General features: G+C 60.2%; 80 protein-coding genes and 2 riboswitches (1 of these 82 only partly in view). Of the genes, 41 read left to right on the forward strand and 39 right to left on the reverse strand.

From position 1 onward, the window contains the following. Positions 1–62: the 5' portion of an inositol monophosphatase family protein gene (locus tag ACT3UA_RS04435; protein WP_255248542.1), read on the reverse strand. Its footprint begins 814 nt before the window's first position; 62 of the gene's 876 nt are visible here — the first part of the coding sequence; the start codon lies at positions 60–62; its stop codon lies off the left edge, out of view. Between the two features lie 275 nt (positions 63–337). Here ACT3UA_RS04435 and ACT3UA_RS04440 point away from each other — a divergent pair, with 275 nt between their 5' ends. The 5 genes from ACT3UA_RS04440 to ACT3UA_RS04460 all read left to right on the forward strand — a co-directional run bounded on the left by ACT3UA_RS04440 (position 338) and on the right by ACT3UA_RS04460 (position 5,865). Next, positions 338–1,057: a GntR family transcriptional regulator gene (locus tag ACT3UA_RS04440; protein ID WP_096289157.1), complete on the forward strand. Its 720-nt coding sequence runs from the start codon at positions 338–340 to the stop codon at positions 1,055–1,057. Between the two features lie 105 nt (positions 1,058–1,162). Continuing rightward, positions 1,163–2,308, forward strand: coding sequence for a CaiB/BaiF CoA transferase family protein (locus tag ACT3UA_RS04445; protein ID WP_096289155.1), 1,146 nt, complete (start codon positions 1,163–1,165; stop codon positions 2,306–2,308). 14 nt (positions 2,309–2,322) lie between these two features. After that, positions 2,323–3,507, forward strand: a complete 1,185-nt coding sequence (locus ACT3UA_RS04450; RefSeq protein WP_096289153.1) for an acyl-CoA dehydrogenase family protein — start codon at positions 2,323–2,325, stop codon at positions 3,505–3,507. Between the two features lie 27 nt (positions 3,508–3,534). Then, on the forward strand, positions 3,535–4,992 hold the full coding sequence (locus ACT3UA_RS04455) for an aldehyde dehydrogenase family protein (RefSeq protein ID WP_096289151.1): 1,458 nt from the start codon (positions 3,535–3,537) through the stop codon (positions 4,990–4,992). 12 nt (positions 4,993–5,004) lie between these two features. Continuing rightward, entirely contained in the window at positions 5,005–5,865 is an 861-nt protein-coding gene (locus ACT3UA_RS04460) for a 3-hydroxyacyl-CoA dehydrogenase family protein (protein WP_096289149.1), read from the forward strand. Positions 5,866–5,953: 88 nt separating this feature from the next. On the opposite strand, the gene ACT3UA_RS04465 is transcribed toward ACT3UA_RS04460, so the two are convergent. Further along, entirely contained in the window at positions 5,954–6,385 is a 432-nt protein-coding gene (locus tag ACT3UA_RS04465) for a pyridoxamine 5'-phosphate oxidase family protein (protein WP_096289147.1), read from the reverse strand. Between the two features lie 96 nt (positions 6,386–6,481). Between ACT3UA_RS04465 and ACT3UA_RS04470 the strand changes: the two genes are divergently transcribed. From ACT3UA_RS04470 to ACT3UA_RS04480, 3 genes are all read left to right on the forward strand, one after another. Next, positions 6,482–7,564 (forward strand): App1 family protein, encoded by a 1,083-nt coding sequence (locus tag ACT3UA_RS04470; RefSeq protein ID WP_096289145.1) that lies wholly within the window; start codon positions 6,482–6,484, stop codon positions 7,562–7,564. Next, positions 7,564–8,031: an acyl-CoA thioesterase gene (locus ACT3UA_RS04475; RefSeq protein ID WP_096289143.1), complete on the forward strand. Its 468-nt coding sequence runs from the start codon at positions 7,564–7,566 to the stop codon at positions 8,029–8,031. The genes ACT3UA_RS04470 and ACT3UA_RS04475 overlap by 1 nt, the downstream gene beginning before the upstream one ends. Before the next feature lie 90 nt (positions 8,032–8,121). Continuing rightward, entirely contained in the window at positions 8,122–8,931 is an 810-nt protein-coding gene (locus tag ACT3UA_RS04480) for a siderophore-interacting protein (protein ID WP_258134015.1), read from the forward strand. A 352-nt stretch (positions 8,932–9,283) separates the two neighbouring features. Here ACT3UA_RS04480 and ACT3UA_RS04485 read toward each other — a convergent pair whose 3' ends face one another. Beyond that, a complete protein-coding gene (locus ACT3UA_RS04485; protein WP_096289139.1) occupies positions 9,284–10,129 on the reverse strand; it encodes a DNA-3-methyladenine glycosylase family protein in 846 nt (281 codons plus the stop codon). Further along, positions 10,130–10,726 carry a DNA-3-methyladenine glycosylase I gene (locus ACT3UA_RS04490; RefSeq protein WP_096289275.1) on the reverse strand — a complete coding sequence of 199 codons (597 nt, stop codon included), beginning with the start codon at positions 10,724–10,726 and terminating at the stop codon, positions 10,130–10,132. A gap of 79 nt (positions 10,727–10,805) precedes the next feature. On the opposite strand from ACT3UA_RS04490, the gene ACT3UA_RS04495 reads away from it, so the two are divergent. From ACT3UA_RS04495 to ACT3UA_RS04510, 4 genes are all read left to right on the forward strand, one after another. Continuing rightward, positions 10,806–11,177, forward strand: coding sequence for an ArsR/SmtB family transcription factor (locus ACT3UA_RS04495; RefSeq protein ID WP_096289137.1), 372 nt, complete (start codon positions 10,806–10,808; stop codon positions 11,175–11,177). A gap of 3 nt (positions 11,178–11,180) precedes the next feature. Continuing rightward, positions 11,181–12,113: a cation diffusion facilitator family transporter gene (locus tag ACT3UA_RS04500; RefSeq protein ID WP_096289135.1), complete on the forward strand. Its 933-nt coding sequence runs from the start codon at positions 11,181–11,183 to the stop codon at positions 12,111–12,113. A 127-nt stretch (positions 12,114–12,240) separates the two neighbouring features. Beyond that, the gene (locus tag ACT3UA_RS04505; protein ID WP_444615643.1) at positions 12,241–12,990 is read left to right on the forward strand and encodes an ABC transporter ATP-binding protein; all 750 of its coding nucleotides are present in this window, start codon (positions 12,241–12,243) and stop codon (positions 12,988–12,990) included. 4 nt (positions 12,991–12,994) lie between these two features. Then, positions 12,995–15,481 carry an ABC transporter permease gene (locus ACT3UA_RS04510; RefSeq protein ID WP_096289131.1) on the forward strand — a complete coding sequence of 829 codons (2,487 nt, stop codon included), beginning with the start codon at positions 12,995–12,997 and terminating at the stop codon, positions 15,479–15,481. Between the two features lie 116 nt (positions 15,482–15,597). On the opposite strand, the gene ACT3UA_RS04515 is transcribed toward ACT3UA_RS04510, so the two are convergent. From ACT3UA_RS04515 to ACT3UA_RS04525, 3 genes are read right to left on the reverse strand one after another with little or no spacing between them, the layout of a single operon-like run. After that, positions 15,598–18,930, reverse strand: a complete 3,333-nt coding sequence (locus tag ACT3UA_RS04515) for an ATP-binding protein (RefSeq protein WP_096289129.1) — start codon at positions 18,928–18,930, stop codon at positions 15,598–15,600. A gap of 3 nt (positions 18,931–18,933) precedes the next feature. After that, a complete protein-coding gene (locus tag ACT3UA_RS04520) occupies positions 18,934–19,620 on the reverse strand; it encodes a DUF4194 domain-containing protein (protein WP_096289126.1) in 687 nt (228 codons plus the stop codon). Further along, entirely contained in the window at positions 19,617–21,083 is a 1,467-nt protein-coding gene (locus ACT3UA_RS04525; RefSeq protein ID WP_308727264.1) for a DUF3375 domain-containing protein, read from the reverse strand. The genes ACT3UA_RS04520 and ACT3UA_RS04525 overlap by 4 nt, the downstream gene beginning before the upstream one ends. A gap of 219 nt (positions 21,084–21,302) precedes the next feature. On the opposite strand from ACT3UA_RS04525, the gene ACT3UA_RS04530 reads away from it, so the two are divergent. Then, a complete protein-coding gene (locus tag ACT3UA_RS04530) occupies positions 21,303–22,568 on the forward strand; it encodes a polysaccharide deacetylase (RefSeq protein WP_096289124.1) in 1,266 nt (421 codons plus the stop codon). A 31-nt stretch (positions 22,569–22,599) separates the two neighbouring features. Here the strand turns inward: ACT3UA_RS04530 and ACT3UA_RS04535 are convergent, their stop codons facing one another. After that, on the reverse strand, positions 22,600–25,923 hold the full coding sequence (locus tag ACT3UA_RS04535) for a TM0106 family RecB-like putative nuclease (protein WP_255248541.1): 3,324 nt from the start codon (positions 25,921–25,923) through the stop codon (positions 22,600–22,602). A gap of 212 nt (positions 25,924–26,135) precedes the next feature. Further along, entirely contained in the window at positions 26,136–26,450 is a 315-nt protein-coding gene (locus ACT3UA_RS04540) for a hypothetical protein (protein WP_096289120.1), read from the reverse strand. A gap of 163 nt (positions 26,451–26,613) precedes the next feature. Here ACT3UA_RS04540 and ACT3UA_RS04545 point away from each other — a divergent pair, with 163 nt between their 5' ends. After that, complete coding sequence (locus ACT3UA_RS04545; RefSeq protein ID WP_444615644.1) at positions 26,614–27,333, forward strand: M50 family metallopeptidase; 720 nt, start codon at positions 26,614–26,616, stop codon at positions 27,331–27,333. On the opposite strand, the gene ACT3UA_RS04550 is transcribed toward ACT3UA_RS04545, so the two are convergent. Continuing rightward, a complete protein-coding gene (locus tag ACT3UA_RS04550; RefSeq protein WP_096289116.1) occupies positions 27,301–28,479 on the reverse strand; it encodes a YihY/virulence factor BrkB family protein in 1,179 nt (392 codons plus the stop codon). The genes ACT3UA_RS04545 and ACT3UA_RS04550 overlap by 33 nt on opposite strands. Before the next feature lie 144 nt (positions 28,480–28,623). Here ACT3UA_RS04550 and ACT3UA_RS04555 point away from each other — a divergent pair, with 144 nt between their 5' ends. The 3 genes from ACT3UA_RS04555 (at position 28,624) to ACT3UA_RS04565 (ending at position 31,311) form a co-directional block, all read left to right on the forward strand. Further along, positions 28,624–28,839 carry a hypothetical protein gene (locus ACT3UA_RS04555; protein ID WP_141393623.1) on the forward strand — a complete coding sequence of 72 codons (216 nt, stop codon included), beginning with the start codon at positions 28,624–28,626 and terminating at the stop codon, positions 28,837–28,839. Between the two features lie 210 nt (positions 28,840–29,049). Then, complete coding sequence (locus tag ACT3UA_RS04560; protein ID WP_096289114.1) at positions 29,050–29,781, forward strand: LysM peptidoglycan-binding domain-containing protein; 732 nt, start codon at positions 29,050–29,052, stop codon at positions 29,779–29,781. 192 nt (positions 29,782–29,973) lie between these two features. Further along, positions 29,974–31,311: a CoA transferase gene (locus tag ACT3UA_RS04565; protein ID WP_255248540.1), complete on the forward strand. Its 1,338-nt coding sequence runs from the start codon at positions 29,974–29,976 to the stop codon at positions 31,309–31,311. Between the two features lie 10 nt (positions 31,312–31,321). Here the strand turns inward: ACT3UA_RS04565 and ACT3UA_RS04570 are convergent, their stop codons facing one another. After that, positions 31,322–32,095 (reverse strand): PaaX family transcriptional regulator, encoded by a 774-nt coding sequence (locus ACT3UA_RS04570; protein ID WP_096289110.1) that lies wholly within the window; start codon positions 32,093–32,095, stop codon positions 31,322–31,324. 58 nt (positions 32,096–32,153) lie between these two features. Next, entirely contained in the window at positions 32,154–33,023 is an 870-nt protein-coding gene (kynA, locus tag ACT3UA_RS04575; protein WP_096289271.1) for a tryptophan 2,3-dioxygenase, read from the reverse strand. Positions 33,024–33,181: 158 nt separating this feature from the next. Here kynA and ACT3UA_RS04580 point away from each other — a divergent pair, with 158 nt between their 5' ends. The 4 genes from ACT3UA_RS04580 to ACT3UA_RS04595 all read left to right on the forward strand — a co-directional run bounded on the left by ACT3UA_RS04580 (position 33,182) and on the right by ACT3UA_RS04595 (position 36,994). Next, on the forward strand, positions 33,182–33,868 hold the full coding sequence (locus ACT3UA_RS04580; protein ID WP_096289108.1) for a CE1759 family FMN reductase: 687 nt from the start codon (positions 33,182–33,184) through the stop codon (positions 33,866–33,868). Between the two features lie 154 nt (positions 33,869–34,022). After that, positions 34,023–34,808: a 2-oxo-hept-4-ene-1,7-dioate hydratase gene (gene hpaH, locus ACT3UA_RS04585; RefSeq protein WP_096289106.1), complete on the forward strand. Its 786-nt coding sequence runs from the start codon at positions 34,023–34,025 to the stop codon at positions 34,806–34,808. Further along, the gene (locus tag ACT3UA_RS04590) at positions 34,793–35,602 is read left to right on the forward strand and encodes an aldolase/citrate lyase family protein (protein WP_096289104.1); all 810 of its coding nucleotides are present in this window, start codon (positions 34,793–34,795) and stop codon (positions 35,600–35,602) included. The genes hpaH and ACT3UA_RS04590 overlap by 16 nt, the downstream gene beginning before the upstream one ends. A gap of 60 nt (positions 35,603–35,662) precedes the next feature. Further along, positions 35,663–36,994, forward strand: a complete 1,332-nt coding sequence (locus ACT3UA_RS04595; protein ID WP_255248539.1) for a cell division protein PerM — start codon at positions 35,663–35,665, stop codon at positions 36,992–36,994. A 227-nt stretch (positions 36,995–37,221) separates the two neighbouring features. Here ACT3UA_RS04595 and ACT3UA_RS04600 read toward each other — a convergent pair whose 3' ends face one another. Continuing rightward, positions 37,222–37,857 carry a hypothetical protein gene (locus ACT3UA_RS04600; protein WP_096289100.1) on the reverse strand — a complete coding sequence of 212 codons (636 nt, stop codon included), beginning with the start codon at positions 37,855–37,857 and terminating at the stop codon, positions 37,222–37,224. Positions 37,858–37,965: 108 nt separating this feature from the next. After that, a complete protein-coding gene (locus tag ACT3UA_RS04605) occupies positions 37,966–38,487 on the reverse strand; it encodes a DinB family protein (protein ID WP_096289098.1) in 522 nt (173 codons plus the stop codon). 128 nt (positions 38,488–38,615) lie between these two features. Between ACT3UA_RS04605 and purN the strand changes: the two genes are divergently transcribed. Together purN and ACT3UA_RS04615 are read left to right on the forward strand one after the other, a co-directional pair. Beyond that, positions 38,616–39,185: a phosphoribosylglycinamide formyltransferase gene (gene purN, locus ACT3UA_RS04610; protein ID WP_096289096.1), complete on the forward strand. Its 570-nt coding sequence runs from the start codon at positions 38,616–38,618 to the stop codon at positions 39,183–39,185. A gap of 33 nt (positions 39,186–39,218) precedes the next feature. After that, a complete protein-coding gene (locus ACT3UA_RS04615; protein WP_176484310.1) occupies positions 39,219–40,733 on the forward strand; it encodes an SDR family NAD(P)-dependent oxidoreductase in 1,515 nt (504 codons plus the stop codon). A gap of 125 nt (positions 40,734–40,858) precedes the next feature. Here the strand turns inward: ACT3UA_RS04615 and ACT3UA_RS04620 are convergent, their stop codons facing one another. Next, positions 40,859–41,527, reverse strand: a complete 669-nt coding sequence (locus ACT3UA_RS04620; RefSeq protein ID WP_176484309.1) for a zf-HC2 domain-containing protein — start codon at positions 41,525–41,527, stop codon at positions 40,859–40,861. After that, entirely contained in the window at positions 41,524–42,027 is a 504-nt protein-coding gene (locus ACT3UA_RS04625; RefSeq protein WP_096289094.1) for a sigma-70 family RNA polymerase sigma factor, read from the reverse strand. The genes ACT3UA_RS04620 and ACT3UA_RS04625 overlap by 4 nt, the downstream gene beginning before the upstream one ends. Positions 42,028–42,269: 242 nt before the next feature. On the opposite strand from ACT3UA_RS04625, the gene ACT3UA_RS04630 reads away from it, so the two are divergent. Next, a complete protein-coding gene (locus ACT3UA_RS04630) occupies positions 42,270–42,788 on the forward strand; it encodes a COG4315 family predicted lipoprotein (RefSeq protein ID WP_096289092.1) in 519 nt (172 codons plus the stop codon). A 95-nt stretch (positions 42,789–42,883) separates the two neighbouring features. Here ACT3UA_RS04630 and ACT3UA_RS04635 read toward each other — a convergent pair whose 3' ends face one another. Then, positions 42,884–45,904, reverse strand: a complete 3,021-nt coding sequence (locus ACT3UA_RS04635) for an alpha-mannosidase (protein ID WP_096289090.1) — start codon at positions 45,902–45,904, stop codon at positions 42,884–42,886. A 220-nt stretch (positions 45,905–46,124) separates the two neighbouring features. Here ACT3UA_RS04635 and ACT3UA_RS04640 point away from each other — a divergent pair, with 220 nt between their 5' ends. Next, positions 46,125–47,039: an N-acetylglucosamine kinase gene (locus ACT3UA_RS04640; protein ID WP_096289265.1), complete on the forward strand. Its 915-nt coding sequence runs from the start codon at positions 46,125–46,127 to the stop codon at positions 47,037–47,039. Here the strand turns inward: ACT3UA_RS04640 and ACT3UA_RS04645 are convergent. Both ACT3UA_RS04645 and ACT3UA_RS04650 read right to left on the reverse strand, forming a co-directional pair. Further along, positions 47,022–47,513, reverse strand: coding sequence for a hypothetical protein (locus ACT3UA_RS04645; RefSeq protein ID WP_255248538.1), 492 nt, complete (start codon positions 47,511–47,513; stop codon positions 47,022–47,024). The two genes, ACT3UA_RS04640 and ACT3UA_RS04645, sit on opposite strands and share 18 nt — an antisense overlap. An 83-nt stretch (positions 47,514–47,596) precedes the next feature. Next, on the reverse strand, positions 47,597–48,934 hold the full coding sequence (locus ACT3UA_RS04650; protein ID WP_255248537.1) for an MFS transporter: 1,338 nt from the start codon (positions 48,932–48,934) through the stop codon (positions 47,597–47,599). Positions 48,935–49,088: 154 nt separating this feature from the next. Here ACT3UA_RS04650 and ACT3UA_RS04655 point away from each other — a divergent pair, with 154 nt between their 5' ends. From ACT3UA_RS04655 to ykgO, 4 genes are all read left to right on the forward strand, one after another. After that, positions 49,089–49,838, forward strand: coding sequence for a DUF4303 domain-containing protein (locus ACT3UA_RS04655; RefSeq protein ID WP_176484308.1), 750 nt, complete (start codon positions 49,089–49,091; stop codon positions 49,836–49,838). A gap of 102 nt (positions 49,839–49,940) precedes the next feature. Beyond that, on the forward strand, positions 49,941–51,611 hold the full coding sequence (gene purH, locus ACT3UA_RS04660) for a bifunctional phosphoribosylaminoimidazolecarboxamide formyltransferase/IMP cyclohydrolase (RefSeq protein ID WP_096289259.1): 1,671 nt from the start codon (positions 49,941–49,943) through the stop codon (positions 51,609–51,611). Positions 51,612–51,732: 121 nt separating this feature from the next. Continuing rightward, positions 51,733–52,836: a GTP-binding protein gene (locus tag ACT3UA_RS04665; RefSeq protein WP_096289086.1), complete on the forward strand. Its 1,104-nt coding sequence runs from the start codon at positions 51,733–51,735 to the stop codon at positions 52,834–52,836. Continuing rightward, complete coding sequence (ykgO, locus tag ACT3UA_RS04670) at positions 52,833–52,955, forward strand: type B 50S ribosomal protein L36 (protein ID WP_096289084.1); 123 nt, start codon at positions 52,833–52,835, stop codon at positions 52,953–52,955. Before ACT3UA_RS04665 ends, ykgO begins: the two co-directional genes overlap by 4 nt. On the opposite strand, the gene ACT3UA_RS04675 is transcribed toward ykgO, so the two are convergent. Then, on the reverse strand, positions 52,952–53,209 hold the full coding sequence (locus tag ACT3UA_RS04675; protein WP_444615645.1) for a hypothetical protein: 258 nt from the start codon (positions 53,207–53,209) through the stop codon (positions 52,952–52,954). The genes ykgO and ACT3UA_RS04675 overlap by 4 nt on opposite strands. On the opposite strand from ACT3UA_RS04675, the gene ACT3UA_RS04680 reads away from it, so the two are divergent. After that, positions 53,203–54,420 (forward strand): NRAMP family divalent metal transporter, encoded by a 1,218-nt coding sequence (locus ACT3UA_RS04680; RefSeq protein WP_096289082.1) that lies wholly within the window; start codon positions 53,203–53,205, stop codon positions 54,418–54,420. The genes ACT3UA_RS04675 and ACT3UA_RS04680 overlap by 7 nt on opposite strands. A gap of 28 nt (positions 54,421–54,448) precedes the next feature. Then, positions 54,449–55,255 carry a putative hydro-lyase gene (locus tag ACT3UA_RS04685; protein ID WP_217990442.1) on the forward strand — a complete coding sequence of 269 codons (807 nt, stop codon included), beginning with the start codon at positions 54,449–54,451 and terminating at the stop codon, positions 55,253–55,255. A 70-nt stretch (positions 55,256–55,325) separates the two neighbouring features. Here the strand turns inward: ACT3UA_RS04685 and ACT3UA_RS04690 are convergent, their stop codons facing one another. The 8 genes from ACT3UA_RS04690 to ACT3UA_RS04725 form a co-directional block, all read right to left on the reverse strand. Further along, positions 55,326–56,516, reverse strand: coding sequence for an adenosine deaminase (locus ACT3UA_RS04690; protein WP_444615646.1), 1,191 nt, complete (start codon positions 56,514–56,516; stop codon positions 55,326–55,328). A 38-nt stretch (positions 56,517–56,554) separates the two neighbouring features. After that, the gene (locus ACT3UA_RS04695; RefSeq protein WP_176484306.1) at positions 56,555–57,016 is read right to left on the reverse strand and encodes a Clp protease N-terminal domain-containing protein; all 462 of its coding nucleotides are present in this window, start codon (positions 57,014–57,016) and stop codon (positions 56,555–56,557) included. 262 nt (positions 57,017–57,278) lie between these two features. Beyond that, the gene (locus ACT3UA_RS04700; RefSeq protein ID WP_096289076.1) at positions 57,279–57,722 is read right to left on the reverse strand and encodes an HD domain-containing protein; all 444 of its coding nucleotides are present in this window, start codon (positions 57,720–57,722) and stop codon (positions 57,279–57,281) included. Positions 57,723–57,729: 7 nt separating this feature from the next. Then, on the reverse strand, positions 57,730–58,416 hold the full coding sequence (locus ACT3UA_RS04705; RefSeq protein WP_096289074.1) for a GntR family transcriptional regulator: 687 nt from the start codon (positions 58,414–58,416) through the stop codon (positions 57,730–57,732). A 40-nt stretch (positions 58,417–58,456) separates the two neighbouring features. Then, on the reverse strand, positions 58,457–60,193 hold the full coding sequence (locus ACT3UA_RS04710) for an acetyl/propionyl/methylcrotonyl-CoA carboxylase subunit alpha (protein ID WP_096289072.1): 1,737 nt from the start codon (positions 60,191–60,193) through the stop codon (positions 58,457–58,459). After that, a complete protein-coding gene (locus ACT3UA_RS04715) occupies positions 60,190–61,800 on the reverse strand; it encodes a 5-oxoprolinase subunit B/C family protein (RefSeq protein ID WP_096289070.1) in 1,611 nt (536 codons plus the stop codon). Before ACT3UA_RS04715 ends, ACT3UA_RS04710 begins: the two co-directional genes overlap by 4 nt. After that, the gene (locus ACT3UA_RS04720; RefSeq protein WP_096289068.1) at positions 61,797–62,555 is read right to left on the reverse strand and encodes a LamB/YcsF family protein; all 759 of its coding nucleotides are present in this window, start codon (positions 62,553–62,555) and stop codon (positions 61,797–61,799) included. Before ACT3UA_RS04720 ends, ACT3UA_RS04715 begins: the two co-directional genes overlap by 4 nt. 203 nt (positions 62,556–62,758) lie before the next feature. Further along, entirely contained in the window at positions 62,759–64,216 is a 1,458-nt protein-coding gene (locus tag ACT3UA_RS04725; RefSeq protein ID WP_255248536.1) for an MDR family MFS transporter, read from the reverse strand. A 150-nt stretch (positions 64,217–64,366) separates the two neighbouring features. Between ACT3UA_RS04725 and ACT3UA_RS04730 the strand changes: the two genes are divergently transcribed. After that, positions 64,367–64,978, forward strand: coding sequence for a TetR/AcrR family transcriptional regulator (locus tag ACT3UA_RS04730; RefSeq protein WP_096289066.1), 612 nt, complete (start codon positions 64,367–64,369; stop codon positions 64,976–64,978). Positions 64,979–65,184: 206 nt separating this feature from the next. Continuing rightward, entirely contained in the window at positions 65,185–67,407 is a 2,223-nt protein-coding gene (locus tag ACT3UA_RS04735) for an NADP-dependent isocitrate dehydrogenase (protein WP_096289064.1), read from the forward strand. A 96-nt stretch (positions 67,408–67,503) separates the two neighbouring features. On the opposite strand, the gene ACT3UA_RS04740 is transcribed toward ACT3UA_RS04735, so the two are convergent. Further along, positions 67,504–67,938, reverse strand: coding sequence for a hypothetical protein (locus tag ACT3UA_RS04740; RefSeq protein WP_141393620.1), 435 nt, complete (start codon positions 67,936–67,938; stop codon positions 67,504–67,506). Between the two features lie 277 nt (positions 67,939–68,215). Here ACT3UA_RS04740 and ACT3UA_RS04745 point away from each other — a divergent pair, with 277 nt between their 5' ends. Continuing rightward, positions 68,216–68,827 (forward strand): maleylpyruvate isomerase family mycothiol-dependent enzyme, encoded by a 612-nt coding sequence (locus ACT3UA_RS04745; protein ID WP_096289060.1) that lies wholly within the window; start codon positions 68,216–68,218, stop codon positions 68,825–68,827. Between the two features lie 21 nt (positions 68,828–68,848). Here the strand turns inward: ACT3UA_RS04745 and ACT3UA_RS04750 are convergent, their stop codons facing one another. Together ACT3UA_RS04750 and ACT3UA_RS04755 are read right to left on the reverse strand one after the other, a co-directional pair. Further along, complete coding sequence (locus ACT3UA_RS04750; protein WP_096289058.1) at positions 68,849–70,381, reverse strand: deoxyguanosinetriphosphate triphosphohydrolase family protein; 1,533 nt, start codon at positions 70,379–70,381, stop codon at positions 68,849–68,851. 63 nt (positions 70,382–70,444) lie between these two features. After that, entirely contained in the window at positions 70,445–71,380 is a 936-nt protein-coding gene (locus tag ACT3UA_RS04755; protein ID WP_141393619.1) for a 2-hydroxyacid dehydrogenase, read from the reverse strand. Between the two features lie 181 nt (positions 71,381–71,561). Here ACT3UA_RS04755 and ACT3UA_RS04760 point away from each other — a divergent pair, with 181 nt between their 5' ends. Further along, positions 71,562–71,771: a hypothetical protein gene (locus ACT3UA_RS04760; protein ID WP_096289054.1), complete on the forward strand. Its 210-nt coding sequence runs from the start codon at positions 71,562–71,564 to the stop codon at positions 71,769–71,771. 106 nt (positions 71,772–71,877) lie between these two features. Here ACT3UA_RS04760 and ACT3UA_RS04765 read toward each other — a convergent pair whose 3' ends face one another. From ACT3UA_RS04765 to ACT3UA_RS04780, 4 genes are all read right to left on the reverse strand, one after another. Beyond that, on the reverse strand, positions 71,878–72,822 hold the full coding sequence (locus tag ACT3UA_RS04765; protein ID WP_217990441.1) for a hypothetical protein: 945 nt from the start codon (positions 72,820–72,822) through the stop codon (positions 71,878–71,880). Positions 72,823–73,008: 186 nt separating this feature from the next. Beyond that, positions 73,009–73,581 carry a YdeI/OmpD-associated family protein gene (locus ACT3UA_RS04770; protein ID WP_096289052.1) on the reverse strand — a complete coding sequence of 191 codons (573 nt, stop codon included), beginning with the start codon at positions 73,579–73,581 and terminating at the stop codon, positions 73,009–73,011. Positions 73,582–73,878: 297 nt separating this feature from the next. Further along, a complete protein-coding gene (locus ACT3UA_RS04775; protein ID WP_096289050.1) occupies positions 73,879–74,919 on the reverse strand; it encodes a methionine synthase in 1,041 nt (346 codons plus the stop codon). A gap of 17 nt (positions 74,920–74,936) precedes the next feature. Further along, positions 74,937–75,929, reverse strand: a complete 993-nt coding sequence (locus tag ACT3UA_RS04780; protein ID WP_096289048.1) for a DUF1852 domain-containing protein — start codon at positions 75,927–75,929, stop codon at positions 74,937–74,939. Positions 75,930–76,051: 122 nt separating this feature from the next. Between ACT3UA_RS04780 and ACT3UA_RS04785 the strand changes: the two genes are divergently transcribed. The 5 genes from ACT3UA_RS04785 (at position 76,052) to ACT3UA_RS04805 (ending at position 82,976) form a co-directional block, all read left to right on the forward strand. Continuing rightward, positions 76,052–76,993, forward strand: a complete 942-nt coding sequence (locus tag ACT3UA_RS04785) for a LysR family transcriptional regulator (protein ID WP_096289046.1) — start codon at positions 76,052–76,054, stop codon at positions 76,991–76,993. 238 nt (positions 76,994–77,231) lie between these two features. Then, a riboswitch (SAM riboswitch) is annotated at positions 77,232–77,322 on the forward strand. Between the two features lie 120 nt (positions 77,323–77,442). Further along, positions 77,443–78,753: an O-acetylhomoserine aminocarboxypropyltransferase/cysteine synthase family protein gene (locus ACT3UA_RS04790; RefSeq protein WP_096289044.1), complete on the forward strand. Its 1,311-nt coding sequence runs from the start codon at positions 77,443–77,445 to the stop codon at positions 78,751–78,753. After that, entirely contained in the window at positions 78,750–79,970 is a 1,221-nt protein-coding gene (locus tag ACT3UA_RS04795; protein ID WP_444615647.1) for a cystathionine gamma-synthase, read from the forward strand. Before ACT3UA_RS04790 ends, ACT3UA_RS04795 begins: the two co-directional genes overlap by 4 nt. Before the next feature lie 20 nt (positions 79,971–79,990). Continuing rightward, a complete protein-coding gene (locus tag ACT3UA_RS04800) occupies positions 79,991–81,907 on the forward strand; it encodes an HNH endonuclease signature motif containing protein (protein ID WP_444615648.1) in 1,917 nt (638 codons plus the stop codon). Positions 81,908–81,974: 67 nt separating this feature from the next. Next, complete coding sequence (locus tag ACT3UA_RS04805; protein WP_096289038.1) at positions 81,975–82,976, forward strand: bile acid:sodium symporter family protein; 1,002 nt, start codon at positions 81,975–81,977, stop codon at positions 82,974–82,976. Positions 82,977–83,072: 96 nt separating this feature from the next. Here the strand turns inward: ACT3UA_RS04805 and ACT3UA_RS04810 are convergent, their stop codons facing one another. The 4 genes from ACT3UA_RS04810 to ACT3UA_RS04825 all read right to left on the reverse strand — a co-directional run bounded on the left by ACT3UA_RS04810 (position 83,073) and on the right by ACT3UA_RS04825 (position 86,901). Beyond that, complete coding sequence (locus ACT3UA_RS04810; RefSeq protein WP_096289036.1) at positions 83,073–84,131, reverse strand: Gfo/Idh/MocA family protein; 1,059 nt, start codon at positions 84,129–84,131, stop codon at positions 83,073–83,075. A gap of 42 nt (positions 84,132–84,173) precedes the next feature. Continuing rightward, complete coding sequence (locus tag ACT3UA_RS04815; RefSeq protein ID WP_096289034.1) at positions 84,174–84,695, reverse strand: gamma carbonic anhydrase family protein; 522 nt, start codon at positions 84,693–84,695, stop codon at positions 84,174–84,176. Between the two features lie 78 nt (positions 84,696–84,773). After that, positions 84,774–85,619, reverse strand: coding sequence for a formyltetrahydrofolate deformylase (gene purU / locus ACT3UA_RS04820; RefSeq protein WP_096289032.1), 846 nt, complete (start codon positions 85,617–85,619; stop codon positions 84,774–84,776). Between the two features lie 61 nt (positions 85,620–85,680). Continuing rightward, a complete protein-coding gene (locus tag ACT3UA_RS04825; RefSeq protein ID WP_255248535.1) occupies positions 85,681–86,901 on the reverse strand; it encodes a flavin-containing monooxygenase in 1,221 nt (406 codons plus the stop codon). Between the two features lie 78 nt (positions 86,902–86,979). Then, positions 86,980–87,067: riboswitch (ZMP/ZTP riboswitch) on the forward strand. Positions 87,068–87,122: 55 nt separating this feature from the next. On the opposite strand from ACT3UA_RS04825, the gene ACT3UA_RS04830 reads away from it, so the two are divergent. After that, positions 87,123–88,007 (forward strand): bifunctional methylenetetrahydrofolate dehydrogenase/methenyltetrahydrofolate cyclohydrolase, encoded by an 885-nt coding sequence (locus ACT3UA_RS04830; RefSeq protein WP_444615649.1) that lies wholly within the window; start codon positions 87,123–87,125, stop codon positions 88,005–88,007. Positions 88,008–88,064 lie beyond the last annotated feature (57 nt).

An 88,064-nucleotide genomic window follows, 5' to 3' on the forward strand; every position in this document is an offset into this window, starting at 1 on the left:
AGTGCTGCCTGACGCAGTGATTCGGCCAGAGCTTGTCGGGCGGGGGTCATCTGAGCATTCACAGTTCAACCCTATCTTGGTGTTCTAAGTGCACCTTAATCTTATTGACTGAGAACGCTGGCAGAAGAGCGAAGTCTGTAAGGAAGCATTCGGGAACCAAAGTAAGTCCGAGGCCCAACAGCGTTCAAAACCGCAGGAACTCAGGAGCATGATGGCCTGGGGTGCCGCGGTATTGGCGAACGCCGGCGCCGGAATCCGCGAGGTACGAAACCTCGTAGTGCAAAAGTGTTGCGGGGCGCTCAGCGCCCGCGTTGACAGGGGAAGATAGACTTCAAATATGAGTAGCATGCAACCGATCTCGCCCAAAGAATCGTTGACCGAGCAAGTCACCACCAAGATCCGCGCTGCTATCGTGTCCGGCGAAATGACCCCGGACAACCATTATTCGGCAATTGCTATCTCCGAAAAGCTCGGAGTTTCACGCACGCCGGTCCGCGAAGCGCTGCAGCTACTAGAAAAAGAGGGCATCGTGACCGTCGCGAAAAATCGTGGCGTGCGCGTGAACCAGATTTCGCTAGACGACATCGTGGAGGTATTTCAGGTCCGGCTGATCATCGAGCCACCTGCAGCCGCACGAGCGGTGCTCAACGCTAGCGAGGGAGACCTCGAAACGCTTCGTGAGCTACACCGTGAAATGCTTAAGGTGGGGCAGACCGGGGACGGGCGGGCAACGCTGGAGGCAGATAAAAAGTTCCACCTCTATCTGCTAGGCCTGGCAAACAACGCCAAGCTTGACGGCATCGTGGGGGAGCTGCGCAATCTGGTGCTCGCGCACGGACAGGTAACGATTCCTCAGGCAAGAACCAGCCAGGACCTGGCCGGCGATCGCGATGAATTGATGAAGTCCATCTTGGAACGCGACCCATCTGGCGCGGCTACTGCGATGCGCAACCACGTGCTTCGTACTGCGCAGATGCTCGTGACGGCTGTCTGCGCGCGGACCCCGGGACTTGAGGCCGAACGCTATTTGACGCGCTTGGATGAATTGATCTTTTAAAGCCATAAACATATAGCGGTGGTCTTGAACACCGAGGCCACTTGCCATACAGTTGCATGCAACATGTAACAACGTTTTTTCGATGACGAGAACGTAGGTAATCCGATGGCTCAACCAATGCAGGGAATCAAGGTCATTGACCTCTCCCGCATCCTCGCCGGTCCGTTATGCACCATGACATTGGCCGATTTTGGCGCCGAAGTGCTGAAAGTTGAAAGCCGAGACGGAGATGAAACCAGGGCCTGGTTGCCGCCGGTCACCGAAGACGGGGTAAGTACCTACTATTCGGCAGTGAACCGCAATAAGCAGGCAATCGTTGTAGATTTCAACAACTCCGCGGAACTAACCGAGCTGCGCGAGATCATCCGAGATGCCGACGTTGTCGTGGAAAATTTTCGTCCGGGCGTGCTCGCCAAGTTCGGCCTGGACTACGAGTCCTTGAGAGCATCGAATCCTGCGTTGGTCTACTGCTCAATTTCGGGATTTGGCGATGGGCTCGGCGCCTCGCTGCCCGGCTTCGATCTCCTGGTTCAAGCGGTCGGAGGCCTGATGAGCATCACCGGTGAGTCCGAGGGAACGCCAAGCAAGGTGGGAGTGGCGCTGGTTGATGTCCTCGCGGCACAGAACGCCACGACGGGAATACTCTTGGCGCTTCGGGAACGGGATATTAGCGGGCAGGGGCAAAATGTAGGAATCTCATTGATGACCTCCCTGCTGGCGGGATTGACTAATCAAGCTAGCAGCACCGCGGTTACCGGTAATCCGCCACCGCGTTTGGGGAACGCACATCCAAGTATTGCTCCCTATGAAACCTTCGCAACTTCTGATGGTGTCATGGTGATCGCGGTGGGAAACAACCGCCAGTTCACCGCCCTTGGCACAGAGCTGGGGCTGACCGACCTGCCGCAAGATCCACGGTTCGCAGACAATCTTTCGCGTGTGCAACACCGGCAGGAACTCAAAGACCTGATCGAAGAAGTCACCAGGCAAGGATCGGCGGCCCAGTGGACAAATCGACTCATGGAGGTCGGAGTACCTGCAGGAAAGGTTAACTCGGTTCTTGAAGCCTTGGAGTTCGCCGACGAGCTAGGACTGGAACCGGTGGTAACGATCAACGATCTAAAAACCGGACGAAGCTCCCGGCAAATTGCCAACCCGATCGTCCTGTCCCGAACTAAGCCCACATATCGGCTAGTGCCCCCGGCCTTGGGTGAACACCAGCATATCTTCCTCAGCACCACCAGCCTCTAAAGGAGACAGCTCAAATGATTGCCCCTTCACCTAACACCGCCATTGACCCAGCAGACCTGATCAATTTTGATGCACTGCTCAGCGGCGAAGAACTTGCCCTGCGGAATCAGGTCCGCTCCTTCGTGAACGAAAACATCAAACCAAACATTGCCAGCTGGTACGAAACAGCGACGTTCCCCCTGGAAATCGTTCCAGAAATGGCCAAACTCGGTCTGCTGGGCATGCACCTGCAAGGCTACGGCTGCGCAGGACGTTCGGCTGTCGAATATGGGCTTGCGGGAGCCGAGCTGGAAGCCGGCGACTCCGGACTGCGCACCTTCGTCTCGGTCCAAGGATCGCTAGCCATGAGCGCCATTTACAAACATGGTTCTGAGGAACAAAAACAAGAGTGGCTGCCACAGCTGGCCTCCGGCGAAGCAATCGGCTGCTTTGGCCTGACGGAGCCAACCGCCGGATCCGACCCGTCGAGCATGACGACCTTTGCCCGCCGCGACGGGGACGACTGGGTGATCAACGGAATGAAGCGCTGGATTGGCTTGGCAAATGTGGCAAAGGTTGCCGTCATCTGGGCGCAGACCGACGAAGGCATCCGCGGGTTCGTGGTCCCTACCGAGACCGCTGGATTCAAGGCCACACCAATCGAGCCGAAGCTATCGATGCGAGCTTCGATCCAGTGCGAGATCGAATTGACCGATGTGCGGCTGCCAGCTAGCGCGGTGCTACCGAACGTTCTCGGTCTCAAGGGCCCATTCTCCTGTCTCAACGAAGCCCGCTACGGCATTATCTGGGGCGCCATGGGAGCGGCGCGTGACTCCTTCGAGGTGGCGCTGAAGTATTCCCAGGAACGCCTGCAATTCGACAAGCCATTGGCCGGTTATCAGATGACCCAGCAGAAGCTGGTGGATATGGCTTTGGAAATCAACAAGGGCTTCCTCCTCGCCCTGCATATCGGGCGCCAGAAAGATGCAGGAACCCTCGACCTGCACCAGATATCCGTTGGCAAGCTGAACAACTGCCGCGAAGCAATCGCGATCTGCCGCGAAGCGCGCACCATCCTTGGCGGAAACGGTATCACCTTGGACTACTCGCCACTGCGTCACGCAAATAACCTCGAGTCGGTGCGCACCTACGAAGGTACCGACGAGGTACACACCTTGATTTTGGGTAATAAGCTCACCGGTGTCCCGGCCTTCCGCTAAAAATCAGTACAAGGAAAAACTTAGAATATGACACAGCAGACGAAAGTGGAAAGCCTTCGCCAGTACCTGAACGGTGTCTGGCTTCCGGGAAACGCCAGCGAGCTCAGCTCCACCAGCGCCGCCGATTCCTCCTTGACTGTTGCCGCAGGCCAAGCGGCAGATGCCAACCAGGTAGTTGAAGCCTTTGAAGCCGCGAACGCGGCGAAGGCAGGGTGGGCGGCCACCCCGATGGCCGAACGTGCCAGTTATCTGCTGAGAGCTTCGGCCTACCTCACGGAGCATGCGGAGAGAATCGGTACGGAACTTACTCGTGAAGAAGGTAAAACGCTCGCAGAAGGAATAGGCGAGGTACGCCGTGCGGCACAGATCCTCTCCTATTATGCAGGTGAAGCCGAACGTAGCGCCGGAACAATGTTCCAATCTCCGCGCGCTGGGGAGCAGATCTTGGTCTCGCATAAGCCCTTGGGCGTGTTGGGCATTGTGACCCCATTCAATTTTCCGATAGCTATCCCCGCCTGGAAGATCGCCCCCGCGCTGATCTTCGGAAATACCGTGGTTTTCAAGCCGGCGAGCCTGGTCCCGCTGCTGGCGGTGCGGTTGGTCGAAGCCTTCGAAGCCGCCGGACTACCTGCCGGGGTGCTCAACCTGGTGATCGGTCCGGGCGCACTGGGAGACTCGATCATGAGCCACCCCCATCTGGAGGGCTTGTCATTCACCGGATCCACAGGTGTCGGGAGAAAGCTCTGCGCTATGGGTGCTGCGCGTGGCATCCCAGTGCAAGCAGAAATGGGTGGAAAGAACGCCTCGGTGGTGCTGGCCGATGCAGACCTGGACCTGGCCAGCGAACAGGTACTCTTTGGGGCATTCCGCTCCAGCGGGCAAAAATGCACCGCTACGAGTCGACTGATCTTGGATGACTCGATTGCCGATGAATTCTTGGAAAAGCTCACCTCGCGACTGGCAAACTGGGTAACCGGAAATCCACTGGATCCAGGGGTCCAGATGGGACCGGTCATCGACGCCAAATCGGCGAAATCGGTCAGGGCGGGCGTCGCAAAAGCTAGGTCGGAAGGCGCCACCGTTATCTTCGAGGGCGCAGTTCCAGCCAGCGGAAACTACGTGGCACCGACCGTGCTTGGCATCCCAAGCGATTCTCGGGGTCGGGAAAATTGCGCTTGGCGTGAGGAATTCTTCGCCCCGGTACTCAGTGTGCTGCGCGTTTCCGGAACCGAGGCCGCCTTCGAAGCCGCCGCGGATTCCGAATTCGGGTTGAGTCTTGCGCTGTTCACTCGCGACCTGGCTACGGCGATTAGCGCGCAAGAACGCCTGGACGTCGGTATTTTGCATGTGAACTCCGAATCTGCGGGAGCCGATCCGCACGTACCATTTGGCGGGGCGAAAGCATCCGGATACGGGCCGAAAGAACAGGGAGCCGCCGCCCGCGAGTTTTATACCCACACCACTACCGTGTATCTCCGCGGCTAGGAAGAGGAACTAATGGATATTAGGACTATTCTGATCATCGGCGCCGGAACTATGGGCCGGCAGATTGCGATGAGTTGCGCACTGGGCGGTTACACCACGATCCTGCAGGACATCTCGGGCAGCGCTTTGGACGCGGCTCGCAGCGATCTGGAAAGTTGGGCCGCCGGACGTGTCGCTAAGGGCAAGCTGCAGGCAGAGTTTGCCGACGCCGCCTTGGCACGGCTGAGCCAATCTACCGAGCTGGACGCTAGCGCGGCCCAAGCGGACCTAGTGATCGAAGCGGCAGTCGAACGTTTAGACATTAAACGCTCAATCTTCGCCGAACTGGGCAAAAACGCTCCAGCTCATGCCATCTTGGTAACCAATTCCTCGACCTTGGCTTCGTCCCAAGTGGCTGAGGCCAGCGGGCGCGCGAGCCAGGTCTGCAATATGCACTTTTTCAACCCCGCCTTGGTCATGAAGTGCGTAGAAATTGTGCGCAACGAGCAAACCAGTGATGAGACCATCCAGGCGGTGACGGCGGTCGCCCGCGCGCTAGGGAAAGAGCCGGTGCTGGTGAATAAAGAAATCCCGGGTTTCATTGCTAACCGCATGATGGGGGCAATACAGCGTGAAGCGCTCAATCTGGCTTCTGCGGAGGTTGCCAGCATCAAAGATATAGACACCACGGCGCGCACCGCGCTGGGGCACCCGATGGGGCCTTTTGAGCTGATGGACCTCGTGGGTCTGGACGTTATCGATTTCATTGCCCAAGCGACCTACGCAGAGACCGGTGAGGAGGTGGACCAACCGCACCCGTTGATCACGCAGAAAGTGACCGAGGGGAAACTAGGCCGTAAGAGCGGTGAAGGATTCTACGAATATCGCAGGTAGCAGCAAACTGCAGAATCTGGACTCGCGGCCGGTATCGACAATGTGCTGTCCGCGAGCCCATCGTGTTGCTACCGCATATGCGGAGGGATTAGATGGCTTCCGGTTGCTCACCGAGGATGAAATGACGTCCGGAGATCGAGTTGACGGTCACTCTGATCCAAAAATCTTTGATGCTCTGTGCCCAGGGGCTGACACCGCTTTCGAGAGCCTCATTGATATCTGCTTCGTGCTCCAAAATTTCTGCGGTACCGTGCACCACTACGGACCAGGCCTCGTCGGAAAGGATTCCGTCGGCCTCCAAAGCAATCGAGGAGTTCACGACCATCGAAGCGAGTTTGTTTCCCGGCGCAGTGCGTAGGTAGATATTTCCTTTATGCACCGCGTAATTTACCGGAACGATGTCCACGGTTCCGGCCGCCGCAGTGGCTATTCGGCCATGTGCCGTGTGAGCCAATAGCTCCCAGGACTGTTCTTCGGTGAGCACCAAAACTGGAGCATCATTAGTGTGCTGATATCTCATGCAACTAGTTTTCTACGTTATGTAGAAAAGTTCAAGAGTTTGTGACGCATTTGTTTTTAGACGCGTTGCAGTCCCCGAACATGAAAGACTACTAACATGAGCCATGCAGCAAGTAATAGGGTCGCACGCCACGTAGCCTCGCGACTTGAGGACCATGTCCTGCAATGGCGAGCACGCCGTGCCATCGACAAGGGATTGGGTCCGGTTATCCTTCCTTACAACGGGTACGGATATGCGGCCAAAAAAGGCGGATGGGTGCGGGTTCTCGCTCGCGTGGTCATGGCTAAACCCGGCGCGTTCGAGGGTGGCAAGCACCATGCCAAGGTTGTCGAAGATGGGATCCGAGGGTTCCGCAACTTCACCTCGGCGGTACTTCCTTTTGGGAAAGTCACTGTGCTTGCTGACGGAAAGCGGTTCGAAGTCCTCGCGGACCGCGGCGGCGTCCTAGATGTCAAACTTTCGGTGGATCTGCCAGCTGGCTGGAACGATATTGAAATCACTGCCCACAATGGGCAATCCGCCACCGCGCAGATTCTCGTCATCGACGAGACGCAACGTTTCGGCATCATTAGCGATGTGGATGACACGGTTGTCGTGACGGCGCTGCCTAGGCCACTGCTCGCCGCGTGGAATTCCTTCGTGCTTTCGGAGCATGCCCGCGTCGCGACGCCGGGTATGGCGGTGATGATGCAACGCGTTTTGGCGGAGCACCCGACGAGCCCAACAATTTATCTTTCTACCGGTGCGTGGAATGTTGCGCAGACTCTGGAACGATTCATCTCGCGCAATTTGTATCCACGGGGTCCGCTGCTTCTGACCGATTGGGGGCCAACCGACCGAGGCTGGTTCCGTAGCGGTATGCAACATAAAGTTGACCAATTGCGCAGGCTCGCTGTGGAATTTCCAAACATTGAGTGGATGCTTATCGGAGACGACGGGCAGCATGATCCGACGATTTACGCGGAGTTTGCCCGGCGCTACCCGGAGCATGTGCACACGATAGTCATCCGTCAATTGACGCCCTCCGAAGCGGTGCTCGCCGGTGGGCGTTCAACTGATTTGCGCCGCACGACACCAGGCATTCGCTGGAGCTACGAGCCCGACGGGTCCCAGATCCTAGAGCAATTAGCTGCTTATGATGTGATTCGTCCCGATGATCGCTTGGGGGAGGAAAAATAATGTCCGGCTCGGTACTGTGCGTAGAAGTACCCATGCGTTGGGGCGACATGGACGCATATGGACATGTCAACAACGTCAATCTGATTCGGCTTATGGAAGAGGCGCGAATCGCTGGCTTCGGCGTACCTGGCGGAACGGGCGCACCAGGTTCCAAGCCTAAGGTGGATATATTCTCCGCGGTCCCCAATGGGGTGCAGATCCTTGTTGTTGAGCATCGCGTGCGCTACTCCAGGCCGCTGGAATATCGGAATGTTCCGGTCAGAGTCGATCTGTGGGTAGCGAATATCAAGCCTGCGAGTTTTGATATTTGTTATGAATTCCGAGATCCTGTGGAGGGCCACGTCTGCGTAAAGGCCTCGACAACGCTGGCCTATTTTGACCCATTAACTTCACGCGTGCAACGTTTGAGCATCGCGGAGCGTGAATCATTGGCTGTGTTGGAAGGTCCATCGACGTTCGCGCGATAACTGGTGGGCTGTAAATGAATTAGGGTAGGTCTATCTAGTCTTATTCAGTTAGGAAGTGTTTTTGTGGCACGAGCAGAGGGTGGGCGCCCGGTGCGCCCGCAAGTTGTTTTGCAGGTTGTTAAGCGGCAGCAAATTTCGGAACACCTGGTTCGCCTCACCTTTGGTGGCCCTGGGTTTGAGAATTTCGTCGACAAATCAGCGACAGACCGTTACATCAAGATACTTTTCGCCAAGCCGGAGCTGGGCTTGACGCTACCCTACGACATGGATGAATTGCGCGAACGGCTGCCCGGAGAAGATATGCCGGTGCGCCGGACGTATACGGTGCGCCGTTCCGATGCGGCCGCGGGCACTATTGAAGTTGACTTTGTCGTCCATGGAAGCGATGGGCTGGCCGGACCGTGGGCGCGTGATGCGAAGATCGGCGACTCTGTCTGCTTCTCGGGCCCCGGTGGCATGTATGAGCCCAAGGGCGAATTCGATTTCCACCTCCTCGTAGGTGATGAGACTGCGATTCCTGCGATCGCGGCATCGCTCGAGGCCATGCGTGAAGACATGGTGGGGCAGGTGCTCATTGAGGTCGAAGGCGCAGGGGACGAAATTGAAATGCGCGCACCCCGTGGTGTTGATATCCGCTGGATCCATCGCGGCGCGGCGTTTACCCCGGAGGCCTCAACCCTTGAGTCGGCAGTGCGCCAGCACCCTTGGCCGGGCGGACGGGTGCAAGTTTTCGCGCATGGCGAGCGTGAGGTGATGAAGGCACTGCGCTCCTATTTCTATGACGAGCGTGGCGTGGACCGTCGGGATATGTCGCTGTCGGCCTACTGGGCTTTTGGCCGCGCGGAAGATGTATTCCAAGCTGAAAAGCGGACGCCCGTGGGTCAAATATTCAACGAGTAGCCCGAACGCAATTGGCCTGGATGGAGCCTTGGGCCTGCAGTGCAAATGATCCGTGAACTGCAAGTTCGGTTAATTAGGCACCCCTAAGCTTAATAATCGGAAATATGATCATTGATGCTTGACGTTATTGGCTGAATTTGCCGTAAGCTAAGGTCAATGCCTACCCCGTGTGTGGACGGGGAAGGCAAGCAATTTGATCGACGGGGATCGTTCGGTTGCTACCACGTGGCTTACTCACCATGCAGTAGTTGCCGGCGGTACCAGGAAAATTGTAAACAGGGGATCAGCTGGCTTGCTCAATCAGCCGAACCGCAAAATTGAGACGTATCGGCCTAGAATCTGTCGGTGCGTCTCAATTTTTGTTTGCTTCGAAGGCCCACAACAAGACGGTGGCCAGTGATCTAGCGCCTTCTGGAAGCTGAAGGCATTCAATGTCTGGGATGCGCAACTGGCGCATGGCCCGTTTCACTACTAAGTCCGTATCCAAGAATATGGACTTCTGACGTAAGCCACGCAATGCAACATAGTCCCGTGTCCAGGGGCCAACGCCTTTCAGGGCGAGCAGGCTGCTGAGGAACTCGTCATGGTTTTCGGCTAGACGCCCGCCGGTGTGAATAAACCACTTGGCGACCCGGAGAAGCGTCTCTGCGCGGGAAAGCGGGCAGCGGATCACCTGCTGGAGTTCTTCGGCGGTTAGTTGCGCGGTGGCGTGCGCATCGGGGAACGCCCGCAGTCCGCAGGCGTGAAGTTCTCCGAGCGCTTCGACGAATCGGGTGGCGAGGGTTCGGGCTGCGCTCGTTGAGATCTGTTGCCCTAGAACTGTCGTGGCGAGCGCCTCAAAGAGGTCCGGGTAGCTGATAAGCCGCAGGTTCGGGAAGTTGTCCAATGCTGGCTGCAGGGCACTGATGGTGGCCAGTTGCTGATAACTGAGCTCATTCGAGTCAGCTAGGCCTAGCCAGGTGCTAATGATCTTGGCGAGTCTGGGGTGCAGCGATTCTGGGGCTTGCGTGTGCACCGTGGCCTCGTGGGTGCCGAGCAGTATTTTGAGTTCGTGGAGCTGATCATCGATGCGTAGCACGCGGACGACGCTCGACGCTTCGCGATCCAGCCGCTCCTGATTCGGCAATGAATGGATAGCCAGGACCGAGAGTGCGTGCGAGGCATCCAGAACTCCGTCCACTGGAACCGTGAACTTCATCTAGGCTGGCCAGACGCCAGAGGTGCCGCGGCGATGTGAGCCGACTAGGTGCGTATCAACGATCCCAATAGCCTCCATTAGCGCGAACATAGTCGTTGGGCCAACGAACTTAAAGCCACGCTTTTTGAGGTATTTGGCCAGCGCGCTGGACTCCGGGCTCTGCGTGGGAATTTCAGCCAAGGTGCGTGGGAACGGGGTGCTTTCAGGTTTGAAAGACCAGATCAGCTGGGACAGGCCTCCATCGTCACGCAATGCGAGCGTCGCCTGAGCGTTGGCGATGGTTGCCCGAATCTTGAGTTTATTTCTGACAATACCGGCATCGTCCATGAGTCGCTCGTAATCCTGCTCACCGTAGGCCGAGACCAACTGCGGGTCGAATCCCTGAAAGGCGGAACGGAAGTTTTCGCGCTTGGCCAGAATTGTGGCCCACGATAAACCTGACTGGAAGCCCTCTAGGCTGAGTCGTTCAAACAGGGCTTGTTCCCCGGTGACAGGCATGCCCCATTCGGTGTCGTAGTACTCGCGCAGCAGCGCGTTGCTTGCGGCCCATTGCGGGCGGGCCAACCCGTCTGCACCAATAACTAAATCTTCACTCATGAAATCATCATGCCACTTGCGTATCGAGGACGCAGAGTCATAAACGGCCATTTGCAGAAGCTCGAGCTATTATCGTCATATGGCGATAATAGAGTCTTTTGTCGATGCAAAGCTTGGAGCAACTCAACGCATGAAAATGGCAGCGTTGTTCCACGCCCTAGCTGACCCCACGCGGTTGCTCATCCTGGTGCATCTCAAAACAGGTGAACACAAGGTCAAAGAGCTGACCGAACACCTTGGGCTAGCGCAAAGCACCGTCAGCGCTCATCTGGCTTGCCTCCGCGAAAGCGATCTCGTTTCCGTGCGCACGCAGGGACGTGCAAGTCTCTATTCCCTTACTGAGACCACGCAACTGACAATGATTCTCACCCAAGCGGAGAAGTTGGCAAGTTCCAGCGCCAGCGGTCATCGATGGCACGAAGCTCACCCGCACCAATCTCTGGAGGCCTAGGGCATGGGGCATGAGCACACTTCTGGCCATGGCCATGAACATGACCACTCAAATGTGAACCGCACCAGGCTGGCATGGGCATTTGCGATTACCGTGAGTATCTTGCTCGCGGAGATTATTGGCGCGCTAGTTACCAACTCGCTGGCTTTGCTCGTCGACGCGGCCCATATGCTGACCGACTCGGTGGGGCTCTTGCTTGCGTTGACCGCAGCCAATCTGATTCAGCGCAAGCCCACACTCAAACGCACCTGGGGGTTCCGCCGCGCCGAGGTGCTCTCCGCGACCTTACAATCCGCACTGTTGCTCGCCGTCGGCATCTACGCGGCCATCGACGCGGTTCGTCGCCTCTTTGTACCGGCAGAGGTGCACGCCGAAGGCCTCCTGATCTTCGGTATCGTCGGCTTGGCCGGAAATCTCCTAGCCATGTGGATCATCTCCGCGGGGCGCGAGGCCAATCTGAACATGCGCGCTGCGTTCCTCGAGGTCATGAATGACGCACTGGGATCCGTAGCGGTCATTATTGCCGCGCTGACAATCCATTTCACCGGATGGGCGAGCGCGGACTCGGTCGCAGCGCTCGTCATTGCCGCGCTGATCGTGCCACGCGCCGTGAAGCTTCTGGGGGAGACGACGCATATCTTGCTCGAATCAACGCCCCGTGGGTTGGACCTTGAATCGGTACGCCGGCACTTGGAAGAACAGGCGGGCGTGATCGCCGTTCACGACCTGCACGCCAGTCAAATTGCCTCGAACCTTCCGGTGCTCACCGCGCATATTGTCGCCGAGGACCACATGTTCACGGCCGGTGCGGCCGGTCAACTGCTGCGTGAACTTCAACAGTGCGTGGCGGATCATTTTGAGGTCAGCATCGAGCATTCAACCTTCCAGATCGAACCCCGAAGCCACCGCGACTCGGACTACCATTCGCAGTGCTAGGCGTTCGTGACCGTGCACGGGATGAGGGTACCGGGAGGCTCTCTCATCCCGTGGTATGACTCCCGCAGCGTAGATGCAAACCTTCTGACCGATCCTCAATTGGCTAGGAGCTTTATATAATTGATGCATGACAACTGAAACACAGCAGGTAACCGACTATGCAGTCCAAGCTCGAGGACTAAGCAAGAGCTACGGTCGTGACAGCACCCGAGTCGAAGCTTTGCGCGGAGTGGATGTGGCCTTTGCCCGTTCCCGTTTCACCGCAATCATGGGACCCTCAGGTTCTGGCAAGTCGACCCTGATGCACTGCTCGGCGGGCTTGGACAACGCCGATTCTGGCGAAATCATCATCGGTGGCAAGAACCTTACCGAACTCAACGATGACCAGCTGACCACTATGCGCCGCGAGCAGATCGGCTTCGTGTTCCAATCCTTCAACCTCGTTCCAACATTAAATGCCAGGGACAACATCTTGCTGCCGCTGTCCTTAGCCGGCAAGAAGCACGACCGTGAATGGTTCAACGTCGTCATCGATTCGTTGGGTCTGCGTGACCGGCTGACGCACAAACCACACGAGCTTTCCGGTGGACAGCAGCAGCGCGTAGCCGTAGCTCGTGCATTGCTCACCCGCCCTGAAGTCGTCTTCGGCGATGAGCCGACCGGCAACTTGGACTCTCGAACCGGTGCTGAAGTGCTCTCCTTGATGCGCACCTCCACCCGCGAAATGGGACAGACCATCATCATGGTCACCCACGATCCGGCTGCAGCATCCTACGCGGACACCGTATTGCTGATGAAGGATGGAAACCTCGTCGGTTCGCTCGAAGACCCCACCGTAGCCAGCGTCACCGAGGCTCTCGCCTCCCTAGCGGAGTAGGATCATGCTTCAGGTAGCAATAGCGAACATTAAAACTTATGCGCGACGGTATATCGCCGTGCTCCTGGCCGTCGCCATTGGCACGGCCTTCCTTGGCGCCACCCTCGCGGTGGATTCCTCTACGCGTGCAACGCTAAAGAATAGCTTGGGCGACTCATATAAGAACGCCGACCTGGTGGCCTCGGTCGATTGGGAGCTAACACCCAACGATCGCGACACGAGCATGCTGAGCATGGATACGGTCCGTGAAATCCGTGATCTTCCCGAAGTCTCAGGGGTTTATGGCGACGGAGTCATGGGCGCAGCATTGCGTACCGGCGACAACGGCTACACCGTAATGCTGCAACCCATCTCCGCAGAAAATAAGCTCTCGGGTATGTCGATGCTCGAGGGACGTGCCCCGCTGGGCGCCGATGAGGTCGTGATCGACCAGGAGCATGCCGAGCAGATGGGCCTCTCAGTTGCCGACACCGTCGCGTTGTCGAGCATGGAGGATAACGCGAAGATGCGTGAATTGAAAGTCGTCGGAATCGTGGAGACTACCACCGATCCGATGTCTTCGTCCTTCGCCCAGCTCGCCATGCAAGAAGACGCTTGGGAACGCTTTGCAGGCGAGAATGCCCAGCTGAACAGGCTGGTGATCGATGCAGAGAAGGACGTCGCTCAAACCCAAGCCGCAGTGGCCGAGTATTTCCATGGCAAGGACTTGGTCGATGTGGTGGTCAACACCGCCGACGAACAGGTGCTCGACGACGTGGCAAGCATGACCGGAGGAACCGATCAGCTGACCATCATCTTGCTGGTCTTTGCCTTGGTCGCGCTGATAGTCACCGGTCTGGTGGTGATGAATACCTTCTCGGTAGTCATCGCGCAACGCACCCGCGAGCTGGCGCTCTTGCGCACCCTGGGTGCCAAACGCGCACAGATCCGCAGCTCGGTGCTGATCGAAGCGCTGCTGATCGGCGTTATCGCTTCGGTGGTGGGTGTAGCTCTGGCCGTGGCACTGATGGCAGGCCTGATTCAGCTGCTGCGAAATCTAGTACCTGAAATGTCCTACGCAACTTTGGCCGTGGATGCTCGCGGCATCATTATTCCTTTGGCCGTCGGTATCGTGATGACTGTTCTGGCTGCCTGGCTGCCGGCGCGTCGAGCCATGAGCCTGGCCCCGCTTGCCGCCTTGCGCCCATTTGATGCGGCCAGCGTCAAGAACCGTGCAGGCCTCGTACGCATCATCTTCGGCTCGTTACTGACGCTCGCAGGCGCAGCCTTGCTAGCCTATGGAGCACTCAATTCCGAGCTGCTGATTGCCTTCGCCGGTGGGCTGTTGTCCTTCCCCGGCATTTTGATGCTGGCCTCGTTGTTTGTTCCGGCCACGGTGTTCGGTATCGGCAAGCTGATGACCGGTCGCTCGGTGGCTGGCAGGCTGGCTTCGCTCAACGCCGTTCGAAACCCCGGACGCACCACCGCTACTGCCACCGCGCTGCTGATCGGCGTCACGCTAGTCTCGATGATCATGGTCGGCGGGCAGAGTGCCAAGGCCACCTTGAATGGGAGCATCAGCGGCGAATACCCGATCGACTTGACGGTGGCTCAAGACACTTTGACTAGTGACTCCGTGGCGCCTAAGCTCGCCGAGCTGGAGGGCGTTGAAAGCGTGTCGGCGTACACCATGCGCACCGTTGCCACCGAATTCCCCGACGGTTCCTCGAGCGAAGAGTACGCGATGGTTGTCGACCCGGAGTCGTACGCATCGGTAGTCCATGACGAGCAGATCGTTCCACGAGATGGCGAATTGCTTTCGACCTGGTGGCAGATCGAGGCGGACCACGCGACGGTCAACGGTCAGCCGGTGAAGCTCAGAACTACTTCGGCAAGCTTCGTTTCGAACACATTGACCGAAAACACCGCAGCCAAACTAGGCATCTCCGACAAGGAGGGGATGTCCGGGGTAGCGATCAAGGTTGATCCGTCGCTCTCCAATGGGGCGGTCACTGAGCTGGTGGAATCCATTGCGGATGTCGCGGGTGTTGAAAATTCGATGATTTCCGGCGGCGTGACGGAGAAGGCAATGTTCTCCCAGATTATCGACGTGTTGCTGATGATCGTTTCGGGTCTGCTTGCCGTAGCCGTGCTGATCGCATTGATCGGCGTGGCCAACACGTTGAGCCTGTCGGTGCTCGAACGCACCCGGGAAAACGCCCTGCTGCGCGCATTGGGGCTGAAGAAGAAGCAGTTGCGTTCCATGCTTGCCACGGAGGCGGTGCTGATCGGTGGCGTGGCAGCCTTGCTGGGACTCATTCTCGGCGCGGTCTACGGATTGCTCGGTGCGCACAGCGCCTTGTCCAGCGTGGGAAGTATGAGCTACGAGATCCCATGGCTGCAGCTGGCGGCGGTTCTGCTGGTGAGCCTCCTGGCAGCGTTGCTTGCTTCGATTACACCAGGACGTCGTGCGGCGAAGCTATCTCCGGTGGAGGGGCTCGCTACCGAGTAATTGATGATGCGGCAAGGGTCGGAATAGTTGATGAGCAACTATTCCGACCCCGTCGTGTTTAATTTGCCGAAATGCTCCTGGGAGCAGGGCTGGGTGCTGCCTGTTGTCTTGCCGCGCTAACCACGCAGCGTAATGGTGGTGGCCAGCGCCGGGGAGCGACCAGTAGTGACGAAGCCGGAGATATTAGATCCCGGATGCTTGATGATATCGATAATGGAACCCAGGTGGTGGCTCAAATCGATCTTGTCTTCCGGCGCCGCCAGAACCAGATGGAAACCGAACTCCTGCAGCGCACGGATGCCAGCTGCCGCATATTCGGAGTTCGCTTGGATGAACGCTTCGTCAATCATCACGGTGCCGTAGGAAGTGAAACCCGCCGAGGCAAAGCCCAACTGATAGGCCAGGGCTGCGCCCATGATGAAGGACGTGAAGCGCTGGCCCTCACCACCGGATAGCGTGCCAGGTTCCAGGCCGGTCTCCACCTCTCCGTTCGGCTTGTGCTCATTGCAGCTAATCACCACGTGTTGCCGAACATCCAGCACGGTAGACCGCCAGGCGTTCAAGCCTGGATCGCTCAGTGCGGAAACTAGGGCTTCAAGTGCCTGGTAGGACTTCGCCAGGGTACTTTCTTCCTTGGTGGTGTAGGCGTCATTTAATGCCGCCTTCAGTTCCTTGCGGAAGGTTCCAGCCTCAACGGGAATCGAGTTTTCAACTTCCAACCGCAGCATCGAGCCATGTTCGAAGGTGACATCGGCAAGGATCTGGTTTAGCGGTTTGATTCGCTCGGAAATCATCCGGCGTTCCTCGTCAAGCAGCTGCAACAGGTCGCTGAAGCGTTCGTAGGAACGGTTGGCAAAGTACTCGCGGAACTGTGCTTCGTGGTGGGGCAATCCGTCTGCAACGATCTGACCATGCAGTTTGGCATAGTGCTCGGCGGCTTCCGGAGTTGTTCCGTGCGTCTGCGCGTGCGAGGTACCGAATTCTCGGGCAAAGCGTTTGAAGGTGTCGCTTAGCGCCCCACCTACTTCATGGCGTTGCGAGGAGAAATCGTTGAGCTGGCCGCCTAGCTGCACCTTGACCTCGGCGAAGGCTTCGCCAATGGAATCTACTGGCGGGCAATCGCCCGCAGCCACCTGTTCCAAAATCGGGCCAAGGATCGCATGGTGACGCAGATGAGTAGGGACAGCGGAGACCCAGTTGCCGTTTGCATCCTCACCTTCGGTGGTTGCGAGCACTTTCTGCGCACGTTCGTTCTGTAGCTCTAGATCATCAATACGCGAGCGCACCAACGCGAGGTCGCCAACCAACTGCTCAGAATCTGCCTTTGCGTTTTCGATCTGCTGGCGAATTTTCGAAGAATCGCCCGAAAGCACCAGTGCGTCGCCGAGCTTCTGCTCGCTGCGACGCAGGGAATCTAGCGCAGCTGAAGCATCTAGCTGGGCAAAATTGCGTTCGTCGGCAACGATGGCCGCAAGCAGCTGAGACTTCGCAACGACTTGGTTTTTTGCTGCCGTCCGTTCATCGGCGGCATCCTGGGCTTTTAGGATCTGTTCCTTGAGGCGTTCGGCTTTGTTCTGCAATTCCGAAATTTTGGATTCGTTGGTGAAACCAAGCAGATAATCAGAGGCCGGGACGCTGCGGGTATCGCGTTCAAAGCTACCCGCACCGGATTTGATGGTTCCTGCGGGAGTGATGGCCTTGGGATGCACATGCATCGCCGCGTCATTCTCCACACAGGCCAGCGGATAATCGGCGGTGATCTTGGTGCGCAGCCAGGTTCCCGCTTCACCTGAAGCAAAGTCGAGTTTGCTGACCAAATCGGCCGGTCCGGCTTCTGCTTCGCGTGGTTTGACCGACGTATCGACCCAACGTACTCGACCCAATCCGTCGAGTTCGTCAATTGCGTGCGTTACCTGGGTGAGGAATTCGCCTGGCACCAAAATGGTGCGAGCCAGCGAGCGCAATGCCTTTTCGGCAGCCAGCCGCCAGATGGCCGAGTCAGCGGCCACATCCATCAGTTCGCCAGCGAAGGGCAACTGCTCTTCGCTCAAGGAACAAGCCGATGCGATGGCTCTGCGTGCTGCCACTGAACGGTCATCGATATTCGTGCCACGGCGCTGGTAGGAACGAATCTGCTCGTCCAATGCTTCTGCACGCTTGCGCAGCGCCATCAGCGAGGCCATGGCCTCGTACTCAACCGTCTGCGCATCTTTGGTGATGGAAGCCAGCTGTTGCATGGTCCGGGCGGCATTCCCGCGCAGCTCATCGAGCCCGGTGGCGCTGAACTCGAAGTTCAAGCCGGCAGCGGTCGCCTGTTCCTGCAACGCGCGTAACGCGGATTCCTTTTCCGAAAGTGCCTTGCGTGCCGCATCCGCCTCACGCTCTAGTAGCATCAGCGAGGCTGAACCAGCGGAATCGTGGGCCGCCGCGAGCGACTGAAGCTGGCCCTCGGTCCGGCTCTTGCGCGCCAGAATGTCAGCTTCTTGTTCCTTGAGCTCGGCTAGTTCGCGTTGATGACGGTGCAAGTCGTTGCGCAGAATATGCTGGCGGACCTTGGCATCGAGTTGCTGCAGATCGCTATTGAGCAGCTGTTCGGTCTCGCCGATGCGTTGGGCGAGCGTTCGATAAACCTGATCCTGCTCTGGAACCTGGGCCAGCACATCGCGCTGTGCGCGCGCCGTATCCAATTGACGGTAGATGCCGCGCAGATGGGCGAAGTCCTCCACCGCCGCCGCTGCCGCTTTCAGCGTGGTGGGTTCTTCCAACACCTCGTGACGGAAAAACTGGTTGACACCCTTCGCCAACCCTTTGCCGTTTTGCAAGGTGCGAAGCAAGGCAAAAGCCTTGTCGCTTTCCACCCCAAGGCGGCGGCGGACACGTTCGATGAAGGCCTTGTGCGTATCAAATGCCTCGGTTGGTTCCAAAGACTTGGACAGCGAAGACACGGTAAAACGTCGTGGCCCATGATGTTCAAGCTCCGCAATATCCAGCGCGCCTTCACTGAGCAGATAATGCTTGGACACCTGATTCTCTAACCCTGCGTCTGGCAGGTCGAAAACCGCGCCAATGCTGACGGTGTTGCCCAGGCCATCCTCGTAGCCCAGCAAGATGGCGCTCCATGTAGCGCCGGGGCGCTGATAGACGGTGCCCGAGCTGGTCTTGAACTTGCGGCCACGCAGGTAGGAGAAGGTGGTGCGGCGATCGGCGCGAGTTGCGGCATCGTTTGCAGACTCGTTGAGCTTGGGGGTCGCAAAGAAGATGTGCCCCATGGCATCAAACAAGGTCGACTTACCCACGCCGGGGTGTCCGGTGACCAGCGTTCCAGCGCGATCAATTTCAAGGTTGTGCAGGCCGTGGAAAGTGCCCCAGTTAACGATCTGGATCCGGCAGAGCCGATGCTGTCCCGGGTTGAGGGCGCCACCGAGCGGGAGGGTCATTTCTATACTCATCGGCTACTCCTGCACCAGGTCGGTTGAATCCAGGGACAGTTCTTCGGAAGTGTCGGCGGACAGATTCAGCGTCGATTCGTTTGCATCGATCGCAGCGATATATTGGGGAATATCTTCGATTCGTGAAATGGGCAGGGCCATCGCTAGGGCCGGAGAAATCCTGAATTCGTCGGCTAATTCCGTGCCGGTGAGCAAGCGCAGGGAATTCAGCCGGGCAATTGCCGCGTCACAGGATTCGGCAAAGCGTTTGTCATCGCGATCGGAGGGACTACGATGTTCGGCCAAGATCTCATGCATGGCGCTTCGTGAAAGGACTGCGTCGGTTCCGGTGCCGGAATGCTGTTCCAGCAGTAGGCGCAGGCGTAGCGCGAGCAAGGTTTCGTCGCGCTTCAAGGCGCGGCGCGGGGCAATCGGAGAGGTGTGCACCTGATCGATTTGCGCTGGAGTAAGCATCGCAATTTTTCGATCCGTGTCCATGGAGATGGTCAGAAAAATTTCCGAAACATAGGCTCCTACTACTTCCTGCTGGTCTAGCAATAGCTGCCAAGCCGCCGGGTCGGTTGACCCATCGAGGTAGGGGCCGCGTAGCAAACGTACTAGTAATTGCCGCAGCTCCAATGAGAAGTTGCCGCGGTCTCCCTCAAAGAGCGATTCGGTGATGGGTGCAGCATATGAATTTGTGCTGGTCATAGCGGCTCCTTCGTGAAAGTTAGGGCGGGAAGAATTGCTGTACGTTCAGAACCATCAATCTGCCGGAAGGTGATGGTCATCAAATCCGTTTCACTCAGTGATTCGCCGTTGGTCCGGCCTATTTCGATCAAGGCACGCACGGTATTCAGATGGCGGTGCTCTTCGGGCAGATCATTGAAAATTTCATCGAGCGGGAGCCGATCCTCTGAGCGGTGGCCAAGCTTGCTTGTTACCGACTCACGGAGGAAAGCCATATTCGCTTGCGGAGTGGATGGGGTGCGCACGATATCGGAGGCGCTGTAGTCCGGTGCTGCCGCCAACGGCGGCGGGGCCACATGCTCGGACGGGTCAAAGATGCCTAGGCCAGCAAGCGTCATGAACTGTGGGGCGAAAAGTTCAAGCGGAGCCAAAGCACTGCGTGGCCTGAGCGTCACAGACTTCACGATCGCCGCTTCAGCACTACGTACCGCCTGGCGCAGAAGCTGTGCTTGTTGGTAGTCCTCAGACTGAACAAAGGCATGCAGCGATTCGGAGAGCTTTCCGTACGAAGTATGGACTTCTGCTGCCTGACGTCGGAGCTCACGAAGCAAATTGGTCAGAATCTGGCGTTCCGGAGTATCGAGGTCGTCCACGAAGTTGCGTTCTAGGACTTCAGAAAGTGCGGCGCGGAAACGCTGTTGCGCGTCTGGAGAGTTGAGGAACTCCGTGAAGCCCCGGAAGGTCTCGCCCTCGGCGGTTGAACGGAGCTGGCGGTCGGCTTCTAAGACTTGGCCTACCGCAACGCCTTTTGCCGTAGACGCGTCCAAGATGCCTTCCCGTAGGGAATGCAACATCTCCTGAACCCCGTCGCGCATTAGGCGGAAGTCGGCAGGAAGGCTCGAAGCCAAGTCAAGCACCGAGCGAGTCGCGGACAGCGCGGTGGCACGCGAAAGCACCGCAGGAGCATCACCGGTGCGCAGTTCATTGATCTGCGCTTGCCGCATGGCAATCTGTGACTCCAAGGCACGAATACGCGCTTCAGGGTCTGGATCTGTCTCGTGGGCTAAGGACTCCAGCGAGGACAGCAAGGTATTCAAGCGAGAAGAGTTCAGGTGCGAGTCGTCAGCCGAAAAATCTGCGAGGAAACGCAGGGTACGCAAGGTCTGTGCGCTCGGTTCGTAGACGAAACGCCCGTCGATCAGGGGACGGGCCAAGATTCCCTGCTTGACCCAGACCTCGGCGAAGTCTTGGGCGGAATACGTTTGGGGAATCTGTTCGTCGCTGGTGCGAGCGAGCTTCAAGAACGAATCCAATGAAGCATGGAAAAGTTCTAGGGCTACACGTGGCTTGTCCGCAGTAAATTCTGATCGGATAAAGGCAACAGCCCAAGGCTGCGCGGTAAGAAGCCGATATGCTGCCGAACTCCTGAACTGCTGGGACTGAAGCCACAAGCTGTTCGCGCGATGCGAGGGCTGCATGTACATCCTTGATCTTTCGACGCCTAACCTATCAATTCTAAGCCATCGAGCCTGAAGGTTCATGTGAGAAATTGTGAAGTGAAAAGTGTTGCCAAGTTGTTGCCCGGCCGACTGCGTCCAAGGGTACAAACCCCAGATAAGTATGTGTAAGGTCGGAAACAAGGTGATGGCAAGGAGAAATCGTAGCGTCCATGGGGATAGCCGCTACGAGGAGAGAGATGCGAAGTGAAGCACATCAAGATCGCGGTAGTGGCCACAGTCGTCTTGGCATTGGCCGGTTGTAGTGACCAAGTCGACCCTGAAATAGCTGCTAGTAGCGCGTCTCAAGCAGCCGTAGAGGCTCAAAAGGCTGCAGATGAAGCTGCACGCGAAGAAGGCGTCCTTGCCCAGATCAATCGACTTGCCGACGGGTACGACTACAACGCCGCCATCAAACTGGCGGAGGAAGACCCTAGCGCCAAACTCAACGACTTGGTTCGGGGTCTCGAATCTGAAAAGAAGGGCACCTCTGCGTGGGAACACCCCGACCAGATTCCGCACTTATTCTTCCACTCGCTCGTTGTTGATCCGAAGCGCGCCTTCGATAAAGACAATAGGGCACAGGGCTACCGGGACTATATGGTGACGCAAAAGGAATTTGAAGCGATCCTCCAAGAGCTGCACAGCCGTGATTTCGTGCTGGTCAACCCTGCTGACTTCGCCGGTCTCGATAAGAAGAAAAATATGAGCTACCGGGAAATTATGCTTCCGGCCGGGAAAAAACCCATCGTCTTATCCCTTGATGACCTGAGCTACTACGAATATATGGAAGGCGATGGTTTCGCCGACCGGCTGGTGCTCGATAAGAAGGGCAACGTCCGAAACGAATATGTAGACGGTGACGGTAAGAAGCATGTGGGCGCGTACGACGTGACCACAGTGCTCGATGACTTTGTAGCCGAGCATCCGGATTTTTCCTACCGGGATGCTCGCGGGATCATCGCCATGACCGGCTATAACGGTGTATTCGGCTACCGGACTTCGCAAAGCCAATATCCGGATAGTAAGAATCTTAAAAAGGACCGGGAAGAAGCAACCAAAATCGCCGAGGCGATGAAAAAGGAAGGGTGGGTCTTCGCCTCTCATTCATGGGGTCATATCGCAACCGGAACCGTGAGCCTGGGCCGTTTCAAACGTGACATGAAGCTGTGGAAGGACGAAGTCGAACCAATCCTGGGCGAAACCGATCAGTTCATTTACCCTTTTGGCTCAGATATCGCTCGCACCGGGTCATACTCGGGTGCACGATTTGAGCTGTTGAAGAAGGAAGGGTTTATGTACTTCTACGGTGTAGACGGCACCATCACCGCATGGATGCAGCAACGCGATGATTACCAGCGGCAGATGCGAATAAACGTCGATGGCCTGCAATTCGACAAAGAGCAACGCGGGGATCGGCCCGTGCTGAAGTCCTTCTTTGACGTAGCAGAAGTTATCGATTCGGCGCGGTGAAAGACGCGCCGAATCGATGGACGGCCAATGGTTAAAGCGCCATGAAAGCACCGAGTTGCGACAATGCGGCGGGATTCGATGGCAGGAAGTCGGTGAGTCGCTCGCTACGCACGATCACCGCTTTCCACTGGCCTCGGGAGATGGCCACGTTGATGCGATTTCGGTTCAACAGGAAATCGATACCTCGTGAAGCATCGTCGGCACTTGAACAGGCCATTGTCACCAGTACCACTGGTGCTTCTTGACCCTGGAATTTGTCCACCGTGCCGACCTTCACCCCGGAAAGCTGTTCCCCGTCAAGGATCTCGCGCACCAGATTCACCTGGGCGTTGTAGGCGGCCACGACAAGAATGTCTGCTTCGGCCAGTACCCGCGGTTCCTTCCCGCCACCCGGATTCCACAGCATTCCCAGATGCTCGCGGACTAGCCCCGCAATGGTTGAGGCTTCTTCGGCACTGCTGGTCGTGTTCCCACGGTGCTGCACGATGCGGGTCTCAACGCCAGGGGCTGTTCCTCTCAGTTCGCGGAGCCCCGCGGCCTTCGCGGAGAACAACTTGTGGTCGTAGCTCAACGCCGAGACTTTTTCGCAAAGCTGCGGGTGCATGCGCCATGATGTTGCAAGGAAGTAGCCCAATTCCTCCGGTAGTACCGGGCGACCTTCGGATAGCCAACCCAATGCTGATTCATCCACAGGCTGGGGATGAGAACCCTGGGTTACCTGCGGTAACTGTTGCGGATCTCCGAGCAGCAGAAGGTTACGTGCTGCCCGTGAAACGGCCAAGGTGTTAGCCAGCGAAAACTGTCCGGCTTCGTCGATGACCAATAAATCCAAACTCGCGGCCGGGATCCGTTTGCCGGTCATCGTCCACGCGGTGCCGCCAACTAGCGCACCGTCTGCAGAGCGGATCGCATCGTCAATCGCCGCGGCGCTGATACCAGTCCACGGCACCGGGTCCTTGTGCTTGACTTCCTTCGCAACCTGATCGGGGTGCACGCCTGCTTCGATGGCCTTGCGCAAAACGTTTTCAACTACCGCGTGAGATTGGGCGACGACTCCAATCTTCCAGCCGTCCTTAACCAATTCGTGAATCACATGCGAAGCGACAAAGGTCTTGCCGGTGCCCGGAGGGCCCTGAACAGCAAGATAAGAATGATCCAGGTCCTTCAGGGCTTCCACCAAGGCAGGATAAACTTGGGCGTTACCGTCCACTATTGCTGGGGCGGTCGGGGTAGCTAGAGTTTTCAACCGCGGTGGAATTCGACGCAGAATATCTATGCCAGGCTGTTGCGGTAGCTCCGGGACAATGGCACCGACCTCTTGGGCGATCTGTGCCAATGCTTCGTCAATGCTTTTGGTGGCTATTGGCTGGCCTGGGGTGAGCGCGACGGGGAAAGACCCGTATTCGGAGACTTTCCCACTGGTCTTTTCTGCGATGGCAATCCATCCTTCGCCAACCTCGACCACCGTGGCGTTGAAAGCTCCGCCGCGAAGCGCGTCGTCGCCTGCTTCCATGCCTTCGGGCAGGGGTGCGGCAAACATGGCAAAGACCCCGGTGCCCGGGCTGAGCAGTGATCCTTCGGCCAGAGTTCCGTAAAGCTTGGTGACTCTGGTCAACGTCCGGGCGCGTTCGGTTGCTTTATGCCAATCTTCAAGTAGCTCTGCGGAGTCCACCGTGAAGATGCCGCGTACCTCGGACCAATCGTCCATAGGTGCGGAGAGCCGGTCGAAATGCTCCCACCAGAACTGCTTTCTCTCGCGGCGATTGTAGCCAGTGGCCGCCGCGACCATGGCGATTGCCCGGTCATCGTCACTCAGTGCTTGGTTGTGCGGGAGCCCGGCCAAATATTCTTGGAGCCGTAGCTCTTCTTCGGTGGGCTCATATTCGTCGGGGACTTCGTCCAAAAGCTCTACATCAGGATGCCTTTGTGGCTGGAAGTCTACGAGCGACAAGAGCCAATCGCGCAAGCGAAGCGTCGACAGGCAATCGTATTCATTGTAGTCAGCGATTGATTCGAGAATCTGCGCTGCCTGCGCATCAGCACCGGAGGCCAGCGCAGATACATAGTGGGCATAGGCGACCACGGAAGCACCCGCATCGGTGACATCACCGGAGCGCAGATGCTCTTTCATATATAGCGGTTCAAGCTTCTTGATTGAATACGAACGGGTGGACACCACCAACGAGTTTCGTACCGTTTCATAGAGATCAATGAGTAGATTGTCGCGGAGCCACTGGTCGACTTCGTCTTCTCCTGCAATATGAACCTGTGAGAGTTTACGTAGTGCACTTTTTTCATAGGCCGCGTAGTGGTAGATCTTCATGTTCGGGAAGCGCTGACGGCGCGCTTGCACGTACTCAATAAAGTCCAAGAAGGCTTGTCGTTCTTCGGCGCGGCTGTGTGCCCAAAAGGGGCGGAATACCGGTGCTCCAGTATCATTTTCAATGACCCCGAATAGGTATTCCAATCCCCACGAGTTATCGACGGGTTCCTGATATAGCGGGTCGCCTTCGAAGTCGAAGAATATGTCACCTTGGTCGGGGTTGGGCAGCGTCGATATCGTTTGCGACGACTTCACCCGGTAGGACACCCCCTGCTCGGTACCGTCCACCTGTCCCAAACCCAATTGCATTCTTGCTTGATCGACCGTGCGGGCCAGCGAGGTGCCTTCCTTGGCGTTCGTTGCGGCAAGCTGGTCGATAGTGAAGATTCCTTGTCGACGAAGCTTCTCACGTTGCACCATGGACATATTGGCTACCAGCAGCACATCGCGTGTGATGCTCACCTGCTCCGCGCAGAAATCACAACGGCCACAAATGCGTATTGTGTCCGAATCCCAGAGCACCGGGCCATTGGCTGCGGAGTGCTCACCGACCATCTTGATAAATCGTTCGCGCTGAGCGCGGAACACCGGGAGGATCTCGTCGATTCGGTGCACCGAGTGAGTACCGTCGCCAAGAACCAATGTTGTTTGTGGGTGTACGGCTATGTTTTCGGCTTGCAGTTGGTCTGCGTAGGCGGCAACTTGAAGCAATGCGGAAACCCTGGCATGCCTTGCGAGTTTGGTGTCCCAAACAGCCCAGCTGCCGTCGGGCTGGCGAACCAAGAAATCGGCGAATCCGATAAAAGAGCCGTCAAAGAACGTAGCTTGGAAGATGACGTCCGCACCGCTGCGAAGCGTTTGGATGGTTTCGCGGTGCGCTGCGTGCAAGGACGCAGCATTGTGTTCGGGTCTTGTGAGGAGCTGTTTGACGCCGGTGCCGGACTGCGGGTCGTAGTCACCGTATTGCTCAATTAGTTCCGCAAGCACGTTTCGTTCGTGGACGTCTCCGAGCTCCGCGGTTCTTACAAGCATTTCGTCGGTAGCCGACTCGGTCTTTCCCCGGCGCCCGAGTTTTACATCCAGCAGGCACAACGATTGAAAATGACAGTCGACTGCGACCGCAAGGTCACTAGCCGAAAAGACGAACTGATCACCAAAGAAGAACACGGGGGCGGTGCCTTTCGCAGACTGGGTGGTTACCTAGTCAACGTAGCACTCTGCCCCGACCAATTGATGTCCGTTGCCTAGTCTTGCGAAGGCTTCGTCGCGCCGCCGACAACTAGCGAAAGAACACCCACCGCGGCGGTGACCGTGTTGACCGCTGGCCAAGCTCCGATTTTCTTTGACAATGGGTGCGATGCACCGAAAGCAGTGAGGTATGCGCCGACCAAGGCAATTGCCTTGGCTGTTCCGGCATCCTTTTTCCAGATGAAGAATGCCCCGGTACCGGCTGCTGCCAACACCACCGCGGCAAGTGGGCGCTTCTTGGTGATGCGACCCGTGGCGTATCCGCCAGTCAATCCGGTGACGGCAATGGCGGTAGAAGCTAAGCGAGACAAGGAAACCTCCAGAAAACGACAACAGTATGCTGCCGTTAATCGTATTGCTCTCACCTGTGACCATCCCCAGAAGTTGGTGCATGGTCGAAGTGGCAATTCGGGGAATGCGCTAGGGATTGAAAGAATGAGAGAAATCGACGATCGAAATGCATCTGGAGCGAACATGATTGTAGATCTCAATGGAGCTTGGGCTCGGCTATGGGAATCGCAACCTGTTGATCTCGTCTCCGGGCAATGGACAATCCTATTAGTCCTTGTCCTTGGGCTGGTACTTCCACGCCCGGTATGGCGAATTACCGGAATGTATTCCACTCTGGTCCATGAGCTAGGACATGTAATCAGTGCGCTGTTCACCGGGCGCTTCGTCACTGGGCTCCGCCTCGGCTGGGACCACTCCGGCGAAGTTGTCAGCCGTGGTCGGGGAAAGGTCTCGATCATTATTTCTGGGATCTTTGGCTATCCCGCGCCACTTCTAGTCTCGGCTGCATTATTGTGGGCCACTGCCGCCGGCTATGCCGGCAGAGCCTTGGGCATATACGCGTTGTTCTTTGTGCTTGCCTTAGTTTTCGTGCGTAACTGGCCAGCATTTGTCGTGTGCAGCGCGAGCGCTTTGGTTGCTCTCGGAGTCGTTTTCTTTGCACCGTCCAGTGCTTACATATATTTGGCCTTGCTCCTTGGCGGATTCCTGCTTTGCTCGGGAATCCGTGATTACCTCAAGGTCTTGGCAGTTCATACTTGGCGGCGCCGTGACATTGAGCAATCCGATGCTTACCTGATTGCCCGCGCCACCGGGACCTTTGCCACGCTTTGGCTGTTGGTCATCATGGCGTTGGGCGGAGCCGGCATATTCTTAGGAGTCCAGAGTCTTCTTCGGCTGTTTTAGCTTTTTAGTCGCACGGCTACGCGACACCAGCCAAGCCGTGGCAGCCGCAATGCCAACCGGCAGCCACTTTGTTTTGCGCTTGGTCCGTCCGGCCGGGTCAATTTCCATATCTTGTAATGGATCTCCGCCATGATTGATGCGAATCTCCTGGGCTCGGACTAAGTCCTTGTAAACCGCAAGTTGTTCGCGAGCCACCATGGTGTTGTCGCGCAAGGGAAGATGCACCTCAGCTGCTGAGGCAAGGCCGGTTCGTAGTTGGCGCAGACGGGTAAATTCAATGTCTACCAATGCCCCGATAATGAGTGCGATATTGCTGATCCAGCAGGCCAGAACGAGAACAATGACGCCGCCAATCGCTCCGTATGTGGCCGAGTAGCTTGCAAATTTTGCGAGGTAGACGGTGAATCCCACTGCGGAAAGGCCAAGAACTATCAGAGCCGTAAATGTTCCTGGGGAAAACCAATGGAACTTTACGCGTCTAACGTTCGGGGTGAAGTGGTACAACAAGGCAAGAACCAGCAGGATCATCACAAATAGGGCTGGCGGTTTGGCGATGTTCAGCAGCAGCACGAAGCTGTCGCCGAGTCCGAAAAGATTTCCCATGGCCCGTGCGATCGAACCGGACGTTACCAGCAGTGCCAAAGAAATCACGGCCACGACCATGATCAGCACGGTGATGGCAAACATTTGCGGGCGTCTCTTCCATTGTGGACGACCTTCGCGTACACCGAAAAGCCGGTTCATTTGCCGGCTGAATGCGGTCACGTATCCGGAGGTGCTCCACAGGGCACCGAGGGAACCAATCAAAATGGCCCAAAATGTGCCCTTGGCTGAGCTCGCGAGGCCGGTGAGTAGCTGCTCAGCGGTTTCGACTAGTTGCTGGGCGTCGCCGGTTTGCTGTCCGCTAGCAGCGAGGCTTTGGCGAATCAGATCCATAATCCATTGAGTGCTACTTTCGCTTGCTCCAACCAGCGAAAGCAAAGAGATCAGTGCCAGCAGTCCGGGGAACATCGCTAGAACCATATAGTAGGAAAGGGAAGCGGCTCCGTCTAGCCCGTCGATTCGGAAGAATTCTCGCATCGCCCGGGGATAGCAGCTCAAGGCCTCCCTGACTCGTTCCTTGGTCAGTCGGTCGCTAAATGCCATCGGGTTCCCTTATCTGCCGTTTTGCAGAAACACTACTTGTTATTCCGAGTCCCACACTACCTAAATACCGTGCGGTGAGGCGGCAGTTAGAAGTGGATCGAAGTTTCCCAATCAGCGGCTCGGGAGGCAAGGAGGTGGCGAACGGTGAGGAAACAAACTTTCTCGTTAGTGCACCATCGGGCAGTGAACCTAGGTGGAGGACACAGCGAGAAAACGGTGAAAGCTGTATCACAAAAGCACAAGCAAGATCCACTTAGAAAAGATAACAACTTCGGCGGTGGATTCGAAGAAATCGCCCAAAAAAGGGATCGTCGAAAAAATTTCTTTGGCCGTTTTGACCTGTATTTACGGGGTTTCTGAAAGAATCCTGAGTTGCGTAGGGTGCGGGGTCGTGCGCTATGGTCATTTATAACGTTTCGATAACACTCGCAGTGTTATGGGGAAACACCTACTGCCGGGACTTCCAAACCGCTCACCAGGGCAGTACTTCAAAAAAAGTCGAAATGCGACGCAGAGCGGTGCACAGGGATGGCCTAGGAAGGCCTGAGCGTGGAAGGGCACTGGAGAGTCATGATCCAGCAGAAGACCAAAAACATCATTCGTCGCGGTGGAGCCACCTTGGCCGCCGTAGCAGTAGCAAGCACCGCAGTCGTCGCCTCGACCGTGCCGGCTTCCGCGGCTAGCAGCTGGGACAAGCTTGCACAGTGTGAATCCGGTGGCAACTGGTCCATCAACACCGGCAACGGTTACTACGGTGGCTTGCAGTTCTCGCTTCAGACTTGGAAGGCATTCGGCGGCAGTGGCATGCCTAACCAGGCTTCGAAGGCCGAGCAGATTCGTATCGCCACCAAGGTCCAGGCCGGACAGGGTTGGGGTGCGTGGCCAGCTTGCTCGGCGAAGCTTGGGCTGAGCGGCACGCCATCGGGCAACTCGGCTCCGGAAGCTCCAAAGAAGCAGGCTCCAAAGCAGCAGGCAGCGCCAAAGCAGCAGGCAGCGCCTAAGCAGCAGACCACCAAGAAGGCTGCGCCTTCGCAGTCGTTGGAGCGCACCGGTAGCTCCAAGAAGGTCACGCAGCCAAGCGCTGGCAAGCACGTTGAAGCGGCACCTCAGGCACCAGTTTTCAACATCAAGGTTACCGACTCGGGCAAGGACTACACCGTAAAGTCCGGCGATACTCTTGCGAAGATTGCTGACAGCTTGGGCGTCAAGGACTGGCGTGGATTGTTCGTGCTGAACGACGATCAGTTGAATGACCCAGATCTGATCATGGTTGGTCAGACCCTGAACGTACCAGCGAACTAATTTCGCTTTTGGTCTTGAGCTCGTGCCATTACCCAGCTGGGTAATGGCACGAGCTCAAGGTGTTTAACCCTGCGTCTGCAGGGCAGGCACCGCGGTATCCGCAGCATTTGCCTGTGATTGAGCGCAATGGCACGCTAGCCACATGCCTAAAAGTCAGTTCACGCGGGGATGAGTACCTCCCAGCTCCGAGGTGTGCCTTCACTCGATGCCGAATTTGCCCAGTGTGGGCTGCTTCCAGCTCTGCGTGCAAAGAACTGGAGTGGGCCCCGGCGGTGGTGGGGTGGGCCTTTGGACGTTGAGGGGCTAACGATTGCCTCCACCGAATTATGTGCCGCGGCGGTTAATCAGCTGACCGGCAGCCAAGATTTGTTCACCATCGATGCTCGCAGGGCTGCCGCCGCCTTTGCTTCCACGAAACACTTGCGCATCGCTGGGCAACGAAGAGATGCGTTCGATGCCTGTTCTGGGTTCTATCAAACGAGCGACGGCTGGATACGCACGCACGCGAATTATCCGCATCACCGTCGCGCCCTGCTCCAAGCCTTGAGGATTGACCGCCCCGAACGGCTCGCTGAGTCTCTTCTGATGGTTGAAGCCGGCGACGTCGTCGAACTGATCACCGCCTGCGGAGGGATCGCGGCAGAGGTTCGAACGCGCGCGCAATGGCAAGCTACGGCAATGGGGCAAGCGGCTGCCGCCGGACCTTGGGTCGAGTTCGCGATGAGCGAGGTGTCGCAGGGCCGATTGTGGAAATATTCTCAAGACTTAGTCAAGCCGCTTCGAGGGCTACGCGTCCTGGACTTCACCCGGGTCATAGCGGGACCCACTTCCTCGCGTACCCTAGCGATGTTGGGTGCCGACGTCCTACGTGTCGATCCTCCGCAAATGCCCGAACTGCAGGGCCAGTACATAGAAACCGGATTCGGAAAGCGAAGCACGGAAATTGACCTGCGCGATCTGCGGCAGGCAAACACCGTGCATGAGCTGTTGAGCGAAGCAGACGTGGTTTTACTCGGGTACCGTCCCGGTGCTTTAGCGGCGCACGAATTGCGGACTCAGCAGCTACGCGAACGCTATCCGAATCTAATCATCGTCGAGTTGTGCGCATGGGGTGACACCGGCCCCTACGCAAAGCGTCGTGGCTTCGACAGCATCGTACAAGCCGCATGCGGTATCGCGGATATCTACCGGGACGCCGAGGGCAGACCGGGCGCATTGCCGGTGCAGGCGCTGGATCATGCAACCGGATACGGGATGGCTGCGGCCGTGGTGTCCTTGGCGGCTGCGCGAAGAACCCAGGGAATGACCGGCCACGCGAGATTCTCGCTGGTTCGCACGGCTACGGCACTGCTGGAGCAGCCCTTGCCAACTGCGGACATTGAACCGCTGGGTCAACCCGCAGTGCGCAAGATCAACAGTACGTTCGGAGAACTGACCTATGCCCCGCCAGCTCTATCGTGTGGAGGCCTGGCACTTGATTATGCAGGGCCGCCGGCTCCCTACGGCACAGATGAGCCCGTCTGGCGCTAATCGAAGGATTTCAGCCCGCCAAGCGCAGCAGGTGCTCGGCATGTGCCGCAGCCCGGTCTTTGAAGGCGGCCGAAATTTCCACGAACCGCTCCCGGCTTGCTTGGCCAGGCCAGTTATCGGGGAGCATCTGTTCGGGGAGACCCGGATCAAGGTACGGGATGGCTCGCCACGCATCAATGAGCACGACATAGCCGAGATAGGCATCTTCAGCGTCTATCGACGTCGCGTCGAGTCCCGCCGTGGCAGCAAGAAAAGAGCGGTGGAGTTTGGCCAATTTATCCAAGTCCCACCACTGTGCGGAGGCTTCACGGGCCGATCCCGGGTGGTCGAATGTCTCCGAAATGAAAAGCGTGGCGTAGTTCCTCGCGTCCAAGGCTCCCAGGACTTCCAAGACCTCGGATTGCAAATATTCGGGGAAGATCCACAGGCCAGCCGAGACGAGGCCTCCACCTAACTGGACGAAATGTTTGCGCAGCTGATGCCGGGTGGCGCGCAGGGCTTCCGGCAAGGAAAAAGCGACAAGGACCCAACGATCGGAATGTTCCATGCAACGCGGAGTGAAAATACGCCTATTGCCGCGGGCAAACATCGCCATAGCGGGCGTGGTCACCGAAAGTGCCGCAGGCCCCGCGGTTTCCAGTACTCCGCGGTCGATGAGCCGCGAAACAGCGGTCTGTGCTGCGGGAGTCGACACCCCTGCCGCTCGAGCCATCTCAATGATTCGGGGACGTGGAACCGGCGTTGTCTCATGGCGCAGGTAGAGGCCGGCAATGGTGCGTACCACCGACGCCGCGCTACCGGTCCTAGACTCGAAATCATCAAGGGCGAATGCGGCAAGGGGGCTAGTCGGAGCCAATTTCTGTACGCACCGCAAAGAGCTCGGGGAAGAAGGTCAGGTCCAGTGCGCGTTTCAGGAAGCTGACGCCTGATGAGCCGCCGGTCCCGGATTTGAAGCCGATGGTTCGTTGCACCACGCGCAAGTGGCGGAAGCGCCAAGCTTGGAAGTTGTCTTCCAGATCCACTAGGTCTTCACAGGCCTGGTAGAGATTCCACACGGTATCTTCGGACTCGTAGATTTCCTTGAAGATTGGCACTAGCGACGCTTGGAATTCCCAGGGCTTGGTGACATCGCGTTCGAGGATTTCTGAGGAGATCTGGTAGCCCTTGCGCGAAAGCGCAGCGAGGAAGGCGTCGTAAAGTGTTGGTTCGTGCAGTAGCTCGGTGAGCGTTTCGTGTGCCTTCGGGTCTGATTCGTGCACCTTGAGCATGCCTTCGTGCTTGTTGCCGAGGATAAACTCCACCGCACGGTATTGGAATGACTGAAAACCCGAGGATGAGCCGAGGAAACCACGGAACTGCGCGTATTCGCGTGGTGTGAGCGTTGCGAGAACAGACCACTGCTCGGTGAGGGTTTTCTGGATATGTTTCACACGAGCGAGGCATTTCAGGGCCTTGCCGAGGTCGTCCGAGTCGATCAGCCGGCGAGCTTCGAGCAGTTCATGCAGCATCAGCTTCAGCCAGAGTTCGCTGGTCTGGTGCTGAATAATGAACAGCATTTCGTCGTGATGCTCTGGGACGCTGACCGGGTGCTGGGCCGAAAGGATGCGTTCCAAATCCAGGTAGCTTCCGTACGACATGGCATTTCGGAAATCGGTGCGAACGCCGGACTCGATGTCGCGCTGATTCTTGGACTCTGCATGGTCATTGCTCATAAAGATCATCGTATCAATATCTTTGCGACCGTCACAATAATGAAAACAAGTTCCCAAGATGAGCTGCAGGGGCATTCGCGCCGGGGCGGGAATAGAATCAACCGCCCGCCCGTTATTACATGCATACGCATATAAAATTTGGATTCAGGATGGGAATAATGAGCAAATCAATCGTGGTCATCTCCGGCGGACTGGGCAACCCTTCGAGCACCTCGCTGCTCGGGCGCCAGATCGGTGAAAGCGTCGCAGCGGAACTGGCCGGTGCAGGAGTCCAAGCCGACGTACTCAACGTAGAATTGCGTGAATTTGCGCAGGACATCGTGAATAACATGCTTACCGGGTTCGCTCCACCTGCGCTGCAGGAAGTCGTGGATGCGGTTGTGAATTCCGACGTACTGGTGGCTGTCACTCCGGTCTTTTCGGCCTCGATTTCGGGACTGTTCAAATCCTTTATCGACATCCTGGATCCGAGGTCGCTGGACGGAAAGCCGGTAGTTTTGGCTGCAACTGCCGGCTCGCAGCGCCATCAACTTGCCGTGGACTACGCCATGCGACCGATCTTCTCCTACCTGCGTACGCAGATCATGCCTACTACCGTTTTTGCCGCTTCGGAAGATTTTGGCGGCGAGGGCCTTGCCGGGACCCTGGCCGAACGCACCCGGCGGGTGGCTCGCGAGGTCATTGTGGCCCTTGCCGCGGATGGAGGAAACCTCCAAGCCGATACCGATCTGGCGGATACGCGCTCGATTGCTCCATCGGTCAGCGACACGGCAAACCCCAACGACCCGCTAACCACACTTCCGTTCGAAGCCCTACTGGCGAACATCCAGGGGAGCAAAAGCTGATCCACGATCTAGCCGTTGCCTCCGGACGTTGCGGGCGGCGGATGTTAGTACGATGTGCCAGAAGCCTTGAAGCTCGATAGCATATTTACTTGTGAGCTATGTCATCCACAAAGCCCATGTAGATTTAATTCGAATGCGAAAGGTGTAGCCGTCGATGCTATCCGAGGAAATTATCACGGCGATTGCCGATGAACTTGTCGAGGCAGGCGCTACCCGTACGCCCGTGCCGCTCCTGACCGCACGCTACCCGGAAATGACCGTCGAGGACTCCTACCGGGTGCAAAACCTGTGGCGCCAGCGCAGCGAAGCCAACGGCCGTGTCTTGGCAGGCAGGAAGATCGGCTTGACCTCGCGCGCCATGCAGATGGCGACCGGAATCACCGAACCTGACTACGGCATCATTTTCGAAGATATGGTGCTGGACACCGGGTGCACCTTCAACTGGGATCAATACACGTTCCCACGAGTGGAGATGGAACTCGCTTTTAAACTGAAGAAAGATATCGAAGGCCCAAACGCGAATATTTTTGACGTGCTGGAGGCCACCGAATATGTGATTCCGGCCCTGGAGATCCTAGACTCCCGCATTGAGATGAAGGGCCGCAGCATCGTCGACACCATTAGCGACAACGCCGCGATGGGTGCCATGGTCATCGGTGGCACACCGATGAAGCCGGATGCCATCGACCTGCGTTGGGTCTCGGGCATCCTGTTCAAGAACCAGACCATCGAAGAGACCGGGGTCGCAGCGGGCGTGCTAAACCACCCGGCCGCTGGAGTGTATTGGTTGGCGAACAAAATCGCTCCGCACGGGGATAAACTCAACGCCGGGGAGATCATCCTGGCCGGCTCGTTCACCCGTCCCATGCCGGTGGACAAGGGCGACACGGTCTTCGCGGACTACGGACCGATGGGAACCGTGACATGTCATTTCGAGTAGAACCCGACCCGTCGCTCAAGGACGCGCTGCGCGAGGCAGACCATGCGCTCACCGGCATCTGGGTCTGCTCCGCCTCGGCGCTCAACGCAGAGATCTGCGCGGGCGCAGGCTTTGACTGGGTATTCATCGATGCCGAGCATTCACCCAATGACTTGCAGAATATCTTGGCGCAGCTCCAAGCGGTGCGCGGTTATTCCACCATCCCGGTAGTGCGCCCGCCGGTCAACGACCCGGTCATTATCAAGCAGTTCTTGGACCTTGGCGTGCAGTCGCTGATCATCCCGATGGTCAACGATGCCCAGCAAGCGGCCAACGCGGTCGCCGCCTGCAACTATCCGCCGCTTGGCGTGCGCGGTGTTGGCTCGGCGCTGGCGCGCTCGGCGCGCTGGAACCGAATTCCCGACTATCTGCATCGTGCAGGCGAAACGATCACCGTGATGGTGCAGATCGAATCGGCGGAAGCGGTGGAAAACGTCGCCCAGATCGTTGGCACCGAAGGTGTCGATGGGATCTTTATCGGCCCCTCGGATCTGGCAGCATCAATGGGGGTGATCGGTCAGCAAGCCCACCCGGATGTGGTCTCCGGCGTGCTGCAGTCCATCGAGGCAGCAAAAGCCGCCGGCAAATATGCCGGTGTGAATGCCTTCGATCAGGCAAGTGCGCGAAAGTACATCGAAGCCGGCGCCGATTATGTGGGTGTAGGTGCCGACGTTGCCTTGCTTGCCCGGGCCACCGAGGCATTGGCCGCGAGCTTTAAGGACGATGGACAGGCAGCTGCTCCGGCAAGTTACTAGCCTCCGGTCCTATGACCTGATGGGTTGCCGTTGCGCGTCGCTTCTCAGTGGGCGGCGGCAATGGTGGCACCATTGAAGATGATGAGCCGCGAAAAGAAACCCACGAAAGCCGTGATGCTGCGCTTGCGCAACGGATGGCCAATGCCCCTTGCCCTGCAGGGTGTGTTCGAGATTGTGCAATCTGTCGTGTTCTGCATGGCGCTGCTGATCGTGCCCCTGGTTGCGGTGTATTTCAGCGGTGGATTCCTCGAAGAATCCTTTGAGACGATCCTGCAATTTGGCGGCCTGCTGTGGCTATTGATTCACGGGGTTCCGCTAGAAGTCATGAACCTCGGACCGGAGGCAGATCCCAGCTCGGCCTCCGGGTGGTTGACACTTTTGCCCTTGGGCTTGAGCTTGCTGCCATTCATTTTCTGCTGGCGCGCAGGGCGGCGAATCGCGAGGGCCTCATACACCGACCAGTTGTGGCAAGGCCTTGCAGGGGCATTCATTACCTATGGTGCCATCGGCACCGGCATGGCCTTCCTGGCGAGTAACGCATACGCGAGGGCAGACGTCGTGCCGGCGACCTTTATCCCGCTGATCATCGCCTTCATCGGACTGATCTTTGGCGCACGCCGGGAAGCCGGTACCTGGGGCAGGCTCATCGGCGTCGACGTTGCGGCACATATATCGCGTGTCTCGCCACATCGGCGTTGGGCCGGATCCTATGTATGGCACGTCATCGTGGCCGGTTTCATCGGATATATGGCCGCCGTAGCTATTTCCGGCATCTTGATGAGTGTGACCGTGGGATTGCACTGGGCCGATGTAGCAAATATTTACCAGGAGCTGCGTCCGGGCCCCATCGGTTCCTTTGCGCTGACCCTGCTGCAGCTGGGGCTGATCCCGAATGCGGTATTTTGGGTGCTGTCTTGGATTAGCGGTGGCGGTTTTAGCATCGGCGCCGGAAGCACGCTTTCAACGTTGGAAACCACCGTGGGTCCGCTGCCGTCCATGCCGCTCTTCGCGGCATTGCCCTCGGGCGAAGCGGGAAATCAATGGCTATTTCTCTTGCTCCCGGTAGTTGCCGGAATCGTTGCTGGCTGGTACTTCCTTCGTGTGGGAGAAAACCATCTGGAAGATTGGTTTGCCCGCCGCATCCCTTTTACAATTCTCTCCCTTGGCCTGTCCACCATGTGCCTTTCAATCTTCACCGGAATAGTCGCCGGTCTCGTGAGCTTGAGCGGTTCATGGTTATCTTCGGGTTCCTTGGCCGTTGGCCGGCTGACCGAGTTGGGCCCGCATATGTGGATCACCGCCGGCGCGTTGGCGCTGCAAATTGGTTTGGGTACCGCGATCGGCTATCTGGTTGCTCCCTTGTTCGAAACTGATCCCGTACTAGAAGGATAGAAAACCCCGGCAACCTCAGGTTCGCATTCAATTCAGCGAAGGGCAACCGGCCTCCGAGTTGGTTGGGCCTTGTAGCCAGCGGGGCGAGAGGCGCAGAAAAGCATGCGATCTTTTTGCACAGCGCTGCGGTGGTGGCGCACCCGCGTATGGACCGAATCAACTGTCGAGCACTTTGGCGTTTCAGCGTAGATCATTGCATCTGAGATTCCAAGGTGTTCGTTTTTGCTTTAATCCAATGGCCGTATCGTCAGCGAATCACCATTCGGGCGGGGAAGCTGGAAATCGCCCAGTTCCTGAGAAGTCTCTGAAGTCATGACAAGCAAGACGGCCGAATCATTGCTGAGGATTTCCACCGCAGGACGAAGGTCGGTGTGATTATTGGGTACTAGCTTGTTGATCGTCTCGGTGGCGGTTTGCTCTGAAATATCCGGTGGCAACAGGAATGTCACCACGTCGAAACTCGACTCGCCGCCGGTTACCGCTAGCAGGATACCGTTCTCGGCCACATGCTCGACCGGTGGACAGGTTGAGGCGGCGACTTCGGGTTCCATGCCTTGCTCTTTTGGTGCGGCCACGGTGATCAAGCAGAGCTCGCCGTTGACGCCTTCGGCCACAAAATGGTCGCCATAACTCGACTGCGCCAACATCCTCAGCGCTTCGGCGGTGTAGGCCTCGGAAGTCTCGAAACCCTCCGGTAGCCGGTCTGCGTCTCCAGCTTCTTCGCTCAACACCGGCATTAGTTCGGTTGCGTCCGGAACCGGGGCGGTAGTTTCTTCGGACGCGGTATCGGCACTGCAGGCCGAAAGCATGAACAGCCCGAGGAGAGCCAAGACCAATACCTTGCCGGCGTGATGATTCTTCATACTCTTGCGGTCCTTGAACTGTGAGGATTTGGCGTGCTTATCAAGCAGTCTAATCAAGGAGATCCGCGGGGCAAAAAACGGTTGAAATAAATAACTCCTAGTAGTCCGCTAGGCTTTCAAATCCCAAATGTGGTGCAGTACATCGTGCCAAGCGTACTGGTTCAAAGTAGCTACGGTGAAGGCTGCGCCATTGGAGCGCAGCCCCTTGCGGCCATAATCGGAGCTGTCGATGCGGGCCAGCTTGTTGCTATAGAGCGAGGCTGCGGCTCGCAACCGTGCTGCTGCCTCGTCGACTTCGAGCTGGTTGTAGTTGCCCTTTTCGGCGGCCTGGTCCTGGTCCCAGCTGGGGAAGGTCGGATCATCCTGAGTGGTCATAAGCTCCAAACGGCGAGTCATCGTCACCAGCATCTCGGCTACATGAAGCACATATTCTTGATCGCTCCAACGCGTCGGGCTGGTGCGCTCTTGCGCCTGCGGGCGGCGCAATGCGAGCAGGTAGCGGTCGACGAGCTGGGGGAGCTGTTCGATAACATCGGCTGGAGACACGTTCCTCACGTCGTGATGGCATTCGGTGCAGACGGATTCTAGGACGAAGGTCCAATTCTTGTCATCCGGAATGATCTCGGTCATGGCATGCTCCTTTTCTGGTTGCGCTTCTGCCCAGTCTAGGCTGTGCAGCGCAGCTATTGTGAGCGCCGTTACTTCACCTGCCGGCGGCGGCGATAACCGCACGCCAAAGGAACCGTAGAATAGCCTGTATGCGCATTGTTGTACTTGTTTCCGGAACCGGTTCGAACCTTCAATCGGTCATTGACGCCGTGGCAACTGGCGAATTGCCTCATGTAGAGATCGCCGCAGTCGGTGCGGACAAGCACGGCACCTACGGCGTTGAGCGTTCGGCGGCCGCCGGCATCGAAACCTTCGTGGTCAATTTCAAGGACTACGCCGACCGCGGGCAGTGGAATCATGAGCTCACCGAAAAGTGCCTGTCCTACCGGCCCGACTACGTGGTTTCCTCCGGATTCATGCGCATTGTCGGCGAGGAATTCATCGATGCTTTCGACGGCACGTACATCAACACTCACCCGGCCTTGCTGCCTTCCTTCCCGGGAGCCCACGGCGTGCGGGACGCCTTGGCCTATGGGGTCAAGGTCACCGGCTGCACGGTGCACATCGCCGACGCCGGGGTAGACACCGGCCCGATCCTACGTCAAGAAGCCGTGGCAGTGCGCGACGAGGATACCGAAGACACCTTGCACGAACGCATCAAGCTGGTCGAACGCCGCTTGCTGATCGATACCTTGGCGGATCTGGCAACGGGCAAGTAGCCAGCAACGGCACAAAGTAGACTGGATGGCGACATGACTGAACATCCACACCCGGCAGAGCCCACCGGCGACGACGCCCACTTTACCGAAGCCGAACTCGAAACCGCCCTGAAGGTCTTGGGCATGGTGCACCGGCTTCCCAGCGAGGATGAGCGGCATATCGCCGTCCGCCGTGCCACCAGCAACATGTTCAAGGCCGCCAAACGCCACCGCAAATCCCAGAAGCGCGCCGAAATCACCGCGGCAGACCGGGCGGTCATCGAACGCACCGCCACCGGCTCGCCACATCGCTTGGATGACGAAACCCTGGGTCTGGATCTGAGTTCCTCCGCCGCGGAGCAAAGCGCAGGTGAATACCTGCGCCCGCGCGGCTGCTACATCTGCAAGCAGCGCTACACCACGGTCGATGCCTTCCACCATTACCTCTGCCCCGCCTGTGCCGCGCAGGGCCGCGAACGCCGGGACGCCCGCGCAGACCTCAGCGGAAGACGCGCACTGCTCACCGGTGGCCGGGCAAAAATCGGGATGCATATCGCGCTGCGCCTGCTGCGCGACGGCGCCCACACCACCATCACCACGCGTTTCCCACGCGACGCGGTCCGGCGTTTCGCCGCGATCGAAGACTCGGCAGACTGGATGCACCGGCTGCGCATCGTCGGAATCGACCTGCGTGACCCCGCTCAGGTGATCTCGCTGGCCGACCGCGTCGCCGCCGAAGGCCCGCTTGACATCCTGATCAATAACGCGGCCCAGACGGTGCGGCGCACCACCAATTCCTACCAGCACCTGATCGAAGCCGAGCATCAGCAACTTCCGGCTGAGCTCGAATTCGTGCGCGGCGGACCGGAACTGTGGGGCGAGGCCAATCCGCCGACAGAACACCCCAAGGCGCTGGCCAGCGCGTTCCGGCTCGAAGATTCAGCCCTGCTGGCACCGGCAGCCCATGCGCAATACGATGCGCAGGCGCTCGCCGAACTAGCGATGACCGCGGGTTCGGCCACCCTCGAAAAAATTGCCACCGGCACCGCGATCGACGCCGGCGGGCTGGTGCCCGACGTGGTCACCGAAAACTCCTGGACGCAGATCCTGGGGGACGTCGACGCGCTGGAAATGCTCGAGGTGCAGCTGTGCAACGTCACCGCGCCGTTCCTGCTGGCCTCGCGGCTGCGCCCGGCGCTGGCGGCCTCGGACGCGCACCGCAAGTACATCGTGAACGTCTCGGCCATGGAGGGCCAGTTCTCCCGGCGCTACAAGGGCGCCGGGCACCCGCACACCAATATGGCCAAGGCCTCGCTGAACATGCTCACGCGCACCAGCGCCGAGGAAATGCTGGCCACCGACCGGATCCTGATGTCCGCGGTGGACACCGGATGGATCACCGACGAGCGCCCGCATGACTCCAAGGTCCGCATGGTCGCCGAGGGCTGGCACGCGCCGCTGGACCTGATCGACGGGGCGGCCCGGGTCTACCAGCCGATCGTCGACGGGGAACGCGGCATCGACCTCTACGGCTGCTTCCTCAAGGACTACGAGCCCTCCCCCTGGTAGGCCACCGGCCACATCCCGGGCTGAGCGAGGCTCGTACCGGGAGCGGCTAGATTCTTGCCCGCCACGCTGGCCGGGCGCCAACCGGATGGCAGGATCACTGGCTGCCGGCGGTGGACCGCCAGCAGCTAGCTTGACTGCGGCGCGGGATGCGCAGGCAATTGCAGCTCGGCGAGAACTTTCGAATCGACGTCGCGCAACTGAATCGAGGAAATCTCGTCCAGCTGCACGGGGACGGCACCGGTCATCTGGGTCTTGCCCGTTTTCGTGGCGCTCCAAGCGCCAGCCTGGTCCACCGCGCCGGTGGAATCGACCACCCAGAGCGACAGCGTGCCCTGAGTGGGAAGTCCGCTACCTTCGAATCGGAGTTCGGTGCCCCAGGCCTTTGCATTCAGCCCCAGACCGACCTGTTGCCCGGTGAGGCCAACAACCTCATAGCTGGCATCCGGCGCCGGGGCTGGGCGCACTACCGGGGCCAGGAAGACCCCGGCGGCCACCGAAGCTGCGACAGCGACCGCGAGCGCCGACCGCTGAATCAGGCGCCGCGAGCGCCGCCGGGCACGCAAGGAGTCCAGCAAATCAACCTCGGCAGTCACCTCTGGTTCTGTGGGGCGCGGCTCCAGCAAGGTCCGCGCAGTGCCCGCGTCCACCGAACCTAAACGCCCGGCCACGGGAGCGAAGACAGCCAATTCCTGCCGGCATTCCAAGCATCCGGACAGGTGCAGTTCGAAGGCAGCCTGCTCATCAGGGCTCAGCCCGCCGAGCACATGCGCTCCAAGATCAATGTGCTCGTTCACTGCCCAACCCCCATCTCCTCCAAGATCCCGCGCAGGGAACGCATCGCGTAGTAGGCCCGCGATTTCACCGTACCCTCCGGGATGCCTAGATCCTGTGCTGCCTGCGCCACCGTGGAACCGAAATAATGCAGATGCAAAACTACCTTGCGGTGTTCGAAGCTCAAGCGCATGAGCGCTTCCTCCATCAGTATCCGGTCCAAGGCCTCGGATATTTCTCGCGAGGTGTCGCCGGCCTCCGGATCGGTTTCGCCCAAGGGCTGAGCCGAAATTCGGGCAGCCGCCCGGCGGTGCCGATCGATAATCACATTGCGCGCCGTCGCAAACAGATAACTGCGCAGCGAGCCGGTCAATACCGGCGCAGCCTTCCAAACTTTTAGCACGGTCTCCTGCACCACATCTTCGGCCTCGTCCCGATTGTCCGCGACACGCAAGGCAAAGCGCCGCAGCGCCTCTCCATGCTCGCGGTAGATGTCGGAGACTACCTGTGCGTCTAATGGCACCTTCGCTCCAGTCGGTCGTCGTGAGGGCAAAGCTTCACCCACTAAGACGCGCCGGTACGGAAAATGGTTCATTCACATTCCAAGTATGCGCAGAAAAAATTGCAAAAACATGAACCAGAACACATTTCTCTGCGTCTTAGACATTGAGGGCAGTTTGCGGGCAACTCTGCTCAATGGCCTCGCGTGGATTCGGTCTTGGCCGGGGCCAGACCGCTCAGCCCGTCCGATGAAAGGAATGCATCATGAATACGATCAGCCGCAGGAAATTTGCTGCTCCCGCCGCGGTGTTATTTGGCGCGGCCTTGCTGCTTGCCGGTTGCGGTGGCGGCGCGGGCAGCGGCGACGACAGCGGTGGCGGCATGTACGGCGGGCCGAAGAGCACCTCCGAAGCGCCGATGGACACCGCTGCGGGCGTTGACTTGGGTGTTGCTTTCACGAGTTTGGGTGATGTCGTGGTGGACGCGAACGGCATGACCCTGTACTACTTCACCAACGACACGGCCGGCACCACGACCAGCGCCTGCACCGGCGAGTGCCTGGCCAATTGGCCGATCGCCACAACCACCAGCGACACCCCGACCCTGGAGGGAGTCACCGGCGAAGTTGGAACTATCACCAGTCCCGAGGGCGAAATGCATCTGACGCTCAACGGAATGCCGCTGTACACCTTCATCAGTGACAGCAAAGCGGGTGATGTTGCCGGCCAAGGGGTCAACGAAGTCTGGTACGCGGTCGCACCCGACGGGACGATGATCCAGTAGCGGCGCCGGATACTGCGGTCGACTCACGGAGCGTCAAGGGGTACCTGGTCCACGCGAGACAGCGCGTGGACCAGGGGCCCCTTGCCTGCAGCCGGCTAGCTGGCCAAGCCGAAGCGAACCGTGCGCACCTCGAAGGCGCCCAAGGCAAGGCGCACCTCAGCGTCTGCCACCTCGGGGCCGTCCTCGGGGAGCGCATCTTCCAGCAGGCTCACGGTACTCGCCGCCGCGATTTTTGCGTTGATTTTCAAGCTGCCGCGCGCTCGCCGTCCCAGCGACTCGTAGACCCGAACTACCAGGTCGCCGGAGCGATCGGAGGCAAGCTTCACGCTGGAAACCACCAGTCCTTCGCCGTCGAGGGTGACCAGCGGAGCCACCGGCGTGGCACCCTGGATGACCCGCTCGGCGCTGTTCAGCAAGGCTCCGGCCTCGGTCGCCGAGGCGATATCCGCACCGATGACCAAACCGTAGCGGTGGGTCTGGCGCCCCTGGTCGGTTTCCGGGTCCGGGAACCGCGGAGCGCGCAAGAGCGACAAGCGCAAGGTGGTGGAGATGCCGGCCTCGGTGGAGTCGCGGGTGACATCGAAGCCATAGATGGAATCGTTGATCAGTGCCGCACCGAAGCCGGGCTCCTGCGCGAGCACGAAGCGGTGCATGGAGGTTTCAAACTTTGCAGCCTCCCAACTGGTGTTCACGTGGGTGACTCGTTGGTGGTAGCCGAACTGCGTCTCAGCGATCGTATGCTCCGCACGAATATCCAGCGGGAAGGAGACCTTGAGGAACTTCTCCGCCTCATGCCAGTCGGTGCTCTGCTTGATCTGCAGGGTCCGGGAGCCAGGAGCTAGAACGAGCTGTTGTTCGATCTTGGAATTCGAGAAGCTGCGCAGAATTTCCAGCGTCACGCTTCCATCCGCTTCACGGGAAAGCTCCATCGAGTCCACCGCGCGCAGGTCGGTGACCTGATTGCGGTAGTACTTGTCCACGTCCCAGGCATCCCACATATTCGGGAAGTCCTGATGCAGCTGCAATAGGTTCGCCACCTGCCCCGGAGCGATGGTTTCCCGGCCGGTAGCCACATCGATTGCGGAGCTCACCAGACCCTCGGCGGTGACGAAAATCCGCACCAGAGCGTTCTCCAGCAGGTATCCGCCCTCATGCTCGGCGATCTGCACCGCCTCGTGTTCGGCTGCGCAAATTTCGCCGGCGGCCCCGAAGGGTATGCCCGCACGGGCAAAGGCTGCGCCGTTGAAGGTCAGCGACGTCGTGCCCGTTCCGGCGAGCGTTTGCTGCGCTGCGCCAATGAGCGCTTCTGCTTCCTCGATGACCTGCCCGTACCGGGCCACCACCTCGCGGTGCACCCAGGCGATCGAGGTACCCGGAAGGATGTCGTGGAACTGGTGCAGCAATACCGTCTGCCATAGCGCGTCGATCCGCTCGTAGGGGTATTCGGCGCCGGCATAGATGGCGGCGGTGGCCGCCCATAGTTCGGCTTCTACCAGCAGCTGCTCGGTGCGCCGGTTCCCCTGTTTGGTCTGGTGCTGGCTGGTGAGCGTGGCGCGGTGAAGCTCAAGATAGAGTTCGCCCACCCAGACCGGCGGGCTTGGCAACTCCTGCTGGGCGCGGTCGAAGAAGTCGTTGGGATGTTCCCACTTCACCGTGGCGCTGCCTTCAAGGTTTGCCAGGCGGCGTGCCTTGCCGGTCATCTCGCGCGTGGTTCCGCCGCCACCGTCGCCCCAGCCCACCGGGGCGATCGAATTGTTGGTCAGCCGTGACTCGCGGAATTGTCGGGAAGCCTTGGCGACTTCCTCGCCGGAAAGCTGCGAGTTGTAGGTATCCATGGAGGGGAAGTGGCTGAATATTCGCGATCCGTCGATTCCCTCCCACAAGAATGAGTGGTGCGGGAATTTATTCTGCTGGTTCCAGGAGATCTTTTGGGTGAAGAACCATTCAAAGCCTGCCCGGCGCATCAGCTGCGGCAGCGCGGGGGAGTAGCCGAAGGAATCCGGAAGCCACACTCCGGCCGAGGTGATCCCGAATTCGTCGCGGAAGAACTTCTGTCCATAGAGGAATTGACGGACCAGCGACTCCCCGGAAGGCATCACCGTGTCCGATTCGACCCACATGCCCCCTAGGGGGAGGAAACGGCCGTCGGCCACCGCCTTTTTCACACGGTCCCACACTTCGGGGCGGTGTTCCTTCAGCCAGGCGTATTGTTGAGCGCTGGACATTCCGTAGAGGAACTCATCATCGTAATCCAGCAGTTCCACCATGGAGGAACAGGTGCGTGAGACCTTACGGATGGTTTCGCGCAGTGGCCACAACCAGGCGGAGTCGATATGCGAGTGGCCGATCGCCGAAATCTGATGGGCGCTGTGTTCCGCCGGGGCGGCGAGCACCTGGGAAAGACGGTCGCGTGCGGCCTGCGCGGTGTCAACGATGCGCTGCAGGTCCAGCACGTCCATTGAGTTATCCAGCGCCTGCAGAATCTGCATGCGCCGTGGACCGTCGGGCAGCTCGGCTTGCAGATCCAGCAGCACTTCAAGGTCGAGGACCAGATCATGGACGACCGGTTCGAAGACCGCTAAATCCATGCGGCGAGTGGTGTAGAGCTTGCGCGGGGACGAAGTAAGGATATCTCCCTGCTCGGTGGGCAAGAACGGGTGATAATCCAGGAGCACCGGATTGGAAGCTGCCTCCAAGAAGAGCTCGAGTTGTTCACCGCCTTCGGCTGACTCGCTGACCGGAACCCATTGATTGCGCGGGTTCAGCGCCTTGATGGTAATCCCGTCGGGACGGTAAATCAGCCCTTCGCACTGGAACCCGGTCATGTTGGCATCGAAGCCTAGATCAATGACCGCCTCCACGCGGCGTCCGGCCCAACTTTCTGGGATCTGTCCGCGAAGCCTGAACCAGGTGGTACCCCAAGCGGCACCCCACGCGCCGCCGACCTGGGTCGGCGTGTAGTCAAGGGCAATACCTTCCACGGCGGGGATCGGTTCACCTGGCAGCTCATGCCACGACACCTCCAGCGGGACAGAATCCGAATACACCGAGGGAAGGATTCGTTCATTGAGGACGCGTTTGACGCGTCCGGTGGTCAGCGAGATGTCATCATGCATGAATGCCTTTCTCGGAACAAGGGTTCCTTGAGAACAGTAAGCTTGCTTTTAGACTATCCAATAAGCGGAATGGTTGAGCTCTCCACCGCGCTCTCACGTGGACGGTTCTGCAAGATCGCGTTCTGTGCAGGTGGTTTGGCTGCTTGCTCGGCCATTGGGCAAGCGCGATGAAAAGCTAAAGCCGGGTAAGAGCCCGAAGAGACGGCAGACAAAGGTCACCATGGAATCGACGCACGCAAGTGAATCAGTACCGCTTCGACTGATCGCGCTCGATATCGGTGGAACAAAAACGCACGCGGTGCGCTACCTGGACGACCAGATCGTTGCAGAGGTTCGCACCGGCAGCGCCAACGTGCAAAACGTCAGCCTGGATGAAGCCCGGCAGGCGCTACGCGAAGCGTTCGCGGAACTCGGCGAACCGCAGGTTGATTTGGTGATTGCAGGTGCCGGAGGGATCGACACCGACGCCGATAGCCTGGCGCTGCGCAAGCTCATCGAACCGTTTGTTCCGGATGCGGAGGTCCGGGTGGTGCACGATACCCGGCTGATCCTGGCCGCCGGGCAATCGGACCTGGGGATCGCGGTCATTCTGGGAACCGGGTCAGCGATTTGGGGTCTGAATTCCGCCGGGCAGACCGCACGGTACGGGGGATGGGGTTACCTGCTGGGAGACGAAGCAGCGGGCTACTGGTTTGGCCGAGAGGCGGTGCGCCACGCCCTGGATGAGTTCAACCGAGGTCGGCGCGAGTCGGCTCTGACCTCGTCGTTGCTGGAGCATGTCGAGTGCGCGAATCCCGAAGAGCTCATTGGGCTCTTCCACAAGCGAAGTTCGCGTGAATACTGGGCTCGGTGCGCACCGCTAGTTTTCCAAGCTATTGCGGCGGGGGATGCTGCGGCCGAAGAAATTCTTCAGCAGGCGATCACCTTTGTGGTCTCCAAGGTGTGCGTTGTCGCCGGCCAGCTGGGAATCTCCGCTCCCATAGTGCTCGGCGGTGGGGTAATCGAGCACCAGCCCATTTATCAAGAGCGCCTCCGCGCGGCACTAGCCGCCGAAGGTTTCGAGGACCTTCGCTTCTTGGCCCGAAGCCCGGTGCACGGGGCGGCATTCCTTGCCGGCCTAGCGGATGATCTCTAAGGTTTTCACAGGGATGCTGCACGAAGCGCGAGCGATAGCCAGCCCGCCGTAAATCCGGTTGTTCACCCCGGTGTCATCGCACCAGTCCACCGCGTGCGGAAAGGCGCTGATAGCCGCCTTGCCAAGTTCCATGTCCTGCGGCACTTCGAAGGTGTAGCTGAACTTCCCGGCATCGCCCATGGATTCGGTGGTGTGGATGACTTCGTTGCCTTGCACATCGGTGATGCTGATTTCCACCTGGGCTTGGGGTCCGTAACGAGGGTCGCAATCCGCATCTGGTGCCGAAAATTGCACCGGTTCTCCGCGCTGCGCGGTCCCGTGGGACAGCGAAAATTCCGGCGGCATGCAGGCCGAATCCGGCCAGGTGGCCGCGCTGCAGGAGGCCAGCGTTCCCGCCAGGGCGCCCGCGAAAATCAGCGGGAATGCTACCCGGTGCGTGACGCCGAGTGGCCGCACAGTTCCGAGCCTAGGCATGAGCTCACAATACCTCGGCAAGCAAGGAAAAAGTCGCCTCGTCCACCACGAAGTATTCATGCTCCCTTTAGCTTGCGCGGTTCCTAGTGGAGGTCGCGCCCGCGGGTCTCCGGGGCGAAGCGGGCCATGAACAACACCGCGAGGATCACCAAGAAGGTAGCCCCGGCGAAGAGCCAGGGAAGTCCGACGATCGGCCATAGCGCGGCGAAGAGCAACGGACCAAAACCCGCGGCAAAGCGGGACATGGTTGAGGCCCAGCCGAAGCCACTGGCGCGCAGTTCGGTCGGGTACAGCTCGGAGACGTAGGCATACAACACCGGAATCGCCACCTGGACCACAACGCCGAACACCAGAATCCAGGCCACCGCGGTGGCCGGTGCATCCAGGCTGACTGCGACCACGATCAGCACGATCCCCGCCAGTGGTGCGGAGATGCCGAGCAGCCATTTGCGGCCCACTCGCTCTACGAGCAAGGCGGCGATCAGCACACCGACCAGACCCATCAGGGCCATCACCGCGGTGGCGAAAAACGAGGCGGACTGCGCCATGCCGGCTTCGGTCAAAATGGTGGGAAGCCAAGTCAGTGCCAGGTAGTAGACGAGCAAGACGGTGACGAACAACAGCCAGCTGGTTGCCGTCAGCTTGGCCGAGTAGCGCCACAGCTCCACGACTTGCTCCCACCAGCGTGGTCCCTTGCCAGATGGGGCCGCCTCGATGACGTAGTCCCGAGGTGCGGCACCGGTGCGCTGCACCAATTCATCGATGACTTGTCGGGCTTCGACCTCGCGTCCCTTGGCCGCCAGGAACAGCGGGGATTCGGGCATCTTCAAACGCACCAGAAACACCATGAAGGCCGGAAGGATCATCACCGCGAGAATCAAGCGCCAGTTCTCGGCAGTGGCCATAACCCACCCGGAAACGAAGAAGGACAGCGCCGCGCCGATGGGCCACCAGCCATCCATTGCCGTGAGCACCCGTCCGCGCAGTTTTGCCGGGGTGAATTCGCCAACCAGGGCGTAGTCCACCGGAATGCAGCCTCCCAGACCTACTCCTGCAAGGAAGCGGAAGACAACAAAGAAACCAAAGTTAGGGGAGAGCGCGCCAAGCACGGTGAATATCGAAAACATCAGCAAGGTAAGTGAGAAGGCATTTTTGCGACCGTATTTGTCCGCGATCCCACCCCAGAGGAAGGCGCCAAGCGCCATGCCCACCAGGTTAGAGGTTCCAAGCAACGCGGCTGTGGGGCGGTCCAGGCCCCATTCGGCGGCCACCAACGGGATGAGCGCACCGTTCAGGGTCACGTCCCAGGCATCAAACATGAAGCCCAGCCCGCCAATGATGAAGATGGTGCCTTGCACCTTCCATTTGAAGGGCAGCTCCTGCACAATGTGCGTGCCGGAGGGGAGTATGGCAGTTGACACTGTCGTTGGCCTTTCCTTGGATTGGCCACATAAAGTGCGGCACGCTTCGCGTCGAAGCATACCGAAACCTGTAGCTTCAGCGCACCTCATTACGCCTTTTGCACCGCTTCGTCAAGGCCTGTTGCGCGTGGCCAGAAGGGAGTATTCTCTGGTCATGGGAGTAGATTGGACCGCTCTCGAAGAGGCGATACGGGTGGCTGCCCTTCGACACGCGGCGGAAGTGATTGCCGAACACCCGGAACAGAACTTCTATGCCATTGCCCTGCATGGGGTCAGCACCTCGGAGAGCGAGAACATCGCTATGCCGCTGCTGGCATTAAATTCTGTTGAAGCGCTCGAACGCGATCGCCAAAGCGAATCTCGGGACTTACTGGTGGAACGCGGCGAAGATCTCGACGAGGACGACAACTACGAGGATCGTTCGGACGCTGAGGTTCAGGGGCAGCTCAGCGTTGAGCATGTCACCGAATCCGAGGATGAGTTGCAAGACTCCGCGGATGAGACCGACGCGGACGAGGACAGCGAAGATCTCGATGCCGTCCTGAGCGCCATCGAGGCAGATCTCGAAGAAGACGATGGCGACAGTTTCTACTCAGATAAGTGGGAACCGAGCGATTGGCATTGGTCCGCAATCGATCTATGCCAAGACCCGGCCGCGCAAATCTGGTCAGATGCGATGACGGATCTAGCTACCCGCGAAGGGTGGGAGAGCACAATTAAGCGTTATTATCACACCCTCGTTGCCGTCGCTCAGTCATTGCGTGAGGAGCTGAACGAACGGACAAAAGTCGACTTGGTCGCCTATGTTGCCGACGACGATCATGCAGAAAAACTGCTCGAACTCTGCCTGACACCGCAGCAGCTCGTCGAGCATTTCCCGCAGCTGGAGCAACCAGTTCAGTAGCGCTGACATGAACTGAAGAATCGCCTGCTTCCGGCGCTAGAATAGGAAAGGCGACCATTGGTTGCCCGCCCCTTTTCATCTCACCGCCGGGAGAGCATTTTCGTGAGTAAGACCGTCTTGGATCGTGTGGCCATCCGCCGCGCCTTGATTTCCGTATACGACAAGACTGGCCTGGAGGAACTGGCCGCCGGACTGCACCAAGCTGGCGTGCAGTTGGTCTCCACCGGTTCCACCGCCAAGAAGATCGCGGCAGCAGGGATTCCAGTCACCGAGGTAGAGCAGGTAACCGGCTCCCCGGAAATGCTCGATGGCCGTGTGAAAACCCTGCACCCGCGCATCCACGGCGGCATCCTCGCCGACCGTCGCGTGGGCGAACATATGGACACCCTGTCCGCCATGGATATCGAGCAGATCGATCTAGTCGTGGTGAACCTTTACCCATTCGTCCAGACCGTAGCCTCGGGAGCCAGCCAGGATGAGGTTGTCGAGCAGATCGATATCGGAGGACCTGCCATGGTCCGCTCGGCCGCGAAGAACCACGCAGCCGTGTCCATCGTGGTGGACCCAACCTTCTACTCCAAGGTCGTCGAGGCCGCCGCAGAGGGCGGCTTCGATCTGAAGACCCGTCAGCGTCTGGCAGCGAAGGCCTACGCCCATACCGCGGCATACGACACCGCAGTGGCTTCTTGGACCGCCAGCCAGTTCCTTGACGAGGACGGCGACGGTGTTATCGACTGGCCAGCCTACGCAGGCGTAGCCCTGCAGCGTGCCGAAGCCCTGCGCTACGGTGAAAACCCGCACCAGCAGGCAGCCCTGTACGTTGATGAAGCGGCCCCAGCCGGTATCGCTCAGGCGGACCAGCTGCACGGTAAGCCGATGAGCTACAACAACTACGTGGATGCCGATGCGGCGCTGCGCGCCGCTTTCGATTTTGAGCAGCCCGCGGTGGCAGTGATCAAGCACGCCAACCCCTGTGGTGTTGCGGTCGCTTCCCCGGAGGCGGCCAATCCAATCGCCGAGGCCCATGCCAAGGCGCATGCCACCGATCCGGTGTCGGCTTTCGGCGGTGTCATCGCCGCTAACCGCACGGTGACCAAAGCAATGGCCGACACGGTCAAGGGCATCTTCACCGAGGTGGTCATCGCACCGGACTTCGAACCAGAAGCAGTAGAGATCCTCTCGGCCAAGAAGAACATCCGCCTGCTGGCATTGCCAGAGGGCTACGCGCGCAACGCAAACGAGTTCCGTCAGGTTTCCGGCGGCATGCTGGTGCAGGCCAGTGACAAGATCACTGCTGCCGGTGACGACGTGGCGAACTGGACCCTTGCAGCCGGCGCAGCTGCCGACGAGAAGACGCTGGCAGATCTTGCCTTCGCTTGGCGTGCGGTGCGTGCGGCGAAGTCGAACGCAATTCTTATCGCCAAGGACGGTGCAGCCGTGGGTATCGGCATGGGCCAGGTCAACCGCGTCGACTCGTGCAAGCTTGCGGTCGAGCGCGCCAACACCCTCGGCGTGAAGGTTGAATCCGGTGCAGATGCCGCCGGGGGCGCGGAAAACGTTGACGGCTCCGCTTCTGAACAACGTTCCGAAGGCGCCGTTGCCGCCTCGGATGCGTTCTTCCCGTTCGCCGATGGCCTGCAGATCTTGCTTGACGCCGGAGTGAAGGCTGTCGTTCAGCCTGGTGGTTCGGTTCGTGATGAGGAAGTTATCGCCGCGGCGAATGCTGCTGGCATCACCATGTACTTCACCGGAGCGCGTCACTTCTTCCACTAGGAAATTTCCACGGTGCGGGCCGTCAAATCATCAATCATTGATGATTTGGCGGCCCGCTGCCGGTTAACACTAAGTATTCGTTATTTATATTGAGAATCATTCTCATGTAAGCTCGAGCCTTATGAAGCTTATTTTTGTCTCATCTTTGGAAGTCCACTGCCGAGATGTCGCCGTCAGTCGACTGCTTGGGAAATATCCCGAGGCGCTGGTCATCGGCCACGATCTGCTAGAGGGCAATCGCGTTCTGCGCCGCGTTGAAGGAAAGCATAATGCTACCGAGCGCGCCGAATCCGTACTCGAGCACGGCTGCATAGGCTGCGCTGTGCGCTTTGAAATTCTCCCGACGCTGTTGCGCCTGCTACCTGGGCGCGAAGATGCCGTGGTGATCCAACTGCTGCCGGCTACTTGGCATAGTGATCAGGTCTTGGACATAGTGCGTTCCGACCTTGCGGGGCGTGGGGTCACAATCGACCACGTGGTCCTCGCGCTGGACCCGGCCGCGACGGAAGACCAGTTTTGGGATCGACGGACCCTGTGGGAATCAGGCTTCAACGCCATGCCAAATGATGAGCGAACCGCAGGGGAGTTCCTGATCCGCGAACTCGCGCTGGCCGATAGCCTGATGCTCGTTGAAGGGGTGAGCGTAGAGCTTCTTGGCGAATCGGCTGAGCATCTAAAAACTTCCGGTGAGCAATACGAGCATGGGGCGAGGCTGATCGCGGAATTAGCGCCGCATGCGGTGCTCAATTCAGGCGCAGGCGAAGTTGTTCTGGGCGATTACGACCAGCACGAAGCCCTTCGTAGGTCTCGCCCCGGCCATTTCTCCCAGGGTGCGGGTGCTTCGGAGATTGCAGATTCAAAAATTCTCATCAGAGTCGAGCGACCACTTGATGCCGACCGTTTCCGCGAGGTGCTGCCGGAGGTTGTCGCAACCTGCATGTGCGTTCGCGGGACGCTCTGGATGGCAAGCTGCCCCGGAGTACGCGTTGCGCTCACCGGTACGGGGCCACGGGTCTGGATGGAATCAACCGGGGCATGGGAAAGCGACGTCGCGTGCACTCATCTGGAATTGACCGGCTCGGAGCATTGTGAAGCTGAGGTCAGGGCGCTTTTGGAATCCTGCGAACTAAGCGATGAACAGCTTCTGGCCCTGCATGGCGCTTCGAGTGCAACTGGGCCAGATCAGGAGGAGTCGGATATATGGGGAAGAGGTGAAAGCGTATGAAGGTTAGAAATTCAATCCGAGCACTGAAGAAGGTGCCCGGTGCTCAAGTGGTCCGCCGTCGCGGCAGGGTCTTTGTGATCAACAAGAAGAATCCAAGGATGAAAGCGCGTCAGGGCTAGTCATGCTCGCGCGGCACCTCGGCTCGCAAAAGCCCTGAAGTTGTTTTTTTGCGGGTCGAGGTGTCGTATTTTAAGAATTCTTGTGCCAATGTTTGGGTACGCAGTTGCAGGTCAATCGCGGTCTCTGGAAAATCCGGGAAGAGGATTGTTGAACAACCTCTTGTGCAGATTGTTGAACAACCTGTATTCTTCTGTGAGTCACCAAGACTTGTGACCGCAGTCACCGCAACCTGTAATGGATGGAACCATGGCACATTCAGAGACTCAGCCGCAGCTCAGCAGTAGGGCACGGCGCACAGCCCTTATGGGCGCCATGTTCCTCATGGCAACAAGCGCAATCGGGCCGGGGTTCATCACCCAGACCTCGGAATTTACGGTCAAGCTAGGAGCGTCCTTCGCCTTCGCGATCGTCGTTTCGATCTTGGTAGACATCGCAGTTCAGCTGAACGTCTGGCGAGTTATCGGAGTCTCCGGAATGCGCGCCCAGGAATTGGGCAACAAGGTGCTTCCCGGCGTCGGCTGGTTCCTTGCAGCGCTGGTATTTATCGGTGGCATGGTCTTCAACATTGGCAATATTGCCGGCACCGGTCTTGGCATGAACGCGATGATGGGCGTTGACCCAAAAATAGGTGGCGCAATTTCAGCGGCAATCGCCATTCTCATCTTCCTATCGAAGAAAGCCGGCATGGCACTGGACCGGATCGTGGTACTCCTCGGGGCGATCATGATCCTGTTGATGCTCTACGTTGCAATCATTGCTGCCCCGCCGGTTGGCGAAGCGCTGAAGAACACCGTGATGCCGGAAAACATAGATTTCTTGGTCATTACAACGCTGATCGGCGGCACCGTCGGTGGCTACATTACTTATGCCGGTGCGCACCGCATGATTGACTCCGGCACTTCGGGCGTCGAGCATGTCAAGGCCGTTAGCCGCATCTCGGTTGTCAGCATCATCGTCACAGGTGTCATGCGAGTATTGTTGTTCCTCGCCATCTTCGGCGTCGTTGCCGGTGGCGTGGCCTTGACCAGCGACAACAAGGCCGCCGAGGCCTTCGGCGCAGCAGCCGGAGATATTGGACTACGCACCTTCGGCGTCATCCTCTGGTCCGCCGCGTTGACTTCCGTCATCGGAGCCGCCTACACCTCGGTTTCCTTCGTCACCAAATCGGTGACCAAAGAACGCACACGAAATCTGATCACTGTGGCGTTCATCGCCGTATGCGCCGCAATCTACCTATTCCTGGGCCAAGCCCCACAGACCTTGTTGATCTTCGCCGGCGCCTTCAACGGATTGATCCTCCCCGTTGGCTTTGCGGTCCTGTTGTGGGTGGCTTGGCGCCGCCGAGACTTGCTGAACGACTACAAGTACCCGGCATGGCTGTTGATTATTGGCGCCTTGACTTGGCTCTTGACCATTTACCTCGGATGGATGTCGCTCACTGGCCTGTCAAAAATGTGGGCCTGAGCTCGCGTCTGAGATCTAGGAGAACTTCATGATCCCGCTCGAACCACATCGCGACGAACGTGCCAGTATGGCCCCGTCAGCAGCCCGTAAACTCTTTCGGCAAGGACTGAGCGTACCCACCGCTGGGTATGCTGCCGGATATGCCCAAGCGAATCTGATCATCGTGCCACGCGAGCTGGCCTTTGAGGTACTACTCTTTGCCCAGCGCAACCCGAAGTCTTGCCCGATTCTAGGGGTACTGGAAGCGGGCCAGACGAGCAACGAATTACTGCCCGATGGCGATATTCGCACCGATCTTCCGAAATACACGGTCTACCAAAACGGCCAGAAAATAGCCGAACCTACGGATCTGAGCGAGTATTGGCGAGATGATCTGGTGACTTTCATCGTGGGGTGTTCATTCACCTTCGAAGCGGCCCTGATTGAAAATGGCATAGGCGTTGCCCACATCGACCAAGGTGTGAACGTGCCTATGTACAAGACGAACATTCGCAGCGCCTCGGCCGGGAGTATTTCCGGACCGATGGTCGTCTCCATGCGTCCAATACCGGCTTCTCAGGTAGCGGACGCCGTGCGTATCACTTCCCGCTACCCAGCGGTACACGGAGCCCCGGTTCACGTGGGCAATCCCGAAGAAATAGGCATCACGGATCTGGGCAAACCAGACTTCGGAGATGCACTCACCATTCCGGACGGAACCATTCCAATTTTTTGGGCATGCGGCGTGACCCCACAAGCCGCTGTCATGGAATCCCGTCCTGTGCTGGCTATCGGACACGCCCCCGGGCATATGTTAATCACCGATGCCAGGGACTCGATGTATCAGGTGCCGTAACCCCCAAAGTACGAGTACCTGTTGAGTCCAGTGCCGCGATTCCATCCCCAAGGAATCGCGGCACTTCTAATTAACGCGGCTCCGCGTCCGCCTGTAATTCGAGCCACGCATCAACCTCGGCTACGCGAGCCGCTTTTTCTCCCGCTTCGAGGAAAGATCCGTCAAAGGAATTCCGGGCCAGCGTAGCCAGCTGCGAGGCAGTCAAGGAGAATTGTTCGGTGATGGCCGAAAAGTTGGCATCCATATAGCCGCCGAAATAGGCAGGATCATCCGAATGGATGGAAACCTTCAGCCCAGCTTCGAGCATCTGAGGCAACGGATGATCTGCCAGGGTATCCACTGCACGCAATCGCACATTCGAAAAAGGACATACCGTCAGCGGCATCTGTTCATTGACCAAGCGTGTCACGAGCTCAGGGTCCTCCAAGCAACGGATGCCGTGATCAACGCGCTCAACCCGCAACAGGTCCAAGGCCTGACGGATATAGTCAGCTGGCCCTTCCTCGCCCGCATGGGCCACCAGATGCAAGCCGTGCTCGCGGGCGTAAGCGAAGACCTCAGTAAAGAGCTCAGGAGGGAATCCAAGCTCGGTAGAGTCCAGTCCGATTCCGTCGATCTCATGCTTTTCGGAAACAATCAGCTGCAGGATTTCCATGGCAGAGGCTGCCGGGGCGTGTCGCCAGAAACAGGCAATGAGCTTATGAGTCATGCCCCAACGCTGCTTGGCTTCATCAAGACCAGCACTGATTCCGGAAATCACGTCGGACAGTGTCAGCCCGCGTTCCAAATGTGCTTGGGGATCAAAGAACAGTTCAACGTGACGAACACCAGAATCGTGTGCTCGCTGCAGGTAGGCGCGAGTGATTTCATGGAAATCTTCGCTGGTGCGCAGCACGGCCATATTCGCGTAGAAAAGATCAAGGAAGGACTGAAGGTTGTTAAAATCGTACTGCTCCCGCAGCTCCTCCACCGACTGGTAGGGCAGAGCGATCCGATTTTTGGCGGCAAGGGCAAAAATCGTTTCGGGCTCTAACGAACCTTCCAAATGGATGTGTAGTTCGGCTACAGGCAGTTTCAAGTCTTGTCCTTTCGGAAAATGAACCAAAGAATGGCTGCTTCGGTCCGTCGCAGCATCGGCGCAAGGAAAATATGCAGTATCCGTGGCGGACAAACTCCACTCAAGTTGCTCTGGCCACGTACTAATTGACCTGCTAGCCGTTTCTAACGATACTCTCCAAACAGAACGCTGGGCCCAAGGCATGATGAGGTGGCGATCACCCAAGTGCTGGAAGGACCGGCTTAGCTGCCGGTTTGAGATTCACCAGAATTACCAGACCAGAGCCTAATGAGTTCCTGGCGAATTCGGTTGGGAGTGGTTCCCAACCTTTTGAAGGCTTTGGACGCGATGCCTTCGCTACCGCGAAGCAGCCCCAATAAGAGATGCTCGGTGTCGACCAAGTCATGGCCTAGCTCTTTGGCCTCGTGCAGCGATAGCTCTAAGAGCTTCTTTACATGCTTGGTGATCGGCAGCTCGCCAGTAATTCCGGACTTCTCGTTGCCTGCCAACGCGTTGACCTGCTCGCGCACATTTTCGTAGGAGATGTTCAGGGCCTCAAAAGTTTTGGCAGGAATACCAGCAGGTTCTCGCACCAGAGCGAGCAGGAAATGCTCCGTGCCTAAATGGTCGTCGTTTCGAGCAGTGGCTTCTTGCTGTGCCAAGACAACGACAAGCCGTGCTCGATCGGTGAATTTCTCAAACATGTCGGCACGGTCCTTCCCACCTAGTACTTCGATGCTACGCGCTTCACGGATCATGTGAAGAGAAAATGCCGTGCAGATTTTCAACGAAACAGCGTATTCGCGAGCACGGCTAGGGGCCTCTGCAACCGTATTGAGGACAGTTTTTGGTTAGGGATTTTCGCACACCGAGTCATCGGCACAGCCCGGACATTAATCTACGACCGGCTATGCCGGTCCCATAACCTGGTATACCTCAGGACTGGACGACCAGGCGCAGACGCACTTAGCTCGCCAGCAATGAGTGGACGTACGCGTACTTTTCCGCCAACCGGGTTCGTACCGCGTCCTCAAGCAGCGCAGTGCGTTCCGGGGAGGTGTTGTCCGCGAGGTCGGCGTACTTGACCATGAGCCCGATGGGGTTTGCCCGGACCCGGGCACAATAATCTTCGATTTTCTCCCCTTCGCGTTTGGTCACCGAAATGACAGCATCGATGACCTGCTGCGGAATCCCAGTAGACCGAAGATCCGAGGAAGTGACCGCGCAATCTTCAAGGACGTCGTGTAGCCAGGCCGCAGCGATAGCCGCTTCGCTACCGCCTTGTTCACTAACGTTGGCCGCCACGCGAGCAGGATGCATAATGTAATCCGCGCCTGACTTATCGTTTTGCCCTTCGTGGGCTCGACGTGCAATCGTTTCGGCCAATGCAGGCAAAGAAGACTCAGGCATAGCGCTCCTAGATCTTTTGAGATGACTCGTAATGGTCGAGAAGTTCGGCTTCCGCGGTATCCAGGTAGCCCAGTAGGGTTTGGGCTGCTTCGTTCCGTTGGCCGGAGGCCAGCAATTCAACAAGTGCAGCGTTTCGTTCCACATAGTGCGAATGGAAATCTGGGGCATCACTCATCGAATGGAAGACCAAGCGCATTTTGGCGAGAATTCGGCCCATGAGTTCGAGCAAGTGAACGCTCCCGGTGGCTCGCACCACGGACTCATGAAAGCGTTGATTGGCATCAGCCATGCCCGGAACGTCATGCGCTTTGGCCGCGGCGCGCGCCTCGACGATCGCCTGGGCCAGTGCCGGGACATCCAAAGCGGGCCCCCACGCAAGCGCTGCGGGTTCGATGGTGCGACGCACCGCGTAGATCTCACGGATGTCTGCGGCACCCGGGGACGACACGAACACTCCACGGTTTGGAATTCGCGTGATGATCAATTCACTGTCCAAGAGCGTGAACCCCTCGCGGAGGGTATTACGTGAGACTCCCAGCGCGTCGGCCAGCGCCTGCTCCGACAGCTTAGAGCCTGGCAACAGCCGCCCCTGGGCGATTTCTTGGCGCAACGTCGAGGCCACCCAGGTGCTGGTATGCGCATGGGTGGATCCGCTGCCCAGCGGAATCGAAGTGTAGATCTCGTTCACGCTCATTCCTCTAATCTAGCCAGTGCTTCGCAGAATCCCGCATTGGCTAAGCAATGCTTCCCAATGACTCACCACGATTAATTGCCTGTCCCGGGTTAAACGATGCCGCGGTGAAGACTCCATCGCGATGCGCGATGACCGGTGATTCCATTTTCATTGCTTCCAAGACTGCCACCGTCTGGCCTTTGGCCACCGGGGTTCCGTCCTCGACCGAGAAAGAGACCAGATTTCCGGACATGGGGGACAGCAGTGCGTCGGCGTCGACCACCGAAGCCTCGCCTCCGCCTGCCCCATCCGAGGCGGAACCACCGTGGCGGATGGCGTGCACCAGCGCGGCAGGCAGGCCCAACGCCATCGCCTTGCCGTCTAGATCGATGGTGAGCACTTCACGCTCACCGCCGACGGACGTGGTGGCGATTTCCTCGCTATTTGCCAGTTCCTCGGCGAAGTCCGATTCGATCCAAGTGGTGTAGACCTTAAAGCCTTGCTCGGCGGTGAAGTCTGGATGCTTGGCGACGGCCCGGTGGAAGGGCAAAACCGTGGGAACACCCTCGATGGTGAACTCCGCCAGAGCCACCTGGGCGCGGCGCAGAGCCTGCTCGCGAGTCGCACCATGCACGATCAGCTTAGCCATCAGCGAATCATATTGCCCGGGAATATTCGAGGTGCTGCGCACCCCGGCATCGACACGAATTCCGGAGCCGGTAGGGACCTCGAACCGGGTGATGGTCCCCGGGCCGGGCAGGAAACCACGGGCCGGATCTTCGGCGTTGATGCGGAATTCGAAGGCATGGCCTACCGGCTGCGGATCTTCCTTCAAAGACAGTTCTTTGCCCTCGGCGATCCGGAACTGTTCGATGACCAGGTCCACTCCGGCAGTCTCCTCGCTAACGGGATGCTCAACCTGCAAACGGGTATTAACTTCCAGGAAGGAGATGAGTCCGTCCGGCGCAACCAGGTATTCGACGGTTCCTGCGCCTACGTAGCCTGCCTCCCGGCATATGGCCTTGGCCGACTCGTGGATCTTGGCACGCTGCTCATCCGAGAGGAATGGGGCTGGCGCTTCTTCGACGAGTTTCTGGTGACGGCGCTGCAACGAGCAATCGCGAGTACCCACCACGATGACATTGCCGTGCGTATCGGCGAGAACCTGTGCCTCGACGTGGCGCGGCTTGTCCAGGAATCGCTCCACAAAGCACTCGCCGCGGCCGAAGGCGACGGTGGCTTCACGGACCGCCGATTCGAAGGCGTCCTCGATTTCTTCCATGGTGCGCGCAACCTTCAACCCGCGTCCGCCGCCTCCGAACGCCGCCTTGATGGCTACCGGCACGCCATGCTTCTCGGCGAAGGCGCGCACCTCGGATGCGTCGGCCGCGGGTGCATCGGTACCGGGCACCAGCGGGGCACCGGCGCGTACCGCAATTTCGCGCGCCGTCACCTTATTGCCCAATAGCTCAATAGCTTCAGGGGTTGGGCCGATCCAGATCAGCCCGGCCTCGATGACTGCGCGGGCAAAGCCGGCGTTCTCCGAAAGGAACCCATAGCCCGGGTGGACCGCGTCGGCCCCGGAGCGGTTGGCAACGGCGATGATCTTGGAAATATCCAGATAGGTTTCGGCACTCGAAGTCCCACCCAGCGCGTAGGCTTCATCGGCCCGGCGCACATGCAGGGCATCCGCATCGGGATCGGAATAGACGGCAACCGATACCAAATTGGCGTCGGCTGCGGCGCGGGCAATACGAACAGCGATTTCGCCGCGGTTGGCGATCAAGACCTTTTTCATGCCTGGGATCCTTCGGTGCTTGGGGTGGATTCGGAAAGTTCAAAACGAAGCTGTGAGCCTGGCGGCAACTGTGCCGCGGCGGATAGATCCTCGGCGATGACCGTGGCGATCACCGGGTAGCCGCCGGTGACCGGGTGATCGGCCAGGAACAGCACTGGCAATCCCGAGGGAGGTACCTGCAAGGAGCCGAGCGCGACGCCTTCGCTGGAAAGCTCGCCGGACCGAACGCGTTCAAGCGCGCTGGCGTCCCCTTCCGCGCCCAGCCGCACGCCGATGCGGTTGGACTCGCTGGTGACCAGCCAGCGCTGGTCCAGTAGTTTCGGCAGTCCGGCGGGGCCGAACCAGTCATCGCGCGGGCCAGCCTGGACGCGCAGAACATAGCAGCCCTCGGCATCTGGCCGGGGCAGGGTGCTCGGTTCGCCCTGTCCCACGATTTGCAGGTTCTCCGGCAGCGATACCGGCAGGAAGCTTCCATCCATCAGTGGAGCCGGACCCACCCCGGAGAGCGTGTCGGTGGACAGCGAACCCAGAATTCGGGGCAGCTGGATCTTGCCTCGAATCGAAAGGTAGCTGCGCAATCCGTTCCCGGTGGGCTCCAGATCCAGGCGCTCGCCGTCCAGCAAGGCGAAGGGCGCGTCCATGCAAACCTCGCGTTCGGCACGGAGGTCGTCGCCGGCCGCCGGAGTGATGACCAGCCTCGCTTCGGCTCCGCACACCGCAAGGACCTGGTCGCCGTGGGCGAGCAGGCTCATCCGACCGGTCAGGTTTTCGATGCAGGCAGAATCGGCCGTATTTCCAACCAGCCGATTTGCCTGATGCAAGGAGGCGAGATCGGCGGCGCCGCTGGCCGGTACGCCGAGCCCGCCAAAGCCCTGCCGGCCGGTGTCCTGGAGCAGGCTCTGCAAACCCGAATCGAGAATGGCCAATCCGGTACCCGTTGGAGCTTCGGTTTCGGTAGCGGCCGAGGCCGCCGTTTTCACGGTCAGCGCTTGGCGTGAGGCAATAAACTGCACACGGTCCTGCGGGCGGATGAGCGCCGGATTTTCTCGACCCAGATCCCACAGCGCGACATTGGTATGGCCGATCAGTTGCCATCCGCCGGGGGACTGGCGTGGGTAAACGGCCGAGTACTCACCGGCGAGGGCCACGGAACCGGTGGGCACCTGGGTGCGGGGGCTCTCGCGGCGGGGAACCTGCAGGTCGGTGTTTTCTCCCAGAAGATAGGCGAAACCGGGCGCGAATCCGCCGAACGTCGCACGCCACTGCTGGCCGGTATGCGCGTTGATAACTCCCTGGGCCCCAAGGCCGGTGAGCTCCCCGACGGTTTCCAGATCCGCACCGTCGTAATAGACCTCGATGGTGACAAGTTTGCCCGTAGTTGCCGCTGCCGTGTTCAATGTCAGCTTGGGCAACAGCTGCCTGGCCTGCCGGGCCTGTTCGACGTTTTCGAATTTCACCATGAGCGTCGCGGCGGCAGCTAGGACGTCGCGTTGCCCAGGCAACGGTTGGGCCTGCAACAGGGCGTCGAGGGAAAGGACGGATTCGAGATCATCCAATTCGACGAGCACATCGTGGCTTCCGGCGGCGTGTACCGCGGTGATGCTCATGCGAAGCTCTTGATCTGCACGCCGGCCGATTCAAGTCCGGCGCGGACCGCGGCCGCCATCGCGACCGATCCTGCGGTATCGCCGTGCACGCAGATCGACTCGGCTGGCATCAGGATAATCGAACCGTCCACCGCCTTGATGGTCCCCTCGGTGGCCAGGCGGATCATGTTTTCGGTGACCAGCACGGAGTCGTGGAGCACGGCGTTCGCCTCGCGGCGCGAGACCAGGGTGCCCTCGGGGGTGTAGTTGCGGTCTGCAAAGGCTTCGGCGACCGGACGCAGCCCGGCGGCCTCGGCCTTGGCCAGTGCCACCGAACCGGGCAAGAGCAGCACCGGAAGATCGTCGCCGAACGCTTTAATGGCGTCGATGACGGCTTGAGCGTGGACCTCATGGTGCACGATGGTGTTGTAGAGGGCGCCGTGCGGCTTGACGTACTTGATGCTGGATCCCGCAGCTCGGGCCAAGCTCTGCAGTGCGCCCAGCTGGTAGAGCACGTCATCGGCGAGTTCGGTAGCGGAGCAGTCGAGGAATCGACGACCGAACCCGGCAAGATCGCGATATCCGACATGTGCACCGATGGTGACGCCCGCGGAGACTGCAGCGCGGCAGGTCTGCGCAATGCCGGTGGGGTCCCCTGCATGGAAGCCGCAAGCTACGTTGGCCGAGGAGACGGATCTGAAAATGGCCGCATCGTCGCCCATAACCCAATTGCCAAAGGATTCGCCTACGTCGGAATTCAGGTCGATGCATGTCATTTGTGATCCCCGTCTCGCTGTGCCGTTTATCTAAGCATGCACCAAAAATAGAGATTGTTCAACAATCTTTTGACTGGATCGTAAATTTGCTGTGCGGGGCGGGGTGCGGCCGAAGTGAAGGCAATCGTTAAAAGAGCGCGGGGTTCCGCAGCCACTGGCTGCTGAACCCCGCGCAATTTTGCCCGCGCTTCGGGCAATCGTGGCTAGCCGCGCTTTTCAACCGTCACGAAGAGGGAAAGCACCACGCCGGCCGTGCCGAGCAACGCACCAACGATGAAGGCAGCGTGGGCGCCGGCAAACAAGGCTTCGGCAAGCTCGGCGCCCTCTTGGAGCTTGGCGTTTGAGAGCGCCGTCAGCACGGTGATGAAGATGGTGGTGCCGATGGCACCGCCGAGCTGCTGGCCGGTGTTGAAGATGGCCGAGCCGTGGCCGTAGAGGCGTGGATTCACCGAGGCCATGGCCGAAGACATCAAGCCGGTCATGAGCAGTGCCAGGCCAATCGAGAAGACGCTGTGACTGAGCATGAACATCCATAGCTCGGTCTCGGTGGTGACCGAAACGTACATCCACTGTCCCAGCGCGAGCATGATGGCACCGGGGATCAGCACCGGGCGTGGTCCGTGCCTGTCGTAGATGCGACCAAAGATGGGCGAAACGATGGCCTGGGCCAGGCCGCCCGGCAGCAGCATCATGCCGATTGCCAGGGAGCTGATGCCCTTGCCGGATTCGAGGATGATCGGAACCATCATGATCGAGCCGAGCAAGGTGCCGAAGGCGATCATGATCATCAGAATCGCGAAGGTGAAGGTTCGCGAGGTGAACGGGGTGAGGTTCAGCAATTCCTTGCCCTCGCGGGTCAAGCGAATCTGGCGCCTGATAAATAGGGCCAGGGAGACCAAGCCGATGGCGAAGGTTGCCACGGTGAGCAGCATGTTTTCGCTGGCCTTGTCGATGGTGGAGATTCCGTAAACCAGCAGACCGAATGCAAGCGCGGAAAGAATCACGGAGATCACGTCAACGGGAAGTTTGCGCGTATTCGAGGGAAGCTTGAGGAAGATGATGCCCAAGGCCAGGATGATCATCGATAGCGGGGCCATCAGGACGAAGATGTAGTGCCATCCCCAAGCATGGACGATCGCGCCGGATACGGTTGGGCCGACTGCCGGTCCGACGGAGATCACGATGGAGTTCAGGCCCATCACCGCGCCGCGCTTGTGCATTGGAATCAGCGTCAAGGTGGTGGTCATCAGCAACGGCAAAACGATCGCGGTACCAATAGCCTGGATGATTCGGGCGGCAAGCAAGACGGCAAAGCTCGGGGCGAAGATGGCGAGCAGCGTGCCGATGAAGAAGCTGGACAGCGCGAAGATGAACAGCGAGCGGGTGCTGAAACGCTGCAGCAGGAAGCCGGTGGTGGGAATGACCACGGACATGGTGAGCAGGAATCCGGTGGTGAGCCATTGGCCGGCCGCCGCCGAAATATTCATGTCGGACATGATTCCGGGCAACGCCACGGTCAGCACGGTCTCATTGAGGATCATCAGGAAGGCGGCAAGTGCCAGTGCGCCGATGATTCCGGTGAGCTGTTTCGTGGTCAGTTCGGGTTTCTCAGGCCGCGGAGGGGCGGACTCGGCCTTGATTTCGGTGCGCTCGGAAGTCACGGATTCCTCTTTCTAGGTGATGTCAACTTTCAAATTCTGTCACAGAGTGACAGAATTTCGTAAGAAGAACTGGCAGACTGTGACAGGAAATAAGTTTTCGCCGTGCGGTCATGGGACGATAAATGCACGCAGAATGACAGGGGGAGCGCAATGGGAATTCGTGACGAACGCAAAGCCGCGACCAAACGGGAGATTCAGGCCGCGACCCTCGACCTTGTCGAAAGCTTGGGGCTAGAGGCCATCACGGTGGCGCGGATCTCCGAACGCGTAGGGATCTCGGACCGCACCTTCTTCCGCTATTTCGATTCCAAGGAATCCGCTATAGTTCCGGGCCAGCGAGAACTGATCAACGCGCTCGTCGCCGCCGAAATGACCCCGGGAAGCTCCGCCGCAGAAATTTTTCACGCACTGCTCGAAGTGTGCCGCGGGCACTTCAGCGTTGAAGTCAGGCACCATGAATTCCGCAGGATCTCAAGGCTCATGCTGCAGGATCCGAAGCTGCTCATGATCGCCACGCGGCGTGAGCAGGAACTGGTCGTAGCGCTGAGCCAATCGTTGATTGACCGCGAGCTGCTGGATTCGATCCAAGCCCTGCTGCTTGCCGAAATGCTGGCGACTACCTGGCGCGTTGCGTGGCAATGTTTCGCCCATGAAGAACGGGCGGGAATTGATTCAAAGCCTGCTGAACTTTTTGAGAAGGCGGTACTGGGTCTGGCGCAAATCGCTTCATTGCCCGCTCCGAGCGCCGAAAAGACGCCATAGCCCGCTTTGAGTTATTGCGCATTAACTTAAATGTGACGAACTGCTCTACCGCCATTCATCCCGGCATTTCGGGGCTAAACGCTGTGCTGCCCGGGGAAATCTGGGCACCCAAAAGTGTGGTGCAGGCCAAAATCAGGTAAGTTTGGAACGTTGAGTTTAGGGCGGTTAGCCCGCTTCCGCACGACGTTCAGGGAGACGCCACACCTATGGCCAAGATTATTTACACCCACACCGACGAAGCCCCGATGCTGGCAACCCACTCGTTCCTGCCGATCGTGGAGGCCTTCGCGTCGACCGCCGGTGTTGAACTTGAGACCCGCGACATTTCGCTGGCAGGACGCATCATCGCCACCTTCCCGGACTACCTCGCCGAGGAACAGCGCATCTCCGATGCCCTGGCAGAGCTTGGCGATTTGGCCAAGACCCCAGAGGCAAACATCATCAAGCTGCCGAACATCTCGGCTTCCATCCCGCAGCTGAAGGTCGCCATCGCCGAGCTCCAGGCAGCCGGCTACGCGCTTCCGGATTACCCGGAAAACCCATCCTCGGATGAGGACACCGACGTCCGCGCACGCTACGACAAGCTCAAGGGCTCGGCAGTGAACCCTGTGCTGCGCGAAGGCAACTCGGACCGCCGTGCGCCGTTGAGCGTGAAGAACTACGCACGCAAGTACCCGCACTCCATGGGTGCCTGGGCAGCCGACTCGAAGACCAATGTCGCCACCATGTCCGCCGATGACTTCGCCTCGAACGAGAAGTCCGTCGTCATCGACAAGGACAAGAGCATCTCCATCCGCTTCGTGGGCGAAGACGGAGAAGTCAAGGTTCTGAAGAAGCCATTCAAGGTCCTCGAAGGCGAAGTCATCGACGGCACCGTCCTGCACGTGGCGGCACTGTCCGAATTCCTGAAGAACGCAGTGGCCCGCGCCAAGGAAGAAGGAGTGCTCTTCTCGGCACACCTGAAAGCCACCATGATGAAGGTTTCGGACCCAATCATCTTCGGACACGTCGTCAAGGCGTACTTCGCCGAACTCTTCGAGACCTACGGCGACGAGCTGGCAGCAGCCGGCCTGAACCCGAACAACGGCCTGGCGGCCATCATCGCCGGACTGGACGAGCTCTCCGACGACGTGCGCGCCGGTGTGGAGAAGCTGATCGCCAAGGGACTTGAAGAGGGCCCAGCGGTTGCCATGGTCGATTCCGACAAGGGCATCACCAACCTGCATGTCCCTTCGGATGTGATCGTTGATGCTTCGATGCCAGCAATGATCCGCCTCGGCGGCAAGATGTGGGGCCCAGATGGCAAGGAAGCCGAGACTTTGGCAGTCCTGCCAGATTCCTCCTACTCGGGCGTCTTCCAGACCGTGATCGAGGATTGCCGTGCAAACGGCGCCTTTGACCCAACCACCATGGGCACCGTGCCAAACGTTGGCCTGATGGCTCAGAAGGCCGAAGAGTACGGCTCCCACGACAAGACCTTCGAACTGGCGGCCAACGGCCACGTCCAGATCCTGGACGAGAACGACGCGGTCCTCATCGAGCACCAGGTCTTCGCCGGTGACATCTGGCGTGCCTGCCAGACCAAGGACGTTGCCATCCGCGACTGGGTCAAGCTTGCCGTGAACCGTGCCCGCGCCTCGGCCACCCCGGCCGTATTCTGGCTGGATGAAAAGCGCGCGCACGACGCGGTGCTGATCACCAAGGTCAACGAGTACCTCAAGGATCTGGATACCGCCGGCCTGACCCTCGAGATCCTGGATCCGATTGCGGCCACCAAGTACACCATCGAACGTATCCGCCGTGGCGAGGACACCATTTCGGTGACCGGCAACGTGCTTCGCGACTACCTGACCGACCTGTTCCCAATTCTGGAACTGGGCACCTCGGCAAAGATGCTCTCGATCGTTCCGCTGCTTGCCGGCGGCGGGCTGTTCGAGACCGGTGCCGGTGGTTCGGCTCCAAAGCACGTCCAGCAGCTGGTGAACGAAAACCACCTGCGTTGGGATTCGCTCGGCGAGTTCCTGGCCCTGGCCGCTTCCTTCGAGCACCTGGCCACCACCAATGACAACGCCCGCGCTCAGGTGCTGGCTGACACCCTTGATGCCGCGACCGGCACCTTCCTGTTGGAAGACAAGTCGCCAAAGCGCAAGGTTGGCCAGCTGGACAACCGTGGCAGCCACTTCTACCTGGCTAAGTTCTGGGCAGAAGAACTGGCCAAGCAGGACAAGGACGCTCAGCTTGCTGAGGCCTTCTCCGCAGTTGCCAAGGCACTGGGCGAGAATGAGGAAGCAATCGTTTCCGAGCTTGCCGAGGTCCAGGGCAAGGCAGTGGATATCGCTGGTTACTACCGTCCGGACGAGGCCAAGACCTCAACCGTAATGCGTCCAAGCGCCACCCTGAACAAGACGCTGGAACTGCTGACCAAGTAGTCTTAGCCGGCCAAAAACCGTGGGCACCAACTCGAAAGAGTTGGTGCCCACGGTTTTAACCTGAAGTATCTGAACTCGTGCATAGAGTTTCCAGGATCAGCCTTCGACCGCGGCAATCGAGATGGTCACTTCGCTGGCGCGCAGCTGCTGAAGCTGGAATGAGACGGCCTCGGCGTAGTCAGGAAGCTCGATCTCTGCGTACCTGACCGGGCTCTCTGGCGAGCAAAGAATCTCCAGCTGGCCTCGATTGTTCTCGGTGCCGCCAGCCCAGGGGATGTGTGTTGCTTGGTCCTGACCGTTGCACCGGACCGCAATCGAATAGCGACCGCCGGCGATAGCGCGGCCGATGGAAATTTCTTGATTATTGTTCTGAACAACCGTAGATAATACGGCGATCTCATGGCCCTGCAAGGACGGCGGGGCATCGTCGTTCGATCCAGCTGGCCGTATGTCACCTGTGGCATCGCAAGCAGCCAGCTGCGTCGCCACGGCAAATGCCGCAGCCACGACTGCGAGAGGTCTTAGCTTCAATTTCATTCCTCGCTGAGTTGGTTTCGGAGCAAGCCCACGAGGGGCCGCTTATTAGCCTAGCCACTAAAAGTAAAACTACGGTAGAGAGCTCCGACGGTGTCCGACCGATTGAGCGGCGAACATACGTTGTCCAAGAAAGTAATGGTCTGTGCCTCCGAGCGCACGGGTTGATTGCCCGCTGGCACATGGCGAGTGAACGCTTCCTCCAAGGTGTTGGCCGACGCTGTGGCACACCACGCGTGTTGTTTCGCGTGGCTCCAACTGCCAGACTCTACCTATGCAAGAAGTCTGGGAACTAGTACATGCCGAACGCAAGGCACTGATCGATGACCTGTCCGTCCTGAGCCCGGAGCAGTGGGAGCGTCCATCGATGTGCTCGGGGTGGACGGTTCACGACGTCGCCGCTCATCTCGTGAACAACGCGCGCACCACCACCCCTGGGCTGCTGCTCGCCATGCTCCGGGCGCGCTTTGATTTCGACCGGCAAAACTCAAATGGAGTCGCCGCCGAAAAGGGCGCGACTCCGCAACTGACCTTGCAGCGGCTGCGCGAAGTAGCTGTGCGCAAGAGCGGGCCGCCGGCTCCGCTCGCCAGCCGACTCGTCGAAGAAGTCGCCCATGGCGAAGATATCCGCAGGCCCTTGGGGATCACCCGCAGCTATCCGGCGCAGGCCGTCACCGCGGCTATTCGCTACCAGACCCGGACGAGCCAGTCCTTTGGCGGCGCGAAGGAACTGGCCCAACGCGTCAGCCTCGTGGCCGAAGATGCGGGTGTCATCTTTGGCACCGGACCCGAAGTCCGCGGCCCGGCGCTAGAGCTGCTGATGATCGCCACCGCCCGCGAGGCGCGCGAGGGCAGCCTCTCCGGACCCGGCATCGAGTTGCTTTAGTCGGGCAATGGCTTCGGCGAGCTACAGCCCGCGCCCGGCCTCCCAGAGGTTATCCGCCGTACCTGCCAGCAAGGCATTCAGCGAGACCGCCTGGGCATCAGTGAACGAGGCAATGTAATCCACGATCGCTCGGGCCTGGCCCAAACGCTGCACCTCATCCGGTCCGGCCTGCAAGAAAAGCTCGGGGGAGTGCGCGCGCAATTGACGGTATTCGTCGGTAGCGGCTTCCACCGAATCAAGCAGCCGGCGCGGGGCACGCGCCGCATCCTCCGCGTCGTTGAGCCAACTATGGAAGCCCTCGGCCAAGGACCTGACGATGCGCGTCTGGCCACGCTGGTACACGGCCAAATCCGAGCGGTCCAGCACAAAGCGCGAGTGCACGAACTTCAGCACGCCCACATCGTGCCAGGCCTCCTTGGTGAGGCGGACGTGTCCGCTGCGGATCGTCGGATTGCGTTCCACCGTGACGGATTCCTGCAGCCGGTCGATCCAGCGCCGGGTGAAAGCGGTGACCGCCCGATCCGCCTCCAGGCCACCGTCATAAGGAACCGCCAGCAGCCCCTCGACCAGGTCATGGCCCACGCGTTGCACCGAGGCGCGGAAGGCCTCCGCGTCGGCGATCCACGGGTCCTTTGCAAAGGCGCGCCGCCAGGTGGATTCCAAGGCGTGGCCCGGCTTGCGCAGGTCGAGATCGGCCTGGCGCATGGCAGCTAGCTGCGCCGTTTGATCGAGCCAGGCACGGAACTCGGCCGAAACGGTGGTGTACTGCAAGATCCCTGCACGGTAGAAATCGTCGAGGTCGTGGACCGCGTAGGCGATATCGTCGGCGATATCCATCACGGAGCTTTCCAGGGTCTGCTGGAATTTGCCGATGGCGGGGAACACCGAGAGCACATCGCGCATTTCGGCGGCCTCGATGTCGTAGGCGGAGTACTTCAAGGCTCCCGCCGCCGGGTCGGTCCCCACCCCGCGGGGCAGCATTTCCGGGGCGAGCGGAGCCATAGTGCGCCATTCGTTGCGAGTCCACGGGTATTTCAGCACCGCGCCGCGTACGGCACGGGTCAGATTCATCCCGCGTGGTGTGGCATCGCAGCTATCCAGCGCGGTGAGGATGCGGAAGGTCTGCGCGTTGCCTTCGAAGCCGTCGGGCAACCCCAAGGTATTGCGGGCAACACGATCCAATTCCTGCTCACCCAAATGCCCGAATGGCGGGTGGCCCAAATCGTGGGCCGCGGCCGCCGCCTGCACGACCACGGGGTCGCAGCCGCCGAGCTCGGCGACGAGTTTTCGGGTTGGCTCATCTGCGGTGCGCAAGCGGATCGCGATGGTGCGGGCCACCGCGGAGACCTTCAAGGAGTGCGTCAACCGGTTGTGCACGGTGGTGCCCGAACCCGCCTGCGGAATCACCTGGGTCACCGCCGAGAGGCGCGAGAAGTACGGGGAGAATCGAATGCGCTCGATATCGATGCGGAACTCGTCCTCACCTGTACGGTTAGCCTCGTCGATCGCGCGTTCCCGGCCGCCGGTGTCATGGGTTTTCTGCCTGATATCCATCGTAGGAACCAGCCTAGGTGATCGGACCCCGGGGAGCAGGCAAGCTAGGAAAATTTGGTGATGCTAATTTTGCTTCTCCGCATGGCGGACCACATGCAGTGGCTCGACTCCCGCGGCGATGCGTTGGATCTGTTCAACGGCCAGATTCATGGACAGATCGATGAACATCCACGTGTTTCCGGCAATATGCGGGGTGATCAGGCAATTCGGGGCCGCCCACAAGGTGTGGGATTCGGGCAATGGTTCCGGATCGGTGACATCCAATGCCGCGCGCAGCCGCTCGGACTGCAATTCGGCAAGCAGCGCGTCGGTATCGACCACTGGACCACGTCCCACATTTACCAGCAGGGACTGGTCCGGCATATGGGCCAAGAACTCGGCATCGACGAGTCCGCGTGTCGACGGGGCATCGGGCAGAGCCACGATCACGACCTGTACTTGGGGCAATAGCGCTGGCAGCTCATCGATCCCATGGACCGGTGTGCCATCGGGCAGTTGCCGAGCACGGCTGGCTACCGCGATCACTTCCTTGGGCTTGAAGGGCAGCAGACGGTCGCGGATTTCCTGTCCGACGCCGCCGAATCCCAAGAGCAAGACGGTGGCTCCGTGGAGCGTGCCACCCCAGAGCGGATTCCAATCCCGCTTGAGCTGTTGAGCCCCGGCCTCCGGAAGCTCACGCAGCGAAGCCAGAACCAGAGCCAGCGTGTGCTCGGCGGTGGCGTCTTCCACCGCCCCGCGGGAATTGCTCAAGCTGACGTCGGGGTTCAGGTGTTCCAGGACCCATTCATAGCCAAGGGAGAGCAGGTGCACGTGGCGCAACCCTGGAATCTGCGCGACCCGTGCACGCCGTTCGACCAGCAGCGGACGCTCGGTGATCAGCACCTCTGCTTCCGGCGCTTCTTCGTTCGAGTCGTTGAGGTGCCAGTAGATCGGAGTGATGCCAGGTAAATCCAGTTTCATTGCCAGCCGGCCATTGGGCACGAGCACACGTAAAGTCAAAGGGTTCCCTCCAGAGCTGGCTACACCGGTGACGTAAGTTTTTGGTGCGAGCCTCGGAGCTTATTCTGCGCATCTTTGCCACACCGTGCAAGTGCCTTGTCCTTGTGTGAAGCGCGCGCTGAGTAGGCGAGTCAGGCGCTTCATGAAACCCTTCTGATTGTCAAGATGTTAGAGTTTAGGCATGCCGCAGCCGGAAGAATACGTGAATACCTCCAACAAGTCCCAGGCGAATACCAGCTCGTCGATCTTCATGTATTTGGGATGCACGGTGATGGTTCTTGGCCTCGCCAGCCTCATCCTAGGTGGTGGAATCAGCGGTGGATTGCTGCTGCTCTCCGGTGCCGTGCTCTACGTGGGAACCACCATCACCGAGGCAATCCGCACCAAATAGCCTCGCCGGCCGCGTTGGCACCTCGGTGCCAAGGTGTTGCCGCAGATCCGGATGTGCCATCCTGGCCTTGCAGTTCCGATGGGTGCCGCAGGTAGCTCTGCGATCTTTATCTTGTGATATTTCCTGCGGGATCTTCCGTAGCCTGTGCGAGTATCGATTCGACGATTCTCAAATCTTCAGCAGGCTTTCGAACGATCTTGCCGCGCTTGTTGCTGAAGTCCTTGAAATCAATGATGACAAGCTTCAAGTCGTGCTCCGGAATGAGTTCTGCTTTGCGGGCATCGTAGATTCTGCGCTGTTCGCCGCGTCGTCGTCCGCTCGCCGTGATTTTGTCGTCGAAGAACGGCACCGATTCGGTGTGCTGCCTTTCGTGATATTCCACGACTACTCCTAGTTCAGCCCAATAACCGTCCACCGGTAGCGGCTTAACTTTTCCATTCTTGGCTGACGGATCGCCGACGAGCCAGGGGAACGTTTGCTGGCCTGTCCGCTTTGCCTCCAGCACCTGATCGCAGAGCTCGAGCACGTAGTGCTCGTCGCTGTCAGCGCGTTTGCTGAGCGTGGGTGCGGGCAGATGTTTCGGCGGCGCCGGCACACGGTGCCTGCTGCACCACCCCAGCTCCCAGCCGAGTGAATCGTCGAAGTAGTCGGCGTAGGCAACGGGGAGATCAGTCAGGCTATGAACTTGGGACAAAAGCATCGCGTACCAGTTGGTGTATTGCTGGTTTCCGCTCTCTTGGCGCATACCGCGCTGGAGCGACGGCATCGCCTCAAGAATTGCTTCCGCAACGCTCACATGGCTGACGTCTTCGGGAAATTGGATGTCATTGTTGAAGACGTTCTGGCCAGCGGTGGAGTAGAGGCAACGCTCTTCCGCGTTATAGGGGTCGCCGAACTCATCCTCGAAATTCCATTCCGTGACGTTGAAAATAACAATCCGCCAGGCCGTACCTGAGGCATTCATTCCGGGCAAAACACGCAGACCGTAATAGCCCAAGCGGTGCAGCAGTCCAACGGCTTCAAGTATTCGCAGAGGCAGCTGAGAGTCCAATTAATATCCTTCGATAGTGGTCTGACTCAATGCTGACATGTCCGACCGACAGTTAGGATCAACGTAGTTTGCGCAAGGTCGCATCGGCTCGATTACTTGAGAACCCGGAGAATCAGCCTAGGCGGCGGAACCGCACGAAGTAGCATCGTTGACCGTTTTGCGCATCGTGGACAGGGAGCTGGCCCCTCAGCCTTCGGTGTCGGTGGCTTCCAGCTCGGCCAGGAACTTGGCAAGCCGCGCGCTCCGGGTCTTCTCGGTCCGGGCAATCATCAGCTGGTGCAGGATGTGATAGCGCGGCTGTGACTTCAACGCGGCGAAATTCTTGGCAGCAAGCGGGGCGCGGTCCAGCGCATCTTGGAGATCTTGCGGCACCTGGGCGGTGGCTTGGCCTTGGTACGCGCGTTCCCACCGTCCATCGTCCTTCGCCTTTTGGATCTCCGCATACCCTCGCGGGCGCATGCGGCCTTGGTCGATCAGCTCCTGGGCATATCCAGTATTCTTCTCCGACCAGACAGAGGCCTTGCGCCGAGGGGTGTAGCGCTGGAGGAAGGTCGTCTCATCGCGCTTGCGACGAATGGCATCAATCCATCCGCTGCATAGCGCCTCGGGCAGGGCTTGGGTGACCGTCAGCGTTGTCGGAGTAGTTGTACCTTTTTTGGCAACTACCAGCCAAATCCCATCACTGGTTTCTTCGTGCTCGTCGAGCCATGCGCGCCAAGCGGCAACGTCGGGAAGAATCAAAGCATCGTCAGGATCCATGGCACCTATCCTGCCCCTAGTTGCTGATTGCCGCTAGGGATGCATCCGGCGCCAGGACGATTGCTCTGGACCGGTCCCTGCAATGGTGATTGTTTCCGTCCAGTGGTGGCCGGCACGCGGGTCAGAGATTGGCCCTATTTCCCGGCTCTGGAACGGCGAGACCCATCAGCCTCCGGCTGGTGCCGGGGCTGATGGGTCTTCGGCCTTCATGCAAGAACTTCGCTAGGGCCTTCCGCAGCCGGCGGCTGAGACCCAGCGTGCAAGATGAAGCCGATCCGTGAATTGGCCGTCGCCAGCTCAGACGCGTGCGGCAACCAGCTCCTCGCGCAGGATGCCGGCTCCCGCGCTGAGCGCGCTCAGCTTGGCCAGCGAGACGTCGCGGGGGAACGGTGCCATGCCGCAGTTCGTGCTGGGCACCAGCTTGTCCGCGTCGACGAATTCAAGTGCATTGCGCAGCGTCTGCGCGACCTCTTCGGGGGTTTCCACCGTTTCGCTGGCCACATCGATGGCGCCGAGCATGACCTTTTTGCCGCGCACCAGCTCAACGACCTCGAGCGGGACATTGGAGTGGTGGGACTCCAGGGAGATGGTGTTGATGGAGGAGGCCTGCAGCAGTGGGAAAGACTTCTCGTAGTGGCGCCACTGGGCGCCGAGAGTTGCCTTCCAATCGTTGTTCGCCTTGATCCCGTAGCCGAAGCAGATGTGCGCCACGGTCTCAGCTTTCAGCCCCTGGCAGGCGCGCTCCAGCGCGGCGACGCCCCAGTCCGCGACCTCGTCGAAGAACACGTTGAACGCCGGTTCGTCGAATTGGATGATGTCCACCCCGGCTGCTTCGAGTTCTCTGGCCTCCTGGTTGAGGATGGCCGCGAACTCCCAGGCCAGTTTCTCGCGGCTTCGGTAGTGCGCGTCATACAGCGTGTCGACCATGGTCATCGGGCCGGGAAGGGTCCACTTGATCTGGCGGTCGGTGCACGAGCGCAGGAACTTCGCGTCCTCAACGAACACCGGCTTCTCACGCCGCACCGCACCGACCACGGTCGGCACGCTCGCGTCGTAGCGGTTGCGGATGCGCACCGTTTCGCGCTTTTCAAAATCGACCCCGGTCAGGTGCTCGATGAAGGTGGTGACGAAGTGCTGGCGGGTCTGCTCGCCGTCGCTGATGATGTCGATGCCGCGCCGGGTCTGCTCCAGCACCGCTGCGCGCATGGCGTCCTGCTTGCCTTCGCGCAGCTGCGCGCCTTCCAGCTTCCAATCAGACCAGAGGGTTTCGGGCTTCGCCAGCCAGGAAGGCTTGGGCAGGCTGCCGACAATGGAGGTGGGAAGTAGCTTTGATGTCATCGTGTGTCTTTCGGTTCTCAGGCGACGGGAGCGGGGCAAGTGGCGGCCCACTGGTCCAGCAATTCGCGGTTCGGGGTGATGAAGTGCTCCGCGGTGTACTTGCCCTGCACTGCGCCGAGCCGGGTGCGCTCTTCGCGGTCGTAGGAGATCCTGGTCGGGGCGAAATCCTGTGCCCCCAAGCTTGGGCGATAGACGGCCGGTGCAGCGGAGCTTGCGTTGTAAATCTCGGGGCGGTAGATCTTCTGGAAGGTCTCCATGGTGGCGATGGTGCTGATCAGCTGCAGATTGGTGTAATCGTTGAGCAAGTCGCCACGGAAGTAGAACGCCAGCGGAGCGACGGCGCCCGGTGGCATGAAATAGCGCACGCGCAGCCCCATCTTGCCGAAGTACGCATCGGTCAGGGAGTTCTCATCCTGCTGGTATTCCAAGCCGAGGACCGGGTGGCTGTTGCCCGTGCGGTAGTAGGTTTTGGAAGTGGAGACGCTGATGCAGACCACGGGTAGTTGCGCAAAGCGCTGACGATAAGCCTGCGAATCCAGGAAGTGCTGGAAGAGCTGGCCATGAAGTTCGCCAAAATCTTCAGGCAATTTAGGGGCACCGGAGCCGTTGCCGGCCGCCGGAAGCACCACGCTGAAGTCGTAATCGCGCACATAGGAAGAGAAATTATTGCCCACCATGCCGTGGCTGCGGGTGCTGGTGGCTCGGTCCACGATGGTGGTGTCTAAGACTTCAAGCAGCGGGAACTGCTCCGCTGCGTTCGCCGAGTCGAAGTGCACATTGGCGGAGATGATCTCCAGCTCGAGTTCATAACGATCGCCCTGAGGATTGTCCCAGTGAGCCAGGGAATTAAAGCGGCGGTTGATCATCGTCAGAGCGTTGCGCAGGTTCTCCTGGCGGTTTTCCCCGCGGGCCAGGTTGGCGAAGTTTGTCGTGACTCGTGAGCTCGCACAGGGGGTGTAGTCTTCGTCGAATTTGGTGGTGCTGATGCTGAAGGTGAACGCGTCTGCCATGGTGGCCTATCTGGTGCTCAGTGGCCTGGGCCGGCCGAAAGTAAGTCGATGCGTCCATCATGCAGTGAGATCGAGGATATCAGGTAACTCGATATAACTATGGATTCGTATAGACTCGCACTATGGTTCAGGGGACGAGTGGTTTGACACTGCAGCAGTTGCGCTATTTCATTGCGGTCGCCAGCGAGGGGTCGATCTCCGCGGCGGCTGACCTAATTTACGTCGCACAGCCGAGCATGTCGGCGGCGATGAAGGAGCTCGAAGCCCGCGTGGGACGCACCTTGCTGGTCCGCTCGGCCAGGGGAGTGACGCTCACCGCCGAGGGAGCAGAATTCCTTGGTTATGCCCGGCAGGTTCTGGAGCAGGTGGAGCTGCTTGAGCATCGCTACCTCGGGCGTCCCTCGGTCCGTCGCCTGCTCGGCGTCTCCACGCAGCACTATTCCTTCTCGGTGGATGCGTTTGTCAGGATGGTTCAGGCCAGCGGGGCCGAGGAATATCAATTCTCGCTGCGCGAGACCCGCACCGAACAGATCATCGAGGACGTGCGCACCCTGCGCAGCGACATCGGCATCCTCTATCGCAACGACTTCAACCGGAAGGTCATCGACAAGCTGCTGCGCGAGTCCCGGCTCGTATTCCACCCCCTGTTCCTCGCCGATCCGCACATCTTCATTTCGCGCAGCAACCCGCTGGCCTCCCGGGCGCGGGTGACGCTCGAGGAACTCGAAGACCTGCCGCGCTTGACCTTCGACCAGGGTGCGAACAACTCGTTCTACTTCGCCGAGGAAGTGCTCTCCACCAGCTCCAGCAAGCGCGAAATCCAGGTTTCGGACCGCGCGACGATTTTCAACCTGATGATCGGCCTGGGCGGGTACACCATCTCCACGGGCATCATCAGCGACGAGCTGGACCCGTCCATCGTCGCCATCCCGCTGGATGTCGATGAGCGCATCGAGATCGGCTGGATCGACCATGCAGCGATTCCGCTGACCGAGCAAGCGCGGCGCTATCTGGACGAGGTGCGCTCGGTCGTCTCAAGCTTCGGAGTTGAGCTCCTGGACTGAATCCCCGGGCCCCAAGACGTAACACCGTGTCATTTGGCGGACCGCCGGCGACATAATAGTTGCGCAAAACCCTGGCTCTTCAAGGATTCTGGCGGTTGCCGCGCGTCACAAAGGGACTGCGGGCCGGGCCCCATTACGGGACTGGCGCGGGATGTGAAGCCAGGTGCCCCTGTATGAAGCGCGGGTGTGGGCGTCGTTTGCGCCGCCGGATGCCGATGTCCAACCATGGAAGAACAACAACCCATCAAGAGCGACCGAGAGATCTGGCTCGTAGACGTCGCAGCAACCATCGGGAAACCGAAAGGTGCTAATGCCAGGAACGATGGAGCAGTTCCGAACGTGCCATAAGGCGCCATGCTTCGTACCGTTGTGGCCTCAGGTCGGCCGAGGGGCGGTATGTCGCCGGGTGTTCGGTGCACTCTCTCGTGGATCAGAAACGAGAAGGAGCTATGAGCCAACGCCAAGGAACCGACGCGGTCCATGCAGGGTATCGTCCGAGCGGAGATTTCCGCCCGATGCTGCCGCCACTGCACAATTGCGCAGCGTACCAGTTCGAATCGCACGCAGAAGCGATCGAAAAATTCGCGTTGCGCCAGTCCGGCTTCACCTATTCACGCACCGGCAACCCCACCGTGGCCATCCTGGAACAGCGGGTGGCCGCCCTTGAAGGCGGAGCCCAAGCGGTAGCCACCGCCTCGGGGCAGTCGGCCGTTGCGCTCTCGCTGCTTGCCCTGACCCAGGGTCCTAAGCACATCGTGGTTTCCTCCTCGCTGTACGGCGGCACCGTGGACCTGTTCACCGACACCTTTTCCGACTTCGGCATCCGGGTCAGCTTTGTCGACCAGGCCGACCCCGCAGCTTGGGCCGGGGCCATCGAAGAAGACACCCGGGCGTTCTTCCTGGAGTCCGTCTCCAACCCGCTGTGCACCGTGGCGGACCTGCCCGCTATCTCGGCGATCGGGCACGAGCACAACATTCCGGTGGTCGTCGACAATACGCTGGCCACCCCGCTGAATATTCGCCCGCTGGATTTTGGCGCCGACATTGTGGTGCACTCGGCCACCAAGGGGCTAGCCGGACACGGCTCGGTGCTCGGCGGCGTGGTCGTGGACTCGGGGAAGTTCGATTTCTCGGATTCCACCCGCTGGCCGCAAATCGCCGCCCCGCGAGTGCGGCTGAACAATGCCTCGCTGCTTGAACGCCACGGATCGGCCGCCTACGCCATGCTGGTCCGCTCCAAATTCCTGCACGACCTGGGGCCGGCCTTGGCCCCGGCCAGCGCCCAAGGCATTCTGACCGGCATCGAAACCTTGCCGGTACGTGCCGCACACGTGCAGCGCAGCGTGAGCACCCTGATCCAGGAACTTGCAGATCACCCGGGCATTGCGGCCATCCACCACCCTTCGCTGCCGGCCCACCCGAGCCACGAGCTGGCCAAAAAGCTCACGCCCAAGGGCACCGGTTGCGTGCTGGCCATCGAACTGGCCCACCCCTCGCTGGTGTCCCCGGTGATCGACGGGCTGCAGCTGATTTCCCTGGCCGCAAATGTGGGCGATACCCGCACCATGGTCGCCCACCCGGCCACCATGACGCACTGCCGGCTCTCCGCGGAGCAACTTCTCGCCGCGGGCCTGAACACCTCCACCCTGCGCATTTCGGTGGGGCTTGAAGACCCCGCCGATCTGCTCGCCGACCTCACCCAAGCGCTGGACGGCGCACTAAACCGGGCCCTGGCCCCGCAAACCCAAGGAGCATCATGAGCGGCTTCAACACCCTCGCCGTACACGCCGGCCAGCATAAAGACCCGCACACCGGAGCCGTGGTCCCACCGATCTACCAAACCAGCACGTTCATCCAGGACGGAATCAACGTCTTGCGCTCCGGGCACGAATACTCCCGCGGCTCGAACCCGACCCGCGATGGCTTCGAAGCGCAGCTCACCGCCCTGGAAGGCGGAGCCGCGGGGTTCGCCTTCGCCTCGGGCATCGCCGCCGAAGACGCACTGCTGCGTGCGGTCCTCGAACCCGGCGATCACATCGTCCTTGGCGCCGACGGCTACGGCGGCACCAACCGGCTGATCTCCAAATTGCACAGCAAATGGGGCATCACCTCTTCTGCGGTGGATATCACCAACCTGGACTCGGTGCGCGCAGCGGTGCGCCCGAACACCGCGCTGCTTTGGGTGGAGACTCCCTCCAACCCGCTGCTGGGCATCGCCGATCTTGCCGGCTGGGCGGACATCGCCCGCGAGCACGGCGCCCTGCTGGTAGTGGACAACACCTTCGCCACTCCCTACCTGCAGCGGCCTTTGGACTTCGGGGCCCACGCGGTGGTCCACTCCACCACCAAGTACATCGGGGGACACTCGGATGTGCTCGGCGGCGCGGTGATCGTCGCCGATCACCTCTTCCGTGGCCAGGCGCTGGCCGAAGCCGTCGGCTTCCAGCAATTCGCCGGCGGCGCGGTGGCCGGCCCGCAGGATTCCTACCTGGCCGCACGCGGCCTGAAGACCTTGGGATTGCGCATGGAACGCCACTGCGCCTCCGCAGCTAAGCTGGCACGCTGGCTTGATAGCCAGCCTGAGGTGACGCGGGTCTATTACCCCGGGTTGGAATCCCATCCCGGCCATGAGCTTGCGGCGCGTCAGCAGCGGGGTTTTGGCGGCATCGTCTCGTTGCAGCTCACCGACGAACCCGCCGCGCGCGCATTCGCCGAATCCATGGAGTACTTCCAGCTCTCGGTCTCCCTGGGCGGGGTGGAATCCCTGGTCTGCTACCCGCGCGAAATGACCCATGCCTCGCTGATCGGCACCGAGCTGGAAATCCCGGCCAACCTGGTCCGCCTTTCGGTGGGCATCGAGGAACCCGAGGACCTCATCGCGGATCTTTCCCGCGGGTTGGCCGCCGCGCGTAACGCCGCCGGCCCGGCACGCACCACTTGTCCACAGCCGGCGAGAGAACCCGCACTGCAGCTTTAACCACCGCGCACACTGGGGCCATGGACAACTCCCGCAGCACCGCAGAGGCCCTGGGCCAGCTGGCCCGGGGCCTGGCGCTGATGACCGCCGCGACGCAGGCCATCGCCGCCGAGACGCCCGCCCCGGGGCACGCCGCCTACTTCGCCTGGCTCACCGAGCGGGCCGCCGCGGCCGTGGCCCACGCGCAGATCCATGCGGCCGACGCGCTGCGCCGCAGCGGAGCGCACAAGCTGGACCAGCAGTCCCTCCAGAAGATTTCCGACGCCGGCTCGCAGACGGCACCCGAAGAGCTCGACGCACTGCACGGGCAGACCACCACCGGCCGGACGCAGTTCAAGGCGACCGCGGAGTTGCTGCACGGCTGGCTGGGCGTGCCCGCAACCACCGCGCGGGAACGCCTGGTGCAGGCCGATTGCCTGATCGCCGGGGTCGACGAAGCCGGGCAACGCCTCGACCCCTGGCTGCCGCAATTGGCAGAGCAGTTCGCCGATCCCGCCGCAGATCCGCGCCTGGTCGTGGGGACGGCGAAGAAGATCCACGCGGCCCGCAACGATCTGGGCCAAGGAGCCGAGGGCGAGGCCGCCAAAGCGCGGCTGCAGGCCGAAGCGGTGAGCTTTATCAAGAACGAACCGGAAACCGCGCGCAAGCATGTGGCGGATCTGGTCGCGCAGGTGAAGGCCGGGAAGCGGCCGATGAAGGCGCTGCTGGCGGACATCGGCTTTTTCAAGCTCGGGGTGCGCAACGGGCTGGTGGAGTACTTGCTGCGCGTGCTGCCTGCGCAGGCGGCGCAGATCGAAGCGTTCCAGCAGGCGCTGAACAATCCGAAGACGATCGCGGGCAACCGGGAGGCGTTGAAGGATTTGGATGCCGAGCTGACCGGGGAGCCAGGCAGCGCGTGGGACGACTCGGATTCGATGCCCGGCTGGGCCAAAGGCGACGCGGATGCCGAGAACGTCGAAAACCGCCCAGCGCATGCCGAGCCCGGCAACGACGCCACCGAGCCCGCGGAAAACGACGAGCCAGGCAACGCCGTGGAGCGCGGCAGCGCAGCCCAGGATGAAGAACCGGCGGCTCCGGCGGCGGAAGCCGAAAGCCGCCCAGCGGATCTGCCCGGCGGCTGTCCTGCAGCGCCGGCGCTCCCGGGCACCGATGCGCCGCGGTTCTCGACCCCGGTGGCGCAGAGCCGCGATGCCGAGGACCTTCCCGATTCCGCGGTTGACCCGCCAGATCTTGCCCGTGCCGGCCCTGAGGCGCAGGCGCCGTGGGAAGAGCTGCGGCCCGAACGCCGGTATCTGATCGGCTTCATGGCGCTGCTGATGGCCGACCGCACCGGTTCGGGTGGTTCGAAGGGGAAGCGGCCGGGACTGGTCGCCCCGCAGGTGAGCATCATCTTGGACTACGAGAAGATGCGCGAGCGCGGCAAGGATTTCGCCGTAACCTCCTCGGGCATCGAGTTGTCGGCAGGCGAAACCCGGGCGGCGTTATGCAACGCGGGAGTGTACCCGTTGGTGCTCAACGGCAAGAGCCTGCCATTGGACTTGGGACGCACCCAGCGGTTGTTTTCCAAGGCTCAGGGCCGGGCGATACGCGCCGCCTATCGGGGGTGCGCCTATCCTGGATGCAGCATGCCCGCCGAGCGGTGCGAGCTGGATCATCTGGACGCCTGGGAGAAGGGCGGAGCCACGGATGTGGAATCCTCGGAGTTGGGCTGCTCGGTGCACCATATCGAGCGGCACTGCGGATTGTTCCACGCGGTGAAGATCAAGGGGTGCCGGCCAATGGTGCTGCTCTCCAAGGAGCTGGATCCACAACAGCGCCTGCGGGTCAATACGTTTTTCATGACGCCTTCGGAGGCCTTGGAAGCCGAGGAGCTGGCGCAGCGGATGACGCGGTTGTGGCGCGCGGGGCAGCTGGACGTGGAAATCGTCGATCCCTGACCGCCTGCGCTTGATCGAATTGCCGTCACAATTGGCGCAACGATGATCGATTTGCCAAGATTATCCCATGTCTTCTGATCTTCCTGTTCACTCCGCGCCCGAAAAGGCCGGCGAGGAACACAGCGCCAAAGTTGCGGTCACCCTCTTCCCGCTGCTGGTGCTGGCCGGCGGCGCGCTCGCACTGCTCACCCCCGAAACCTTCTCCGGCTTCTCCAAGCTGATCAATCCGCTGCTGATGGTCATCATGTTCGGCATGGGGCTCACGCTCACCTTGCCCGATTTTGCCCTCGTGGTGCGCAGGCCACTGCCGGTGCTCCTCGGAGTCATCGCCCAATTCATCATCATGCCGCTGCTGGGCCTGGGCATCGCCATGGCGTTGGCGCTGCCTCCGGCGCTGGCCGCCGGCGTCATCCTGGTCGGTTGCGCCCCGGGCGGCACCGCCTCGAATGTGGTCACCTACCTGGCCAAGGGCGACGTGGCCCTCTCGGTGACGATGACCTCGGTCTCGACGCTGCTCGCGCCGATCTTCACCCCGCTGCTGGCCCTGTGGCTCGCCGGGCAATACCTGCCGGTGGCCGCGGGAACCATGGCGCTGTCCATTGTGCAGATCGTGCTCATTCCGGTGGTCCTGGGCCTCGTCTTGCGCACGATCCTGCCCCGCCTGGTCAACATGGTGCTGCCGGCCCTGCCGTGGGTTTCGGTCATCGCGATCACCTTCGTGGTGGTCATCGTGGTGGCCGGCAGCTCGGCGGCCATCTTCAGCGCGGGCCTGCTGATCCTGCTCGCGGTGATCCTGCACAACGCCGGGGGCATCGCCCTGGGCTATGGCACCGCGAAGCTGTTCAAGCAGCCGATCGCGAGCCGCCGCACCATGGCGGTGGAGATCGGCATGCAGAACTCCGGCCTCGCCTCGGGGCTGGCCAAGGACTTCTTCACCCCCGAGGCGGCGCTTCCCGGCGCGGTCTTCTCCGTCTGGCACAACCTCTCCGGCGCGCTCATTGCCGCCTACTGGCGGCGCAGCAGCGCCAAAAATGACCAGCTGGCCACCGCGGAACAGCCCGTCAACTAGCCGCACGGCTGCACCACGCAAAAAGCGCCGGCCTCACGTTGAAATTCAGCGTGGGGCCGGCGCTTTTGTGCCGCAGAGCTTTTCCGCGACCGGAGCTCAGCGCGTCACCAGATCGTTCGGGTAGACGACCCCTGCAGACTCGCGGATCGTATCGAAGAGCTCCATGGTTTTCACCGAGTGCTCCCAGGGCATCGTGGGCGACTGGGTGAGCCCCTGCTGGATGCAGCGGGTCGCCTCGCGGAATTCGTATCCGTAGTTCTCGCCTACCGCCTCGAACTCTTCTACGCGGGGCGGGCCATCGGTGGGGTGGATGAATAATTTGCTCGCGTTGTTCAGCGGCGCGTTCGTGGCCAGCCATCCGCCGGTGCCGGTGACTCGCGCCTGCTGCGGGGCGCCCCCGTTGAGCGTCAGCAGCAACTGGGCATGCTTGCCACCGGCGTATGAGAGGTTCATCGCGGTCTGCGTATCCACGCCGTCCCGATTGAGCTGAGCTACCGCGTGCACCGACTCGGGGAAGCCGAGGGCGCCGATGGCCCAGGTCAGCGGGTACACACCCAGATCCAGCAGGGCCCCGCCGCCGGCCTTCGGGTCGAAGAGGCGCGAGGCCGGATCATAGGCGGCGTGGAACCCCAGATCCGCCTGCACCCAGGTGACCTCGCCCAGTTCCCCCGATGCGAGGATCGCCAGGGCCCGGGCGAATGCCGGAGTGAAGCGTGCCCAGAGCGCTTCCATCAGGAACAGCGAACGTTCGGCCGCGAATTCCACCAGCGTGCGCGCCTCGGATGCGTTGATGGTCAGCGACTTCTCGCAGACCACATGCTTGCCGGCCGCCAGCGCAGCCATGGCGATCTCATAATGCTGCCCATGCGGGGTCGCGATGTAGACGACCTCCACCTGCTCGTCCGCGAACAGCTCCTGATAGGACCCGTAGGCCCGATCAATGCCGTGCTTGTCGGCGAATTCCCGCGCCTTGGCCGTATTCCGCGAGGACACCGCGCAGACTTGCGCGTCGGCTAGAGCCTGCAGGTCTCCGATCACCTTGGAGACGATCCGCCCGGTGGACACCACACCCCAGTTCAGCGTCCGTCCGGTGGCCTCGGCGGCCGGCGGAGCCGAGGGCTGTGCGGTGGGCGGCGTGCTGATATGCGAGGTCATCGGCGGTGTCCTTGTACTGGGAGTCGAGAATCGGCGGGGCGGTCAGGAACCGTTGGCGGCCAGGTGCTTGGCGGCGAGCACCAGATAGTGCTCGGCGTTCACGTTCAGGCTGGCGACCTCGTCCGCGGTCAGTTCGCGGCGCACCTTCGCGGGAACCCCGGCCACCAGCGAGCGCGGCGGCACCTGCGTGCCCTCAAGCACCAGGGCCCCGGCCGCCACCAGCGACTGCTCGCCGATGACCGCGCCGTTCATGATCGTCGCGCTCATCCCGACCAGACAGCCATCGCCCACGGTGGCGCCGTGCACCACCGCGCTGTGGCCGACGGATACCGCGTCCCCGAGCGTGCAGGGGAACCCCGCATCGGCATGCAATACGACGTTGTCCTGCAGATTGGTGCCCTTGCCCACCCGGATCGGGGCCGAATCGCCGCGCACCGAGACACCGTAGAAGGCGCTGGCGCGATCAGCCAATTGCACGTCGGCGCTCAGCGTCGCGGTCGGGGCAAGGAAAACTTCGGCGCCCACGGTAGGGGTAACGCCGTCAATGGTAATTATGTGAGCCATGGCACCCATCCTATCCGCAGCCGGGGTCCGGCTCGGCGAAGCGCTGCGCGGTGCGCGCCGCCGGGCACTGCCGCGAAACTAGGAGAAGACGATGGTGCGCTGCCCATCGAGCATCACCCGGTGCTCGGAGTGCCACTGCACCGCACGGGTCAGCGTGCGGCCCTCGACGCTGCGCCCGAGCGCGACCAGCTGGGCGGGGGTGCGCGCATGGGAAACCTGGGTGACCTCCTGGTCGATAATCGGCCCCTCATCCAGGTCCGCGGTCACATAGTGCGCGGTCGCGCCGATCAGCTTCACCCCGCGGGCGTGGGCCTGGTGGTACGGCTTCGCCCCCTTGAAGGAGGGCAGGAAGGAGTGGTGGATGTTGATGACCCGTCCGGCCATCCGCTCGCACAAGGCGTCGGAGAGGATCTGCATGTAGCGGGCGAGCACCACCAGTTCGATATCGTACTCATCGGCCAGGGCCAGCAGCTCCGCCTCGGCCTGGAACTTGTTCGCCGGGGTCACCGGCAGGTGCACGAAGTCCACCCCGTAGAACTCGGCCATCGGCTTCAGATCCAGGTGGTTGGAGACGATCACCGGCACCTCGATGGCCAGATTTCCGGCGCGCTGGGCGAAGAGCAGGTCGTTGAGCGCGTGCCCCGCCTTGGAGCACATGATCATGGTGCGGGTGCGCTTGGCCGCGTCGTCCACGCGCAGCGACATCACGAATTCCTCGCGGATCGGCGCGAGCGCCGCGCGCACCTGGACCAGGGACTGTTCGGTGGCCACCTCGATGCGCATGAAAAAGGTGTTCGAATCCGGCGATTCATACTGCTGGGACTCGGTGATATTGCAACCAGCGCCCAGCAGCCCGCCGGAAATTGCATGCACGATGCCCGGTCGGTCCAGGCAGGAAAGGGTCACGATGTACTGGTTGCTCATGGATCGAGGTTAACCTCCCGGAGCCCCCTGCGCCGAATCCGGCGTCTTGCCAGCGCGATATTTACCTGGCCGTTGTCATCTGCGGCGGGCGATTTTCGGCCCCCGCTTCGCTCGCGTCCGCGGAACCAACCGCCACCCCGAGCTCGGCCAACCGGCGCACCGCCGCCACCGCGGCTTTCCGCCCGGCCCGGGTTGCCCCGATCGTGGAGGCCGAGGCGCCGTACCCGACGAAGAACATTCCCGGCAGCGCCGCGGCGCTCACCGAATCGGCAAGCACCCGGATCCCGCCGGTGCTGGTGTGCAGATTCAGCCCGCGCAGGTGCCGATGGGCATGGCGGAAGCCCGTGGCCCACAGGATCGCGTCGATCTTTTCGCTCGTGCCGTCGGCAAAGCGCACCGACCGTGCATCCAGCCAGGAGATGGCCCCGCGGGAGATCAGCGCACCGGAGTCGATGCCCGCCCGCATCGCCTCGGTGAGAATCAGCCCGGTGGTGCCGACCACGGATTTCGGCGGCAGCCCGGCGGCGGTCCGCGCGTTGACCTCGCGCTCCACGGCCACGCCCCATTCGGGATCGTTGCCCACCTCCCGCCAGTCCGGGGCGCGCCGGGTGGACCAGAGGGTGTCGATCCCGGCGGCCCGCAGCGCCACGATGAACTGGGTGGCGCTCGCCCCGCCGCCGACCACCAGCACCCGCTGCCCGGCAAACTGCTCCGGCGCCACAAATCCGGAGGTGTGCACTTGCGGCCCGGTGAATTCTTGGCTGCCGGGGTAGACCGGCCAGAAGGGGTTGGTCCAGGTGCCGCTGGCGTTGATCAGCGTGCGCGTCGCGAGCTCCTCGCCGCTGGAAAGCCGAACGCTGAACCAGGTTCCGTCGTGGCTGACCGCCGCTACCTTCGCGGGCCGGCGCACCGCCAAGCGATGCAGCGCTTCGAACTGCGCATAGTAGTCGGAGACCACCGCGGAGGCTGGCCGCGTGGGGTCCTGATTTTCGAAGGGGAAGTCCGGCAGCGGGTGGATCCGGTGCGTCTTGCCCAGGGTGAGGGTGTCCCAGCGGTGCTGCCACGCGCCGCCGGGGCGCTCGTTCGCGTCGAGCACCAGGAAATCCTCGCCGGGTACCAGTCCGCGCCGGTGCAATTGATAGGCCGCCGAAAGCCCCGCCTGGCCGGCGCCGATCACGATGCTCTGGTAGCTCACCCGAACCTGCTTTCTCCACGTTGCGCTCACCGGGTACAACAACCCCGGAGCGGTGCGCATTCCCGCCGCACCCGCTACATGGTGCACAGCCTTCGGCCGAGGAAATCACATTTTTCGCCCGTCATCCACCGGTGTGCGCACCGCGAAGTTCGTTAGACTTGTGCGCAGAAGCATCGTGACTGGCGTGAGGTGGATAACCACCGGGGAGCGAGCAACCTGCAGTGAATACGGACCGCGCGCCTGGGTCTGGTACCGAACAGCATCGTGAGCCGCGCAGCAGCTGCGCAGGCCACAACGGAAGGAACAGTGTGAGCGCACGTATTCTCGACGGCAAGGCCACCGCGGCAACCATCAAGGCGGAGCTGGCCGAACGCGTCGCCAAGCTCAAGGAGCAGGGTTACGCCACCGGGCTGGGCACCATCCTGGTGGGCAACGACCCGGGCTCGGCCTGGTACGTCGGCGGCAAGCACAAGGACTGCGCCGAGGTCGGCATCGAATCGATCCGCGTGGATCTGCCGGAGGAAACCACCCAGGACGAGCTGCTGGCCAAGGTGCGCGAGCTGAACGAGAACCCGGATTGCACCGGCTACATCGTGCAGCTGCCGCTGCCCAAGCATATCGACCAGGACACGATCCTGGAGGCGATGGATCCGCAGAAGGACGCCGACGGGCTGCACCCGATGAACCTGGGCCGCCTGGTCGCCAACGTGAACCGCCCGATGGCCTCCCCGCTGCCATGCACCCCACTGGGCTGCGTGGACCTGCTGGCCCGGCACGATATCGATCTGAACGGCAAGCACGTGCTGGTCCTGGGCCGCGGCGTGACCATCGGACGTCCGGTCGGACTGCTGCTCACCCGCCGGTCGGTCAACGCGACCGTCACCCTGGCGCACACCGGCACCACCAACCTGCCCGAGCTGCTGGCCCAGGCCGATGTCATCATCGCCGCCGCCGGCGTGCCGCATATCGTCAAGGCCGATGCGATCAAGCCCGGCGCGATCGTGCTCGACGTGGGGGTCTCCCGGGTTGACGGCAAGGTCACCGGGGATGTGGATCCGGCGGCCGCCGAGGTCGCTTCGTGGATCAGCCCGAACCCGGGCGGCGTAGGCCCGATGACCCGCGCGATGCTGCTGAACAATGTGGTCGAGGCGGCAGAACGCAACGCCGCCCACGCCGCCCACGCCGCCAGCTAGGCGCTACGCAACCCGAAGGCCCGTGGGGCCACCCCCCCGCGGGGGGGGTGGGCCCCG

The organism is Glutamicibacter sp. 363 (assembly GCF_052379505.1).
Lineage (GTDB): Bacteria > Actinomycetota > Actinomycetes > Actinomycetales > Micrococcaceae > Glutamicibacter.

Excerpts from the sequence above, each read along its gene's own strand:
- ACT3UA_RS04730 (WP_096289066.1), top strand. The coding sequence starts at position 64,367 with ATGGGAATTCGTGACGAACGCAAAGCCGCGACCAAACGGGAGATTCAG.
- purN (WP_096289096.1), top strand. The coding sequence starts at position 38,616 with ATGCGCATTGTTGTACTTGTTTCCGGAACCGGTTCGAACCTTCAATCG.
- hpaH (WP_096289106.1), top strand. The coding sequence starts at position 34,023 with ATGCTATCCGAGGAAATTATCACGGCGATTGCCGATGAACTTGTCGAG.
- ACT3UA_RS04445 (WP_096289155.1), top strand. The coding sequence starts at position 1,163 with ATGGCTCAACCAATGCAGGGAATCAAGGTCATTGACCTCTCCCGCATC.
- ACT3UA_RS04770 (WP_096289052.1), bottom strand. The coding sequence starts at position 73,581 with ATGGATCCTGACGATGCTTTGATTCTTCCCGACGTTGCCGCTTGGCGC.
- ACT3UA_RS04750 (WP_096289058.1), bottom strand. The coding sequence starts at position 70,381 with ATGGATATCAGGCAGAAAACCCATGACACCGGCGGCCGGGAACGCGCG.
- ACT3UA_RS04560 (WP_096289114.1), top strand. The coding sequence starts at position 29,050 with ATGATCCAGCAGAAGACCAAAAACATCATTCGTCGCGGTGGAGCCACC.
- ACT3UA_RS04655 (WP_176484308.1), top strand. The coding sequence starts at position 49,089 with ATGGGAGTAGATTGGACCGCTCTCGAAGAGGCGATACGGGTGGCTGCC.
- ACT3UA_RS04815 (WP_096289034.1), bottom strand. The coding sequence starts at position 84,695 with ATGGCTCACATAATTACCATTGACGGCGTTACCCCTACCGTGGGCGCC.
- ACT3UA_RS04590 (WP_096289104.1), top strand. The coding sequence starts at position 34,793 with ATGTCATTTCGAGTAGAACCCGACCCGTCGCTCAAGGACGCGCTGCGC.
- ACT3UA_RS04465 (WP_096289147.1), bottom strand. The coding sequence starts at position 6,385 with ATGAGATATCAGCACACTAATGATGCTCCAGTTTTGGTGCTCACCGAA.
- ykgO (WP_096289084.1), top strand. The coding sequence starts at position 52,833 with ATGAAGGTTAGAAATTCAATCCGAGCACTGAAGAAGGTGCCCGGTGCT.
- ACT3UA_RS04795 (WP_444615647.1), top strand. The coding sequence starts at position 78,750 with ATGAGCGGCTTCAACACCCTCGCCGTACACGCCGGCCAGCATAAAGAC.
- ACT3UA_RS04595 (WP_255248539.1), top strand. The coding sequence starts at position 35,663 with ATGGTGGCACCATTGAAGATGATGAGCCGCGAAAAGAAACCCACGAAA.
- ACT3UA_RS04580 (WP_096289108.1), top strand. The coding sequence starts at position 33,182 with ATGAGCAAATCAATCGTGGTCATCTCCGGCGGACTGGGCAACCCTTCG.
- ACT3UA_RS04470 (WP_096289145.1), top strand. The coding sequence starts at position 6,482 with ATGAGCCATGCAGCAAGTAATAGGGTCGCACGCCACGTAGCCTCGCGA.
- ACT3UA_RS04505 (WP_444615643.1), top strand. The coding sequence starts at position 12,241 with ATGACAACTGAAACACAGCAGGTAACCGACTATGCAGTCCAAGCTCGA.
- ACT3UA_RS04745 (WP_096289060.1), top strand. The coding sequence starts at position 68,216 with ATGCAAGAAGTCTGGGAACTAGTACATGCCGAACGCAAGGCACTGATC.
- ACT3UA_RS04645 (WP_255248538.1), bottom strand. The coding sequence starts at position 47,513 with ATGCCTAGGCTCGGAACTGTGCGGCCACTCGGCGTCACGCACCGGGTA.
- ACT3UA_RS04485 (WP_096289139.1), bottom strand. The coding sequence starts at position 10,129 with ATGAAGTTCACGGTTCCAGTGGACGGAGTTCTGGATGCCTCGCACGCA.
- ACT3UA_RS04775 (WP_096289050.1), bottom strand. The coding sequence starts at position 74,919 with ATGACATCAAAGCTACTTCCCACCTCCATTGTCGGCAGCCTGCCCAAG.
- ACT3UA_RS04630 (WP_096289092.1), top strand. The coding sequence starts at position 42,270 with ATGAATACGATCAGCCGCAGGAAATTTGCTGCTCCCGCCGCGGTGTTA.
- ACT3UA_RS04510 (WP_096289131.1), top strand. The coding sequence starts at position 12,995 with ATGCTTCAGGTAGCAATAGCGAACATTAAAACTTATGCGCGACGGTAT.
- ACT3UA_RS04535 (WP_255248541.1), bottom strand. The coding sequence starts at position 25,923 with ATGCTTGTAAGAACCGCGGAGCTCGGAGACGTCCACGAACGAAACGTG.
- ACT3UA_RS04550 (WP_096289116.1), bottom strand. The coding sequence starts at position 28,479 with ATGGCATTTAGCGACCGACTGACCAAGGAACGAGTCAGGGAGGCCTTG.
- purU (WP_096289032.1), bottom strand. The coding sequence starts at position 85,619 with ATGAGCAACCAGTACATCGTGACCCTTTCCTGCCTGGACCGACCGGGC.
- ACT3UA_RS04690 (WP_444615646.1), bottom strand. The coding sequence starts at position 56,516 with ATGCCTTGGGCCCAGCGTTCTGTTTGGAGAGTATCGTTAGAAACGGCT.
- ACT3UA_RS04600 (WP_096289100.1), bottom strand. The coding sequence starts at position 37,857 with ATGAAGAATCATCACGCCGGCAAGGTATTGGTCTTGGCTCTCCTCGGG.
- ACT3UA_RS04455 (WP_096289151.1), top strand. The coding sequence starts at position 3,535 with ATGACACAGCAGACGAAAGTGGAAAGCCTTCGCCAGTACCTGAACGGT.
- ACT3UA_RS04440 (WP_096289157.1), top strand. The coding sequence starts at position 338 with ATGAGTAGCATGCAACCGATCTCGCCCAAAGAATCGTTGACCGAGCAA.
- ACT3UA_RS04810 (WP_096289036.1), bottom strand. The coding sequence starts at position 84,131 with ATGACCTCGCATATCAGCACGCCGCCCACCGCACAGCCCTCGGCTCCG.
- ACT3UA_RS04705 (WP_096289074.1), bottom strand. The coding sequence starts at position 58,416 with ATGAGCGTGAACGAGATCTACACTTCGATTCCGCTGGGCAGCGGATCC.
- ACT3UA_RS04665 (WP_096289086.1), top strand. The coding sequence starts at position 51,733 with ATGAAGCTTATTTTTGTCTCATCTTTGGAAGTCCACTGCCGAGATGTC.
- ACT3UA_RS04760 (WP_096289054.1), top strand. The coding sequence starts at position 71,562 with ATGCCGCAGCCGGAAGAATACGTGAATACCTCCAACAAGTCCCAGGCG.
- ACT3UA_RS04680 (WP_096289082.1), top strand. The coding sequence starts at position 53,203 with ATGGCACATTCAGAGACTCAGCCGCAGCTCAGCAGTAGGGCACGGCGC.
- ACT3UA_RS04720 (WP_096289068.1), bottom strand. The coding sequence starts at position 62,555 with ATGACATGCATCGACCTGAATTCCGACGTAGGCGAATCCTTTGGCAAT.
- ACT3UA_RS04545 (WP_444615644.1), top strand. The coding sequence starts at position 26,614 with ATGATTGTAGATCTCAATGGAGCTTGGGCTCGGCTATGGGAATCGCAA.
- ACT3UA_RS04805 (WP_096289038.1), top strand. The coding sequence starts at position 81,975 with ATGTCTTCTGATCTTCCTGTTCACTCCGCGCCCGAAAAGGCCGGCGAG.
- ACT3UA_RS04605 (WP_096289098.1), bottom strand. The coding sequence starts at position 38,487 with ATGACCGAGATCATTCCGGATGACAAGAATTGGACCTTCGTCCTAGAA.
- ACT3UA_RS04715 (WP_096289070.1), bottom strand. The coding sequence starts at position 61,800 with ATGAGCATCACCGCGGTACACGCCGCCGGAAGCCACGATGTGCTCGTC.
- ACT3UA_RS04700 (WP_096289076.1), bottom strand. The coding sequence starts at position 57,722 with ATGCCTGAGTCTTCTTTGCCTGCATTGGCCGAAACGATTGCACGTCGA.
- ACT3UA_RS04735 (WP_096289064.1), top strand. The coding sequence starts at position 65,185 with ATGGCCAAGATTATTTACACCCACACCGACGAAGCCCCGATGCTGGCA.
- ACT3UA_RS04790 (WP_096289044.1), top strand. The coding sequence starts at position 77,443 with ATGAGCCAACGCCAAGGAACCGACGCGGTCCATGCAGGGTATCGTCCG.
- ACT3UA_RS04495 (WP_096289137.1), top strand. The coding sequence starts at position 10,806 with ATGGCGATAATAGAGTCTTTTGTCGATGCAAAGCTTGGAGCAACTCAA.
- ACT3UA_RS04640 (WP_096289265.1), top strand. The coding sequence starts at position 46,125 with ATGGAATCGACGCACGCAAGTGAATCAGTACCGCTTCGACTGATCGCG.
- ACT3UA_RS04615 (WP_176484310.1), top strand. The coding sequence starts at position 39,219 with ATGACTGAACATCCACACCCGGCAGAGCCCACCGGCGACGACGCCCAC.
- ACT3UA_RS04520 (WP_096289126.1), bottom strand. The coding sequence starts at position 19,620 with ATGACCAGCACAAATTCATATGCTGCACCCATCACCGAATCGCTCTTT.
- ACT3UA_RS04635 (WP_096289090.1), bottom strand. The coding sequence starts at position 45,904 with ATGCATGATGACATCTCGCTGACCACCGGACGCGTCAAACGCGTCCTC.
- ACT3UA_RS04785 (WP_096289046.1), top strand. The coding sequence starts at position 76,052 with ATGGTTCAGGGGACGAGTGGTTTGACACTGCAGCAGTTGCGCTATTTC.
- kynA (WP_096289271.1), bottom strand. The coding sequence starts at position 33,023 with ATGAGCAATGACCATGCAGAGTCCAAGAATCAGCGCGACATCGAGTCC.
- ACT3UA_RS04685 (WP_217990442.1), top strand. The coding sequence starts at position 54,449 with ATGATCCCGCTCGAACCACATCGCGACGAACGTGCCAGTATGGCCCCG.
- ACT3UA_RS04800 (WP_444615648.1), top strand. The coding sequence starts at position 79,991 with ATGGACAACTCCCGCAGCACCGCAGAGGCCCTGGGCCAGCTGGCCCGG.
- ACT3UA_RS04475 (WP_096289143.1), top strand. The coding sequence starts at position 7,564 with ATGTCCGGCTCGGTACTGTGCGTAGAAGTACCCATGCGTTGGGGCGAC.
- ACT3UA_RS04500 (WP_096289135.1), top strand. The coding sequence starts at position 11,181 with ATGGGGCATGAGCACACTTCTGGCCATGGCCATGAACATGACCACTCA.
- ACT3UA_RS04460 (WP_096289149.1), top strand. The coding sequence starts at position 5,005 with ATGGATATTAGGACTATTCTGATCATCGGCGCCGGAACTATGGGCCGG.
- ACT3UA_RS04490 (WP_096289275.1), bottom strand. The coding sequence starts at position 10,726 with ATGAGTGAAGATTTAGTTATTGGTGCAGACGGGTTGGCCCGCCCGCAA.
- ACT3UA_RS04515 (WP_096289129.1), bottom strand. The coding sequence starts at position 18,930 with ATGAGTATAGAAATGACCCTCCCGCTCGGTGGCGCCCTCAACCCGGGA.
- ACT3UA_RS04780 (WP_096289048.1), bottom strand. The coding sequence starts at position 75,929 with ATGGCAGACGCGTTCACCTTCAGCATCAGCACCACCAAATTCGACGAA.
- ACT3UA_RS04450 (WP_096289153.1), top strand. The coding sequence starts at position 2,323 with ATGATTGCCCCTTCACCTAACACCGCCATTGACCCAGCAGACCTGATC.
- ACT3UA_RS04525 (WP_308727264.1), bottom strand. The coding sequence starts at position 21,083 with ATGTACATGCAGCCCTCGCATCGCGCGAACAGCTTGTGGCTTCAGTCC.
- ACT3UA_RS04710 (WP_096289072.1), bottom strand. The coding sequence starts at position 60,193 with ATGAAAAAGGTCTTGATCGCCAACCGCGGCGAAATCGCTGTTCGTATT.
- ACT3UA_RS04695 (WP_176484306.1), bottom strand. The coding sequence starts at position 57,016 with ATGTTTGAGAAATTCACCGATCGAGCACGGCTTGTCGTTGTCTTGGCA.